This is a genomic window from Virgibacillus proomii, from assembly GCF_900162615.1.
GTDB classification, from domain to species: domain Bacteria; phylum Bacillota; class Bacilli; order Bacillales; family Amphibacillaceae; genus Virgibacillus; species Virgibacillus proomii.
Map to the genome: position 1 here is coordinate 288,358 of NZ_FUFN01000008.1, position 99,222 is coordinate 387,579.

Genomic DNA, 99,222 nt, shown 5'->3' on the forward strand with positions numbered 1-99,222 from the left:
GGTGTTGGAGAACTTAGCAGTGCCCTAACAGAAATTCAAAAAGGGATTGAATCCGGATCAAAAGGCGCAGGTGAAATTCGCAAGAACCTGCAAATGATAAGAGATAATTTAGATGAAACAATTGCTGGAAATAAACAGCTTCTTAAAGGGTATCAAGCAATTGCTGACGGTCTAGAAGGATTCGGCTCTGGAAAAGTCAATACGGAACAATTAAACACCATGATAAATACATTAAAAGATACGAAACAACGCGTATCCACGATGCATCAAATAGCGATTGAAGCAAATCCTGAACTACAAACAAATATGAAATATATGGAAAGCCATCAACGAGCATTAGGACAAATTGACGGAATAATCAATGGCGTTAATGAAATGAAAACAAATCTAAACCAATTATCTCAAGCACAGAATCAACTTGAGCAACAAGTGATTACACCTTTACATCAACTTAACGAAGGATTTCAGCAATCCATTTCCGGTCAAGAGCAATTATCCAAAGGAATTGGAGAACTGTTGAATGGTATTGATCAATTACAAGCAGGATTAAACCAAGCTGCTGACGGGCAAAACCAAGTGAACAATCATATTCCTTCATTACAACAAGGGTTGTCACAGCTTTATGGCGGACAGAAACAGTTAAAAACGGCATTTAGTGATATAGAGGGACAACTTGATAAATTAGCTGGCGGATTAACAGAGGCATCAGATGGGTTACTGGAAATTGATAGTGGCTTATCGGAAGTTAAAAACTATCTCGGAGAAATCAAAACAAATGATAGTAATCCGATCGTCGTTATTCCAGATCAAGCATTAGAAAACGAAGATTTTATGGAAGGAGCTAGTCAATATCTTTCCGAAGATAAATCGATCGTAAAATTTGAAGTACTTATTGAACAAAATCCGTATTCTACAGAAGCCATTCAAATGGTAGATAAAATGAAACAAGTTGCAGATGATGCTACAACTAATACGATCTTTTCCGATAGTGAACCATACATCGGCGGCGTTAGCAGTACGAATAATGACCTGCAGAATATATCGAATGAGGACTATTCGAGAACGGTTGTCATTATGCTGAGTGGACTGTTTATCATGCTGATCTTGTTACTACGTTCCTTTGTTATGCCAATCTACTTGATTGGGTCACTCATCTTAACGTATGTAACATCGATGGGAGTAGCAGAACTTATTTTCACCCAACTATTTGGCTATGACGGATTAACCTGGGCCATTCCTTTCTTTGCTTTTGTTATGTTGATGGCTTTAGGTATCGACTACAGTATCTTTTTAATGGATCGCTTCAATGAGTATAAAGAAGTTCCCGTAAAAGAAGCACTGATTCACTCTATGAAAAACATGGGTACGGTTGTCATATCGGCAGCCATTATACTTGGCGGAACCTTTGGTGCTATGCTTCCATCTGGCGTACTATCGTTATTACAGATTGCAACGGTCGTATTAACAGGGTTATTCCTATATGCTTTTATCGTTTTACCGTTATTTATTCCAGTCATGGTTAGACTATTTGGTAAAAACAACTGGTGGCCATTTAAACATCATGCAAAGTAAAAAAACGAATAACGAATATTATCTCAAAAAGAAAAAAGGAGCGGCTGCCAAAAGACTAGCCGCTCTTCCATTCTTTATTTCTTTTGTGCTTGCTTAATAATGTTAATCACACGTTCCTTTGCACTTTCCGTTTTATACTGTTTCATCATATCAATCATTATTGGGGCATATTCGCGCAAGTGGTCTAACTCCTTCATTAATGACTCTGCAGTTAACGCTTCCTCCTCCAACACTCTAGCATAGCGCTTTTTAGCAAACGATTTAGCATTAAGAATTTGATCTCCTCGACTTGCTTGAAGTGATAACGGAATAAGTAGCATTGGTTTTTGTAAAGCCAAAAATTCAAAAATAGCATTTGCACCCGCTCGTGAAAGAACATAATCGCTAGCTGCAAAAATATGCTTCAATTCTTTATGAATGTATTCAAACTGTACATACCCCTTGTATTTAATTGTAGGATCTACTTTGTCTTTCCCGCAAATATGAATAATTTGAAAGGCAGAAAGTAGCTGGGGCAGGCTTCCCCTTACGGTTTCATTGATCTTCTGTGAGCCTCCACTGCCTCCCATCACTAATAAAACCGGTTTTTCCTTATTTAATCCTGCTATTGCTAGCCCTTCCTCTCTATTTCCTTGAAACAGCTCGTCACGAACTACTGCACCAACATATTCACTTTTTTTCGCTGGAAGATAGTCCATTGTTTCCGGAAATGTGGCTAGCACCTTTTTGGCAAAAGGAGTAGCAATTTTATTCGCAAGTCCCGGGGTATAATCTGATTCATGTATAACCGCTGGTACGCCAGTTAATTTCGATGCTAATAGAACAGGAACCGATACAAACCCGCCCTTAGAAAAAATAACACTTGGTTTCGTATTTCTAATAATACGAGCTGCCTGAAAAGTTCCCTTTAATACTTTAAACGGATCCTTTAAATTCTCAATCGATGCATAACGACGTAATTTTCCTGTTGAAATCGGATGATATGTGACACCGCCCAGTTCCTCAATTAATTTACGCTCAATTCCGTTTTTAGAGCCAATATATTCAATTTGCCATCCGTGCTGTTGATAATAAGGAATTAATGCTAGATTAACAATCACATGTCCCGCTGTGCCGCCGCCTGTAAATAAAATACATTTATGATTCATACGTAAAACGTCCTTTCCTTTCAAACTCCTTTACAAAACGGTATAATATCTTTTATACTCCTCTTCTATCCTATTAAAAAATACAATAAAAAGGAAGAGAATTATTATGTATACAACAACTAGTTTAGGTCAAAAGTTAAAGCTGTTTAGTGTTATTTTAGTCCCCATCCTTGTTACACAAATAAGTATGTATTTAATGAATATTTTCGATACGATGATGTCTGGACAGGCTAGTGCAATAGATCTTGCCGGTGTTGCCATTGGCTCAAGCTTATGGGTTCCCATTTTCACAGGAATTAACGGCATTTTATTAGCGATCACTCCAATTATTGCCCAATTATTAGGTGCAAAGTCCATTGAAAAGATTACTGAAATGGTTCAACAGGCAATCTATCTTTGTTTTTTATTAGCAATCTTTGTTTTTATTATGGGGGTTCTATTGCTTAACCCTGTAATTGAATTGATGCAATTAGAAAACGGTGTAGCTCATACCGCAAAATTTTATTTAATTGCCCTTGGAACTGGAATTATTCCTTTATTTATTTTTAATACATTACGCTGCTTTATTGACGCACTTGGACAAACACGTATATCTATGTTGATTATTTTATTGTCATTGCCATTGAATCTGTTTTTTAATTATGTATTTATTTTTGGAAAATTTGGTGTGCCAGCTTATGGTGGAATTGGTGCAGGAATAGCAACGTCCATCACGTATTGGCTCGTATGCATAATCGCCTGTATTGTCGTTCATAAATTATCTCCATTCCGTCAATTTAATGTTCTTATCCACTGGATTAAACCATCTTTTTCCGTTTGGTGGGAACAATTAAAAATAGGAGTTCCTATTGGCTCTGCCATGTTTTTTGAAACAAGTATTTTTTCTGCTGTAACTTTATTTATGAGTGCTTATAGTACATATACGATTGCAGCACACCAAGCAGCAATGAATTTTGCTTCGCTTTTATACATGATCCCACTTAGTGTAGGAATGGCGTTAACGATTGCAATAGGATTTGAAGTCGGAGCAAAGCGATTTCGTGATGCCAGAGTGTATGGATATATCGGTATAAGCGGTGGGATTTTCATTGCCACATTTGCCGGGTTAGTTATATATTTTTCCAGGGATATAGTTGCTGAATTATATAATTCTAATCAAGAAGTAATAACATTAACGAAGCAATTTCTTATCTATGCCATTTTCTTTCAATTCGCAGATGCTTTCGGTGCGCCTCTTCAAGGAGCATTACGTGGTTATAAAGATGTGCATATTACATTAATTATGGCTTTAGTTTCCTATTGGATCATTGGCCTGCCTGTCGGTTGGGCTCTCGCTAACTTTACATCATTAGAGCCGTTCGGATATTGGATAGGAATCATCACTGGATTATCTTGTGGCGCTATTGCATTGTTAGCTCGTCTCCTTTACTTACAGCACAAGTTCAGCAAAAAAGCTGTATATGTTAAAGGTTAATTCGTCAGGAAAAAAGGAGCCGCTTCTCTCAAAGCTCGAAAAATTATAAACAGATTTTTCGGAGAGAATACGGCACCTTTGCTGGGTATGGAAGAACTTAGCTTATACACTTAAATTTTCCTTAGATAAATTCGCTAATTGTAAGGAAAGTAGTAACTTTTTTATTATAGAAAAATTCCAACAACAGATGCGGATAAAATGGACGCTAATGTTGCCCCAATTAATAGCTTCATCCCAAAGCCAGATACGCTTACTGCTTTTTCCGCATCTATTCCTTTTACGGTACCGGCAATAATACCAATAGATGAGAAGTTAGCAAAACTTGTTAGAAAGACTGTCACAATTCCGATAGTTTTTTCTGACATTTGACCTAACAAAGGTTGAAACTCTAACATGGCAACAAATTCGTTGGTTACAATTTTAGTACCCATAATAGCACCTGCCTTAATAACCTCACCAGGGGAAATTCCCATTAATAATCCAATTGGTGCAAGAACATAACCTAATATTTGTTGCAGCGTAGTACCTGCGAAAATTAATTGGATGAGCCAGTTAACCAATTCTAGTGAAGCAATAAATGCAATCAACATTGCTGCAACAATCAGTGCAATTTTCCCACCTTCTAGTGCACCATTACCCATTGCCTCAAAAATGCTTTTATCATTACTAACATCCTTTATATCTACTACATCTTTTTCCTTCGGTACATTAACCGGTGCTATTACAGAGGCGACCATAAGTGCACTGAACATATTTAGTGGTAATGCAACTAAAACATATTCAGCTGGAAGCATTTGTAAATATGCACCAACAATCGATGCTGATACAGAACCCATTGCGGAAGCACTAACAATATAAAGACGATTGTCATTTAGATAGTGGAATTGTGAGCGAATAGCAATTAACGTTTCCGATTGTCCAAAAAAGATACTGTTAACAGCATTAAACGATTCCACTTTTGGCAGACCTGTTACTTTTGAAATTAAAGCTCCAATATACTTGATAATTGTTGGCAGAATTTTCAAATATGTGAGTACAGATAATAAGGTTGCAAAGAAGACAATTAATAAGAGAACATTAAAAAAGAAGACGCCGCCTTCTTCTAGCTGAAAACCTCCAACAACAAAGTTTATTCCCTTTGAACCAAACTCAATCAATTTATTAAAACCTGCTGAAATACCCGTAATAACTGCTTGTCCAACTTCAGTTTTAAACATAAATAATGTGATCAGAAGCTGAAAGACTAGCATAATACCAATGGCTTTGTAATTAATATTCTTTTTGTCATTTGACATTAAATATGCTATTCCAAGAACAACAGCAATGGCTAATAACCCAAGAAGAATCCCCACGATGTATTTCCTCCCTTAATTAATGTAACTGTTTTCATAGTTCTTTCAATAGTTATTGTAACAAGTTGTCAGACGTCATGCAAGTGATTGTTTTTTCTGTCAATTATTGTCCATATAAGTATATTTCCCTACCACTTTGTGTAATAATCTGGTAATTACTATTGCTTGTTTTTAGAGCATAATCATTTTTTAACAGATAGACATTATCTATACGTGTTTGTGATTATGAAGGGAGGAGTTTTCAGAAAATTATCTCGTGTGAATGTAAATATTTATAATGTTTTTCTTTGTTCTCGAAAAATCGCAATGTTATTCAAGAAGTTTTATTTGTCCTAGAAAACGCAATGCGTCGCTGCCGTAGCTTCTCTGTCCTGTCACCTGCGAACGAATTGGCATTTTGGGTAGCGTTATTTCCCACTTAGAACCTACACCTATATTTCTATCACTTTTGAAGTGAGGTCTTACAGCACTTTAGATGTAGAATAAAGAAAATATGCCTCTAAACATGGGTATGCCGACGCCTGAGCGGCAAGCCCGATTTTAGTCGGCCTTCCTTTAGATTCGAGTCGATGGTGACCTTATCATAGAAAGAAGATCGAAGTTTGCTAGCAGCACAAGCACTTAAGCAGAAATATTAATTCTTTTGTACAAACGTTCGCTTCAGCAAAGAGTTAATAAATATCCACCATCGAGGAGCGGAGATAATCTCGTAAACTAATCTTAGAAAAACTTAGCTTGGCGCCAAGTCTTTAGCGAAAGCTGTAGATTTTCTTATACGATAACCATAAAGTTTTATACTTTCCTATAGTATAAAAAAACCCTTACTCCACAAACAGAGTAAGGGTTAATATCTATAGCTTATTTAACCTTCTAAGAGCAAGTCATATGGGTCTTCAAGCAATTGCTTAACACGAACAAGAAACTGTACTGCTTCTTTTCCATCAACAATACGATGATCATAAGATAATGCCAAATACATCATTGGGCGCACTTCAATACTGTCATCGGGCATAACAACTGCACGTTTTTGGATGTTATGCATACCTAGAATACCGACTTGTGGCGCGTTTAGGATCGGAGTTGATAACATAGAACCAAATGTCCCGCCATTTGTTATCGTAAACGTACCGCCTTGTAAATCACTCATTTCTAATTTCTTGTCACGAGCCTTTAGACTGAGGTCTTTAATTTCTTTTTCTACTCCTGCAAAATCCAGACGATCTGCATCACGTACTACTGGAACTACTAAACCGTCCTCTGTGGAAACAGCAATACCAATGTCATAGAATTTCTTTATTATAAGTTCATTTCCTTGAATTTCTGCATTTAATAATGGGAAATCTTTCAAAGCACCCACTACAGCTTTTGTAAAGAAAGACATAAACCCTAATTTCACACCATGTTTTTCAATGAATTTTTCTTTTCGTTCACTGCGCAACTTCATAACATTTGTTAAATCTACTTCATTAAACGTAGTTAACATTGCTGCTTCATGCTGAACTTCAACAAGGCGCTTAGCGATTGTTTGACGGCGACGTGACATTTTAACTCGTTCTACCGGCTTAGAGAATTCTGTTTTCTCTGCTGATTTTTCCTCTTGTTTTACTAATTGCTTTTGCGGTTTATCAGCATTTTTAGCTGCTTCCTCCACATCTTCTGGGCGAATCCGTCCCAATGGATCACGTGGACTAATCTTGCTTAAATCAATATTCAGTTCACGGGCACGTTTTCTAGCAGCAGGTGAAGCAATCACTCCAGCAACTCCAGTTTCCTTCTGCTCTTTAGTATCTTCTTGCTTAGGCTGTTCCTGCTTTGGAGATTCCGATTGCTGATCTACTTTTTCTTCTTCTTTATCTTCTGTTGGCTTGGATTCTGCTTGTGTAATGCTTCCTGCCTCAGCATTTTCGTCAATTTTTGCAATAACATCGCCAACTTCTACATCTTCGCCTTCAACTTGAATAATTTCTGTAATCACACCAGAATATTCTGAGTTTACTTCCACATTTACTTTATCTGTTTCTAATTCAACAACTGGGTCCCCTTTTTCCACCTTGTCTCCTTCTTTAACCAACCACTCCGCAATAGTTCCTTCTGTAATTGATTCTGCCAGCTCTGGTATTTTTATTTCACTCATCAGAATCTCCTCCTTTTGTTGGGGTTATCGCTTTTTGAACAATTTGTTTTTGCTCTGTCTTATGGACATTTGGAACACCTACTGCTGGTGAAGAACGATCTGGACGACCGATATAACGTAATGTTTGCCCATCTTTTAGCAAGTCTCTCAAGTAATCGTCAACGAAATCCCAGCATCCCATATTTTGTGGTTCTTCTTGCACCCAGACAATTTCTTCTAAGTTCGGCAAAGCGTTTATCTCTTTTTCCAATTGTATTTTAGGGAATGGATATATTTGTTCTAAACGTATTGCTCGTAGCCAATTAAAATTGTCATCCGCCTGTTCAATCGCTTCTTCAATATCTACCATAATTTTACCGCTTCCAATCAGTAAGCGTTTAGCATTCTTCTTACTTACCTTTAAGTTAGGCTGATCGCGGATAGCAAGGAACTTACCTTTGGTAAACTCTTCTGCTTTCGAAGCAATTCGTTGATTTCGAATCAAGCTGCTTTTCGGCGTCATAACGACTAATGGTCTAGCTTCTTCCTTATTACGTAAAGCTGCCTGTCTACGAATTAAATGGAAGAATTGTGCAGACGATGTAACATATGCTACAATCCAGTTATTCTCTGCAGCCATTTGAAGAAAGCGCTCTAGTCTTGCACTGGAATGTTCCGGTCCCTGTCCTTCATAACCATGAGGAAGGAGCATCACCATATTCGATTTATCTCCCCATTTTGCCCGTGCCGAAGAAATAAATTGGTCAAAGATAACTTGCGCTACATTGGCAAAATCGCCAAACTGCGCCTCCCAGATTACTAGAGTATTCGTCGCTTCTACACTATATCCGTATTCAAAACCTAACACACCCGTTTCAGATAAAGGACTGTTGCGGATGTCAAAGGAGGTTTTTGCTTCTTCAAGCATATGCATTGGGCAGAATTTTTCACTTGTCTCAACATCGTGCAACACTAGATGACGATGAGCAAACGTACCTCTTTCGGTATCTTGTCCGGTAAGACGAATTGGAATTCCATCACGTAAAATGGAAGCATAAGCTAATGCTTCTCCAGTACCCCAATCTGCCTTTTCCCCATTCTCTAATGCATTTTCACGTCGCTTCAAAATTCTCTCCAGCTTTTTATTACTGTTAAAACCTTCAGGACGTTCTAATAATCCTTTATTCAACGAACGTAAAGTTTCTAGGTCAACAGCAGTCTCATATTTATCTAACCCATTTTTTAATGCTTCCGGCATAAACATAGACTCTGCTTCACCAGTTTCGTTTTCTTTCATATTATCGTAAATATCTTGCAATTTATCGAGGGCGCGCTGCTTCATCTCTTTAAATTGCTCTTCTCTTATAATCTCTTTTTCTTGTAAATCTTTAGCAAATATATACGCTACAGTAGGATGCTCATCGATCATTTTGTATAGAACCGGCTGTGTCATTCGTGGTTCGTCCATTTCGTTATGACCATAACGACGATAACCAACTAAATCAATGAGAAAGTCCTTGTTAAACTTTTGACGATACTCATAAGCAATTTGAACTGCAGAAATACAAGCAATTGGATCATCTGCATTTACATGAATAATGGGAACTTCAAACCCTTTAGCAAGATCACTTGCATAGCGGGTCGAACGACCATCTTTTTGCTCCGTTGTATAGCCTAATAAGTTGTTTGCAATAATATGCAATGAACCGCCAGTAGAATATCCTGGAAGATTACTTAGGTTAAAGGTTTCAGCGACAATTCCTTCACCGATAAATGCTGCATCACCATGGATAAGAACTGGAATCGCTTTATTCTTATCTTGTTTGGGATACCCTTTTTCATAACGATCATCCTGTGCAGCACGAGCTAATCCTTCGACAACTGGATTAACGAATTCCAAGTGAGAGGGATTGTGCGCTAGACGAATTCGCGTTACACTTTCTTTTCCATCTGGTTCTTTTGTTGCACCGAAATGATATTTTACATCACCCGTCCAACCATAATTAATTCCCATTGAACCTTCAGAAGGAATTAACTCTTTATTCGGAGAGTGGTGAAATTCAGAAAAAATTCTATCATATGGCTTGCCGAGCACATGGGCTAATACCGCAAGTCGACCACGGTGAGCCATACCCATCATAATGTTTTCAACTTTATCAGCACTCGCATTTTTCACAATTTGATCTAACATGGGTACCATAATTTCTAATCCTTCAATAGAAAACCGCTTTTGACCTACAAACGTCTTTTGTAAAAATTCTTCAAATCCTTCGACCTGTATAAGTCTTTCTAATAGCTTCGTTTTCTCATCGTCGGATAAGCTGAGCCTCGCTTTACCTGACTCAATTAAATCTAGCAGCCACTTGCGTTCGTCATCATTATTGACATGATCAAATTCGAATGTAATCGTGCCAGAATAGTACTTTTTCAATTCTTTTACAACATCTAATCCATTTTCTACCTTGCTTGGAGCGTTTTCCCATAACCAAGAAGCTGGAATACTTGCTAAGTCTCCTTCCGTTAACCCGTATGTTACTGGATCAACTAATTCAGACTTGCGCTTTTTCATGCCAACTGGATAGATTTCTGCCTCCAGATGCCCGCAACGCCGAATAGCCTCAACAAGTTTCATTGCTGAGGTAAGTTTCTTTACATCGTCTATGGATGTAGCTTCAGCTGCTGCTCCAGCCGCAACATTTGTTTGGGATAACCATTGAGGGGCTCCATGCTCATCGAACATTTTTTTAATGGATGGATCTACTGCCTCTGGATCCTCTTTGTACAAATCGTATTGCTCTTCTACATACCCCAAGTTTGGACCATGAAATTCGGACCAGAATCTCTCATTGGATTCTTCATTCTGTGCCAACTTTTATACCCCCATTAGAAGTTACGTAATCCGTTCTGAAACGGTATACATTATTCAATCTACATTATAGAACTGACTATAGATTACTTCAACTAATATACCTCATTTTATTTTGGCAGACAATACCATGTTTTAATTATAATTATAAACAGAATTTTCAAATGGCTTAACTTACTATAAAACATGGTATATCCTCTTTGATTTAGCAAAAATCGCGGGCTCCCTTGAAAATCGCCAAATTTCGCTTCCGAAGTTTTTCTTGTCCTAGATCTCCAAAGGATTGGGCAAATGGGTGTGTTATCTCCCACTTAGACAACTTCGTATTCCTTTTAACTTTTGAAGTGAAAATCTTACGGAAACTTAAGTGTAAGAAACTTATATTTATGAAGGATGATTTGTTCCAACTGAGAATATAATCAACACTATGGACGATTGTTTCATTTTTGGGCATGTTTCGTTATAATAGAATTAATCTTATTATGGTCACTATTTAAAGGGAGGATGGAAAGATGAAGTTAGCTTTATTAATGGGGGTTATTGCTGTATTTATGGTGTCTTTTTTTACTTCCGGATACGAATCAAAACCGGGAATGCCAAAAAAACAACAATAAAGGAAACGCAAACGGTAAAGGGTAGAGCTTTCCTACCGTTTGCGTTTTTTCTTAAAGAAAGTAAAATATCAAGTTGAAATGCAAGCTCTCACCTTGAGGATCTTAATGTCTAACCTATAAACACAGCTAGACTACAGCTTCTCTGCTAAAAATTTAGCATTTAATCAATACTTTTACATGTTATGTCAAGTTTGGAAATCCCTGCTGTCTTAATGCTTCGTATACAATAATCGCAGCGGTATTCGATAAATTTAATGATCTAACCTTATCACTCATATGAATACGTAAACACCTGTCTTCTTTTCCCGTTAATAAGTCACGTGGAATCCCATTTGTTTCTCTGCCAAACACAAAAAACAATTCCTCATCCGGATCACTAAAATCAAAATTGGTATAATGCTTTTTACCAAAGTTCTCAATATAATAATAGCTTGCTTTCGGATAGGTTTCATACAAGGACTGGATCGACTTATATTCACGAATATCTACATGATACCAGTAATCAAGTCCTGCTCTTTTCAACATCTTATCATCTGTTGAAAATCCAAGTGGATGAATTAAATGTAACGTTGCATTTGTTGCTAAACATGTTCTGGCTATATTGCCAGTGTTAGCTGGAATTTCTGGTTGATATAATACGACATGTAAACTCACTTTTTCATTCTCCTTACGTCTATCTACGTTACAAGTATAGCACTATTTTCTTTATCCCAAAAGCGCTGTATTATTCCGTATGAATTCGAAAAAATTTATATTGAATCTGTGGTGTCCAAGCAGAGGAATCTTCATAAGACCAATAGCGATTTCGGCTATTATCGGTATGTGCATTAACAAGTGGCATGCCGTATGCGTCTTTTGCTACAACAATTGTATTATGATCCCACCTGCCATCTCCTGAAAAGTCATAGCAAATAACATCACCAGGAATAAGCTCCTCTGGCGATTCTTTCTCTTCTCCACGTAAACCTTGCGTTGAGCCCGATAAATACCATCGCATGGAGTGAGCAACTGCCCAGCTAAAGCTCCAGCTATCCTTTCCGTACCACCAACCGCGCTCTCTAATTGGTGCCCCCCGCATTGGTGCACCACCAGCAAACAAACATTGCGATACATAGTTCGTACAATCGACGTCGAAGGTTCGATAGGCTGGATTATAGCTATTCCACCATCGTTCTGCATATTGAACTGCTCGGTGGCGATCATAAACAGCTCGCTTATATGAAGTTTCAGTATTCATATTCGGTACCACTTTTCCTTTATCATTTTGCATCAAAATCTGCTGCTGTTTATGGTCTGTTATCTCCCCATTAACCATGTTAAATGTATATGGTGAAATTACTTCTTCCATATAAAGCTGTTCTCGCTGTTTTACTAAAAACCGTAAATGTAACAGATAATTGTAGGATTGTTCATCATTGTAGCGTAGTTTTCTGTACAACTGACCATTTCCTTTAATTCGTACTATTTTAGCACTTCTTTCAGTAAATAACTTTCGTTTTCTTGACCACCAATTTTCTTTATTTTGATCTGAAGCAAAAAAATCTAACCAGTAGCTTTTCAGCTTCTCCATAAAAAATCCCCTCCATAGAAAGTATATGGATGGTAGGCTTGTCAAACATCTAGTTTTATATTTTTTTGCATGTAAGATTAATAATTTGTGGTAGCTTGAGTAAAATAAGCAGATTAAAGATCTCGATGAACTCACCTATTATTTTTTAGCATGCTGGTGTTGAAATGCCAATCCTTTTTCCATCTCATATAAGACCTGTTCATCTTCCTCTGTTTCCATTGCTTCTTTAATAGCTTGAAATGCCTCATCCGTTCCAATTTTCCCTAATGACCATGCCGCTGTTCCCCGAATTACCGGACGGGGATCATTACGCATGATATCAATGATTTCAGCAACAGCTGTCGTATCTTTATAATGCCCTAACGCTATCAAAGTATTGCGCTGAATCGGCTTTTTCCCCCGCCATGATCCCGAAATATGCCCAAATTTTTCTTTAAATTCGCGATTAGATATTTTTAACATAGGAATTAATTTTGGTTTAGCTATATCGTGTTCAGGTTCAAACTCAGGATGTATATGAAAATCCAACTTTAAGTTTTTTGGACAGACCATTTGGCATGTATCACAGCCATAAACACGGTTACCAATTTTCGAACGGAATTCATCCGGTAAAAAATCTTTTGTTTGAGTTAAAAACGCGATACAACGTTTTGCATTTAATTGACCAGCCTGAACAATAGCGCCTGTAGGGCAAGCATCGATACATTTGGTACAAGATCCACAACTATCTTCAACGGGCTTATCGGGAGTAAATGGTATATTGGTAATTAGTTCGCCTAAATATACAAAAGACCCAAATTCCGGAGTAATAATAGAAGTATTTTTACCACTAAAGCCAATCCCTGCTCGTTCTGCAACCGCGCGGTCAGATAATTCTCCTGTATCGACCATCACCCTACTTTTACCATCTGGTACTCTCTTCCGGATAAATTCGGCAAGCTTTTCAAGTCTTTCCCGTAAAACAATATGATAATCAATTCCCCAGGAAGCCCTCGCAAATAAACCGCGTCGTTCCTGCTTCGTACTTCTAGGAGCTCCCTTCATGCGGGTGGGATAAGCTAATGCAATAGAAATAATCGATTTGGCTCCAGACAGTAAACGCTCCGGCTCTGTTCGCTCCTCAATCGTTCCTTTTTCAAAACCGGATTGATAATCTAATGCTTGCTGTCTGCGCAGACGTTCTTTTAATTCCGTAAACACATCTGCTGAAGCAAAGCCAATTTTATCAATGCCAATTTTCTTGCTATAATCAATAATTTCCTGCTTCAACTGTTCCGTTTGCATCATTTATTCTCCTTGCCTGTACTTTTTTACAACTGCTGTACGCATTCGATTTAACACTGCCGCAATTTCAAATCGACGAGGTCTAGCTAAATCTCCCGGGTGCTCTTTAGGATGTAATGTAAATGAAGCTAAGCCTTGTTGATCCATTTGCTGCTCAATACGATCCAGTAATTCAGGCAAAGCAACGTTATCCATTTGATTATTTCTATCTAAGTAATGAAGGATTTCTGCAATCATTCTTGTCTGTGATGCATCAACAAGCTGTTCAACCTCTGCAAATGAGATATCCGTTTTTCCCATTTGTATATGAGTTAAACCTTTTGCTTGAACTTTTGCTCTCTTGCCCTTTCTTGTCTGTAATGAGCTTTGTTGAAAGTAACGTCTGGTTAACTTACCAAATCGTTTATTCCCTCCATTGTTTCTGATTAAAGGGTATTTTTCTATAATTGCTTTTGCTTCATTTGTTGCATTATCTGGTAAATAGTTTTCTAATCGAATAACTGTATCCGCTGTAGCAAAATAATCACCTGAGCCGCCCATTACAATAATCGTAGACACAGATAATTCATCACGAAGCTGTGTTATTTTATCAATGAATGGTGTAATCGGTTCTTTATCTGCGTGCACGAGTAATTGCATTCTGTGATCACGAATCATAAAATTAGTAGCACTTGTATCTTCATCAATTAATAATGTGGAAGCCCCTGCTTCTAATGCCTCCATTACATTTGCTGCTTGGGATGTACTGCCACTAGCATTATCGCTTGAAAAAAATGTAGTATCCTGACCATGTGGTAAATTATTGATAAACGGAGAAATATCAACACCTGTAATTTTCCGACCATCTTCAGATCGAATTTTTACTGCGGAAGGATCGGTTAAAACAAACTCCCTTCCATCACCGTTTACATGTGAATATACTCCTCGTTCTATTCCCCTAAGCAATGTACTTTTACCGTGATATCCACCGCCGACAATTAACGTAATTCCTTTTTTAATTGCCATTCCTTTGATTGGCACGTCAGAATGAGGAATCTGTATCTCCACCTCATTTTCAGGTGGACTTTGGAACGGTATCGCCTGCTTTAAAGGTCGATTACTAATTCCGCTTTCTCTAGGTAAAATTGATCCATTTGCTAAAAACGCTACCCAGTTATTTTCTTTCATTACTTGACGAATTGCTTCTTGCTGGTCTGCTAACTTGATCGCCTGTTCAATTGCTTTATTAGTAATTGTAAAAACAGAATGATTAATAATGTCTGGAAGAACACGGAAAAATAATTTATCAGCTTCTCTACTATTTATTTTCCTTCCATTTGCCGGTAGTCCAACTGAAATACAAACCGTTATTTTTTCTGAGGTAATTTGTACAGCACTGCGCTCCAGCTTTTCTTGCCCTGGGCGATCAAAAAAGATGAAGCCGCTCTTACCTGAGCCTTTTACATGAGAAGCTTGCTGAGCTACAACCTTACCTATTATACGAGCAAATGCATCTTCAACAGCAATCTTTCTTGCATATGTTTGAAGCCATTCAGCTTTAATTTGTCGCTTACTTGCAGGAATAATGATTCTAAGTTTAGAAGGAGCAGCAAACGGATCTCCTTGAACATGATCAATCATAAACTCATAATCCGTTCCCTGATAGTTTCCTTGAATACGTTTATATGCTTTATAGCCTTTGTTATCAATTTCCTTTAAAAGCTTCACTAGACTATTCATATAGACACACACCTCTATTGCTTTAAATTCATTAGTCAAAAAAATGAAACAAGCCTCTAATAACAACTATCTTCTTTTTCTGCTTCCGATTTTACATGTTCCCAATAAAGAAGTAAAACAAATCTTCCGGAAAAGCATGAGGTATCTATTTTTTTAAAAAACATAAAGGACAAGCGTTCTCTTAATGACGTACAAACTAGAAATATTCTGACGGGATAAAGTGAAACTTCATTCCATTTTACCTCGGAATGTTAGTTGAACGAATCGGGCATTTAGGGGCCGTTTTTCCCATCATGCTTGCAACATCATTAGCACATTGTTTGAAATGAGAAAAATACGGCACCTTACATGCGGGATAAAGGAAACATGCCTCTAAAACAAGGGTATGCCTATACTTGAGCGGCAAGCCCGCTTTAGTCGGTCTTCCTTTAGATTCGTGCCGAAGTTAACTAATCGCAGGAAGAAGATCGAAGTTTGCTACTGCTTGATCACGGAAGGTAATTTATCAATAAAGTTATCCACCATATAGAAACAGTATCGTTTTCTAGATACCAATTAAAGAAAAATTCACCCTTCATACTAAAATAATAATAACTGGTTCAAACATATAGATCCCAGTTAATACTCTAATTTTCAAAAAACTAAAAACGCAATACTTCGTACCCTTTACATTACGAAATACTGCGTTAAGACATATGTATGGAGCGGATGAAGGGAATCGAACCCTCGTCATCAGCTTGGAAGGCTGAGGTTTTACCATTAAACTACACCCGCATTCATTGAGGTTATGTAACTTTTAAAAAATATACATTTTTTGAATGCAGAAATTATTATAACAGTTATTCAAAGTTAGATCAAGACATTTTTTAATTTTTTTCGACAAAAAATGAATTCTAAACTGTTTTATTTTGTCTGTACACCTTCAATTTGTTCTTTTTACTAATTCAGTCAAGCTTATGAGACATAAATAAAACGAAGCAAGTTACAAGTTCTGGACATCGGATGACTCCCTGCCGTTCATACTTACATTGTAACGCAGTTGAACCACTCTCCTTTGAACAAAAATGAAAAAAATTTGCTTAGAAAGATTTACAATCTAATAAAGAAGTTATAGAATAGTCATAAGTTTTAGGGAGGAGAAAAAGAATGGCTGTATATCCAATTGTAATTGCACAACAGAAGTTTACACATCAAGACAGCCTGCGATATCCGTTTGAAGAACGCGGGCTTCAGTTTGGCGACGGAATTTATGAAGTCATCCGTATATACGAGGGAAAATATTATCTTCTAGCAGAACATCTCGATCGGCTATTTCGTTCCGCAAAAGCAATTAAAATCGATTTGGCTATATCGAAGGAAGAATTAACTCAATTATTATTGAAATTATTAGAAAAAAACAACATGGTAAAAGATGGAAAAGTATATCTACAAGCGACGAGAGGATCTGCTCCACGTGATCATGTATTCCCAAAAGACGTTCCTGCAAATATGTATGCCTATGTTCAAGACTTGCCACGTCAATTAGATAAGCTTAAGCACGGTGTTTCAGCAATTACAACACCAGATGTACGGTGGGAAAACTGTTATATTAAAAGTTTAAACTTATTACCAAATGTACTTGCTAAGCAAGAAGCAAGAGAGCAAGGTTGCTACGAAGCAATTTTGCATCGCGGGGAGCTTGTTACTGAATGTAGTTCATCAAATATTTATCTTGTTAAAGATGGAGAAATCCATACCCATCCTGCTACAAATCGTATTTTGCACGGCTGTGTACGATTACGAGTAGAAGCGTTTGCCAAATCTCTTTCTATTCCATTTTTTGAAGAAGGTTTTCATAAAGAAAATATTTATGATGCAGATGAAGTATTCTTATCTAGTAGTACGTCTGAGGTAATGCCGATTGTAAGTGTGGATGGTAAACAGATAAAAGATGGTATCCCTGGTCCAATTACCCGTAAGTTGCAGCAAGCATACGAAAAAGATGCAGAAATTATTGACAACAAAATTGCTTCTAGCACATAGAAAAACCAAGGCAAGCTAAACGCCACAACATCCCTGAAAAAAACGCGAAGTGTGCTGTTGAAGCTTGCCTTTTCTAAACTCTAAAAGCGGGATTAAAATTTCTATTGTGTCACCTTTGAAATTCGATACGTTATTTCGATTTTTCTTTTTTAGTTAATATTCCCAACATACCTTCATCCTCTTAACATAATACGAAGTCTTTCATCATGATGAGACTTCGTATTTTTTCATCTTATTACTACTTTACATATGCCTTTGGACGGCGAACCATCCTTCTTATCTAAGTTTTATCATGCTTGAACTCCTATGCTAGACGATGCTAATTTCAAATAAATATCCATACTGTAAAAACCAAATATTGTTTCCTAGACAACATTAACTTTTCAAATTGTTAGATTCATTCGTTATTCTGACACGATTCTTAGTTGGTAAAGCTATATTATACTACTCTACCAACACTCCAGTTTTTTCACTAACTAGGCTAGCTCAGGACAGTTACAATTCCATACCTATTTGCTAGAGGCAGTTTATTGTACATATTTTCCGTTTATTTAACAATTAACACTCGACATTCCGCACGTTGAACAATTTGATTACTTACACTTCCAAGAAAAAATCTTCCTACATTTCCTAGCCCGCGACTGCCCAAGATAATTAAATCAATCTTATTTTCATTTGCATATTCGAGAAGTTGGACACTTGGATTACGGAATGAATAATCTACTAATACTTCTGCTATACAGTTGATTCTTTCTTTAACAAAATCCTGTTGAATTCGTTCCATAATAGGGCGTAGGTCTTCAGCCATGTCGCTCATAAAACTTCGTGCAAGTATTGCATTAGTAGTCGGACCAGCATGAGTAACTACCGTCACTGCATGTACATTTGCATTTGAAAATTTTGCTTGTTTTTTTGCTTCTTCCATTGCTTTTTTACTTAATTCTGACCCATCATAGGCTACTAGAATATTTTCACTCATAATAGCTTTCCCCTTATCAGCTTTGTACATCTTAAAACTATCATAGCATATTAATGAAAGCGCTCTATAACATTTGTGAAAACGTCATAGATAATTCTTTTTTAAAAAGATAAGAAAATTTTTCTGTTATTAAAATTGAACATTCATCTACATCAAATTTCAGATGATGACGTCTCATAATAAAATAATTAGAGATACATATGGAGCTCTCAACGAATTTTTACGATTTATGGATAGAACTGTTTTAGATTTTAAATATTTTTTCTTCCTTTTCCCCATTTGAATTCAATTAACTTCATAAAAGAACAAAAGCTAGTAGGAGTTTTCTTCCATCTCCTACTGAATGTTAGTGCCACAAGGGTATGACCTAAAGCCCCTTGAACGAATCGGGCATTTAGGTGCCGTTTTGTCCCACTTAGACCTTTTGTATCAACTCAAGATTTTGAAGTGGGAGTCTTACGGCACCTTACATGCAGGATAAAAAAGTTATTTTTTCCTCTATTCCAATTGATTCGGGTTTCGAATTAGTTTAAACTATCAAAAAGTAAATCTTTTTTAATAAAGAGGAGGAAAATAATGAGAAGTTTCAAACGCGCTCTTACTACTACCGATATTACTAGATTAGAAGTGTTTAGTGATCCGCAGTTCACCCCAGATGGTACAGCATTTACGTTTACATCTACTACAATCAATGAGGAAAAAGAATACGAATCTCACCTTTTTTTCCAAAAGCTAAATGAGAAAGAAGCAAATCCATGGACATTCCATGCCAGCAAAAATAGTCAACTGCGCTTTTCCCCAGATGGTAAAAGAGCTGTGTTTCAATCAACAAGAAGTGGCCTTTCCCAAATTTGGTTAATTCATATGGATGGCGGTGAACCAAAACAATTAACTACTTTTCACCGTGGTGCAACTAACCCCGTTTGGTCCCCAAACGGAAAACATATTTTCTTCTCGGCTTATTTAACGCATGATGACGATATACAACAACAAAAAGAGCCTACAAAAGAAGAAAAAAAAGAGGAACAAGCAGCCGAACAACAAAAACCGATGATTGTTAATCGTTTAGATTATAAGTCTGATGCAAGGGGACTTCATGATCATACAAGAAAGCAAATCATTATGATGAATGTGGATGAAGGAACATTGAAACAATTAACTAACAATGATAAAGACCATGAATTTCAAGATATATCACCGGACGGCAACGCTATATTATTTACTGCTAACTTGAATGATGATACTGACTACGAACTAACCAATGACCTATACTGTCTCCATATTCGAACAGAGCAAAAAAAGAAACTAACAAATGGTGAAGGGACTTATTACAAGGCGTCGTTTTCCCCAGACGGAACGAAGATCGCTTCGTTTGGCCACGAGTTTGCTTATAAAGGGGCTTCTCTTACGGAATTGTATGTATTTGATTATGAAACAGCGAAAAGAAACAGGCTAAGTAAAGATTGGGATATTGAGCTTGGCGATTCCATGATTGGGGACACTCGCCTTGGAGAATCAGAATCAGGCCCTGTGTGGAACGAAGATAGCACATGTATTTTTTTTATTGCAACGAGCGAAGGAGCTACCGAACTTCACCAAGTTTCCTTAGAGGGAGAGCGTCAAGTTCTTTATAAAAATGATAATCACGTCTTTGGTTTTGCATATGATGGTTCAACAAAATCATTTATTCTCGGCATAAGCACCCCAACTGCTCCATGTGATTTTTATTTATTAAAAGAGGATGGAACTCTTATTCTTCTTACTAATAGTAATAAAGCATTACTGGATGAAGTTGCATTGCAAGAACCAGAAGTATTTAATGTAAACACAGAAGACGATTGGACAGTTCAAGGCTGGGTATTACGTCCTTACGGATTTACAGAAGGAAAAAAATATCCGACAATTTTAGAAATTCATGGTGGCCCGCATGCCATGTATGGTCAAACTTTTTTCTTTGAAATGCAGCTGTTAGCAGCAAAAGGGTTTGTCGTGTTATACACAAATCCACGAGGTAGCCACGGATATGGACAAAAGTTTGTTAATGCATGTCGCGAAGATTACGGAGGTGGTGATTATCGGGACTTAATGGCAACTGTAGATTATGCTATTAAAAAGTATAGTTTTATCGATGATCAACGTCTTGGTGTTACTGGTGGCAGTTACGGGGGCTTTATGACAAATTGGATTATTGGTCATACCAATCGTTTCAAAGCAGCTGTTACACAACGTTCTATTTCTAATTGGCTCAGCTTTTATGGAGTAAGTGACATTGGCTACTTTTTTACAGAGTGGGAGCATGGAGTAAATTTATTAGATGATCCTGCTAAGCTTTGGGAATTTTCTCCATTAAAATATGCAGAAAAAGTAGAAACGCCATTACTAATTTTACACGGTGAATTAGATTACCGCTGTCCTATTGAGCAAGGCGAACAACTTTTTGTCACGTTAAAGCATTTAAAGAAAGAAGTAGAATTTATTCGCTTCCCTAAGGCTAATCATGAGCTTAGCCGCAGCGGAAAACCGGATATTCGTATGGAGCGTTTGAATCATATTTGCAGATGGTTTGAAAAACATCTCTAATAAAAAACTATACCAAAATTCTTGTTAAAAATGGATTCTTCCTATTTTACTTAGTATGTATCTAACAGGATAGTATGAACTCAAAAACCATAAACACTATTTTATACATTCAAAAAGCTGATGTTTCTTAGCATCAGCTTTTTGAGTGTTAACCAGATTTAATCATTTTATCCGTGAACTTGTTGGCTTTTCTTTTCGACAAGCGGCATGATAGTCTTGTAATGCGACTACTTTCGTTTTTGGCGATACTTGGTTTCTATTTTGAAGTACGAGCCATTCAAATGTTTCCAAACTTGTAAAACAAGGAATCTGGTGACGAGTAGCCCACTCCCTCAGATAAAAACCAAACTTATTTGGTTCTCTGCCCTGATTAGGAAGATTTAAAATAAGGTCAGGTTTCTTTCCATTTCGTAACTTTTCCAACTCATTCCGTTGTTTTTTTATGACCGTAACAGGTAGCCCATGTTCCTGTAAATAAACTGCAGTCCCTTCTGTAGCCAATAGGGAAGCGCCTGCCTGAATACATGCCTGGATCGTTTTAAGGCTATGTGTTTTCATTCGATCTGCTATAGATACGAAGATAGTTGGTGCTTGTTTATCCAGAAATTGATTAACATAAAGCGGGAACAATTTGCTAAAGGCCTGTTGTTTATTTTTGGATATAGCAATAATTTCTCCTGTAGATTTCATCTCCGGCCCCAATAAATGATCAACTCCCTTTAGCTTGGCCGCTGAAAATACTGGTGATTTTACCGTTATAAAAGGCGGCTCCATACATAAACCTAATTGATCAGCTAGATCTGTTAACCTCTTCCCTAACTGTACCTGTACAGCCCATTCTACCATAGGAGTATCGGTTACTTTACTCAAGATAGGCACGGTTCGAGAAGAACGCGGATTGACCTCTAATACATAAACTTTGCCAGCATGGAGGATGAATTGAATATTCATCATACCGATAATTGGTACCATTTGGGCAATTTTTCGAGTAATAGCAGTAATTTGCTGTTTTTCCGATGGAAGGAGTGACAGTGGTGGAAATACTGCTAAACTGTCACCAGAATGGACTCCTGCTCTTTCTACATGTTCTACGATGCCTGGAATAATAATATCTTTGCCATCACTAATAACATCAACTTCACACTCTTTTCCCGGAAGGTAGGGATCGATTAACAATGGCCAACAGCGGTCATTTGTATCTTCTTTAATTCTATTAATATACTGCTCTAATTCAGCATGATTATAGCAAATAAACATCGACTGTCCGCCAATCACATACGATGGGCGAATTAATACAGGAAATCCGAGTTCTTTTGTTGACTCCGTTAACTGCTGTTCGTTTTGTACGATACTGCCTTTCATATGCAAAATGGACCATTCGTCTAATAGTTGATAAAATTGCTCCCGGTCCTCCATTTGATCAATATGCTTGGGAGCTGTTCCTAATATAGGAACGCCTGCTTCTTCTAATTCGTTTGCTAAATTAATCGCCGTTTGTCCCCCAAACTGAACAAGCACACCGTCTACTTTTTCTTTTTCAATTACGCGCAGGACGTCCTCAAATTCAAGTGGCTCAAAATAGAGTTTATCTGCAACAGAATAATCGGTGCTTACCGTTTCTGGGTTATTATTAATCACAATGGCTTCATAACCGAGTTTTTTCACCGCTAACACAGCATGGACAGAGCAGTAATCAAATTCTACCCCTTGCCCGATTCGAATTGGCCCAGATCCAAGTATTACTATTTTCTTGCAATTATTTCCAACTTTTACTTCATCACGTCCATGCCAAGTAGAATAGTAGTATGGGGTAATCGCGTTGAATTCTCCAGCACATGTATCGACCAGTTTATATGCTGGTTTTATTTGCAAATCGTTCAATCGTTTTCTTACCAATTCAGGCTTTGTGTTCATCAGCTTAGCAAGGTGTCTATCACTTAAATTAAATCGCTTCGCTTGTAACAGTAAAGACTTAGATATACGTAAAATAGAATGTTTTTTTAATTCATTTTCTAAAGCTAAAATTCGCTCTATTTTTGTTAAAAACCAAATATCGATTTGAGTAATGGCATGTAAATCTTTTATACTTTTACCGCGCATCATAGCTTCAGCAATTGCAAACAGCCATAAATCATTCGGCTCTTGTATCAAACATTGTAATTCCGCATCAGATTTTTTCTTTATCCTTGATAAATGTAAACTGTCAACGTCCATTTCCAAGGAGCGAATTGCTTTTTGCAGCGCACCTTCAAATGTGCGATCAATCGCCATTACTTCTCCGGTTGCCTTCATCTGTGTTCCCAATGTACGATCTGCTTCCGTAAATTTATCGAAAGCAAATCGTGGCAGTTTGACAGTGATATAATCAAGCGCCGGCTCAAATGACGCATACGTATTTCCAGTGATCGGATTTGCAATTTCATCTAAGTGATAACCAATAGCGCATTTCGTAGCAATCCGAGCAATGGGATAGCCTGTCGCTTTTGAGGCAAGCGCAGACGAACGGCTGACACGCGGATTAACTTCAATGATATAATAATGATTCGAATTTGGATCCAAAGCAAACTGAATATTACATGCGCCAACAACTTTTAAAGCTCGAATGACCTTTAATGATGCAGAACGAAGCATTTGATATTGTGTATCAGATAAAGTCTGTGAAGGAGCAGTCACCATAGAATCTCCTGTATGAACTCCAACTGGATCCATATTCTCCATATTGCAAATAATGATGCACGTATCATTTTCATCTCGCATCACTTCATATTCTATCTCTTTCCAGCCTTTAATACTTTTTTCCACAAGCACTTGATGGATAGGACTTAACTCTAAAGCCGATGGTAGCTGCTCTAAAAGCTCTGCTGCATTATCAGCAAACCCTCCACCTTCTCCGCCTAATGTATATGCTGGACGTAATATGACAGGAAATCCGATTTGCTTTGCAAATGAGAGTCCTGCATCTATTGTTTTGACAATCTTTGATTGGCAAACAGGCTCGTTTATATCATGCATTAACTGCCGAAATTGCTCTCTATTTTCTCCTTTTTGAATCGAATCTACGGAAGACCCCAACACCTTTACTTGATGTTTTTCAAGTATTCCCCTCTTGTAAAGAGCAATGGTTAAATTTAATCCTGTTTGCCCCCCCAAAGTACCAATTAAACCATCAGGCTGTTCACGAGCTATAATTGCCTCGACGCTTTCTACAGTCAATGGCTCCATATATACTCTATCGGCAATATGCTTATCAGTCATCATCGTTGCCGGGTTGTTGTTAACTAAAATAACTTCAATCCCTTCCTCTTTTAGAGCTAGACAGGCTTGCGTACCAGCATAATCAAATTCCGCTGCTTGGCCAATTACTATTGGTCCCGAGCCAATAACAAGTACTTTATTTAATGCTTTGCGCATAAGTGATTCCTCCCAGATGTCTTACCTGTTCCATAAACTCTGTCATGATATATGCCGTATCACTCGGACCGGGATGAGACTCTGGGTGAAATTGGACTGTGGTAATCGGTAAAAAATGGTGCTTCATTCCTTCAATCGTTCCATCATTAACATGTTGAAAAAGCGGTAGAAATATCGTAGGATCGATACTGTCTTTTCTTACTACATAGCCATGATTCTGCGATGTTATTTTCACCTTTCCCGTTAGTAAATCTTTTACCGGATGATTGGAACCGCGATGTCCAAATGGCAGCTTTTCTGTATCTGCTCCATACGCTAAAGCAATTAGTTGATGGCCCAAACAAATTCCTAGTGTTGGATAGTTTTCCGTTAATTTTTTTACAACTGGAAAGTATAGCTGTAATTCTTTCGGATTGCCAGGACCGTTACTAATAATAATTCCATCTGGATTTAGCGCTTGAATCGATGCAGATTTTTCACTAAAAGGCATAATCGTTACTTTACAATGATGGTTTAATAGTCCCTCTACAATAGATTTTTTATAACCAAAATCTAAGACAACAATATGACAATCTCCCTTTCCGAGTTGAATTGGCTGCTTAACACTTACTTTTTGTACTAGATGTTTCGTATTAGGTATCGAAAATGAATATTTATAATCTGGAAAGGCTTTTTCCAATACAATTCTCCCTTTTACCGTTCGTCGCTTTCTTATCACAGCAACAAGTGCTCGTGTATCTACATTTTTTAAACCTGGAATACGATTCTGCTTCAACTCTTCAGATAACGTTGTTTTTGCTTGAAAATGACTGGGTTTATCACATAGATCATTGATAATAACACCTGCAATTTGCAGACGATCACTTTCTATATTAATGGAATTCATCCCGTAGTTCCCTACAATTGGATATGTCAAAGTAATGATTTGTCCAGCATATGAAGGGTCTGTAAATATTTCTTGGTAACCCGTCATGCTTGTATTAAAAACAACTTCACCAGTTACTTCACTTTCATAACCCAGCCAATCTCCTGTGAATACTTCTCCTGTTTCTAACACCAGTTGCCCCTTAGTCATTCTCCTCCACCTCTTCGATTCGGATTGTAATTATTCATTATTATAGTAATACTTCACAACATATTCAAGTATATTTATAAATTTTAATTAATATTTATACATTTTATAACTGCTTTATGTAATTATTAGTCAAGTGGCTATGATAATTGCTTAACATCTATTTTTTGTTATCATTTGAATTTGAGTAGCTTATTCATTTATCAGCATTTGAAACAATTCATTACCTTCATGCTGTAAAAAAATAATTTTCGCTATATGCATTTTTAAATTAAATTAAGAAAAGGCACATCGCTAAATAGTGATGTACCGTGAACATTATCTATATGCGTCATGAAAGACATATATTAATTTACCTCTTTCCTATCATGACGCAAAGTAAAAACTCGCCTTTAGCCCGTATCTAAGTTAGCCAATTCATCCAGCACAACAGGACAAGGTAAGCTTCTTGAATAAACATCGCACGCAGAAAAGTGCTTTTCTTTTCAAGGACAAGGTAAGCTTCTTGAATAAACATCGCGGTTCAGGACAAGTAAGAATTCTTTTGAATATGTTCATTCTTTATCTTGTCAGAAGTTCTTCAGTTTGTACGTCACAAACCGAAGCAATTGCATATTTTTATCAGTAAGGATGAAATGAATTTTCACTTTATTGTGATATATATTGGTTTAAAAATTGATTTAACCGCTTGATGTACTCGTCTTTATGTGTTACAAAAGCTTCGCCATGACCTGCTCCGTCAAAAGTAACGATTTCTTTCGGACTGTTCGTATGTTCATATAATTCCTTACTCATTCGTGTTGGCACAAATGTATCGGCATTGCCATGAATATACAATATAGGCACCTTTGCTTTTTCCACTTGTTTAACGGCTGATGCTTCCTGCAAACCATACCCTGCACGAATTTTAGAAACAATGCTGGTACTTGGTAAAAGAGGAAACGCAGGCAAGTGAAACATCCGTTCCATTTGATAATCGAACATATCGTATACACTAGTGTAGGGACTATCTGCTACAATCGCTTTTACATTATCAGGAAGCTTCTCACCACTTGTCATTAAAACCGCTGCTGCTCCCATGGAAACACCGTGTAAAACAATTTCAGTATTTTCGCCTTGCTCTTTAATTACTTTATTAATCCAATCGACATAATCCTTACGATCATGCCAGCCAAATCCAATATAATCTCCTTCACTTTCGCCATGTCCTCTTAAATCAGCCGTAAACACATTATAGCCTAAATTTTCATAATAATATTGCCCAAACATGCCCATATCCGTAGCTCTTCCCAAGTATCCATGCGCAAAAATAACCGTTTTGTTAGTTTCCTTTTTTGCCTTTAAATAATAACCTTGTAATTGGAGACCATCAAAAGACATTATTTCCCATCTAGTAAAATTCTGATTTCGCACCCAATCTCTCCAATCCCCTTCAAGCATTTCATCCAATGCTTCGGCAGAAACTTCAAGATCATTATTTCCTTGAAGGAAATCTTTTTCATTACGGGCAATAGCTAAACGATAAAAATAAAAACTAACAATTATATCAATTACTAATAAAATCACAATGAAACCTATTCCTATTCGAATCCACTTTTTCTTCAAACCGACTTCCCACCTTTTTTCACCTTATCTCTTTATTATATAGGTAAAAAGGCTTGTATGAAACTAGCATTCCATTGGTACTTGTTGACAATCCTATACTATTGACATACAGCTTTTAACAACTTTAAATTAGAATATTTAAACCTTTATACTATAAAAAAACTTACCTTTATAGGTTTAGGTCGATTTGTTTCTACCCAACTGTAGATTGTTTTTTTACTTATAGTGATGACATTTTACATATATAACAATGAATAGCTTGATATCCCCTTCCTATATAAAAACCCCTATTTAAACGATAATATAAACCGTTTAAATAGGGGTTTTACAGCGACTAGAACTTGACTAATGAAACAACCCGGATTCTTCCGATTTTTTCTTTAACTTAATTATATGCCTGAAAATGACTGGTTTTAAAAATGCACCAATAACAATCGCGCCTCCACCAAACAGAGAAAGGTAGAAAATATCCTTTAGCGCTCGTTCCCAAACAATTCCACCAATCGATTCCCGCATTAAATCAATGGCATACGTAAACGGAAGAAAAGGATTGATGAATTGGAAAAACTCCGGTAATAATACAACTGGATATGTTCCTCCAGAACCAGCTATTTGCAGCACTAAGAATACAATGACGATTGCCTTACCAACATCACCAAACACAGATACAGTTGTATAGATAATTAACATAAATATGATGCTAATTAATAATCCAAATACGAGGAACCAATATGGATGAGCTGCATTTACCTTCAATATAATAAGATCACCAATTGTCACAATTATAGTCTGCAATATACCAATTGTCATAAATGTATACATTCGGCCAAAATACATTTGTCTTCCGGTATAATCTACTTTATCATGCACATCTGTTGCCAAGAGGGAAATTAGTAGAAGTCCCCCTACCCAAATAGCTAAAACAGTATAGAACGGCGTCATCCCTGTTCCATAGTTTTCAATTGGAAAAATTTTATTTTCGTTCAGTTTAACAGGCTCTTCAAAGAAGCTTCTTTCTGCATTCGGATCATTTTGCAGCAGTTTTATAATCTCATTAATATCTACTTCCCCTTTAATACTGCGAATTCTATCTGCGAGTTCATTTACTTTACTATTAACATAAGGGAATTCACCTAATACATACTTAATAACATCTTTGCCTTTTCCTAAATTCTTTTCTGTATTACCTAAAATACTTTCAATTTCTGGTATCATCCCTTGGATATCAACTAAAATATTCCGTGCTTTAGACAATGTTGCTTGTGCACGATTAATTTCATTCATCACTGTCGGCTCAATTGTTTCTTTATATTCTTTTAAAAATGCATCGATATTCGTCGACGTATTTTCTGATAGTTGTTGTAGGTCACCAATTACTGCTGATACTTCTGTTTCTTTATTATTGATAAACTCAACAACTTCACTATTTTTCTGTTTGATACTTGCTAATTCGTCTTTAATCATGGTTAACCGTTCTAGCGCTTGGTCTATTTTCTGTTGATTTATCTCTTGACTGTTTATGGATTGATTATTGTTTGAATCTTTGTCCTGAGTATTCTCTGTTTGTTTCTTTAATTGTTCTAATGCTTGCTGAACCGTCTCTATTTTGTTGATTCCTTCATTAATACCTTGATTTATTTGATCTGTTAGCTCTTTACTATTACCAAAATCAAGATCCAAGTTTTGAATATCTTTAATAAACGAATTAGTCTTCTTAGCAATTTCCTGCACTCGTTGCAAATCCTGTTCAATCTTTGGAGCCATCTTATCTAAGCGATTCTCTGCCTTATTTAAAAATTCTGTAGTATTATCGATCGTAGTTAACCCGTTATTTGTAACATCTTTTGCATCAGGGATAAGGTCTTGGGCTTTATCGATCATACCCTGTGCACGATCGGCATCGGATAATGATTGATTCAAAAGATCATTAATTTCCGGTAAATTTTTTTCCATTTCAAACACATAGTTTTCAAATCGCTGTATATCAGGTAAATCTTTTTCTAATTCAATACCTAAATCATTAAATATGTCAAAAATAACCCCGTTTACAGTAGAAGTAAAACTACTACTAATTTTTTCAACAATGACGGAGGCGCCTTTTTGCGTAATCTTTGGTGCAATTGCATTTGTTTTTTCATTTACGTAATACTCGACATTCGCTTTTTTGGGGTGATCATCTATCACCGTTCCTAGTCTTTTCGAAAAATTTTCTGGAATGATGATAACAGCGAAGTAATTTCCATACTCTAATTCGTCTAAGGCTGCTTTCCGATCGGTAAACTTCCAATCCATTGACTTATTTTCTTTCAATGTCTTTACTAATTCATCTCCAACATGAATTTCCTCACCACGAACAGTCGCACCTTTATCTTCATTCACTACGCCAATAGGAAGTTGATCGGTTTTACCATACGGATCCCAGGAAGCCTTAATATTAAACCAAGCGTAAAAAGATGGGAGAACAATTAACCCTCCGATGATAATTGCAGCAACCCAGTTTTTACTTAGATTTTTAATATCTGTAGAAAAAATTCGCCATATGTTTTTCATGTGTGTCACTCAACCTTCTGCCATAAATGAATACTCGTTCATTTTTTTGCTTAAAAAAACTAATATAATGGATTATAACAACGTTAAGCAATTAAAGCCAGTCAAGAGCAAAAGTAAGGTAATTTACAATTTTCATACGAATAGTGAATAGCAACAAACAAATGTTATATAGCCAGAAATTATCCTAATTAAACATCAATTGTTTAATAAATATGATTCTAAAAATACAGATATTATTATGTAATTCAGGCGTCCTTTAGTCATTCTCTAAAGTACGGCGAATTTTTGGATGTATCATTCTTACCAAGATTTTCCCCTTTTTATATAGTAAAATATTCATTTCATGAAAGAGAAAACTCTACCAGCTCAAGCCTTTTTTGCTGCACCTTAACATTAGAAAAAATTGGCTTGTCGCCAAGTCTTTAGCGAAAGCTGTAGTTTTTCTTATATTATAAACCTTAAAACTTTATACTTTCCTATAGTATGAAAAAAGCGCTTTAAATAAGCCCTTTTTTCTCCTGTCTCTATCATTTATTCTTTAGACATACTTAAATATGTCGTCTTTCCATTAAGTGTATTCCGACACTAATCATTACAACCCCCATTAATAAATTAAAAGAAATTGTACATAACTTATACTAAATGGAGTGGATTTGCTGGTAAATATAGCCCCTTTTCTTTTATACATAAATAAAAACTTAATCAACTTTTTGAATCGTTATTTTCCAGCTTGTCCCTGTACCAATATGGTAGGCTTTAGCAAATGACCCTTGATTTAATGCAACAGCCAATTTATCCAAAGAGTTTACATACATCAATGGTTCTCCTAAATGAGTTTTGGCGAAAGAACGTGCAAATAGCATTTTATTTTTATACACATCTTTATCATGGTGAGCAATCGTCACTTGTAATGTATCTCCATAGCGGAATCCTGCTTCTTTAAATAAACTGCGATCAATATTCGTCCACAAATTTCCAAATCGTACATCTAATATATCAATACATCCTTCAATTATTCCATGATTATTTCTAGCAGTTTCTTTTGTTAAACAAACGATATGATCCACATTCACTTTCGGCCCTACTTCTTCATAAGAGATCACATCAGATGCAAGTCTTGCAGCGGTATATGCATATACATCACGCCCATGAAACGTATGGGACTCTCCTGAACAAGGCAAACGATTTATTTTTTCATCAATTATCCGCGCTTCTTTTAATCCAATATGTGCTTTCACATGAGTAAGTGTTCCATTATTTGGTGTTACAATATATTGATTTTCATTCGTTTTTACGGCGACACTCCATCTGTCTGTTCCAACACCTGGATCTACAACTGATACGAATACCGTTTTCTCAGGCCAATATGGAACTGTTTGATACAATCGATAGGAGGCTTCCCAAATATTATACGGGGATATATCGTGGGTTAAGTCAAAGATTCGAATGCTTGGATTCACTGAATTGGCAACACCATACATAGCACTAACCGCACCATCACTTAATCCAAAATCTGTTTGCAACACTAAATGTTTCATCATTTCTATCCCTCCAAATTATATTTCTATCAAAATCTTGAATCCTTATAAAGTGAAACTCCATTCAACGGGGCTTATTCCCTCAAAATGGAACAAAGGTGGTGTTTCTTGTCTGCTGCAACACCACTAGTACATACTATGAGTCAAGTTCATACCGAATAGTTTTGAATGGAGCAGCGTATGCAGTTCGGCTTCTCTTTTCATTAGAAATTAGCTTTTAAAGTCAGTATTACCTTTTTATTCAAAACTTGAAACTTTTTTAACTCTAACTAATTTCCAAAGTACAAAATCTAGGTTCGCCTCGGTCAGCCCGACAAGCGCGCTGAAACCCCGATAAGAGGATGCCCACGCCATAGGGAGAAAGGAAGCGACCATGAGGTACTAGGCGCTGGAAATTTTTATACTTTCCTAACAAAAAATCACGTCCTTATCTTAATGATAAGGACGTGATGCAACATACGTGGTACCACCTTATTTTACTGTATATCTCATATACAGCCTCGAAAAGTACTCCCGTTTTTGAATTTGTTACCAAAATTTTAAATAATCATTTCAAAACGTTTTATACTTTGGTACGATAACGGGTACCAATCTCCGTCATAACCTACTAATAGTATGTTCAGCATGAGGCTCTGGAGGCCATTTTTCTGATTGATATTTTTACTTCTTTTCAGCTTCCGAAGCTCTCTGTATAAAATAATCAACCATACTTTTCCTCTGTCATTGCCTTTTTATTGTATTAAAACGTATTATATCTATATATAGCTTATTTTATTTAATAAAGCAACTGTTATGATAAATGTGAATAACTTTCATACAAGCCGACCAGCCTACTTGAAAAAAATGATCTAGGTAAGATTATATATTAATTTTATTGAAATATGAGAATTTTATACCATTTCCTAATTATTTCCACAATGGACAAGCTCTATATAGTATAATAGTAGGGACAGGTTATGCAGGGTGTATAAGGAAGTAGCGATGCTTCTTAGTGCTTGGCGACTGGTAATCCCTAATGAAAGGGGCTGAACACTTTTGATTTCCATTGACAAAACGCTTGAGCTGATGTTTTCGTTTGCGACACTTGTACTGTTGATTGTCAATAGCCGCGAAAGCAAGTAATCACCCTGCCGACTGTGTTGACCATGGATAACGAACTGTAGCTTGTTGTGTCCTGTAGCAAAGTCGCCGCCCCTTTGCGGATAACTGTCTGAGTCGCAAGTTGCCGCTTGCGACTCTTTTACGGTCCCACCTATCCAACATCAAACCTTTAAGCAATGGAAATCTTCTTTATTCATGTGAGCTTTTCATTGGAATGCCTTACCCTTTCGCTAAATCTACCGGAAATTTTCTTTGTTAAAAAGTTAAAAGCAACCAATCTTATCCTATTAATCCAATTGAACAATTATTCGTCCATTTTTGAACAAAAACTAAAATCGCTGCACCCTTGTCAATGTACCGATATTGAAACTTTTCTTGTTCTTAAATCCGAACAAATTGGATATTTAGGAACAACTTCTCTTATAGAGAGATAATTACAGATCCTGCGTAGAAAAACTTTTCACTGCATCAAATGAATATTTCTATGCTTCTCTAAAAATGCTCATTATCTTGCATATTCATTATACCTTATTTTCATTAAAAAAATCGACAAATTATGCAATTTTCATTATCTTTTTACTAAACAATTTCTATTTTTCATCGATATAACGTAAAATAATCCGCCATTCTTCCACTTTTTCATGAAACGTTTTTGTATATCGGCCTGGAATAGGGCTGGTAGAAGGAAGTTTTACTACGTTTACAGGTGATATTTTAGCATTTTTAAAATATTTAACAAACAACTGATACGATTTGCTACCATTACAAGCTATCAATTTTATAGAAGGGTACTTTTTTAATAAACTGGGAATATCATTTGGTACTGCATCACGTATATTCGCATCAAGACTCCCTTGACGATAACAAGTAACAATGGTATCCCATAAAGCGATGCGATGCTTTTTGCAAAACGCAAGCTTATTTTCATAGTTTTCTACTAAAGGCTCATTGAATAACGTAAATAGGATATTCCAAAAGTGGTTTCTTGGATTACCATAATATTGTTGTTTTTCCAACGATTTCACAACTGGCATTGAGCCTAAGATAAGAACAGCTGGCTTTTTTGGCAGGACAGGGGGAAAAGATGTCAACTTCTGCATAATAACTACCTCCTACTTCATCAAATCAAACAAAAAACTGATAAATGGGAAACTCTTCCTATAGCTACCATCTTTCCGTTTAGCAAAGTACTTTTATAGTTAACTAATGCATGACGCTAAACACTTACATTTTTTCTCTATTATAACCATGCATATTCAAAATTGTTTTTACTTCAAATTTAATAAAGTAAGCATTTTTCTTCTCGAAATGGAATCCATGCTAAAATCACAAGCGTCTTAAAAAGAAAATCGCTTTTACTGTATACGATACCTATTTAAGATAGTCTTCTTTGTTCTGTCGACACGAATGAATGGCGATATTTAAAGTGCTGTTATCTTCCATTTAGTACCCTCTATTACGCTTGAAGTGGAGATTATAAAGCAACTTGTGGCATCCACTCCTATCTAATGCATTTATTCTGCCCGCTTCTTGGTTCTATGGCGAACTCTTTTATCAACAAGTTGTATGATTGATTTTATTTTTTTCATCATTGTATTCAATTTACTACTAAGTTTAACCGTAGTATTGCCCTTGATAAACAACCCTAAAGAAACTAGTAAATAGAGATGACTCATAAAAATGAATATTGCTGTTAAACTACCATTCCACATTTGGCTAAAAAGATAAGTCAGCTCATTAACCTCTTCTGGTCTACCAATAGAATATAAAAAACCTATAAGCGGAGTAGCAATGGATAATATAATTGATAAATAAGCAAATGGGATCAAGCGGTCTCGTGCATTACTTACAATTGCTAATAACAATGTCCCCGCTATAAAAACGACATAAATTATCCAAACACTCGTTGGTAAGGATACCAAATGTCTCACCCCTTATATTTCTCTTTTCTTTTTCGATTCCCTCATTGAACCAATGAAAAACAATGTTTAAGTTAAATTACAGTGCTTATTCGTATCATCTTAGATAAAAACTAACGCTTATTATTCATTGTTGACTAGTTTATATTATCAATTTTTATTGTACAAGGTTCTTAAGCCTGTTTACGCTTTACTATTTGTTCTTTTATATCTTGTGGGGTACTATCTTTAACAAAGAAAGCCAAAAAAAGCCCGATAAAAGACAAAACTGTAGCTGCATAAAATGCCATATTCACACCGTGTATCTGTCCAAGGACAGTTTCATTACTACCTGTTGCTAAAGCTGTAGCAGTCATAATTGTTATTAGTAATGCTGTACCAATAGAAGCGGCTACCTGACGCATTGTATTGGTCATAGCAGATCCATGGGGAATAAGCCGATATGACAATTGATTTAATCCGGCTGTTGTTGAAGGCATCATTATCATAGAAATCCCAAACATACGAATAGCAAAAATAACCGTTAAATACGCAAATGACGTATCTTTTGTCAAATTGGTATATAACAATGACGTAATGGTTAGTAAAAATAATCCAATGATGACAAGATACCTAGCACCAAACCTGTCAAAAATTCGTCCATTTATCGGCGACATAATCCCCATTAATAATGCTCCCGGAAGAATCATTAACCCTGATTCAAAAGAAGAAAAACCTGCCATATTTTGCATATAAATCGGTAAAATGGTTTCTGCTGCGATTAAACCAATAAATCCAATCATACCGATAATCATCGTTATCGTGAACATCTTATTCTTAAATACCCGAAACTCTAAAATCGGTTCTTTTAATTTAAATTGCCGAATAATAAATATATATAAGGAGACCATACCAATAATAAGTGAACCGACAACCATTTTATTGGTCCATCCAGTATTTCCAGCACTACTAAATCCATATAAAATTCCGCCAAACCCTATTGTAGAAAATAAAATAGACAACATATCTACTTTTGGAAATGTACGTTTCGTAATATTTTTCATAACAAAATATGCTACAATCACATTAATAGCAGCTAAGGGTAAGACGACATAAAATACAGATCTCCAAGGATAATGCTCTACTAACCAGCCAGAAATTACCGGACCAAGTGCTGGGGCAAATCCAATTACAAGTCCTACTGTCCCCATTGCCGCACCTCTTTTTTCAATCGGAAAAATCAGCAAAAATATCGTCATCATTAATGGCATCATAATCCCTGCACCTGCTGCTTGAATGATCCGTCCAACCATTAATAGAAAAAAGTTTGGCGAAATAGCGCAAATTAGTGTACCGATAGTAAAAATACCCATTGAAGAAATGAACAATTTACGTGTTGTAAAGGTTTCAATTAAAAAAGCTGTAATTGGTATCATAATCCCATTTACTAGCATGAAGATGGTCGTTACCCACTGTGCCGCATTCTCCGTCAAATGTAAGTCAATCATGATTGGAGGAATAGCTGTTGTAAGTAAAGTTTGGTTTAAAATAGCTAAAAACGCTCCGGTTATCAGAACAATGATGATCGGTAATTTATTTATTTGTTCTACATTTTCTAATTCTTGATGCGCCATTTATTCCCCACCTTTTATATATTCGCATGACTTATCTAAAGAAAAAGTACCTTATATTCTACCACATAATTAAAGAAAACTTCATCTTTCTGGAAGTGTTAGTTTATTCTGAGTTCATATAAGTGCGTATTCAAAAAAGGGGAAGACACCTGAGGTTCTTAAGATTATAATGTCCTTGAATTAATCGCAATGTTTTCGAACTTTACTAAGCTAGAGCTGCATGAGTAAGACACAAAAAAGTACTCTGGTTAGCAACGTACAAACTAGAGAACCGCTGACGAGATATAGTGAAACTTCATTTCTTGGAATGTTTTACCCAAGAAATGTTAGTACCGCAAAGATATGACCTAAAGGCCCTTGAACCAATTGAATATTTAGATGCCGTTTCTTACACGTTGACTTCACCGTGTTCCTTATATTCTTGAAGGGGGAGACTTACGGCACCTTACATGTGAGATAAAGAAAACTTGACTGGTTCTACTTCTTTGGCGTAATGTCTAATTGCATTTATACTGTATCTGCACAAATTTCTAGCAATGAATTAACTTCTAAGTAAAATTTTATACGTTCTTAACGTACAAGGAATTTCAATGCATCATTTTTACGGACTTTTCGGAACAGCTTCTATAAATCAAAAAACAGAAGTAAGGAGTTTAGTATGATCCCCTTACTTCTGTTTTTTAATAATCTTTTTTTAGTTGTACGAAGTGATAAAATGAATAATCACTTAACCGAACCGATCAATTATACTTCCTGTTCTTTTAAAACTACAGCACTACTCGATTTTTTATGAGGAAGCATATGGAACAGCATATTTAGAAAGATCGCTGTCACACTACCAGCAACAATTCCATTGCTTGTTAAAATTTGTATACTATTGGGCAGCTTAGCAAATATTTCTGGAACAACTGTAACACCTAAGCCCATGCCTACTGAACAAGCAATAATCATCGCATTTTCTGATGATTCCTTAATGACCGGCCCTAGCATCTTTATCCCTTGTGAAATAACCATTCCGAACATAGCAATCATAGCCCCGCCTAATACAGGTGTTGGAATAATGGTTGTTACAGCAGCAATTTTAGGAATAAAGCCTAAGGTAATGAGCATTGCTCCTGTAATCATAATAATTCGTTTCTTTTTTATACCTGTCATTTGAATTAGTCCAACATTTTGTGAAAATGCAGTATATGGGAAAGCATTAAAAATTCCACCTAATATAATCGCTAAACCCTCTGCGCGATAACCGTTTCCCAAGTCTTCTTTAGTTAATTTCCGCTCGGTAATATCCCCTAATGCAAAATACACGCCTGTTGATTCTACTAAAGAAACAATTGCTACTAAAATCATTGTAACAATAGCAGACCATTCAAATGTTGGTGTACCAAAATAAAACGGATGAGGTAAATGTAAATAGGAAGCATCTGTAACAGCTTGAAATTTAACCATTCCCATAACAGCAGCTACTATTGTCCCTGCAATTAGACCTAGCAAAATAGAAATAGATTTTATAAAGCCTTTTGTAAATCGATACATAAATATAATAAATAAAAGCGTTCCAAATGATAAGGCAATATTAGCTACAGAGCCAAAATCACTTGCTCCCTCTCCACCACCCATATTATTTATAGCTACAGGAATTAAAGTAATACCAATGATGGTAACAACAGATCCAGTAACAACAGGTGGAAAAAAGCGAACTAACTTACCAAAAAAGCGTCCAATAAGAAAAACAAATAATCCAGATACAAGAATTGCACCATATATAGCTGTTATCCCATACTCCGCACCGATTGCAATCATTGGACCAACAGCAGTAAAAGTACAACCGAGAACAACAGGAAGACCGATACCAAAAAAACGGTTTTGCAGTACCTGTAAAATCGTAGCGACTCCGCACATTAAAATATCAATAGCAACAAGGTAGGTTAGCTGTTCAGTGGTTAATCCTAGTGCGTCACCAACAATTAAGGGAACTAAGATCGCTCCTGCATACATAGCTAAAAGATGTTGTAAACCTAGGGCTGCGTTTTTCATGTTAGTTGTCCTCCTCCTTAAAAGCTACGTTTCCTTCTGATAATTCAGCAATCGTTGCCAGGGACTCGACTCGGTATCCTTCCTTGCGAATTGCTTCCCCGCCATTTTGAAATCCTTTTTCAATAACAATTCCAATTCCAGCAATCGTTGCTTTTGCCTGTTCGAGGATATCAATTAAACCGAATACAGCTTGTCCATTTGCTAAAAAATCATCCACAATTAATACGGTATCATCACTTGAAATAAATGATTGGGAAATAGATATTTCATTGGTTTCCTCTTTTGTAAAGGAATAAACGCTCGCTGAATAAAGGTGATCGGTTAAGGTTAAAGACTTTCTTTTTCGTGCAAAAATCACTGGTGTTTGCAACACTAACCCTGTCATCACAGCAGGAGCAATACCAGAGGATTCTAAAGTTAAGATTTTTGTTATTCCATCATCAGCAAACCGCTTTGCAAACTCTTTTCCAATATCCTCCATTAGTTCCGGATCAATTTGGTGATTTAAAAATGCATCCACTTTCAACACAGTGTCCGACAGTACCGTTCCTTCAGCTAAAATCTTTTGTTTTAATCGTTCCATGATGTCGTGCTTCCTTTCTAGCAAATAATAATGAAATTCGAGGCGTCATTTCTACCGCAACCTTTAAAACATCCTCATAAAAAAACAAAAACTCGAAGCCCAGTTTCCGTAAGAGAACTATGAACGGAAAACTGAACTTCGAGCGCAATATGCCCAAGAAGTATTGTAATTGCATACAGTAGTAACATACAATTTTTTACCAGTCATTTTCATAGTCGGTTCATTTACGGTAAACCGGTAGAAACTTGCAGGCCATATTCCTGCTATTATATGAAAAACAGTATTTTTTTGAATGTAACTAGTATAGCATCTTAAGATGAATAAGCAACCCTGTATCTAATAAAACTAACATTCTGATAATTGACATAAAAAATTTCTGCGGGGTCATTCTTCCGTCTAATCAATCCAAACCGTTTCTCCTTCGCTTAAAATACTATTGCTACTCCGTCCATTCCAGAAATTCCAACCGGTTTCCGAACGGATCATGAATATAAAAGCGATTTGCGCCTGGTAGCCGATCATCATCGATAACATCGACTTTTTGATTTATCAGATGCTCTCTTAACTGTTTAAGCTGATTCACAAGAATTGCAGGATGTGCTTTCTTTGCTGGAAAAAAGGGAGCCTCTACGCCAATATGCAATTTTACAGAACCTGCTTGAAACCAGACACCGCCATTCTTTTTCAATGTTATCGGTTTATCAATTTCTTGAAACTTTAATATCCTCTGGTAAAAGTCTCTTGCTGTATGCTCCTCATTTTTTGGTGCAGCAAGCTGTACATGATCAATTTTTTCATAATGAAACGACATATTATCCCCCCCGTCAACTATAGAATAAGATAAAGGCTAAACCTTACTAATATCGTTTTTCAATCCATATGTATTACCATTTTTTATCTGAACAGTAGTAGAATATTATTATTTTAAAATTTTATAAAACCAGAAAACAATAATGCTACAATTTTTCATAGTTTATTATCGTCTCTCCACTAAAGTGCAAGCTTGGATCTCGCAAAACGATAATACATCGAATTTATGATTTTAGCTCCTTCTGAACAAATATATTAGAAAAACTTGGCGTGTCGCCAAGTCTTTAAAAGCTATCGTTTTTCTTATACGATAAAGTGAAACTTCATGCCGTGGAATGCTTTTTACACGGAATGTTAGTACCACAAGGGTATGACCTAAAGGCCCTTGAACCAATCGGGCATTTAGGTGCCGTTTTCTACCACTTTGCCCCTTTGCACGAACTCAGGACTTGAAGTGGGAAACTTACGGCACCTTACATGCGGGATAAAGCCTAAAGTTTTATACTTTCTATAGTAAAATAAAACGACCAAGCCTGAATAAGAAGCTGGTCGGGTTAGATTGCCAAAAAAACAGGCCACAATTGCCGTATTTTGTAATAAAAAGTTTTAAACCACCACTTCACCAAGTGGGTGCTCGCAGAAAGCTGTCCTGTCCTCCGCTCAAGACGGCTCGACATTAAAGCTTCGATATAAAACTCCCTATTTCATCATTAGAGGTTAAAACTTAATAAAATACGTACATTGCAGCTTGTGATCCCATTATAACATTGCCACTAAAATTTTCAATGGTAAAAGGTAATTCTGTATTCTTTTGTAATGACAACGCTTGCAAATTAGTACAACAACTTATTACCATAGTATGTTTATTTCACTTACGTTTAATTGTGGCTTATCCATCCTCTAATACTGTTTGCGGTTGATGTATATGATCATTTTTCAGATCTCTACTACCATCTATTTTTTACGTTTACTTTTTTATATTTACACCTTTAAATTTTTGTGTTTTTCTTTTTCGCTCGTTCTTCCAGCTTAGACTTCGGTCGTTGATCTTTTGTATCTTCTGATAGTCCTTGAGGATTTACACTACGATGAACTTGCTGTTTTCTGTATGAATCCTTTTGATAACTCATGGCGACACCTCCACATATCGTGTGGCACAACTCACCTCAAATATACGTTGCTTAAAATTTAAGGATTTTTATCATAAAGATTCTCATACCGGCTTCTTAATGATCGTTTTACTACTTTTCCACTTTGATTTTTCGGAAGTGTTTCTGTAAAGATAATGTTTTGGCACTTTGAACTTTGATAATCGTTTCTAGCAAAAAGCTTCAACTTGAGATGTTGTTAGGTTAATTTTTTAGGAACAATGATTGCAGTAACTGCTTCAATCCAATAAGGATCAGGAATACTGATTACAACTTCTTCTACTCCATCCAGCTGATAGATTACCTCTTCAATCTCTCTATTAACAATTTTAGTTTGGACATTTAAAGCGGGTTACCAGCTGAACCCAGTTTTCGCAGTTGATCTTGAGCTGTAAAAAAGAATTTCATATTACTTCACATCAACATGGTTAGTACTACGAAGACAGTATGATTCGCTTTTCTTTACCGTACTAACCAAAACACAAAAGACGAAAAGCATATTGTAACAAAGCCACCTGCTCTGTCTTCGCTAACCATGCCTTACTAAAAATCTAGCTTTTAGAACAAACACATTCGTTTACGCTGACGCTTCTGTCTTTTCTTTGGAGCAATATACCCGTGCTGATAAATCTTTCCACTTTGTAAATGACATGCGCTTAGCAACCCCTCCAAAGTACCAGGTTCGCTGACATTCAATGCTTTGATGAAAATCTTGGCAGCCACTCTGGCATCCTCTAAGGCATGGTGGTGAGCAAAGTGGATTCGATGATAGTTTGCCAATGTATTTAATTTATAATTATGTAATTTAGGCCACATTTGTTTAGAAATAGCAACGGTACACAAATAATCCAGTTCCGGATAAGGCAGGTGAAAATAATCCAATGTATGCCTCATTACACTCATATCGAAACTTGCATTGTGGGCAATAACCGTTCCTTTAGATAAATATTGATAAAGCTTTGGCCAAAGTTCCGCAAATGTAGGAGCATTCTCTACCTGCTTAGGTGTAATTCCATGTATATTTATATTCATCGAGCGAAATTCAGCAAGTGGATTTATCAAACTATAATATTCATCAATAATATCCGTTTCGTTAGCTACAACAATACCTACTGCACAGGGACTAGATCGTTTTTCGTTAGCTGTTTCAAAATCAATCGACACAAAATTCATCTTTTATCCGCTTCTTTCGTTAAATCTAGTTTTTAAGATATTTCAAGAATATCCCATGCTGTAATAATTCCAAGTAGTCTTTCTGAAGGATTCCCATGTTTCGTTATCAGTAATGCTTCTAATCGCCTTCCTTTACTTGTGTGCTCTTTAAATAAATCTACAGCTTCATATATTGCTGTATCCTCAGCTATAAAACGGGAATTTTCCTCGTTTTCAAATGGCAGAACATCTTTGATTTGATAGCTGCTTTTGAGCTGTTCTTCGCGTTGCTCCATACTTGCAAGCCAGTTTGTAATACCTTTTTGCGTTAATAATCCTTGATAAGTTTTTCCCTCATAAATTGGAAATTTAGATAGCTTTTTCTCGTGAATTACTTTTAATGGCTTGCTTAATTCATCCGTATTTTGAAAACAGTAGACATACTTTTGAAAGGTAGGGATAACATACTTTGGTGCACTTAGTTCCTTTTCTATCGTTTCGATTTTTTCAACTATTTCATCATGTGGTTCCGCTATTGCATATGTCATATCAATCTTATTATGAACAATTGCATTTCGCAGTTCCGCAAATTCCAACAGATCATCACTGTATTGCTTGATTAATGCATTGGAGTTTTTTAGAATCTTAACTGCTTTAGAAAAGCTTGCATCTTTTTTGTTGATGAGCAAATCTCTCAGCATTTTCTCAATGCGGTTAAACGAAGTTAAAAATCGGTCTGAGTTTTTGTACATATTCCCGTGCTCCCTACCTTACATTTTCTTTTTGTTATAAAGTGAAACGGGGTTTTGTTTCATCCCCCACTCATGGTTAGTACCGCAAGGGTATGACCTAAAGGCCCTTGAACCAATCGGACATTTGACTTTCAGTTATTCCCCACCTAAACTTCTTCGATCCCTCTTACTCCCAGTTAGATGTGGGATAAAACTAAACCATTCTATGTTCCATTTTATACATTTTATGTAAAGATTAAAAGTGTTCGGCATTCATTACTAACCAATCTCAATTCAGAAAATAAAGTCCCCTTTTGCAAGTGTTCGAATCTTATGAATCATCACTTGCTCTTCGCAGTCGATCTTTTCATCTGCAAAATATGCTAATTCTTTATGATTACCAATCATTACCGAGTGAGCCGCATGCTTAAACATGGAGATATCATTTGCGTCATTACCAAATGCAATGTAATTGTTTTTCGCGATTCCTAGCTTTTTTAACGCACTCCATTTATTAATCCCTCTTGGGCTTATATCAATTGTTTGCTCATTATGATGCTTATGAATCGTTACATCCAGCACTTCTAATTCCTTTAATAGAACTGTGTAATCATTCATTGTAACAATCAATATTTTCACTACTTGCGTTAATTGATTGACTGTCAAATTTTTTGCCAAGTTCCCACGATCTATATTTTTAACGATTGGATGATCATCGGGGCCAGTATAAGCATAATCCCAATCACTATCGATAAGAAATGTTGCTTGATGTTTGTGAATCAATTTTAAAATAATACCCAGCTGCTCATTTGTAAACGTATGTGCATGGACTAATTTCCTATTTTTATAAATGAGCGAACCATTTCCTCCAATTAACGTATACGTATGGAACCGTTTATGTAAAACAGGAAGCATATCTCTTATTGGTCTAGCAGATGCAAAAATCACATCCTGCTCTAAAGCATGTAGGCAATTAAGAATGTTGCTGGACACTGGATTGCCTTGAAAGCAAATAGTTCCATCAAGGTCAAAGACAAAGTTCATGTTTTTCATCCCTTTGATAATTTATTCGTATCATAATTTTAAATGTTTATGATTAAGATTAATGCGAAAATATAGCTATTTACTTTCAACTTAACTTGTTAAAACAGGCGCTTTTCACCAACATTTTTCTTAATTGTACAAAGACCTTGTGTACAAGAAGTCTCTAAATATAGCCTTTCATTCGATTAACGTTTAAACTATTGTATAGCGAAACGCCAGGTAGAGCAAACCTTCCCCAGGGTAGCATCGTGTACAGAAACGTGTTTTTCACTTATGAGGACAGAATATGCTACGACAGCGACACATCGAGGTTTTTCAAGGATAAAAAAACATAAAAGTGTAGATGTTGACTTATTCTAAGAAGATCGAAGTTAGCTTGGAGACTTCGCTTAGGATTAGAAAGCTATCGTTTTTCTTATACGATAAAGTGAAACTTCATTCCGTGGAATGCTTTTTACACGGAATGTTAGTTGAACCAATCGGACATTTAGGTGCCGTTTTTTCCACTTTGACCCCTTGCACGAACTCAGGTCTTGAAGTGGGAAACTTACGGCACCTTACATGCGGGATAAAGTGAAACTTCATTCCGTGGAATGCTTTTTACACGGAATGTTAGTACCACAAGGTTATGACCTAAAGGCCCTTGAACCAATCGGGCATTTAGGTGCCGTTTTTCTTTTATGTTCACAATGCATAATAGATTTTAGAATTGAGGAAAGTACGGCACCTTACATGCGGGATAAATCCTAAAGTTTTACACTTTCCTATAGTATAAAAAAGCTACTTCCTAAAAGAATCAAACTATAAAATAGAATTACTTCAAAATTGAAATCAAAGTACAAATGTCTTGTCAGCCTCGACAAGCACTAAAACTCAACAAAAACGCTTAATTCTGCCAATCATCCTTAAAATATTGTACTAGCTTCCTAAATCATAAAAAATGTTTACATCGTAAAAAATCACAAAATTTATTGACAATATTTAAAGTTCTGCTATGCTGTAAACTATTATTCAGAAAAAAATACACGATGAAACGAAAAGGAAGAAAGGAGAACCTTAAACCGATGTTACCTGATCAACATATACTTAGAATTCCAGGTCCAACACCAATCCCTCCTAGCGTCACACATGCAATGGCGCAACCGATGATTGGTCATCGCGGGCAAGAAATGAAAGAATTATTACAAACGGTTAAAGAAAAACTAAAACCAATCTTTGGTACGAAGGAAGATATTTTAATTTATACAGCTAGTGGAACTGCAGCGCTTGAGACAGCCGTAGTAAATGCTGTCCAACCTGGTGAAGAAGTGGTAATTATTGTAACTGGCGCCTTTGGAGACCGGTTTACAAAAATTTGTGATGAATATCACATTAAAGTTCATAAATACGACGTAACATGGGGTGAAGCTGCTGATCAAGATCGTTTAGCTGAACTATTAAAAGCACATCCAAATGTAAAGGCTGTATTTGCGACTTTTTGTGAAACTTCTACTGCTGTCTTAAATCCTGTAAAGGAACTAGCAGAGATTGTTCACCGCGAGTCCAATGCATTATTCATTGTTGATGGTGTTTCATGTGTCGGAGGAACGGAAACAAAAATGGATGAGTGGGGACTAGATATTGTTGTTACTGGATCACAAAAAGCAATGATGCTGCCAGCGGGACTTGCATTTATTGCTGCAAGTGAACGTGCATGGAAAGTGATAGAACAAAATCCACATTCAAGATTCTATTTAGACATGCGAAAATATCGTGCCAAACTTAGAGAGGATTCTACGCCTTTCACCCCAGCTGTTTCTTTACTGCAAGGTTTGAAACAAGCTTTAGCATTAATGGAAGAAGAAGGATTAGCAGCCATTTATAAGCGTCATAACACAATGGCAGCTATGACAAGAGCAGCATTTCATGCATTAAATATTCCTTTACTGACAAAGGATGCCGATGCTTCCCCTACTGTAACAGCAGTAAAACCGAATGATTTCTCTTCAGAAGATTTGCGCAAAGTGCTTCGAACTAACTTTGGCTTAACTATTGCAGGGGGACAGCAACATTTAAAAGGGGCTATTTTCCGCATTGGGCATATGGGTTATTGTTCACCAGCAGATGTTTTGCAAACAATCAGTTTAATTGAATTGGGCTTACAACAAATCGGCAAAACAATTGAGCTCGGTACGGGTGTTAAAGCAGCTCAAGCTAATTATCTGGCTGAGTTAAGCTTGGTTTGACTTTTTTAAAATCACCATTAATTTCCTTCCTGTTCTGTCATACAAATTAAAAAATAGGAAGGAAACGAGTCAGCAGTATGGCTTTTTAGAAGCTCTAATAGTTAAACCTTTTTTGAAATTATTCATTCCTACTGACATAGGTTAATAGGTAACGAAAGCTTCCATATCACACTATTTTTTCCATCTAAGACATCGTTTAAGCTTTTGTTTTTATAAAGTGAAAACTCATTCAAAGAATGCGTACAGTTATCGCTATCGTAGTTTTTTGTTCTGTTGTCCCAACCAATTAGGCATTTAGATACGGTTCCCCACTTCGTATAAACTATAACTCTTAAAGTGGGGCTTACGGGCATTTTAGATGCAAATTAAAAAACTGAAACGCAAGCGCTCGATAGCGACGTACAACTTAAGATCTCCTGACGAGATACAGTGAAACTTCATTCCGTGGAATGTTTTTTTACACGGAATGTTAGATGAACCAATCGGGCATTTAGGTGCCGTTTTTCTCATTATATTTGCATAATCATAGATATAAGAAAAATACAAATTCTTACATTTAAGATAAAAGAAAAAGGGCCCTGCAACTGGGGTATGCCGATGCCTGAGCGGCAAACCTACTTTTAGTCGACCTTCCGCCGATGCTGACTTTTGTAGGAAGAAGTTCGAAGTTTGCTAGTTGTTACTGAACGCTTAAACTAGACAAAGATACTTTTCAAAATAATTATCCACATGTAGGAACAAATATAGTTTCCTAAACGATAAAAAATAATCGAGGAGGAACGATAATGACATTTAAAGTATTAATCGCAGATCCTTTAAGTGATGATGGAATTGCTCCGTTAAAACAAGCAGATAAAATAACAGTTGATATTGGAACAGACTGGTCCAAAGAAGAACTCGATAAGCGTATTTCAGAGTATGATGCGCTATTAGTTCGTAGTCAAACTCAAGTGACACGTAATTTTATTACGAAAGCCAAAAACTTAAAAATCATTGGGCGTGCCGGTGTTGGTGTAGATAATATTGATTTAGAAGCTGCAACAGAACACGGTATTATTGTTGTAAACGCTCCAAATGGAAATACAAATTCAGCAGCAGAGCACACGGTAGCCATGATGATGGCTCTGTCTCGAAAAATACCCCAAGCTTATTTGTCACTAAAAAATAAACTATGGGATAGAAAAAAATATATTGGAACCGAGTTAAAAAATAAAACGTTAGGAATTATCGGACTCGGAAGAATTGGTTCGGAAGTAGCGTATAGAGCCAGAGGACAACGTATGAACATTGTTGCATACGATCCATTTCTTACTGAAGACCAAGCTAAGAAATTTGGGATTGAAATAGGCAGCTTGGAAGAAGTATTGAAAAAAGCCGATTTCATCACCATTCATACTCCATTGCTGAAAGAAACAAGACATCTGTTAAATAAAGAAGCGTTTGCCTTAATGAAAACCGGAGTCTATATCATTAACTGTGCACGTGGTGGAATCATTGATGAAGAAGCACTGTATGATGCTATTGAGGAAAAGAAAGTAGCTGGAGCCGCACTTGACGTCTTTGAAGAAGAACCATTTTTCGAAAATAAATTATTGAATTTACCAGAAGTCATCGCTACACCACATTTAGGTGCAAGTACCGTAGAAGCTCAAGAAATTGTCGCTATTGACGTAAGTGAGGATGTCATTCGCTTTAAGAATGGGGATGCAGTGCGTAATCCTGTTAATTTACCATCTGTAACTAAAGAAGTATTAAGTGAAATTGAACCATACTTCCATTTGGCAGAAAAACTCGGTCAGTTTCTTATCCATTTGGCTAAGGAACCCATTGAAGGAATCAATCTCTATTATTCTGGCGATGTCGCCAAGACTAAAATTGAACCAATTACTCGCAATGCAGTGAAAGGACTATTAACCCGTCATCTCGGCGACCATGTTAATGATGTCAATGCGCTTTATTTAGCAGAAAAAAGAGGAATAACAATTCATGAAAATAAAACTTCTACCACTCAAGGGTTTACCAACTTAATTCGCGTCGAAGTAAGTACCAAATCAGACAAGCGAAGTGTTGCTGGCACATTACTTAACGGTTTAGGTCCACGGATTGTAAAAGTAGATGACTATAGTGTCGACGTTACACCAAAAGGTCATCTATTAGTTATTCACCATATCGACCAGCCCGGGGTCATCGGTAAAATGGGTAGTTTGCTTGCTACAATGCATATCAATATTGCAACAATGCAGGTGGATCGTGCAAAGGTTGGCGGTAATGCAATTATGGTTATGACTGTAGATCGCCACATTGAAAAGAAGGCGCTGGAAGCATTAGAAAAACTCGAAGAAATCCATGCTGCTATTGCCATCGATCTTTGATTACGGAATAAAGAGGCTGGGACATAAGCAAATACGAAACAGCAAAAACCGAACAATTCATTTATAATTGTTCGGTTTGTTTGTGTTTAGAAAGCCATAGTTTTTCTTATACGATAAAGTGAAACTTCATTCAGTAGGAGTTTTCTTCCATCTCCTACTGAACGTTAGTACCTCAGGGGGTATGACCTAAAGGCCCTTAAACGAATCGGGCATTTAGGTGCCGTTTTCTCCCACTTAGACCTTTTGTATCAACTCAAGATTTTGAAGTGGGAGTCTTACGGCACCTTACATGCGGGATAAAGCCTAAAATTTTATACTTTACTATAGTACAAGGACGATTTATGGTTCGTTTTTTAATCAGCTGTTTTCGTTTTGTCCCAGTCTCCTTATTTTTCCATTCCTTCTAACGAATAGTTTATCTAATTCTCCCATCCCCGTATCCCTCTTCTGTCACTCCAACTCAAGTCAATCTGTAATTCTTCTAACCTTTTTCTTTAACACAATAACAAGATGATCCCCTATCTCTTTTAAACGTTAGATTTTGTAATTCTCTTCCCCCTCTAGCCAACTATAATATATTGACAATTTTATCATTTCTAATTAAAATTAATTTTATTATTTTGTTGAAAATTACAATTACGGAAGGAGCTGCTTTTTTAAATGCACACGAATATTCCCCAAAAAGACATATACTTTTGGTGGGCAATTTTTCCACTTATCATCATGATTATGTCCATGCTGTTAACCATTGTTGTTTTTAAAGGTGAACCACATATACCATTGATTATAGGTACTGGAGCTGCTGCTTTGATTGCTTGGAAACACAACTATAAATGGAAGGAAATTGAAGAAATGATGTTTCAAGGAATAAGACTAGCACTTCCAGCTGTAATTATTATTATGTTAGTTGGACTAACGATTGGTGCATGGATTGGTGGCGGCATTGTAGCAACAATGATCTATTACGGTCTAAAAATTATTTCTCCCTCCATTTTTTTGGTAACGATTACAATCATCTGCAGTATCGTTGCTTTGACTGTCGGGAGCTCTTGGGCTACGATGGGAACGATTGGTGTTGCAGGGATGGGAATTGGTATCAGCATGGGGATTCCAGCACCTATCGTCGCTGGTGCTGTTATTTCCGGGTCCTATTTTGGCGATAAAATGTCACCACTATCTGATACGACAAATTTAGCAGCAGGTTTGACAAATACAGATTTGTTCATTCATATTAAACATATGCTGTTTACGACGATCCCGGGTTTAATTATTGCACTTATTGTTTTTGCTTACATAGGTAAAGATGTCGGAAAAGCTTCCATTGAAAATGCAAGTATTGCCCAAACAATAGCCGATTTGGAGGCGAATTTTACTATATCACCTTACCTTTTGCTTATCCCATTGCTAGTCATTATCCTTGTCATCTTTAAAGTGCCGGCTATTCCAGCAATAGCTGTTGGAATTGTGATGGGATTTTTAGCACAAATTTTTATTCAAGGCGATTCTATTGCCTCTGGTTTACATGTATTACAAAAGGGTTACTCCATCGAGACATCCAATGAAATGATTGCTGAACTATTTAACCGTGGCGGTTTAATGTCAATGATGTATACGGTGTCTATGACAATTGTTGCTATGACCTTTGGCGGTATTATGGAATACTCAGGAATGCTAAAAGCAATAATGGACCAATTATTAAAAATAGTTAAAACGACCGGATCACTCATTACCTCAACAATCAGTGCTGCTTTTTTAACAAATGCTACCTGCTCAGAACAATACATTTCAATTGTTGTACCTTCACGTATGTTTATGAATGTATATAAAGAAAAGGGGTTACACTCTAAAAACCTCTCCCGTTCTTTGGAAGATGGGGGGACGTTAACCTCCGTATTTATTCCTTGGAATACATGTGGTGTATTTATCTATGCTACCTTAGATGTTCATGCCTTTAGTTATGCTCCATACGCCATTTTAAATTATACTGTACCAATGATTGCAATCCTCTATGCATTCAGTGGATTTACAATTGCCAAAACAGCTAAAGCAAAGCAAAACGATTATATCAGTGAAGCACAATAGGATTTAAAAAAATGTGGTGGTATGACGGAGGGGAAAATAACGCTCACCAAACAAGAGAACTTCCTGATGAGATGGAGGTAACTTATTCATAGAGTACTTTTTTAATTCAAACAGTGGGAAGAGCAGATGGTTCCCTATCGTAGAAAGAAGCTCGAAGATTGCTAGACGCGTATGCTATACGAAACTACTTTCAAATATCCATCATATAATATGATTAATTAATCTGTTATTTAATCTACAATATGAACGCTATCATGAACGGTATACGAATGAATTCAGTACTGGGATGATAGATTCAAGCAAATAAACACGTTATTATGCAAAGAGGGGATTAAATGAATAGACAAATTATAGACCGTGGGAGACTTCGTTCTGGACAATCTTTTTACCTAAAAAAGTTAACTGTAAACTATCTTCACGATATTTTAAAATTGCAACAAATAGTCGAACAAACAGTAGAGGGCGCTTCTTTTTTACAACCTCTTACCACCGAAGAATACAACTATATTTTATCTGGAAAAGGATCAATGATCGGTATATTTATTCATGATCAGTTAGTCGCTTTTCGTGCCATGCTCATCCCAAATTCAAAAGATCCTGAGCATTTAGGAAGAGACCTTGGACTTTTAGAAACAGAATGGTCGAAAATAATCTATTCCGAAATTTCAATCGTCCATCCAACATATCGAGGAAATCGCCTACAAAATTATATGGGAAAACAATTATTTAAACAAGTAGATAAACGTATATTTCATTATATAGCAGCTACAGTTGCACCATTTAATATTCCAAGTATTAAAGATAAACTTGCTTTGGGCATGAAAATATCTGCGTTAAAAGCGAAATATAATGGAAAATTAAGATATATTTTAATTCGTGACTTGCATATACCTCCAGATTACAATAACTATACAACAACGAAAATCGTAAACATGCAGGATATTAACCTGCAAAAAAACTTGCTTGAAGCAGGCTATTGTGGAATCGCAATACAAAAAAGGAACGGCAATTATGATGTAACCTACGTAAAATAGGGGATGCCGGCCTGAGCGGTAAGCCTCTTTTAGTCGGCCTTCCTTTAGATTCAAGCCAATGTTATTTATGATAGAAAGAGATCAAAGTAAGCTACAGCTTGAGTGGTTAAGCTAGACCATAATACTTTCCCAAAAAGATATCCACAATGTAAAAAGAAATATAGTTTCTCATGCATAAAAACTAGGCAATGCCATGTTTCTACGAACGGGCACTTGCCTAGATGTACTTTCTATTTTATACATGTTGGTTAATAAGTGAGAGAAGTTCAGTTAAACTCTCAACCTCAAACGTAGGCAACCCATTTGTTTGAAGATCCTGTCTATTAATCCATACCGAATCTATTCCGCTTCGTGAAGCACCTAATATGTCCGTATGCAAATTATCCCCTACCATAATCGCTTCTTCTTCTTTTACGTCCAATTTTTCCAATGTGTATTGAAATATAGCAGGATCAGGCTTCCCGCTGCCAAAGTCGCCTGACACAACAATCTCTTCAAAATAATCTTTTAGTTTTGGAGTCATTTCCAGTTTCGTGTGTTGTAAATCCGGTGAACCGTTCGTTAGTAAAGCCAGCTTAAAATCATTTGCTAAAGCATCTAAGACATCAAACGTATCTTCAAAAACAAATGGTTTCTTCTTTCTTACCTTGGGAAATGTTTCCGCTAATTCAATTGCTAATTGTCGGTCTTCAACACCTACTCCTTCTAACCCCTTTTCCCAAGCTTCCTTTCGATAAATAGGCGCGATTTCTTTTAACTGTTGAAACGCCTTTCCTTCATCATCAAACTCTCCCCAAAGTCCTTCGAAAGGGTTAATACCAATCATTTGTGTAAATGGGTAAGTAGAATAGGATGCGTATAACGACCGAGCTTTCTCTCGCACACTTTCTTCTAAATCGATTGGGTCTATCTTAGGATTGATTTTATTTGCCTTGTTACAGGCTTCTTTGAACGATTCTGCTACACTCTTCTTATCCCAAAGTAGTGTATCATCTAAATCAAAAATAATTGCTTTACGCATCCATACAACTCCTTTTTCTGTTGCATATCTTACTAAAAGTATACAACATTTTACGAAAAACAAAAAAACTAATTAATTTAGGGTTGATTTTATTGAAAATATAGACTAATATAGTTATTAAAATTTTTACAGCTAAGGGGATATTAGCAATGGAAGAATGGACAGTTAAGGTTAATCGTTGTACAGTGAAGAAAGAAAAACCCAATACCGATCAATTGGAATTTGGCAGCGTGTTTACGGATCATATGTTTATTATGGATTATTCTGAGCCTTTGGGTTGGCATGATCCGCGTATCATTCCATACCAACCGCTATCTATTGATCCATCCGCGATGATATTTCATTATGGACAATCCGTTTTTGAAGGATTAAAAGCATATCAAACACCGGAAGGAGATATTCAACTATTTCGACCGAAAAAAAATCTTCAACGTTTGAACAAGTCAAATGACCGCCTATGTATTCCGGCGATTGATGAAGCGTTTATTCTGGAAGCCATGAAGCAGCTTGTATATTTAGATAAAGAATGGATTCCAACTGCAGAAGGAACTTCGCTTTATATTCGTCCATTCATTATTTCAACAGAGCCCTATATCGGAGTAGCACCATCACATCAATACAAATTTGTAATTATTCTGTCACCAGTTGGAGCTTATTACAAAGAAGGGATTAACCCAGTAAAAATCGCGGTTGAAAATCAATATGTTCGGGCGGTAAAAGGCGGAACTGGAGAGGCAAAAACCGGAGGAAACTATGCAGCCAGTTTAAAAGCCCAAGAGCTTTGTGCTAAAGAAGGGTTTACACAAGTATTGTGGCTGGATGGATTAGAGAAAAAGTATATTGAAGAAGTAGGAAGCATGAACGTATTTTTTAAAATTAATGGAAAAGTATATACTCCTGCTTTAAACGGGAGTATTCTAGAAGGTGTAACCCGGAACTCTGTTATTCAATTACTTAACCATTGGAATATTCCGGTTATTGAAGACAGAATCTCCATGGAGGATTTGTATCAAGCCTATATGGATGGTAAGTTAGAAGAAGCGTTCGGTACGGGTACAGCAGCAGTCATTTCACCAATCGGTCAACTACGCTGGGAAGGTAAAGACTTATTAATTAATGACGGCAAGACTGGTGAACTATCAAAATCATTATATACGACTTTAACTAACATTCAATATGGAAAAGAAACAGATCCATTTGATTGGATTGAGAAAGTTAGTGAGTCGCACACTGTTAAACACTGATTGCACTTATTTCATTTAAACATTGAATTAACAGAGTACTATTATTTAGTGCTCTGTTTTTATTTAGCGGAATATTTCATAATCTTCCACGAAATCTTATAATAGGTGATTTACAACTACTACTTCGCAAATTAAAATAATATTTTCTACACAGCAAAAAATAGACGCTTTTCTTCTTCCTTGCTAGCCAAAAGCATAAGCTCAAGTTGAAGAAAGCGTCTATTTTCTAACTAGATCCTTAGCTCTAGAAATACTACATAATCAGGTGTTTTCACTATGAAATCATTACTTTACAAATATCATTGGTAAATTCAACTGGATCATTAACAGGTAAGCCTTCGATAAGCAGTGCCTGATTATACAATAAGTTTGTGTATAAGTTGAGTTTGTTCTTATCGTTGAGAAAGGCATCTTTTAATGCCTGGAACACTTCATGATTTACGTTTATTTCCAATACTTTATCTGCTTTTATTTGCTGGTTATTTGGCATCGTATTAAGTACTTTTTCCATTTCCAATGATATTTCACCATCCGCAGTCAGACATACCGGATGTGACTTTAAACGTTTGGAAGAACGAACATCCGTTACCTTTCCAGCTAATTGATCTTTCATATATTTAAACAGTTCTTTGTTTTCCTCTTTTTCTTTCTCATCTGTTGAATCAGTTGTCTCTTCTTCCAAACCGAGATCGCCGCTTGAAACAGACTTAAACTCTTTATCTTTATACTTCAATAACATCTTTATCGCAAATTCATCGACTTCTTCCGTAAAGTACAAAATTTCATATCCTTTATCAGCTACTAATTCTGTTTGTGGTAACTTCTTAATTCGATCTATCGATTCACCTGCAGCATAGTAGATATACTTCTGATCTTCCGGCATCCGGTTTACATATTCTTCTAATGTCACTAATTTTTCTTCAGTGGAAGAATAGAACATTAATAAATCTTGCAACGTTTCTTTGTTTGCACCAAAGTCATTGTAGACGCCAAATTTCAACTGTCTACCAAAAGCCTCATAAAACTTCACATAATTTTCACGGTCATCGCGTTGCAATTGCAGTAATTGTGTTTTTATTTTTTTCGTGATATTTTTAGCAATGACCTTTAATTGCCGGTTATGTTGCAACATTTCACGAGAGATATTTAACGATAAATCCTCTGAATCTACCAATCCTTTAACAAAGCTAAAATAATCAGGAAGTAAATCAGCACATTTATCCATAATCAAAACACCGTTTGAGTAAAGCTCAAGTCCTTTTTCGAATTCCTTTGAATAATAGTCAAACGGAGCATTTTCCGGTATGAATAAAATTGCGTTATAACGGATGGTTCCATCTACTTTGACATGCATCGATTTCAATGGTTTATCAAATCCATATCGTTTCTCTTGATAAAAGTTAATATAGTCCTCTTCCGTTAACTCACTTTTATTCTTTTTCCAGATCGGAATCATACTGTTAATCGTTTCTTCTTCTACATAGTCGACATATTCATCGCTATCTTCATCTTTCGGCTTTTTCTTGGTTATATCCATTTTAATTGGATAACGGATGAAATCAGAATATTTCTTAATAATTTCTTGTAAACGATGTTCCTCAAGAAATTGATCAAACGAATCATCTTCGGTATTTTCCTTTATTTTTAAGATAATTTCTGTTCCTACTTGTTGTTTTTCACTAGGGGTAATCGTAAATCCATCTGTACCAGAAGATTCCCATTGATAGGCTTGTTCACTATCAATCGATTTACTGATAACAGTTACCTTATCAGCTACCATAAACGCAGCATAAAAACCAACACCAAATTGACCGATAATATCAAAACCATCTTTTATTTCTGTATCATTTTTAAAAGCAAACGATCCGCTTTTAGCAATGGTTCCTAGATTCGTTTCCAGTTCTTCCTTGGTCATACCAATTCCTGTATCGATAATCTTCAATGTGCGTTCTTCTTTATTCGGGATGATTTTAATATAATAATCTTCCTTATTAAAGGTTAGGCTTTCATCTGTTAAACTGCGATAATACATTTTATCCATCGCATCACTTGCGTTGGAAATTAGTTCACGCAAAAATACCTCACGTTGTGAATAAATGGAGTTAATCATTAGTTCGAGCAATCGTTTTGATTCTGCTTTAAACTCTTGCTTAGCCATACAACCCTCTCCTTCCAATGAACTCATATGTTTTAATATCATAAACTCTACTTCCTGTCAATATACGAGACTTGCCCGTCTAATTACTATTTTTATGCTGTCGGGCTAATTCTGTAATATAATCAAAAAATAAATCTCGATCTACTTCATAGACAAGATTCACTGGTCTCCCCGTATCGTAAAGTTCTGTTCTCCCCTGGCTTTTTCCATCAGGATGGACGATACAACGTACCTGTTTCTTTTTTACGACATCACTATTTCCTATTGTTGCAGTCGTTAGTACATCCCATAAAAAGTATGTTGAATTGGTTTGAAAATGAACAAGCGGAGGTACCATTGCATAACATTGTCCTAAGAAATCGATACCTATATCTGCTCTTTCTCTTGCCCATCTATTTCTGACATCAACAGTTAAAGGAACCATATTCGTACTCTCTAAGGCTACTAAATCTATCTCGATATTGCTCTCCCATACTTTATGTACAGCTTCTGGATCCCAAAAAGCATTCCATTCCGCTGTCCCGTCATGCTCAGGTTCTTCCACATTTCCTGTTTCTAGGAAGGTTCCACCCATCCAAGCTAATTTGTCTATTTTTCTTTCAATATCCGGCGCTTCCTCCAGTGCTCTTGCCAAATCTGTTAATGGTCCAATAAATACGAGTGTAACAGGCTCATCACTCTTACGTAGTATTTCCACCAGATGCTTATGACTTGGCAATGTAATTGTCTCGGTTTGAATTGGTAAATGCTCATTTAAAATCGGCAATGCATCTACATAAAAGGCATGCATACGCCATTCTTTTGGAAAAGGATTTTTTCCGCGTGATGTAGATGCCGCTACTTCTATACACTTCCCTTTGCCAAACCGATCAATGATTTTACGGCTCGCATAAACGGCAGGCTCAAGATAACAATCTGCGGGTATGACTCCCACACCAACTAAGTCAATGTCTTCCATTTGTAACAATAAAAATAAAGAAATTAAATCGTCTACACCACCATCATGATTTAAATAGACTTTCTTCTTCATGCTTGTCCAAAAGCCCCCTCACCATATATTTCTATCGCATTGATAAGTAATATTGTCTCAGGTTTTACCTGCCATTACAAATGATATGAGAAGATGATGACACGTTAAGTGCATGTTCAAAAAGAGAAATAAATAGACCGAGATGAGGTCGGTTGAGATCGCAATATATCGCGATTGACGTTTTCATGTTCTTAAAGCTTTCTTTGTTCTTTAGAAAAACTTGGCTTGTCGCCAAGTCTTTATAGCGAATACTATCGTTTTTCTCATACTATAAACCGTAAAATTTTATACTTTCCTATAGTGTGAAAAAGAAAATTTTTTCCTTGTTCGGCTGTACTGCTATCGAAGTCTTTTTTTCTGTCCTTGAAAAACCGCGACGTATCGCTGTCGATGTTTTTCTTGTCCCGCTCCCAACGCGATACTCATAGATCCTGTCGAGTTGAAGTTCGAGAGAGCATCGTGTATACAGTTTGATAAACACCCTTAACCAAAGAGGAGTTTTTAATTCGTCTATGGACATCCTTTTAAAATTGGTTGCTATTGTAGAAACAGAAAAAGAGTATGAAAAAAGTCCCTACAACTTGATTAAAATTTGCTGGTACATGACTTGCCAATCTATGCTACACGTACAAAAAAAATCCCAAAGCATAGATATGATGATATCTTTTAACATAGAAAAAAGGGCTCTAACAGACTGAGCCCTTAATGATTGTTCTGTCTATATTCTTCAATTTCTTGTCTTGCATTATGAAGCTTTTCAAATGTTTGCTGAAATTGTGGATTTTCTAATACCTGTTCACCTGCATGATACTGTGTAGCTTTTAATAAGCTATCTACTTGTAACAATTGCTGTTGCGCTTGCAGGAGCTGTTCTTCATCTCCATTCGTCTTAGCTTCTTGCAGTAGCTGATATGCTTCCGAGAATTGTTCTGTCGCTAATTCGATTTGCTGGTGGGGATGCTGACTTTCCATTAAACAACCTCCAATAAGTTTATTTATTCACTTTTATAGGTTGTCTTTTTATACCAATTTTATGTATATAGGACTTGGGTTAATATGAACAACCTTTCGTTACTTCTTGAGCATAATCATTCGTTAAGAAAGCTTTTAACGTAAATAAAATTCAGCTAGCAACAAGCCTCGAAAAAGTAATAACGAAACCCAAAATTTTTATAGTTTTTATACCAAAGAACACCCGTATTGCTAAAAAGCTACGGGTAATTCTTTCGGAACGCCTTATTTGAAAAATTCTCTTTTCTTAAAACCAATACCCTTAGAGGATTTTTCCCGGGTTTAAAATATGTTCAGGATCCAATGCTGTTTTTAGCTTACGCATCACTTCAAGTGCTTCCCCATGCTCTTTTTTCTGATATTTAGTTTTACCAATACCAACACCATGCTCACCAGTACATGTTCCACCGCAAGCTAATGCAAACGAAACAATTTCTTCATTTACCTTATTCGCTTTAGCCAGATCATGGGGATTATTAACATCGATCATCATTAAAATATGATAATTTCCATCACCAACATGACCGACAATTCCTCCTGGAAGTCCGGAAGCATCGACAGCTTTCCTGCCATGTTTGATTGCATCCGCTAATTTAGAAATGGGTACACAAACATCTGTTACCATTTGTTTTTTTCCAGGATAATGGTGCAAATATGCATAAGCTGTATTGTGTCTTGCTTCCCATAACTGATTTCTCAAAGCGGTATCTGATTCAAATGCTAAATCCTGACATTCATGGTCTTGTAATATTTCCTTTGCAAAAGCAATATCCTGCTTTAGACCAGCTTCATTACCGTGAAATTCTAAAAAAATAGTTGGAGCTTCAAAATAAGTGGTATCATTAAATTGATTAATCTGCTTCATGGATTGTTCATCCACTAATTCAACCCTTGCTACAGGGATTCCCGCTTGCAACATATGAATAACAGCTCCAACAGCATCATCCAATGTTGAAAAGGTCGCTCGTCCTGCCATCATTTCCTCTGGGATACCATGGATTTTTAACGTAAGCTCTGTAAAACAACCTAATACTCCTTCTGAGCCAACAAATAAACCATTTAAATGTATTCCAGAAGATGATTTTGCTCCCATGCTCCCTGTATGAATAATTGTACCATCTGCCAATACTACTTCTAAATCACGAACCTGATCCCGCATAACGCCATATTTTACAGATGTAGTTCCACTTGCGTTTGTTGCCGCCATCCCCCCTAATGTTGCATCTGCTCCAGGATCAACGGGAAAAAATAATCCATATTTTTTCAGTTCTTTTTCCAGCTGTTTCCTTGTCACTCCAGGTTGTACCTTCACTAGAAAATCATCAGGAAGCACTTCTAAAATTTGATTCATCCATGAAAAATCAATCGTAATTCCTTTTTGATATGGAATGACACTACCTTCTAAACTAGAACCTAATCCGAAAGGGACGATCGGTATCTGATTTATAGCCGCCACCTTTATCACTTCACTGACTTCCTTCGCTGATTTTGGATAAACAACAACATCCGGGAATTCCGGTGTATGGTACGATTCATCTGAGCTATGCTGTTTTAGGATTGTCTCGTTCGTACTTATTTGTTCAGACGGTAAGACTTGCGCTAATGCCTCTAATATGGACAATGCTATCTCTCCCTTTGTGCTTAAGAATGTATAGCTATTTAATTTTCAAACAATGGGAATAGTATAAAAATTTAATTCGCAACGATAGATTTTTTTATTATTACAAAATGTTGTACCCTTAGTAAACAAATAATTTTCGTTATAAAATTTTATTCCCATTTATCGTAAAGAATTACATGTAATTAAAACCTGCTTCTTTTGAACCTTGATTGCAATGACAATTAAGATACTGGTGTACCATTTTTCACTTTTTGATCTGGTGCTAATAATACAACATCACCTGCTTTTGGTATGCCGCCTAGAACAAGTACTTCCGATTTAAACCCAGCAATTCGCAGAGATGGAAAATTAACCACTGCTGTCACCTGTCGACCGACTAAATCTGTGGGTTGATAACGTTTGGTAATTTGAGCAGATGATTGTTTTATCCCTAAATCACCAAAATCAATATACAGCTTAATTGCCGGTTTCTTTGCTTCGGTAAAAGGCTCTGCCTTCGTTACCGTCCCAATTCGTATGTCTAATTTTTGAAAATCCTCTATACTTGCCATAAATAAACATCCTTTCAATTTGATGCGTTTTATAAAGTGAAACTTCATTTCTGTGGAATGCCTTTTCCCAAGAAATGTTAGCTGAACAAATCGGGCATTTAGGTGCCGTTTTCCCCCACTTAGCCCCTTTTGTATGAACTCAGGGATCTTGAAGTGGGAAACTTACGGCACCTTACATGCGGGATAAAGTGAAACTTTATTCCGTGGAATGCTTTTTACACGGAATGTTAGTTGAACCAATCGGGCATTTAGGTGCCGTTTTCTCCCACTTTGACCCTTTGCACGAACTCAGGACTTGAAGTGGGAAACTTACGGCACCTTACATGCGGGATAAAATGAAACTTCATTTCTTGGAATGCCTTTCCTAAGAAATGTTAGCTGAACAAATCGGGCATTTAGGTTGCCGTTTCTTCCCACTTTGACCCTTTGCACGAACTCAGGTCTTGAAGTAGGAAACTTACGGCACCTTACATGCGGGATAAAATCATCAAAAAATTCTTGTAGGTTTAAACTCAATACTATACTTCCAATGTGAAAATTTTAAGATGCATCTTTTATATTGACTAGAAAACGTTATCCATTTCTACATGGTGGATATCGTTTTTAAACGTAGCTTCTAGCTTCTCTAACTTCATGCTCGTGTCCCTAGCAAACTCCGATCTTCTTATGTTGGTCAATATCAGCTCAAATCATAAAAGATCGACTAAAAGCGGGCTTCTTGCTCAGGTGTCGGTATACCCCTGTTGCAGGAGCATGTTTTTCTCATCTCGAACGTCAGGAGCCGCACCTCTCATTTTTGAAAAAAATTGCTTATTATTTAGAGAAACGACTCCTAAATTCCTCCATTTGCTTGGATTGACAGGACAAGGAAAGCTTCTTGAATAATGTTTTCAAGAACTGAGTTGCTGCGGCAGGTTTTTCAAGGGCAAAAAGGATTAAGACAGCGATACATCACGTTTTTTTAAAAAAGAAAAATTTTGACAGTACACATTATTGTTTTCCGAGAACTCCTGCGACCTTAGCCTTTGATCTATTGTTTCAAAGAGCAATGCATTCCTTGAATGAAGTCTAACCTTATCTCGTCAGAAGTTCTCCAGTTTGTACATTGTTAATCCAAACATGTGCTCATTTGTCTGTTTATGCACTTATAGGATCTGCCTTTGTATTATTCCCGTATTTGTCCTTCTCCATATATATAGAATTTAGTAGATGTAAGTGCAGGCAACCCCATTGGCCCTCTTGCATGTAGTTTTTGTGTACTAATACCAATTTCTGCACCATAACCAAATTCAAATCCATCTGTAAACCGAGTTGAGGCATTATGATAAACTGCTGCTGCATCAACATGTTGCTGGAAGAACTCCGCATTTGCTCTATCACTTGTAATAATTGCTTCTGAATGCTTTGTACCATACGTATTGATATGGTCAACTGCCTCTTTACAAGAATCAACCACTTTTACACTAATTGCTAAATCAAGGTATTCCGTTTGCCAATCTTCTTCCATTGCCCTGCTTGCTTTTGGGAAAGCTTGAACAACTGTTTCATCTCCATAAATAACCACTTGATTCTGCTGTAATTGATCTAACAAATGATCCCCATGTTCATGGAACCATTCATTATGAATTAATAAAGATTCAATCGCGTTACAAACGGATGGTCGTTGTAATTTAGCATTTAGTACAATTTTTTCCGCTAAATTTTCATCAGCAGATGCATCAATAAAGATATGACAATTTCCTGCGCCAGTTTCAATAACTGGAACCGTAGAAGAACGAATCACTGTCTCTATTAAATTTTTACCTCCTCGAGGAATCAATACATCTAAATACTCATTTAATGTAAACAGTTCTTTTGCCGAATCTCTGCTCGTATCTTCGATTAACTGCACTGCATCCAAAGGCAATTTACTCTTGGACAAAGCCTGATGAATAGAAGCTACTAATGCACGGTTTGAATATTTAGCTGAAGAGCTTCCCCTTAGTATAACAGCATTCCCTGTTTTTAAAGAGAGTGTTGCAGCATCAATCGTTACATTTGGTCTTGCTTCATAAATCATGCCGATAACTCCGATTGGAACGCGTTTTCTTTCAACCCGTAAGCCATTATCCTTTGTAATCGTCTCAAGTACTTCACCAATAGGATCTTGTAAATCGATTAATTGATATATCGCATCATGCATTCCCTTAACTCGATCCGCATTTAACATAATCCTATCTAAGACCGATTCAGATAAACCTTTCTGTTTACCATCCTCTAAATCCTTTTGATTTTCTTGCAAAATGTTCTCCTCATCCTGTAAAAGTTGATCAGCAATTAATCGAAGGGCTTCATTTTTCTCCTCCGTAGTTACCCCATTTAATTGATAACTAGAAGCCTTCGCAAGTTTTCCTTTTTTTTGTATTTCTGACATGATACTCCTCCTCCTATTTATAAATAGCTAGTAATGACACTAGTTGCTATCCTTTACAATCATCCTTTATGTTAGCCTTACCCAACGGTCACGATGAATCACCCTTGAAGATAGACCAGGCGTGTTGCTATTCCTTAATGCTATTTCTTTCATGACAACATCTCTTGAACAACTGACTTCGCCTTTTCCGATTAGTCCTTTGCCTCCATAAACTTCTACGACATCTCCTTCTTTAAAAGCACCGGTTACTTTACGAACCCCGGCAGCAAGAAGGCTTGCACCTTGATGTAAGAGGGCTTCCTCTGCCCCATCATCAATATAGATTTGCCCAGTTGGCTCTGAATGCAGCGCAATCCATTGTTTATTTGTGGTAATCGATCCTTTTGCAGGATTAGAGATATACGTACCGTCTCCGTTTCCTTCGATTATGTTTAACAGCTTAGCGCTACCTTGTCCTGTACCAATAAACACACTAACACCTAATGAAAGTGCCATTTTAGCAGCTTCCAGCTTTGATTTCATTCCTCCTGTTCCGACAGCGGAGCCATCAACATCTGCTTGAGCAATCATCTCCTCTGTAACATTATCCAAATAATCATATTTTACTGCATTTGGATTGTGACGAGGATTTCCATTATATAAACCATTTATATCGGTTAACATAATTAATTGATCGGCGTGCACGATCCCACTTACTAAAGCAGAAAGCATATCATTATCACCAAAAGTAAGCTCCTTAATCGATACCGTATCATTTTCATTAATAATCGGAATGACACGACGCTCTAAAAGCTCCATTAGCGTATTAAACGCATTTTTATACCTTTCTCGATCTTTAAAATCATCTCGTGTTAATAATAACTGTGCGGCTCTTAAATCGAACTCCGAGAATTTTTCCATATATGTCTGAATCAATAATCCTTGACCGGCTGCTGCAGCCGCTTGTTTTCCTTTTAAAGTGACCGGTCTGGACGCATAACCAATTTGTGGAAAACCTGCAGCAACTGCTCCCGATGAAACTAAGATAACATCATGCTTGTGTTCGCGAAGCTTGGCAATAGCTTGAACATGCTCTGTCAGTTTTTCTTCGTCCATCTCTCCATGTACATTTGTTAAAGAGCTACTTCCAATTTTGACAACAATTCTCTGTTTCACTTTACATACTCCTATTCCCAATATCTTTTCAAATTTTATAGTGATTTATTTATCCCGCATGTAAGGTGCCGTAAGACTCCCACTTCAAGATCCCTGAGTTCATACAAAAGGGGCTAAGTGGGGGAAAACGGCACCTAAATGCCCGATTCGTTCAACTAACATTCAGTAGGAGATGGGAGAAAACGCCTACTGAATGAAGTTTCACTTTATTGTAAAAAAAGCCCAATCATCCTTAGAAATAAGGACGAAAGAGCTTCTTCCGCGGTACCACCTATTTTGAATGTGTCCAAACACATCCCGCTTTCATTCAATAACGCCGAAATAAGCGCCCACTTTTGTGAGACTCGAAAGGCAGGTTCTGTGGCTTCAAGTGTAGGAAGCTTCCAGCTGTTAACTTCCTCTCTCTGGCACCGAACAAACCACATACTATTCCTTTCTTACCGTTCAACTATGTTTTATAGATATTATGGATAGAAAAACGAGGAATGTCAACTGTTTTTACAAGTTTTTCTTTAAACAACCTTTTAACCAATTAGCATTTTATTGCCTTTGTTTATCTGCCAATTTGTACATTTTTCGATCCTGATCGTTTTATAAAAAACGATAAAACTAGTGCAATAATCGCAAATAAACCAGCGACAATAAAAGAAATATTTACCCCGTGGATCAAGCCTTCTACTCCTTTATCAGGAAGTGCTGTACTGGTCATAACAGTTACTAATAAGGCTGTCCCAACTGCACCAGCTACTTGTCTCATTGTATTATTCATTGCCGTTCCATGAGGAATCAAATGAAAAGGTAACTGATTTAAACCAGCTGTTGTTACAGGCATCATAACCATAGCTATCCCCAACATACGTATTGCGTTTACGGTAGCTAAATACGTAAATGTTGTTGTTATAGATAGATTCGTAAACATAAACGTTGTTATTGTTACAATGGTTAACCCGATAATGGAAAGCCAGCGTGCACCAAATTGATCAAATAATCTGCCGGTAATTGGATTCATAATTCCCATTACAACTGCTCCTGGTAAAAGCATTAAGCCCGATTCCAAAGCAGAAAAACCAAGCATATTTTGTGCAAGTAACGGGAGAATAACTGCAGCTCCGATCATAGCCATGAAGGTAACCATACCTAGCGCAGTCGTAAGCGAAAATATCGAATAACGAAACACGCGGAACTCAAGAATTGGTTGTTCTAGCTTCAACTGTCTAAGAATAAATAATGTCAACGTAATAGCTCCAATAATTAACGAAAGGATCACTTGTATGCTTCCCCAACCACTATTACCAGCAACACTAAACCCATATAATAGTCCACCAAAGCCTAGTGTTGAAAGAATAATAGATAGAACATCCACCTTTGGATAGGTTTGTTTGGTAATGTTTTTCAAAATAAAATAAGCCACAATGATATCAAGGATTACTATTGGTAATATGACATAAAACACACTTCTCCATGGAAAGTGTTCAACTAGCCATCCAGATAAAGTCGGGCCAATGGCTGGGGCAAAGGCAATAACTAAGCCAAACATTCCCATCGCTGTTCCACGTTTTTCCACTGGAAAGATAAGAAATAAAATGGTTTGCATTAGTGGCATCATTATTCCCGCAGCAGCAGCCTGAGCCACGCGTCCAACCAATAGTGTAGAGAAATTAGGAGCTACCGCACATATAAGTGTCCCAATAGCAAACATACTTAGTGCAGTTAAAAACAATCCCCTTGTCGTAAAACGTTCAATTAAAAATGCAGTAATAGGTATCATTATCCCGTTAACCAACATAAAAATGGATTGCAACCATTGAACGGTATTAGCATCCAACTGTAAATCGGCCATAATTTTAGGCAATGCTGTAGCTAATAACGTCTGGTTTAAAATAGCGACGAAAGCTCCCGAAATAAGTACGATGATTAATGGTAGTTTATTTATCTGTGTTGGATCATTTGCTTGTGTATTTGTAGTATTCATCTTTTCTCTCCTCTCTGGTTATTTTATAGCTGTATCGTTGATTGAGCAAACTAAATCATTTTTTATGTCCGAACATATCCTCTTTACAAAGTGAGATAACTAACATAATATCATATAGAAATTATTGAACAAACTATTTCGCTTTGATATAATTATTAAGTTATTTCTCCGGAAAAGTTGTAACTGAAATACCTTGGAAAGAGATCCATAAAGTTTAACAGAAGACACAAACTCGAAGCGGAATAGCCTAAACTTAGAATGGAGCCCCACAAAATCGGAACAAATTATTGTAAGGTTGAAATAAAGTGTCACGAAACAGAACGTCATGAAAATCTGTTCTGTGTTGATTGGACTTCTCTGCTAATTGTTCAGCTTTATTTTTTGCGAGAGAAAACGTTGTAGCGCCAAGATACTTAAACAATAGCATTTAACTAGTGGCATTTAGCCTCTCTGTATTAAAGTAAAAAAATCCACCATTAGAGCCTGAAAGTGGATGATGGTGGATAATTAGCTTATAAACCGTTTATTCAAATTTATAATGAAAAATACTATAAAATTTACCATTATTAAATGGATAAAGGTTTAATTTTTTTGCCTCTGTAGCATGATTCACAATAATTTCCTCTAATATTTCATTAGCGTTTTTATTTATAATAAGTATCCCTAATTTTTCTGCAGTATGATACAATTTAGCTTCATGCACAGCTTCAATTAATTGTTTAATACTCTTTCCCTGTCGTTTTATTCCCAGTTGCTCTGCTTCTTTTTCCACTTCCATGGTAATCAGTTCATCTTCCAATGTAACTATAGATTTTCCACTTATATTTAGTCCTAATTGCTCTGCTTTTTGCTTAATATTTTTTTCGTGAACCTCTTTTGCCAATTCATTTGGCTTTTTATTCTCTGTCTCAATACCTAATTGGATAGCTTTTTCAACGATAATGGCGTCATGTACTTCTTTTTTTAATTCATCTATTTTTTTCCCTTTTGTCTTTAGATTAAACCTTTTCGCTGCTTGCATTAAAAACTCTTGCTCAACTTGACGCTTTAACTCACTTGCTGATCTTCCTTCAACATCTATTCCCAACTCCCTCGCTTTATACATAATAATTACCTTCTGATAACGTTGATACTCTTTGTCCTCTTGTTGTTTACTTTCCAATAAATACAAATCAACAAACTCCGCTGACACTGTATTTCTTAACAGACCAAACAGGGAACTAATCATAACAGCTACAAGAAATAGTGTTCTTTTTATAAAACCACCCCTTTCTGCAACTGCTCTTTAGGCAAGTAGTTTTCCCTTATTCTGTTAGATAATTAGTACCAATTACTTGAAACTTTATACAGGACTATATCGTATGGTATAGAAAGCTTCATTATGATAAATAAAAAAGTTGTTAGCATTAAGGAACAAGAGAGACTATTGCAGAACTCTGTAACACACTATAAGCCATATTGTAGCGAATTATTACACATTTATAGATAAAACCATACAAAGGATAGAAAAAGAAACGGTGTTCGTATTATGCCATACATGTAAATTTCATTTGGCGAAAGGATTGATTTTATCGATGAAAAAGAGCATGGCTGCTTTACTTATGACTATTCTTCTGTTGCTAAGCGGTTGTTCTCTGTTAGAAGAAGCAACGGATTCATTCGATTATGCCACGGAAGCAACCGAATATATCAATAACTTAAGTGAGTTTGCTGAAGAAGCATCATCGTTAGAAGCAGATCAATTGGTTGCACGTTTAGAAGACTTAACAGGTACAATAGAAAATTTTACTAAGATTGAACCGCCAACTATCGCAGAGAATATACATCAGGAGCTGGCCTATAAAAGTGAAGCATTGTTGGAAATAATTAATAATATTATCAATCAAGGTGAGATTACCGTTGAACAACTACAAGAAACAGAGATTTACCAAACAATAGAAAATATCATATCTCTTAAAGTACAAATTGAACAGCTTGAATTATAGTATACAGGGGTACTACATGCCTTAAGAGTTCATGTCGAACGAATTTTGGCATGTTGTTATCTCCTACCTATACTTCCTATTCAAAAAACTTCATATGTTTCTTTTCTTCTCTATAATAGGCTAATCGATCAGCTAAGAATCCCGTATGGAATTCAAATTTATGTCCATCTGGATCTGTAAAATAAATGGATTGCTTATCCCGATTATCTCTTTTTCTCCCCTCTAAAATATTTACACGTAACGCTTTTAGTTTGTCATACATCGCTTGAAAATCATCTTCATCAATTGTAAATGCAATATGTGTATAAGACTGGTGAAATTCCTGACGTGGAATGTCTTTCTCCTCGTTTAAAGCAAGCCAAAGTCCGTTAAAATCAAAATAGGCTGTTCGCCTTCCCTGAACTAGTAGCGTAGCATCAAAGACTTGTTGATAAAATTTAATGGATCTTTTTAAATCAGAAACGGAAAATAATAAATGATTAATCCCCTGAATATTCATTTTTCCTCCCTCTGTAAATACGTATATGAAAAAGCTTATGATAAAAAACATAACAAAATAAACAAACTATGTATAAGCATCGTCGGTGCCAATTACGTTCATCAAGTTGATTGTTTCTCATAAGTATTAGTCCATTTTGATGTGAAATAATGAATTTCTCCTTACGTACATTTTTTACTATCAATAAGTTGATATTTAACAAATACAGTTTTCGGTAATCTTTATACATCCCATTTGTATTTTGTAAAATTAGCCTGTTACAGTACTGTTTTTTTCAAAAATCAGGCAAATAAAACATAAAAAATTGTAAATCAAAGGTTCCATTCTATACGGGACTGCTTCACTATTCATCATAAGGTCTCCTATTTATAAGAGAGTTGACTTATTCTTTATCATAACTATTTTTCGCTTTTCGCTTATTCAAATAGTTTTTGATAACAGGATAAATAATTGGTCCATATTTAATAAGTTTCCGAATTAACTTTTTCATAAATACGCCTCCTTGTACAAGTCTACTTCTATCATACCTTATTATGATATCAGTCAAACCATTTCCTTATATTCGTTTATCCCTTATTATGCCCTACCGGTTATTCTTTAATTGCATGATCCACAATATTATGTTTAAGCCCAATTATTCTGCTCATACTAAGGCTATATCGAATAGTTAGAAAAGGAATGATTAATATGGAATCGTCAAAAATCTCTTCAAAAGAAGCATTACTCGAATATAAACAAGGTATTGGAACATTTTCTGAAAAAATGCCTGCATTTACTCAAAAATACAATGATTTTACCGAAGCTTGCTTTGCAGAAGGGAGGATTTCAGCAAAAGTTAAACAATTAATCGCTCTCGGGATCAGCATCCATGCCCAAGATGAATATTGTATTATCTACCATACCAAAGGTTGTCTTGATCAAGGTTGTACTGAACAGGAAATACTGGAAACAATTGCAGTTACATCTGCCTTCGGTGGTGGAGCTTCTATGAGTCAAGGAGTAACACTGGTTCAAACATGTATAAGAGACTTCCAAGCCTAGACGATACTGGTAAAATGAATTAGTATAGCCTGCTGAATAGATTTCAACAGGCTTCCATACGTATATATTATAAAATGCTAAATTTTAAATTAGTACTAAACAGACGAAACTTCACAAGTGCAAAAGCTAGAGACGCTCAGATTAGCAGTGTAGTACAAACTGGACATTTTCTAAAAGATACAGGGAAACTTCATTCAAAGAGTACTTTTCTTCCTAAAACAATAGATCAAAGGCTAAGTTCGCAGGCGTCCTTGAAAAACCGTGATGTGTCGCGCTGGTGTAGCTTTTTTTCCTTAAAAAACTGCGATATGTCGTTGACGTAGCTTTCCTTGTTCTTGAAAAATCGCCGTGTATTGCTGTCGCAGCAACTCTGTCCTTAAAAACCGCGATGATTATTCAAGAAGCTTTCCTTGTCCTGTCAATCCAAGCAAATGGAGGAATTTAGGAGTCGTTTCTCTAAAAAATAAGCAGATTTTTGCAAAAATATTCGAGATAAGAAAAACATGTTCCTGCAACAGGGGTATACAGACACCTGAGCAAGAAGCCCGCTTTTAGTCGATCTTCCTCTTCATCTATATTTTGCTGCAAGTCTTACAAAAAGCCCTTTATTATTAGCTGTTTTAAAACATTAAAGACTCGTAAAGATTTTAAGTTTTAGTATTAAAATTAAGTTAAAGCAACAAGGTGATCGTTTAAAGGACTTCTTAACCCCTTAAAGATACAGCGTCATCCGGATCGTATTTAACTTATGTCCGGCAAAATCCTCTGTAAATTCCTCCACTATTTTAAAGCCTTTTCGCTCATAAAACCGCTTACCAATTTCATTATCCTGTTCTACATTTAAATACATTATATTAACTTCTTTTAGGTATTCTAATCCAGCTTTTAACAGGGCTGTTCCTATACCCATCGCTTGATAGTCCGGTAGTAAGTAGATTGCATTTAACTCAGAAACTCCTTGTTCTGTCATTGGGGAATAATTTGCAAAGCCAACAACTTTCCCATCAAGTTCGGCAACAAACAGATGCGAAAACATTAACCTTTTCGCTAACATTTCCTTACGATATGCACGAGCCAAAAATTCTTCTTGAATTGACATAGGTATAATCCCTTGATACGTAGTATGCCAGCTTTTTCTTGCTACTTGTTGTACGGCCTCTATATCCTTCTCGGTCATCTGGCGGATTACATAATTCATTACTATTTCCCTTTCTGCACGAATTATAAGAGGATGTTAAAATTTCATAAAAATGATGTAGCGAATTTGATCGTACATTGTGTGTTTAGAATATTACCATTTTAGCGCTAAAGTTTAGACTACACAGCGAAATTTTAGCGATTATCTGCGCTCTAGGGTTGGCGTTTGCCAAGTTTTCTTATTATCTGGGAAACAATATCTGTTTCTACATGGCGGTGGATATCTTTTTTACAAGTAGCTTCGGCCAGCTTATGCGTTCGTCCCTCAAGATCGTTTTATTTCTCCTTCGTACGGACCAAAATTTAAGCTTGTCAGGGCTTGCCATAGCACTAGCTTTTTTTCTTAGCTAGCAAGTATTTCACTGCATACACTCTACTAGAAAACTAGTCACTCTCGAACTAATCTGGTTTATTTATCTTCTCTATTAAATACGTATGAATAGCTTAATTTTGAATTTTATTCCGTTGTAAGGATGGAGGACAAAGATAATTGTATTCTTTAATTTTTTTGTTGATACGTTTCACTTTTTTCTTTCTCTCTTTACTTTCTGATTTAGACAAACCCTTCTTCAATGCATCAATTTCATTTGCCAGTTCAATCCATTTTGGAAGAATATAATTATCTTTCATCGTTTTATAAAGCTGCTTATCTTCTGGATTCATATAATCATTTCTTAGTTTCAATGGTTTTCCTTTTCCAGGTAAGTGATCGAAATGTCCCTCTTTTTCTGCTCTTTTTACTATCTCACTAATTGGATCCACATATTGAAGGCGTTCATCAAGCTCATATTCATTTTTTGCATCCTTTTTATCCAACCTTTCGCCTCCTCATATATTTTTGTTCTTCATTTACCATTCGACAAATAGTTTTCTTTACCTTCCTATTTCACCAAATAGTTTTAAAATCGTACCTATCATCATCTGAAACTCAGTAACTGTATACCAACTCAACTGCTGCTTCTATTTCAATTTGTCCTGGCTGAATAGGGGGTGCAAAGCCTTCTGTAGTTGCGGCGGCTGTTTTATAGATAGCTGGTGGATTAATGGTTCGTTCAACAATACGAATTGGCATTGGGAATATGGGAAGCTTTAATGTGTTAGCAATGATATATGATTTACGCTTAGCATCTTGTAAAGCGGACTGAAGCGCATTTTCATACAATATATCTGTTTGATCTGTTGTAAAACGAATATCGGTTATACGATTTACTCCTTGGTTGACAACAGTATCAATAACAATACCGACCTGATCGATGTGTGTTAACCTAACTTGCAACATATGCATAACTTGATACCTTTGATTAAACTGCTTACCATTTTGATAATCATACTTTGGATTAATTATAAAGGCTGAGGTTTGAATATTTTTATTAGGGATACCTAAATTAACTAAAGTTTGAAGCACCTTATTCATTTTTTCTGTATTTTCCTGTTGAGCTTTGTGAAGGGATTTATTTTCTGTTACCACTCCTAATTGGACAATGGCAACATTAGGCTTTACAGCTACCTTTCCATTTCCATACACTTTCATCGTTCTAGCATCCGGCAAACTAACGGAAGCAGGCGGTTGATTATCAGATTGCATATATGACATAGGTACATCACTCCTCTTTAGAGTATATGCATGACGGCACATAATGATATAATAACTTTCCTAGCGGTACCCTTCCAGAATTACAGCCTAAGCTATTTTAACTTTAGCAAAAATTTATCTTACTAATAATTTCAATTCCTTTATTTTAATTACTAAAAACAATTATGCTCACTTTCTTATCAAGTTTAGCCTTGGAAAAACTTCTGCTTTTTTCGAACTTTTTTACAATGAATTTGGTCATGTACTCATAAATATAAGCTTTCACCTATAACCAGTAATCGGGGTCCGACATTCTTATTTCTTCCACGACATCATCTAAATCAGAGGGTGTAATGATATAAATATCGTTTTCATTCATCATTTGCTTGGCAGCTTCATAAAAAAAATGCGTACTACCGGGGTATTCTTGATCCATTAATATTAAACACGCATCACTTTTATCAGTTAACCACATATTTTTTGTTTTAAATTGATAGGCTCCTCTATATTCACCTTGATAGATTGGTTTATAGAAATCTGCGGTAGCTATAATTGCTTGATATTTCTCCTGAAGTTGCTCCGGCCAGCGACTATCCTGATTCTCAAACGGTGGAAAAACCCCTAATTTAACTTCATATGTCTCTTGTAATTCTAATACTGCTTCCGCAGCCCACAACTCAACACCCATCTGTCCAGAAATCAGCACCCATTCTACTCCTGCTTCAATTAATGGAATAAGTCTTTTTTCAAGAGCAGCTTTAATATATGTAATCCGTTCATCCTCTTCATTGAAAATATTGATCTCCATCGGTTTATAGCCTGTTACAGTTAATATTTTCATATTGGTTCTCCCTTTCTAAACCTTCATTTTCTATTATAGAATACAATCGTTTCCTTAAACATTAAAGTAACAAAACAGTTTCCTTCATGATAAATAAAAAGCTGACATATCATATGCCAGCTTCTATCTTAAGTTTATCGCCATTTATGTGGATGTTTGCAATGTTTTGGCTTGTGACAGTCGTATCCCATTCCTGGTGCCATTGCTCCCGCTACCTGTCCTGGTCCGTATCCTGGCGCCATTGCTCCTGCTACTTGACCTGCACCATAACCCGGTGCCATTGCTCCTCCTACTTGTGGAGGAACATTGTAAGAACCTCCATACACGTCTACACAGCTATTCGTATTTTGCACTGAGGTCGAATGTGGAAATACATGCTTATTTATCGTAGTATGGTGATTGTGAACAGTTGTGTGAGATGGATGAATATGCTCTACTACATCTTCGCTACATTGTTTAACACAATTATATTTTGTAGGATGAACAACTTTCGGTGGATAACCACAATATCCGTGATGATGTCTCATAAAAATTCCCCTTTCCTATGATTGGTACACTAATAACCTATGGCAAGTAACTAATTTTTGTATATGGCAATCACCTATGAAGCGGGATAATTCTTTTTTTCTGTCTCTTTCTACTTCATTATAAGAAACAAGTGCATTATCATCTTGAAAAGTTGTACCACAGTTTTTTTAGACGATAAAACACTGCGATTAGAAGCTCCTATGCATATACTTCTATTACATTCATAAATGTTTTCAACGGTAACAACTTCTATCCAAAATTTTATAAACTTTCTAATCACCAAAGCAAGCACGAAAATTGTTCACTTGCTTTAGCCAATGATTCCTGTCTTTTTTCCATAAAGAAGCAACTGCTCAAATGGATCTCCTTCTAAACCTAATAGCTTACAAAAACAAGCCTCTGTGTTCATTCCTTCCTGCTTTAAGCGGATAACTTCTTTCTTTAATGCCGGGTTTTGTTTTATTAAATGGTCTTCAATTACCATATGGAGATAAGCATTCTGTTGATCAACGGCCTGCTTTTGTCCAAACAGTTCAAATATAAATGTATGAAACTGAAAATTTGCCTTTATTACTTCTTGATCTCTGATTCTCTTTCTTTTTATGATGAAATCTGGAAAACCACTGTAAAAACGTCTTATATCTGATTCTAACTTATCTAAATGAAACGCTTGTAAAATAATATCTAAGTCGGAATCCTCTATATAAAGTGAAACTTCATTCAGTAGGGATTTTCCTTCTTCCCCTACTGAATGTTAGTTGAACGAATCGGGAATTTAGGTGCCGTTATCTCCCACTTGGACTTCTTCGTATTTTCCACAATTCTTGAAGTGGGGTCTTACGGCACCTTACATTCGGGATAGATAGCTAGTGGATAAGTACCACATAAAACGGGATGATAATGTTGTAAATCGTTTAAAATATGTAACTGAAGAATTGTTTTATATGCTTCTTGCTGTCTAATGTCTCCTGTTCGCAAACGCTCAATAGAATGAATCATTTTCTATCACCTTCTTGATAAAACCTGTACATCTATGTACCACGTTGAAATGCTGAGCGAATCATTTCTTCATTCTTTCCAGTGTAATGCGCCCATGCCTGAACAGGCTGAAGTTCTGGCAGTTTACTTGTTAAATTCATAACTTCTTGACTACCTTCAAGAAAAACGTGTAAATAAGAAAGAAAAGGGGTAAAACCATTTCTTCTATACCAATTTAATACCCAAGGATCATCTCTGGTCCATGCTTCTAAATAAGCTAAACCTTTTTCCAAAGCAATTGTCTCTACTTTTTTTAATAATCGCCAAGCAATTCCTTTCGTTGATAATCGGGATGGACAGCAAGATACCAAATCATTCCGCCACACTTATTATTATTTCCAGTACAGACCGAATTTGGCTCTGATTCATACTCAACATCAATTAAACCAAATACTCTATTATCTTTTATAGCCACCAACTCAATAGCAAGACTATCATACTGCTCTTTTTTTTGAAAAACATTGTCATAGTAAGCAGTGTCTAAATATGCTAAAACTCGGCACTCCAGCCAACTTTTTTCATAAGCAGATGTGTACGCTTTTATTTTCATACGTTTCCCCTTTGTCATTCGTTCTTAATTTGCTTGATTCTGCTCTTTTAGCAAATCTCTAATTTCTCTGAGCAATTCCTCTTGTGGATTGACCTCTGGCTCTTGTTCTACAGTTCCCTCCTTTTTCTCCCGTTTAAACTTCATTACTAAACGAATAAATAAGAAAATAGACCCGGAAATAATAAAGAAATCAATAATCGACTGAATAAACAGTCCATAATTTATCTCGGCTTCCCCAACGTTATGAGACAAATGACTAAAATCAATCCCATTCATTAAAATTCCGATGAGTGGTGTAATTATATTTTCAACTAGCGATGTAACAATTGCACTAAAAGCTGTACCAATTACAACTGCAACAGCTAAGTCAACTACATTTCCTTTAAACGCAAATTCTTTAAAGTCTTTCCACATACAAAGCAACCCCTTATAAAATGGTATATATTAAATAATAACAAAATTACATTAACATGTGTGTGCAAAAAGAAGATACATAAAATTCATTTTAGGAGTGGTTTTCTCCTTGATCGGTAGTAAAAACAATCATTTAGAAAGCCGTTTTTCTCTTAAGATCGTCGTCAGTAAAAAATGGTTGAATTAGAGAAATAGGGGGAAATTTTTACAGAAACATCTTCTATACTAAGTTGTCTATTCTATGATGAAATTCCCTGTGTCATTTTACCCAACTTTTTGAACATCCTCTAATACATTTAAAAACAATTTACATATCTGGTTTATAAAAAAATTGCTTGCATTAACAAAGATATACCTCTAAAAGCAAATTCTCCCACATCCATACGGTACGGGAGAATTTATGAAGACTTGTTCCACTACAATTTTCATTATTTGCCTTTTGTCTAAAGCCCATGATGTGGATTATGCTTTTGTCCAGCATGATTGGCTGTTTTTACTTTTTTAGAACCACTTAACGGTTCACCATATGGTTGGTTAGGGCTTTCCGGCAAGTTCGGATGCTCCTGCTGCTTAAGTCCTTTCGGTTTACCCAAAAAAATCCCTCCTATCATGCATTTGTATCAGTTTTTGTAATTATTATCCCATTTATTCGTTCTATAGCGAGGTTGTAAAATTGACTCAACATAGCTTTAATCAGGAGCATTCTTTCTAGAAGGAAATTAATTTAGCAAGTAAACAAGTGACACACTCTTTTTGTATGAAAAAATCCAGATAAAGGCTCTACCCTTATCTGGATTTTTCTTATTTTTCATAAGCAACGGTTAATGCAGTGACGATTTGCTTTTTTCGTGAAACAACGCCCTTTAGTAATGCGCGACTACGCTCGTCAAGGTTTATCCCAAAGGCATTCTCCACCTTTGATTTACCATTTCCTAAAGCAAGTACCTCAGAATCATTATTTAAAATATCTGTCACAACAAACAAGAATAAGTCGAGATCCTTTTTCTGAATATGATTAGTAATTTCCTTTTCAATCTCAGCTTGTTGTTGATAAATTTTTTCTGTATCAACAGCATTTACTTGCGCAATTTCTACTTTTGCATTTCCCATGGAAAATTCTTTCGCATCCATTGTGATTAATTCTGATACAGGCTTATCACTTAAATCCGCCCCAGCCTTTAGCATTTCAAGACCATATTTCTCCACATCAATTCCAGCAATTTTCCCTAATTCATGAGCTGCATCAATATCTTCATTTGTACAAGTTGGCGATTTGAATAATAGAGAATCGGAAATAATTGCAGATACTAATAATCCTGCAATTTTTTTCGGAACTTCTATGCTGTTTTCTCTATAGATTTTATTTATAATCGTTGCGGTACATCCTACAGGTTCTGCGCGAAAGTATAGCGGATCACTTGTTTCAAAATTAGAAATTCTGTGGTGATCGACAACTTCCTTAATGTGAACATCTTTAATATTTGCTACACTTTGCTGGAACTCATTATGATCCACAAGAATAACCTCTGTACCTTCCTCTACCTTCTCCATATATGGTGGCGCCTCTACTTCAAAATAGTCAAGCGCATACTGTGTTTCTTTGTTAACGTTGCCTAATCTAACCGCTTCAGCATCCACACCTAATTTTTGCTTTAAATCTGCATAGGCTATTGCTGAACAGATTGCATCCGTATCTGGATTTTTATGTCCAAAAATCACTGTTTTTGCCATGATCATTTCTCCTTTTATTAGCTTTTATAACTATTAGCTTATCAAAATTCATGCCAATTGAGTAGCATTTTAATGAATTTAACATCATGTTAATTGGTAAATCATTTACTTTTTTTTAGATTATTTTTATCATGGTATTAGTGTCTCGATTGGAGGAAAAGGATCAATGATTTTAAAAAAATGCACCATGACATCCATGAATTTACGGGTAGTGAATGGAAGATGAAAAAAAAGATAATTATCATTGGAAGTGGAATCGCAGGAGCTTCAACTGCTTATTTTCTCGCTAAAAATAAACAGGATGTTACCATTATCGATCGTGATGACCCTGGACAAGCTACAAATGCTGCAGCAGGCATTGTTTGTCCTTGGCTCTCTCAGCGAAGAAATAAAGACTGGTACCAGCTTGTGAAGGCTGGCGCGCGCATGTATCCTAAGTTAGTAAAATCACTTGCCCGAGACGGGTTGACAGACATCGGTTATCATCAGGTCGGCGCACTGCATCTGCATCAAGATCAGGAAAAATTACAAGCAATGAAGGTACGAGCTGAAAAACGAAGATTAGATGCTCCTGAAATAGGTGATATTGGCATACTGACTCCACAGGAGACAAAGAATAAATTCCCAATTTTAGAGGATAAATACAGTTCTATTTATGTAAGCGGAGCAGCTAGAGTAAATGGTCGGAAACTTCGCGATGCATTAATTAAAGGTGCACAAAATCATCATGCACAACGAATGAAGGGAGCAGCAACATTAAAGGTATCCGGTAAAACAATCACTGGTGTGGTCGTTGATAATAGGCAAGAAATAACAGCAGATACTGTCATTGCCACAACCGGTGCTTGGATGAGAGAGCTATTAACACCATTGGGGATTACCTTTCGAATAGAACCTCAGCGCGCACAAATTTTACATGTACAACTTCCAGATAATATAGGAGATACGTCATTATGGCCTGTCGTAAAGCCCCCAAATAACCAATACATGCTTACCTTTCCTGACAAGCGTGTTGTACTTGGAGCTACTTACGAAAACAATATAAATCTTGATTATCGAATTACCGTTGGTGGTATGCATGAAATTATGACAAAAGCAATGGAAATCGCTCCGGCTTTGCAAGAAGCTGCAATTATTGAAGCTAGAATGGGATTTCGTCCAGTTACACCTGGGTATCTTCCTGTCATTGGCCGTCTACCGGGTTTTCATGGTCTGCTTTTAACAAACGGTCTTGGTTCAACCGGTTTAACGATGGGACCATTTATCGGCTTGCAGTTAGCTAAACTGGCAATGAATCAGCAGACAGATATCGATCTGCAAGCTTATGATGTGCAAAAAGCGATGGATTAGGCGTAGAAAAATCATAAGGATCTATTACAAGAGAAAGCTGTATAAAAATGAAGCCATAGCCAGCGTCACAGAGCGCTGGCTATGGCATTTCATCAGACTTTTTGAACTTCTTCTAAAAAGATATACTTAGGAAAAAACAGTGCTAAGCATAATTAACTATCTTCGAACCCCATTAATTTATCCCTTATCCAAGGGCATAAGACTCTCGCTTTAAGAGTTAAGCAAACACGATCTTAGTGAGATAAAGGTACCTATTGCTCATTGTCGAGTCTACGGTTACAGGATGGAAAGGCTTTTGTAGTTATGCACGTGCTTTATTCTCGTTATATCCAGCTTCTAATTCCATAACTTTAACACGAAGTCTTCCATAGGTAAATTGGAAGATGGGACTTTGAATAAATGTAAAAACAAACGTAAATAAAAAAACAGGTCCGCCTAATATTAAACCAAGCAGTAACACAAAGGTCTCTGTAATGATCCGCACTTTACCGACGGACGCCGATAATTTATCTGAAATAGACAGCATAAAACCATCTCTCGGTCCAGAACCAACATTGGCGGCATTATAAACTCCCCCGCCTACTCCCATAATCATAATACCGATAATCATCCACACATAATCCATCCATGTATGGGAAGCGGTTGGTAAAAAATCAAGGAACAAATAAATATCGACAAAAATACCAACTAAAATCGCATTGAAAAAAGTGCCTAGCTTAATATACCTTTTATCAAGTATCCAGGACACACCAATTAATAAAATAGAAATAATAATTGCCCATGACCCGATGGATAATCCCAGCTTTTCATACAATGCAACATTGAGTACGTCCCAAGGATGGATACCGAGATGTTGCATGTTGATAGACATACTTACGCCAAGACTAAATGCCATAATTCCAAATAAAAATATTAGCCAGCGCATTACCAACATCACAGCTATTCCTTCTTTCTAAATATGATAAAAACAAACTATCTATTCCTTGTCGGTAGGGGATTACGCCTTAATACAAAGAAAATTAGAATTATTACACTAAGAGAATAACTTTTCTGACAAATATAAACCTTTAAATATGAAACATATTCTGCTTCTCACTGCTTTTTCATTGAGGTAAATGGCATAACTTCGAGACTTAGACAGCTTAGACATCTGCTTGTAAATTGTACCACTTTAATGCTTGCTGCTCCACTTCCTTAACAAAATTGTTTTTCCCTTGAATATATGCTGCTATATCATTTGGATATTGAGCTGCTAGCTTGAGCTTTAATTTGCCATATTTTTCAGCTGTTTCGGGATGAGTGATTAAATAATCTCTAAATGCAAGATGCCGCTTAACCTCATCACTGTCTTTTTGAAATATATGAACATGATGCGTATGTTCATCTTCACCTTTATAAAAGTATCTTCTACCTTTAAGCCCATACTCTCCTAAAAAAATGTATCCCAGAGTTTCCATATCTTTTATAAAGAGATCAACTTGCCAAATTGAGATTACGACTGGCATCATATCTATCGTCGGTTTAGCAGCTAATCCTGGAACTGCTGTACTACCAATATGGTGGATTGTAATCAATTCCTCCTTAAAAACTTCTTGTACCCGTTCCGCTTCTTGCAAAAATGTTTTCTTCCACTCTGTTTGAAAGGGAGTAACGATTACCTTCCGCATGTTTTCTGTCTCCTCTCTCTAACTGGTTTGCCAGAAAATGAAACTTCATGAAGTAGTGCTTTTCCTTCTTCCCCTACTGCTAGAAATAGAACAAAAGCTAACATCTTGGGCGTCCTTGAAAAATCGCGATGTGTCGCTGTCGTAGCTTTTCTTACCCTTGAAAAATCCGATGTATAGCTGTCGAAGCTTTCCTTGTCTTTGAAAAAGAAAAGCACTTTTTCTTCCGTCGGGCGCCTATCAAGCAGTCTCCTCGATTCTATCATCTTGAACAATCGGAATTTAGGTGACGTTATCTCCATTTAAACTTCTTTATATTCTTTAAAACTCTTGAAGTTATGGCACGTTCAGGGTAAAAGATAAAGAGACTCCTATTTATCCAGAGTCTCACCTAAAACTATTACTGCTTTTTTTCCTGTTTAAATGTTTCAAAATAAGCATCCAAAATACCTTGCCCGATGGTAAAGTTAATTGGGTGTTTTCCAGTAGCAATCCCTGTATGAGGTACAATAATTGCAAACGCCATTTCTGGATCATCATAAGGAGCATACCCAACTAATGATAAATTCTCTGTATTAGCTTTCATTTCCCCATCTACATAATAGGCATTTTCAGCCGTCCCCGTTTTCCCTGCGGCTTTATATTTGCGATACTTCGCTGTCCCAAAATAGTTCACTGCGGTACCCCGAGGCTCGTTATAAACTTGTCTGAATCCTTCCTGTACCCGCTTTATATGGGATAAATCCATATCTACTCGGTTCAACACTTCTGTCCCTTGGCTGCGATAAACAGATCCCAATCTGTCATCTGTCATGGATGGATTTCGTATCTCTTTCACCAACTGCGGTCGAACCCGATAGCCATCATTAGCAATCGTCGAAACATATTGAACTAATTGCAATGTCGTGTAATTATCAAACTGACCAATCGCATAGTCCATTAACAGACCGGGGTTAAATGGTTTTTTACCAATAACTCCAATGGATTCATATGGATAATCAATTCTTGTCTTTGCTCCAAGACCAAATTGTTGAAAATAACTACGCATTTTATCCCAAGCAGCCAAATCAAATCGAGCACCACTTCCATTAGGGAAAGGGTATCTATTTTCTCCTCCCATTTTGAGCGCAATGTAAAACATGTAGACGTTGGAAGACCGTCTTAATGCCAGATAATCATTGACAGGTCCTAGATTACTATAGGAACCTTTTGGTGGACTTCCCTTAATAGTAATGGTTTGGTCATTAAAAACTTGTCCTGGTACAATCACTCCCGATTCATACCCGGCTAGTACAGTCGCTCCTTTAATAGCTGACCCCGGCAAATGAGCATCGTGAAATGCTTTATACCCTGTATCGATAAATTTATTTTTTTTCCTGTCATAGGTTTGCCCGCTTACTGCTAATAGTTCGCCTGTCTTTGGATTCATGACCACTGCAATCGCATCTGTCAAATAGCGATGTTGATAAGGATGTTTTTGAATCATTTTCTTTAATTCATTTCTTAAAACGTTATCGACCTTTTTTTGAAATTCCATATTAATTGTTAAAATAAGGTCTTTTCCTGCCTCTCCTTCAACAGCTATTTCAGAGCCCACTGTTGTGCCGTCTTTTGTTGTTGTATATTGAATTACTTCTTTTCTTCCGCGTAGTACATCTTCATAGTATTCCTCTAATCCACTAATACCAACACGATCATTACGGCTATAGCCTCTGGTCATAAAGTGTTCCTGTTTATCTTTCGGTATACCTTGTTTTTCTGAAGTTATAGTACCGACTAAATTTTGAAATGTTTGTTTAAATGGATATTCACGGTCCCAATCGGCTATCGCATTAATACCAGGTAAATCATTTAAGTTTTCTGAAACTGTTGCATATTCTTCTGGAGATACATCTTCATTTTTAATAATATGGGGTGTTAGCGCATAAGCCTTATCCAGTTCTTTTTTAATGGCAATGATCTTTTTTTCCTGATCTGAAAAATTGCTGATTTCTTTATCTGTAATCCTTTCTAAGGCAAGGTTGTATTCTTCGGTATCATCCAGTTTTTCTTTTTCCTTTTTAGATAGTCTTTCTACTACTTTCTTCTTGTTTTTCAAGTAAAAATACTCTTTCTTATCCCGTTCAGAAATCTTATTCGTTTTCATCGAAATAAAAGGTGCTAATTTTTTAGCAACTTTTAATCGATCTTCAGCTTGTATCCCTTTTGCAGGAGTATATGTAATTGCATATAAAGGAGTATTACCAACTACAAGCTTATGATCACGATCATAAATTTTACCTCGAGGAACTGGGACTTTCGTTGTTTCTCTTATCGTTCGATCAATTTCTTTTTGAAAAGCTTCCCCTTTAAGAATTTGAACAACCCCTAATTGAAGTACTAAAAGAGAGAACATGATAAACATGATAAAAAACAACAGATTTAAACGAAATGGCAGCTTCTCCCTGTTTTCTTTTTTTGATTTTTTGATCACTGAACCCCCCTTATAAAAATAAAGTGAAACTTCATTCAGTAGGAATTTTATTCCATCTCCTACTGAATGTTAGTACCACAAGGGTATGACCTAAAGGCCCTTAAACGAATCGGGCATTTAGGTGCCGTTTTCTCCCACTTAAACCTTTTGTATCAACTCAAGATTTTGAAGTGGGAGTCTTACGGCACCTTACATGCGGGATGAATGTATTCAGGGTGTTAGACAAGCAAACTACTGAATACATTTCATTTATCTCTACTTGTTTCATTTAAAAAAGAAACTTTATTTGCGAAGATGTTTTCCTGAACACCCCTACACTTAAAAAATAGGATTTTCACGACATCAAATCAACCCTTGTGGGAAAATTTTATACTTTCTTAACATACGAAAAAGAGCACGGTGAATTTCAGTAAAAATGAAGCAGGACTTTATAGCTAGAAATAATTACCACGTGCACTACACATTAAATAGATAATACCATTTTTTAGCTATAAGCGGCAACCAAATATTTCCTATACTTCACAACTCATAAATTAGAAAAACCAATGATGGAATTATAGTAATATACTTCATCTTTTAAAAAATGCGTTTTTATTGGATTTTGCAACGTCTTTTTACCAATTCCTATCCAATTATACTGACTATTACTACTGTTATTTATTCTATGTTTTTAGATAAAATGATTATAAATATTATAAAACTTATCACAAAAACGAAAATCTTAAAGTTTAACTCCGCCTCTCGAACTTCAACGCATTGTATTTGCCAGTGTTAGCATTGAAAAAAGATGCCTGGATCTTAGCCCTTTTTATCCCCCTTTTGCACCCGTTCCATAAAGTACTTTTGTTCACCTATATAAGCAGCTAGGTTTATCTTGGATTTTAAGTCTTTAAATATCTTATTTATAAATTGTTTACACAATGATAGTTTGTGAATTATATCACTAAAAATTTTAATAATATTTTAATTTATATATATGACTTTTCATTTGCTTTGACTTACTAAAACGATCATTTAAAAACCAAGGTAGTTCTTCCCTGCATACGTCCTGTACAAAAAATATCCTACAAACATCCTATACAAAAAACAACAGAATCACCCATATCTTAACATGATTCATTATATTTATTAACACAATTGTCAAAAGAAAGTTACAAAACCTTCATGATTTAGTACGTCCAAACCATGATTTTAATTGTATATTAATAGAAGGAGGGTGTTTAAAAAAGATAAAAGGGGGTTTGTTAAATCTTCTGGGCTTATTCACTTACATGATAACTTTCCAAAAATTTTTTCACTCTCTTTAGCACTTTAGTACTATCTTAATAAGTAATGATAAAAGCTTACCGATTTTCATGATAAAGCTTTTAATGGAAAGCAGGGAAGAAAATTTTTGAGAATTTAACTTGCTCGAAAATGAACAATTCAATATTCTATTCCCATAATTTATCAAGTGAAGTTGAAAACAAAGCCTTTCTACCATCTATCTATATATTTGAACGAACTCATTATTTATCATATGTAGATGACATTTACCAAAAAATACTGAAACCAAAAACACAAAATGGGAGGAAAAGAAGCATATGGACGTTGTAATATTATCGCGGCTTCAATTCGCATCTACAACTATTTTTCACTTTATTTTTGTTCCTTTATCTATTGGTTTAGCTTTTATCATTGCGATTATGGAGACTTTATATGTAGTAAAAGGGAAAGAACAATACAGAAAAATGGCGAAGTTCTGGGGACATTTTTTCTTAATTAACTTTGCCGTTGGTGTTGTAACCGGGATATTGCAAGAATTCCAATTTGGTATGAACTGGTCAAATTATTCCAGATTTGTTGGTGACGTATTTGGAGCACCACTTGCAGTAGAAGCTTTACTAGCCTTTTTTATGGAATCAACCTTTATTGGGCTTTGGATTTTTGGCTGGAATCGCTTATCTAAAAAAGTTCATCTTTTATGTATATGGCTTGTTTCGATCGGAACGATTATTTCCGCATTTTGGATATTAGTAGCAAACTCATTTATGCAATATCCGGTCGGCTTTGAAATAAATGGCGGCCGTGCTGAAATGAATGATTTTTTTGAGTTGATAACAAGCGGTCAAGTTTGGGTAGAATTTCCACATACTGTTTTCGGTTCATTTGCAACTGGAGCATTTTTAATTACTGGAATTAGTGCATGGAAACTTTTGAAAAAACAGGATACTGCATTTTTTAAAAAGTCGTTTCATATTGCTTTAGTCATTGCCATTATTTCCGGACTTGGTGTTGCCTTTACCGGACATGCGCAATCACAGTTTCTTGTTAAAACACAGCCAATGAAAATGGCTGCTGCTGAAGGTCTTTGGGAAGACAGCGGGGATCCGGCAGCATGGACGTTATTCGCTAATATTGATACGGATAATAAGGAAAATTCATTTGAAGTTAATATTCCATATATCCTAAGTTATCTATCCTATAGCGAATTTAGCGGAAGTGTGGAAGGAATGAAATCCATTCAAGCTAAATACGAAGAATTATATGGAGAAGGTAATTATATTCCTCCTGTAAAAACAACATTTTGGAGCTTCCGAATTATGGTATTTACCGGCGGTATTATGATCTTATTAGGTCTATACGGTGCCATCCTTGCTAAACGGAAAAAGTTAGAACAAAGCAGCAAGTATTTAAAAGTTATGATGGCAGCCATTTCCCTACCTTTTATTGGTAGCACCGCCGGCTGGATAATGACAGAAATTGGACGTCAGCCTTGGGTTGTATTTGGATTTATGCAAACACAAGATGCTGTTTCACCGAATGTCACTGCAGGACAAGTACTATTTTCCTTAATAGCCTTTAGTACGATCTATTTAATCCTCGCGATTGTGATGGCTTACTTATTTATTAGGGTAGCTAAGAAAGGACCTGTTGAAAAACAAAAAGATGTTAAATTAACCACAGATCCTTTTGGAGAGAAAGGGTATGGTTCATATGTTAAATGAGGTATGGTTTATCTTAATTGCAGTATTATTTGTCGGATTTTTATTCCTAGAAGGATTTGATTTTGGTGTTGGTATGGCAATGCGATTTGTCGCTAAAACTCCTGGTGAACGACGAGTATTAATTAACACCATTGGACCGGTCTGGGACGGTAATGAGGTCTGGTTAATCACTGCAGGCGGAGCGATGTTTGCTGCCTTTCCAAATTGGTATGCAACACTATTTAGCGGCTTATACTTACCCTTAGTAATCATGCTATTACTATTGATAGGGCGTGGTGTCGCCTTTGAATTCAGAAGTAAGCTGAAAAACCAGAAATGGAGAAACACATGGGATTGGACAATCTTTATAAGCAGTTTATTAAACCCGTTTTTATGGGGAGTTGTTTTTGCAGCATTTCTCATGGGATTGCCAATTGATAGTGAAATGAATATTTATGCTTCTATTTCTCATTATATTACGCCTTATACATTAATAGGCGGAGTTGCTATTACCCTACTTTGTTTTTTACATGGATTATATTTTATCACGCTTAAAACTACTGGTGATTTACAATCAAGAGCTCGCGAACTGGCAAAGAAAATTGTTGTTGCTGTTGGTATCAGCTTAATTGTTTTTGTAATAGCTTCTTATTTTCATACAGATATCTTTACCGTTAGAGGAACTATTTTAGTACCTATTTATGCACTTGTCGTTGTTGCCGTTGTGTTAGCTGGCATGTTTACAAGAAAACAGCGTGACGGCTGGGCCTTTACAATGACTGGAATTACAATTGCCTTAACCGTTATATCCGTATTTGTCGGTCTATTTCCAAGAGTTATGGTAAGTAGCATCGATTCTGCGTTCAACCTTACTATTTATAATGCTGCCTCTGGACCATATTCGTTAAAAGTAATGACAATTGTTGCAGTTACCTTAATACCTTTTGTACTAGGCTATCAAATTTGGAGTTACTATGTATTCCGTAAACGCATTAGTGAAGAGGAGCATTTAGAGTATTAATGAATAAAATGATGAGAAATAATTTGTTAGCATATAAAGGGATTAAGCTGACATTGGGAATTGTCATTATACTCACCCTGCTGGAGGCAACAGCTATTATCTTTCAAGCAAAATGGTTAGGAGAATGGCTGTACCGATTATTTAATGGTCAATTAGTTTCTCAAACATGGGAGATCGGTATTCTATTTCTTGTTGCTTTTCTTACTAGATATTTAGTGGTAATGATCAAGGAAAAAGTCACCTATCAATTTGCAGAAAAAACACGTGTAGCCAAAAGAAAGCAATTAATGGCCAAGCTATTTGAGCTTGGCCCAAGCTACACCAATAAAGAAGGTACTGCGAAATTAGTTAACTTGGCAATGGAAGGTGGAACCCAATTACGCACTTATTTAGAATTAATCATCCCTAAAATGGTAGCTGCTTGTCTTATTCCGCCAATGATACTTATTTTCGTTTTTTTTCAAGATAAAATATCAAGCGTTATTTTATTTTTAACAGTACCTATCACCATCGCTTTTATGATTTTATTAGGATTAGCTGCAAATAAGAAAATGGAAAGACAATGGCAATCCTATCATCTGCTATCGAATCATTTTGTTGATTCCCTGCGCGGCTTGGAAACATTAAAATACCTTGGTAGAAGTAAAGAGCACGGTTATACCATTGATAAGGTAAGTAATGAATACCGAAAAACAACACTTGGAACATTACGGATTGCGTTTTTATCTTCATTCGCTCTTGATTTTTTCACTATGCTCTCCGTAGCATCCGTTGCCGTTGGCTTAGGTTTACGGTTAATTGATGGAAATATTTTACTAGATGTCGCTTTAATCGTATTAATTCTAGCACCAGAGTTCTTTCTGCCAATTAAAGAAGTCGGAGCTGACTATCATGCTACATTAAATGGGCAAGAAGCCGCTAAGGCAATGGAAGCCATTTTAGCTGAACCGTCTCCTGTAAAGATTCCAGTAGCGAAAGGCTCCATCACATGGTCATCTGATAGTACATTAAAACTATCGTCGGTTAATTATTGTCATGATAAGGACTCTTTTAATGCCTTGACAAATGTTTCTTTTCAGGTTAAAGGGTTTGAAAAAATCGGTATTGTTGGTGCCAGTGGGGCAGGAAAATCTACACTCATTGATATTTTAGGAGGATTTTTAACTCCAGATCAAGGAACGTTTCGAATTCATAATCAAATTCTAAATTCATTAAACGTCGATGCTTGGCAAAATCAAATTACGTATATTCCTCAGCGCCCATATATTTTTAATCGTTCAATTGCAGATAATATCCGCTTTTATCAGCCAGAGGCTTCAGATGAAGAGGTAAAAACTGCAGCAAAGGCTGCTGGTTTAGAAGAATTATTACATTTATTTCCACTTGGACTTAACCAGGAAATAGGTAATGGGGGCCGTTCTATAAGTGGCGGACAAGAGCAAAGAGTGGCATTAGCCCGAGCCTTTTTAGGAAACCGTCCTATTCTTTTGCTTGATGAACCTACAGCACACTTAGATATTGAAACCGAGTATGAATTAAAAAAGACGATGTCGAAATTATTTACCGGTAAATTGGTCTTTTTTGCAACGCATCGTTTACATTGGATGGAGCAGATGGATCAGATCATCGTTTTAAAAGATGGTGTCATTGTGGAAGCCGGTACACCACAGCAACTGATGGTGCATAAAGGCGAATACTATGCACTCGTTCGGTCACAATTGGAGGGAGTACAATGAAGACGTGGTTGATCCCTTATGTCAAATTACATTACAAAGGATTATTAATCAGTATATTATTAGGACTATTAGCTCTAGCCTCGGGAGCAGCCTTGATGTTTACATCTGGGTATCTTATTTCAAAGTCTGCTTTAAGACCGGAAAATATTCTTATGGTTTATATTCCAGTTGTGGCAGTCCGAACATTTGGTATCGCTCGAGCCGTATTACACTATCTTTCCCGGCTAACGAGTCACGATACGATTCTTCGTGTATTATCCAGTATGCGAAGTCGTCTCTATCGATTACTTGAGCCACAAGCTGCGTTTATTCAATCTCGATTTCAAACAGGAAAAATACTTGGTGTGTTGTCTGACGATATCGATCATTTACAAGATGTATTTTTAAGAACCATCCTGCCAAGTGTTACAGCTTTAGGAATGTATGGCGTTGCTATTCTTTGTTTAGGTTGGTTTGACTGGGTATTTGCGGCCATGATGGCAGTATATCTCTTTTTTATCGTCATTTTCATTCCAATTATATCCCTGTGGTTTAGCCGAAAGAAGACGAAAAAAATAAAAAATGGTCGGCATGCTCAATATCAAATGCTAACAGACGGCTTACTAGGTATTAAAGATTGGATGATTGCCGGCAAACCAACAGATTTTATGAAGGATGATAATAATAAAGACCAAATGGTAGCGAATATGGAACAATCAATCAGAAATCAACGTAGCTACCGAGATTTTATTAACCAACTGATCATTGGAGCAATGGTTATTTCCATGGTTTCCTGGTCTAGTTCCATGGTACATGAAGGAGGAATGCATGTTACGCTAATCGCTGCTTTTGTACTTGTTACGTTATCTGTTTCCGAAGCTTTTTTGCCAGTAGCAGGTGCCGTGGAACAAATACCAGAATACCATGAATCCATTGCCAGATTAGATAGTATTAATGAAGATGAGAAAACGGACAAAGAAGGTTTGAATCATCTATTTATTCCATCAACCGCAGAGATTAAACTAAGCAATGTTTTCTTTAAATATCCAGGCGTTGATGACTGGGTTTTAGAACAAATCTCCATGGATATACCACAAGGAAGAAGAATAGCCTTGTTAGGAAAGAGCGGCGCTGGTAAATCGAGCATAGCTCAATTAATTTGTGGTTCTTATTCCCCAACGAAAGGAACGGTTACGATTAATGGAAGTGACGCCACTCTATTTGGAGATTCCTTATTTGAATTTGTTTCGATTTTAAATCAACGTCCTCATCTATTTAACACAACGATTGCCAATAATCTTCGTTTAGGGAATCAACAAGCAACCGATCAGGAAATTATTGAAGTTGCAAAAAAAGTCCAGTTACATGACTATATTATGAGTTTACCTAACGGCTACAATACACAAATGGAGGAATCGGGACAAATTTTCAGCGGTGGACAACAACAACGAATTGCTTTAGCAAGAATTTTGTTAAAAGGTTCCCCAGTAATTATTCTGGACGAACCGACTGTAGGTTTAGATCCTAAAACAGAATCGGATCTATTAAAAACAATTTTCTCCACACTTGAAGACAAAACATTAATCTGGATCACACATCATCTAGCAGGAATAAAGCATATGGATGAAGTGATCTTTTTAGAAAATGGAAAAATTGAGCTACAAGGTTCGCATCAAGAGTTATTAAACACGTCACAACGATATCGGGATTTATATTATTTAGATGTGCCGCCATCGATACGGAAAATGGTGCATATGTAGTAAAAACCTTCAGTCAAGTGAAGTGACTGAGGGTTTTTATTTGCACTATAAGAAAGTATAAAACTTTAGGCTTTATCCCGCATGTAAGGTCCCGTAAGTTTCCTACTTCAAGTCCTGAGTTCGTACAAAGGGTCTAAGGAGAAAACGGACCTAAATGCCCGATTGGTTCAAGGGCCTTTAGGTCATACCCTTGTGGTACTAACATTCCGTGTAAAAAGCATTCTACGGAATGAAGTTTCACTTTATCGTATAAGAAAAACGATTGCTTTCGCCATAAAGACTTGGCGACAAGCCAAGTTTTTCTAATGATGAACAGCAAGCCGCGTTAAATCTAAGTCTCATATCAGAAAAGTAATCCAAAAATTAGACAGTTTGTTATTCCATAACAAACTTTTTAATTCTTTACCTTTCTGGATTAGAAATCTTAATATAACTAATTTGACTTTGATTCATAAATCGTATTGGAGCAACACTTGTACCAAGACCGCTATCTATATAAAGATATTGACTATTATCAATTTTGTAAGTTCCTTTTTCAAATTTAGGAAAAAAGCCTTGATCCGGAGCTACTAATGCGCCAATAAACGGGAGTCTAACTTGGCCGCCATGTGTATGACCACTTAAAATCAAGTCTGCCGAAACCTCGCTATCATTTTCTATTATGTCGGGTGTATGGGAAAGCAGTACCGTATATCGCTTATCATTTATCCCATTAAATGCTTCATTCACATTTTCATGATTTGTTGAAGCATCATCAATTCCAACAAGATTAAGTGTAACCCCATCCACTGTCAGTTGGCTGTTCTTGTTATTTAAAACCGTTACCTTTCGTTCTTTAAGACCTGCTAAAAGTTCTTCCCTCTTTGGGTTATCCCATTCATGGTTACCTGTGACAAAAAAGACATGCTTATGCATCGAGGTAATTTTATCGATAAGAGAAAACATATGCTTCAAATTATCTGTACTTCTATCTACCAAGTCACCTGTAATTACGATGATGTCCGCATTTAATTTTTCAATCGTTTTCATTAGCTTTTCATTGTTATCCCCAAATACTTTATTATGTACATCACTGATCTGTAAAATGCTGATTGCCGAACCCTCCGGTATCTTTCCGCTATGAAACTGGACTTTATTTACTTTAAACATATTTGTATCCATAAATGTTTTAATACATAGAGAAAGGATGAATAGGATAGCAAAAGTAATCATCAACTTTTTCTTTGTTATATAGCGTCTATTAGATAGTTGGTTTTCTTTCATTTGTTGTAGATTTGACAAGAATGTTTCACCCTCCTTTCCGAGCTACGCTTGTCACTATCTTGAGCTATTCGCCTGCTGTTTCGTTCTATTAAAACAGAAAGGAATTTATTTCATTCAATCATGTTCTTTAACTTCTAAAAACGTGTTAAAATCACAGCTTCTACCATCCACCCTATGCTGGAATTAACTATCTGTTACTTTTATTTCGTGCTTCCATAATACAGAGATATACCATTTTTCCCTTTCCAATCAAGCAACTGTGAAACGGTGATAAATTGATAACCTGCTTGTTTTAATGTTTTTAACAGTTTTGGTAATGCATCTGCTGTTGTGGAGTGGATATCATGCAAAAGTACAATTGCTCCAGGAGTTATTTCATTTTGTACAATTTTTTGGATAGCCGATCCATTCCTATTCTTCCAATCTAGTGAATCAACAGACCAAAGTATAATAGATTGATTGTTTTCTTTTGCATACTTTATCACATTATCATTATAAATTCCATAAGGTGGGCGGATAAGACTCGGGCTAACACCAGTCACCTCTTTTATCTTTTCATTCGTATAATCCAGCTCCTTTTTTATGTTAACATCGCTCATTTTGGATAAATTAGGATGACTTTTAGTATGATTTCCAATTTCATGTCCTTCTTCTACCACCTTTCTTGCAAGGTCAGGGTAATAATCTACTTGATTTCCTAACATGAAAAAGGTTGCCTTTGCATCGTATTCTTTCAAAGTTTTCAAGATTTTTGGAGTTCCTTGTGGACTTGGCCCATCATCAAATGTCAATGCAACATATTTTCCATTCGTAAGCAATTTTCTATGCTCTTTTTGAATGATTTTTTTCTTTTCTACTTGTTGCTCTTTCGACATTCGTAAATAAGAATCCATATGATCCTGCAAAAAAACATATAATTTTTTAATTGGAATGTTGACTTCAACCGTTTCAGCAAATCCTTCTGTTATTGCATACTTATCCCAGTATAATGTTAAACCCTTTCGATCAATAGACCATTGCCAATCATCCGGTTCTTGCAGCGTTTCATATGTTTGCTTTTTATTCAGATATGGCTGCAATTCTTTATTCTCCTGCAATTCTTCCCAGATAATTTCTTTTATTTTGTCAAGATTTTTCTTATCAAGATGCAATACGTCATTAATGGTTAGAAATTGTTCTTTTTTTACATCAAAATTAAAAACTTTTACCATTTCCTGTTCATTTTTATCTCCATGAATAGCATATGTTCGAAAAACTAAACTATAAAAGTCATTCGTAATACGATTGGTTTCTAATTGAATGTTTAAATGAGCCACTCCTTGTGTTTTTTCATTTATGTTAATGGTTTTTAAAAATAATTCTTTTTGTCTTTTTATCCATTTATTAATAGAAGCGTTAATTTGTTTACTTTTTGTCTCTGGATTGCTAATTGAATAAGTATATGTATCTGTTTCTTTTGAAAAAGTTTTTAGCTGAATATCTGGGTATTTACTATTGCTTTCGTTCTCTTCAACTTTCTCAGCTTGTATATTATCTTTCTTATTTACTAGTTTATTAGGAGATGTTATTAATTTATTAATTCCTGAACTAAGTAGAAGAATTAATAAAACTAACAGAATCCATCCTGGTAGCTTAATACGTTTAATCACTTCAATTCTTCCTTCCCATAGTATTAGAAAAACTGTCGCCAAGTCTTTAGCAAAAGCTGTAGTTTTTCCTATACTATAAACCATAAAATTTTATACTTTCCTATATAATAAAAAAGTAGCGAACACTTTTTTATTATATACAAATACCCCTTATATTACAAATCCATTACAAATACATTGCATTTATTTCATCAATGTTTCAAAAAATGATTAATAGAACTAGCTTTCCACTTTGCATAAATGGTCGTCTTTAAATTTTTTCTCTCGTATATTATCAGTAATGAAGGAAGCAACGCTTTTAAAAAAACTGGGAACCTTATTATTACAGAAAGGGCAATCACTGTAATAACAAGGTTCCCAACCAACTTTTAATTCTTACTTTCTATTCTCGTAGAACATTTTCAAGTTCTAAGTATACGTGCAACGAGGAAATTGTACGCTAGCCTCGTTTTCTTTATTAGCTTGTTTATCCGTTCCTTGGAAAAAAACAATTTTCCCGCGGGAATATGGATCTCAAGGAAGCCGTGCTCATGTATTTACACTCATACACTCTAGCTACTCGAATTTTTGCCGCATCGAACTTCGATGCATAGGCTGTGTTAGTTCGGCGCCTGCAACCAAGGATGTTGCGAAATTAGCTGACCGCGATCCTTTTCCCCCTTTTGGAGCACATACTACTAGTTTTCGACCTCATAACTTTTTTAAAGCCTCTTCAATCGGTGTTGTACCTGATACGATTTGAAATTCTTTACCAATTGTCGAACTATCCTCTAAACAGCCAAAAATGACTCTAGCGACATCCTCTCGTGGAATCTCTCCTCGTTCGACTTCAGATGCAGCTTCTATACGTCCTGTTCCCGCTTCGTTCGTTAATACTCCGGGATGAACAATTGTATAGTTTAAATTTGTTCGTCTCAACCACTCATCAGCATAGTGCTTTGCTACCACATACGGGGCAAATGAGGAAGATGCTGCCTGTATTGCTTCACGTCTTGTATCAAATGAACTAACCATTACAAAACGGTCTACACCAGCCATTTTAGCTGCTTCAATTGTTTTAACAGCACCATCTAAATCAACCATAAGCGTCTTATCTTTTCCCGTATGTGAACCAGACCCTGCAGTAAATACAATGGCGTCAACTCCTTCTGCTGCTTTGGCAATATCCGCAATTTCTCCTTCTAAATCGACCACTGCATTCTCTGCACCTAACTTTTTAAAATAAGCTGCTTGCTCTGGTTTACGAATCATCGCTCTTGCCATATGGTTACCACTATCTTGAATCAGCTGAACGAGATGTTTTCCAATTTGTCCATTTGCTCCCACAACAAGAATTTTCAATATTTCCACCCTTTCACTTTTTTAATTTCTTAGTTACTTCCATCGTAAATAGATTGTATGCATATGTCTACTAATCTGACTACTTCAGGTTATTCAAATCAGAAGAAATTTTTCTAGCAAAATTAAAAATAGTTTGGTGAAAAAAGATGATTATTGTGGTTTCCTAGTTCAATTATTTATGGTGTATTTTTTAACAAGTTATGTATATTTTCTAATACAAGGTCGATTAGTTGTTAAATGAAACATTCCATTTTCTTAAATTGTTTTGGGAATTAAAATGGACATGCTTGATATCTTGATTGCATTTATGCCGTTATCTTGCATAATTGTATGATCTTTGCATATATTAGCAGCTATTAATATTCTCTAATCATTTATGTTAAATAAATGATCCTCCCATACTCTGTCTAATAACTAAAGCTCTTTTAATCATGTAAAAAAGCTACTACATTATCTTTCGCCCATTTTCAAGTTAATTGTCATTCTAATTATTCCTCTTCATCATCAGCTTTTTGAAATAAAACTTCTGGGATTAATTCAAAACCTTCAATGATTGTACTTTCTTCTACTTCAATCATAAGACTCAGTTTCCCATCAAATTGAACCTGCCGAACAAATCTTAGATCCTGTGGACTGATGGAAATATCCGCTACCTTTGTCTTTATTTTAATTGACTTGGAAGTAGGTTTTGGAACAATATTACTCGCTTTCAACTCATATTTTTCATCATCAATCACCGTCTTAAACGCATTTTCTACCTTTTCCGTATCGACATCTTTTACTCCACTGCTTTTTAATACCTTTTCTACATCTTTGTAGTCTAATTTTGGTACTTCTTCTTCATCTTCATTTTCTTCGATAACTTGATAGATTTCATCATACACATTTGAAAGTGTCGATGTATTGATACGTTCGCCGGCTACATTTTTTACGATTTCCTCAAAAACAATTTTATCCTCTTGCGCAGTCATTATTTCTTCCGCATTCAATACTTCTTCAATAAAATGATAATTTAACTCATTTGCTTTACCTGCTGAATAAAGAACGTGATTGACATCCGCAGCATTATCTGTGAAACAAGGGAAGAGAAATCCTGATATGGGAGCTTTCAGGTTGATAATTGGATCTACAACAATATTATATTTAAACTCCTTTTCTACATAATCAAACAACAGTTCTTTTTTTGGATCTTGCGTTTTATTCATACTACATAAAATAAAAGAATGAGAATAAACCGTATCTCGCTCACTTTCTTCCGTTTCTTCATTGCGGCGTTTCATTGGTTTCATATATTCTCCTCGAATAAAAGTTACAACAATATCCATTTCGTATTGCTTATCTTTCAGCATTTTTTCTACAAGCCGAAGCATATAGCTGTTCCATTCTTCCGTATCGTTACTTAATAGACCCTGATGTAAAATGAGCTGGCTATTATCTTCTACATCCCGCCTGAATTTTAATTCAAATAATTTCTCATCCAATTGCCCAGACAGTACCTTTTTAAAGTTAGCCATAAATAGTTCTTTCTGTTCATCTTCCAGCAATTCAAATGGTGTACTTTGATAGTGATATATATCACTCGATTCTTTCATGATATACACATTAGAAATTTCGTTTATTTTTAATAAGTCATTATTTAATTTTAATTGTTTACGAATATTTGCAATGTCTTTCTTATTCAAACTCGTTTCACTCCTATGCTAATTGTCATTGATTGCTATGAAATATGCATCTTCCATCTTATCATAAATGCTATTTGTTATTCCTGCATATGCTATTCATTTTATCCATCACTTAACATTTCCCTTGTAACTAAAAAATCTTACAAACATTAGTTTAACAACATTTGTAAGAAATTTAGATTTAATTATTAGTGACAACGATTGCCACTTTCATATGTATATTTTTGCTGCTTTTATTCTCTTTTTCCTGTTTTATCTTTCACAGCATTTTTTATACTTTTTCCCATTTCCACATGGACACAGCTGATTTCTTCCTATCTTCTCAACTTTTTTCTATCAGGATGATTGGATTTAGGTATTGGTAAGGTTGTAATTGTTTTTTCTCCTGTTCCATTAACTCCATGGATGTATGTCCTTTAAGAAACCATCCCCTCGTGTTATTGGATCAGATAAACCAACTTGTCCATTAATTTTTCAACTATTTTCATACTATTAAGTTCTAAATATATTGATAAGTACCATATAATATCATTTGGACCTTCACCAATTTTGGTTGCATAGACCCACTCCTTCTACGATACTATCAACTCCCTTCTTATTTATTGCATAATTTTGGGTAAGAAAATTGACTAATTGCTGATAACTATTGTTTTGTCAACAAACCCTGATTCACCAGCTATAAGTAATTGCTTTTTCAGTAAAAGGGTAAAATGCTATATTTTCTCTCATTTGATGTTCCCGTTTCACTCTTTTGGGATCGAATACTCGTATATTGGAAAAACCATCCTCATCTATATCGATCTCCTGAGGAAAATAATTAGAATCTATAATAACTTCTACGTACTATTGGTTACTAATTTGAAACGTTCTGTGTCCTATAAAAAACATATTCGCGGCCAGGTACTCAGGTATCTGTTGTTCTAATGCAATCAGCTCAGCTTTTTTTAGAAGTAAGTCAATCCAATATGCAAGCTCTTTTTTGTTATTAATGAATACTAATTTCTCCTTATAAATAGCTATTTTATTAATAGCCTTTGACAAATTTTTCTTTTTATAATTATAATTCCACTTTACAATCTCGTAAGGCTCTTTAGATCTTCACCTTTACCTGGTACCATGTTAAGCTTCCTCTTAATAAATCTATTTATGATCCTCAATTCCCTTAATACTACGTTAGTATTTAAAATTATTATTAAATCCGCCTTCTTAAAGCTATCATCTAACCAAGAATAATAAACACCTTCAATTATCCACTCATCTTCAGAAATAATATTTAACAATTCCATATCTCTCAACTCTTTATCTTTCTTTTTATGATAGCCATTATCCCAAAATATATTGTCTAAATCATATGTTGGGATTTTTAGTTTAGTGGATAAAATATTTGCCAAATAAGTTTTCCCACTACCTGAACCGACTATGATATGTATTTTGCTAATATTACATTTCAAGTTATCTCCTAATTTCTTATACTAATTTTTTCATCCTCGTAAGCATTAACAACATTATTAAAAATCTCAGTAACTAATATCTCTATATCAGTAAACCATAGAGTTCAAAACATTTACTGGAATGTCAACACTAAAGTGGACAAAAATTATAAGGTCAGCTTCTTGAATTCTACAGGCGTTAAATAGCCCAATGTTCCATGAATTCGAATACTGTTGAACCAATGAACATAATCATCAAGTTCGAGAGCGAGCTGTTTAGGGGAAGAGAATGAGCTCCATTAGCGAATTCTGTTTTATATACCTTAAACATCGCTTTAGCCACGGCATTGTCATAAGGGTACCCTTTCATGCTCAACGATCTCTGAATCCCATCAGTATGCACGGGACTGAATCTCGCACGTTCTACCTGAAATACAACACAAAAAACGACGTCCTAACGAATAATTTCCGCCAGAACGCCGTCATATCAACGTTTAATATACCGGTGGTCGGGGTCGAACCGACACTCCCGTGAAGGAACGGGATTTTGAGTCCCGCGCGTCTGCCAATTCCGCCACACCGGCAAATCGGATTGGAGGCGGTAACCGGATTTGAACCGGTGATAAAGGTTTTGCAGACCTCTGCCTTACCACTTGGCTATACCGCCCTATAATTGGAATTGGAGCGGAAGACGGGATTCGAACCCGCGACCCCCACCTTGGCAAGGTGGTGTTCTACCACTGAACTACTTCCGCAAAATGGCTGGGCCACTAGGATTCGAACCTAGGATACACGGGATCAAAACCCGATGCCTTACCGCTTGGCTATGGCCCAATCTATACCCTAAGGGCGACCGGTGGGGATCGAACCCACGGATGCCGGAGCCACAATCCGGTGCGTTAACCACTTCGCCACGGCCGCCATATATATGGCAGGGGTAGTAGGAATCGAACCCACATCAAAGGTTTTGGAGACCTTCGTTTTACCATTAAACTATACCCCTACATATTAAAATCAAAATGGTGGAGGGGGAGAGATTCGAACTCCCGAACCCTGAGGGAGCGGATTTACAGTCCGCCGCGTTTAGCCACTTCGCTACCCCTCCGTAAATAATAAAATACAAATGGTGGCTCGAGACGGAATCGAACCGCCGACACAGGGATTTTCAGTCCCTTGCTCTACCGACTGAGCTATCGAGCCATTAACTTTTATGTATGAAAACCAATTCATCTTTATAGTGGCGGTCCGGACGGGACTCGAACCCGCGACCTCCTGCGTGACAGGCAGGCATTCTAACCAACTGAACTACCGGACCAATTAAATATAGTGGTAATAATTTTATATTAATTTATTTGGTTGCGGGGACAGGATTTGAACCTGCGACCTTTGGGTTATGAGCCCAACGAGCTACCAGACTGCTCCACCCCGCGATATGAAATAGCTTTGCTATGTTATAAAAGAGATATTTATTAAGTCTCTATCTACCAGTCTACATAAAAATGAGTTATCATTCAAGTTATATAAGTGACCGTTACTGGTGGAGGATGCAGGGCTCGAACCTGCGACCCCTTGCTTGTAAGGCAAGTGCTCTCCCAACTGAGCTAATCCTCCTTATTTGGTGACCCGTACGGGATTCGAACCCGTGTTACCGCCGTGAAAGGGCGGTGTCTTAACCGCTTGACCAACGGGCCAGAGAAAATATTTTTCAAGTGGCGGAGAGCGAGGGATTCGAACCCTCGAGGCCGCATTAACGGCCTACACGATTTCCAATCGTGCTCCTTCGGCCAACTCGGACAGCTCTCCATTGGCTCCACAGGTAGGATTCGAACCTACGACCGATCGGTTAACAGCCGATTGCTCTACCACTGAGCTACTGTGGAATATTCCAATATGAATCACAATGCCTGGCAACGTCTTACTCTTGCAGGGGCAAAGCCCCAACTACCATCAGCGCTGGAGAGCTTAACTTCTGTGTTCGGTATGGAAACAGGTGTGACCTCTCCGCTATTGCTACC

Annotated in this window: 70 protein-coding genes, 15 tRNA genes, 1 rRNA gene, 2 pseudogenes, 1 riboswitch and 1 other annotated feature (1 of these 90 only partly in view); of the genes and pseudogenes, 16 read left to right on the forward strand and 72 right to left on the reverse strand. The window is 36.2% G+C overall.

Features of this window, described 5'->3' with window-relative positions:
• A protein-coding gene (locus BN1066_RS02275; protein ID WP_077317904.1) for an MMPL/RND family transporter crosses the window boundary here: on the forward strand, nucleotides 1-1,572 show its 3' portion. Its footprint begins 1,584 nt before the window's first position; only the last 1,572 of its 3,156 coding nucleotides appear in the window; the start codon falls outside the window, past its left edge; the stop codon is at nucleotides 1,570-1,572.
• A gap of 74 nt (nucleotides 1,573-1,646) precedes the next feature.
• On the opposite strand, the gene BN1066_RS02280 is transcribed toward BN1066_RS02275, so the two are convergent.
• Nucleotides 1,647-2,720: an undecaprenyldiphospho-muramoylpentapeptide beta-N-acetylglucosaminyltransferase gene (locus BN1066_RS02280; protein WP_077317975.1), complete on the reverse strand. Its 1,074-nt coding sequence runs from the start codon at nucleotides 2,718-2,720 to the stop codon at nucleotides 1,647-1,649.
• A 106-nt stretch (nucleotides 2,721-2,826) separates the two neighbouring features.
• On the opposite strand from BN1066_RS02280, the gene BN1066_RS02285 reads away from it, so the two are divergent.
• Nucleotides 2,827-4,194, forward strand: coding sequence for an MATE family efflux transporter (locus BN1066_RS02285; protein WP_077317905.1), 1,368 nt, complete (start codon nucleotides 2,827-2,829; stop codon nucleotides 4,192-4,194).
• A 164-nt stretch (nucleotides 4,195-4,358) separates the two neighbouring features.
• On the opposite strand, the gene BN1066_RS02290 is transcribed toward BN1066_RS02285, so the two are convergent.
• From BN1066_RS02290 to BN1066_RS02325, 8 genes are all read right to left on the reverse strand, one after another.
• A complete protein-coding gene (locus tag BN1066_RS02290) occupies nucleotides 4,359-5,546 on the reverse strand; it encodes a NupC/NupG family nucleoside CNT transporter (RefSeq protein WP_077317906.1) in 1,188 nt (395 codons plus the stop codon).
• 862 nt (nucleotides 5,547-6,408) lie between these two features.
• A complete protein-coding gene (gene odhB / locus BN1066_RS02295; protein ID WP_077317907.1) occupies nucleotides 6,409-7,680 on the reverse strand; it encodes a 2-oxoglutarate dehydrogenase complex dihydrolipoyllysine-residue succinyltransferase in 1,272 nt (423 codons plus the stop codon).
• Complete coding sequence (locus BN1066_RS02300; RefSeq protein WP_077317908.1) at nucleotides 7,673-10,528, reverse strand: 2-oxoglutarate dehydrogenase E1 component; 2,856 nt, start codon at nucleotides 10,526-10,528, stop codon at nucleotides 7,673-7,675. Before BN1066_RS02300 ends, odhB begins: the two co-directional genes overlap by 8 nt.
• Nucleotides 10,529-11,319: 791 nt before the next feature.
• Nucleotides 11,320-11,793, reverse strand: coding sequence for a tRNA (uridine(34)/cytosine(34)/5-carboxymethylaminomethyluridine(34)-2'-O)-methyltransferase TrmL (gene trmL, locus BN1066_RS02305; protein ID WP_077317909.1), 474 nt, complete (start codon nucleotides 11,791-11,793; stop codon nucleotides 11,320-11,322).
• A gap of 70 nt (nucleotides 11,794-11,863) precedes the next feature.
• Nucleotides 11,864-12,709, reverse strand: a complete 846-nt coding sequence (locus BN1066_RS02310) for an amidase domain-containing protein (RefSeq protein ID WP_077317910.1) — start codon at nucleotides 12,707-12,709, stop codon at nucleotides 11,864-11,866.
• 138 nt (nucleotides 12,710-12,847) lie between these two features.
• Nucleotides 12,848-13,993 carry a tRNA epoxyqueuosine(34) reductase QueG gene (gene queG, locus BN1066_RS02315; protein ID WP_077317976.1) on the reverse strand — a complete coding sequence of 382 codons (1,146 nt, stop codon included), beginning with the start codon at nucleotides 13,991-13,993 and terminating at the stop codon, nucleotides 12,848-12,850.
• 3 nt (nucleotides 13,994-13,996) lie between these two features.
• Nucleotides 13,997-15,712: an ABC-ATPase domain-containing protein gene (locus BN1066_RS02320; RefSeq protein WP_077317911.1), complete on the reverse strand. Its 1,716-nt coding sequence runs from the start codon at nucleotides 15,710-15,712 to the stop codon at nucleotides 13,997-13,999.
• A 700-nt stretch (nucleotides 15,713-16,412) separates the two neighbouring features.
• Nucleotides 16,413-16,486, reverse strand: a tRNA-Gly gene (locus BN1066_RS02325).
• A 372-nt stretch (nucleotides 16,487-16,858) separates the two neighbouring features.
• Here BN1066_RS02325 and dat point away from each other — a divergent pair.
• Entirely contained in the window at nucleotides 16,859-17,734 is an 876-nt protein-coding gene (dat, locus tag BN1066_RS02330) for a D-amino-acid transaminase (protein ID WP_077317912.1), read from the forward strand.
• 547 nt (nucleotides 17,735-18,281) lie between these two features.
• Here the strand turns inward: dat and BN1066_RS02335 are convergent.
• On the reverse strand, nucleotides 18,282-18,713 hold the full coding sequence (locus BN1066_RS02335) for a universal stress protein (RefSeq protein ID WP_179104266.1): 432 nt from the start codon (nucleotides 18,711-18,713) through the stop codon (nucleotides 18,282-18,284).
• Nucleotides 18,714-19,289: 576 nt separating this feature from the next.
• On the opposite strand from BN1066_RS02335, the gene BN1066_RS02340 reads away from it, so the two are divergent.
• Entirely contained in the window at nucleotides 19,290-21,293 is a 2,004-nt protein-coding gene (locus tag BN1066_RS02340; protein WP_077317914.1) for a S9 family peptidase, read from the forward strand.
• Nucleotides 21,294-21,455: 162 nt separating this feature from the next.
• Here BN1066_RS02340 and BN1066_RS02345 read toward each other — a convergent pair whose 3' ends face one another.
• From BN1066_RS02345 to BN1066_RS02420, 15 genes are all read right to left on the reverse strand, one after another.
• On the reverse strand, nucleotides 21,456-24,704 hold the full coding sequence (locus BN1066_RS02345) for a carbamoyl-phosphate synthase (glutamine-hydrolyzing) large subunit (RefSeq protein ID WP_077317915.1): 3,249 nt from the start codon (nucleotides 24,702-24,704) through the stop codon (nucleotides 21,456-21,458).
• A complete protein-coding gene (locus BN1066_RS02350; RefSeq protein ID WP_077317916.1) occupies nucleotides 24,685-25,779 on the reverse strand; it encodes a carbamoyl phosphate synthase small subunit in 1,095 nt (364 codons plus the stop codon). Before BN1066_RS02350 ends, BN1066_RS02345 begins: the two co-directional genes overlap by 20 nt.
• A gap of 645 nt (nucleotides 25,780-26,424) precedes the next feature.
• Entirely contained in the window at nucleotides 26,425-27,381 is a 957-nt protein-coding gene (locus BN1066_RS02355) for an alpha/beta hydrolase (protein ID WP_077317917.1), read from the reverse strand.
• A gap of 345 nt (nucleotides 27,382-27,726) precedes the next feature.
• Nucleotides 27,727-29,931 (reverse strand): YhgE/Pip domain-containing protein, encoded by a 2,205-nt coding sequence (locus BN1066_RS02360; RefSeq protein WP_179104267.1) that lies wholly within the window; start codon nucleotides 29,929-29,931, stop codon nucleotides 27,727-27,729.
• Nucleotides 29,932-30,629: 698 nt separating this feature from the next.
• Entirely contained in the window at nucleotides 30,630-31,472 is an 843-nt protein-coding gene (locus BN1066_RS02365) for an SAM hydrolase/SAM-dependent halogenase family protein (RefSeq protein WP_077317918.1), read from the reverse strand.
• Between the two features lie 434 nt (nucleotides 31,473-31,906).
• Nucleotides 31,907-32,202, reverse strand: a binding site (T-box leader).
• A gap of 958 nt (nucleotides 32,203-33,160) precedes the next feature.
• The gene (locus BN1066_RS02370) at nucleotides 33,161-33,670 is read right to left on the reverse strand and encodes a DNA-deoxyinosine glycosylase (RefSeq protein WP_077317919.1); all 510 of its coding nucleotides are present in this window, start codon (nucleotides 33,668-33,670) and stop codon (nucleotides 33,161-33,163) included.
• A gap of 414 nt (nucleotides 33,671-34,084) precedes the next feature.
• On the reverse strand, nucleotides 34,085-34,492 hold the full coding sequence (locus BN1066_RS02375; RefSeq protein WP_077317920.1) for a hypothetical protein: 408 nt from the start codon (nucleotides 34,490-34,492) through the stop codon (nucleotides 34,085-34,087).
• A gap of 170 nt (nucleotides 34,493-34,662) precedes the next feature.
• A complete protein-coding gene (locus tag BN1066_RS02380) occupies nucleotides 34,663-36,102 on the reverse strand; it encodes a DHA2 family efflux MFS transporter permease subunit (protein ID WP_077317921.1) in 1,440 nt (479 codons plus the stop codon).
• A gap of 744 nt (nucleotides 36,103-36,846) precedes the next feature.
• Nucleotides 36,847-38,139: a nucleobase:cation symporter-2 family protein gene (locus BN1066_RS02385; protein WP_077317922.1), complete on the reverse strand. Its 1,293-nt coding sequence runs from the start codon at nucleotides 38,137-38,139 to the stop codon at nucleotides 36,847-36,849.
• Nucleotide 38,140: 1 nt separating this feature from the next.
• A complete protein-coding gene (locus tag BN1066_RS02390; RefSeq protein WP_077317923.1) occupies nucleotides 38,141-38,722 on the reverse strand; it encodes a xanthine phosphoribosyltransferase in 582 nt (193 codons plus the stop codon).
• A gap of 192 nt (nucleotides 38,723-38,914) precedes the next feature.
• Nucleotides 38,915-39,016: riboswitch (purine riboswitch) on the reverse strand.
• Between the two features lie 145 nt (nucleotides 39,017-39,161).
• Nucleotides 39,162-39,533, reverse strand: coding sequence for a VOC family protein (locus BN1066_RS02395; protein ID WP_077317924.1), 372 nt, complete (start codon nucleotides 39,531-39,533; stop codon nucleotides 39,162-39,164).
• A 988-nt stretch (nucleotides 39,534-40,521) separates the two neighbouring features.
• Nucleotides 40,522-40,662, reverse strand: a complete 141-nt coding sequence (sspL, locus tag BN1066_RS02405; RefSeq protein WP_077317925.1) for a small, acid-soluble spore protein L — start codon at nucleotides 40,660-40,662, stop codon at nucleotides 40,522-40,524.
• 576 nt (nucleotides 40,663-41,238) lie between these two features.
• A complete protein-coding gene (locus tag BN1066_RS02410) occupies nucleotides 41,239-41,853 on the reverse strand; it encodes a 3'-5' exonuclease (protein ID WP_077317926.1) in 615 nt (204 codons plus the stop codon).
• Nucleotides 41,854-41,885: 32 nt separating this feature from the next.
• Complete coding sequence (locus BN1066_RS02415; protein ID WP_077317927.1) at nucleotides 41,886-42,584, reverse strand: CBS domain-containing protein; 699 nt, start codon at nucleotides 42,582-42,584, stop codon at nucleotides 41,886-41,888.
• 273 nt (nucleotides 42,585-42,857) lie between these two features.
• A complete protein-coding gene (locus tag BN1066_RS02420) occupies nucleotides 42,858-43,607 on the reverse strand; it encodes an HAD-IIB family hydrolase (protein WP_077317928.1) in 750 nt (249 codons plus the stop codon).
• 1,064 nt (nucleotides 43,608-44,671) lie between these two features.
• Here BN1066_RS02420 and BN1066_RS02425 point away from each other — a divergent pair.
• From BN1066_RS02425 to BN1066_RS02440, 4 genes are all read left to right on the forward strand, one after another.
• Nucleotides 44,672-45,832 (forward strand): pyridoxal-phosphate-dependent aminotransferase family protein, encoded by a 1,161-nt coding sequence (locus tag BN1066_RS02425; protein WP_077317929.1) that lies wholly within the window; start codon nucleotides 44,672-44,674, stop codon nucleotides 45,830-45,832.
• Nucleotides 45,833-46,617: 785 nt separating this feature from the next.
• A complete protein-coding gene (gene serA / locus BN1066_RS02430; RefSeq protein WP_077317930.1) occupies nucleotides 46,618-48,204 on the forward strand; it encodes a phosphoglycerate dehydrogenase in 1,587 nt (528 codons plus the stop codon).
• Between the two features lie 660 nt (nucleotides 48,205-48,864).
• Nucleotides 48,865-50,286 carry a Na+/H+ antiporter NhaC gene (gene nhaC, locus BN1066_RS02435; RefSeq protein WP_077317931.1) on the forward strand — a complete coding sequence of 474 codons (1,422 nt, stop codon included), beginning with the start codon at nucleotides 48,865-48,867 and terminating at the stop codon, nucleotides 50,284-50,286.
• A gap of 335 nt (nucleotides 50,287-50,621) precedes the next feature.
• Nucleotides 50,622-51,320: a hypothetical protein gene (locus BN1066_RS02440; protein ID WP_077317932.1), complete on the forward strand. Its 699-nt coding sequence runs from the start codon at nucleotides 50,622-50,624 to the stop codon at nucleotides 51,318-51,320.
• 235 nt (nucleotides 51,321-51,555) lie between these two features.
• On the opposite strand, the gene BN1066_RS02445 is transcribed toward BN1066_RS02440, so the two are convergent.
• Nucleotides 51,556-52,341, reverse strand: coding sequence for an HAD family hydrolase (locus BN1066_RS02445; RefSeq protein WP_077317933.1), 786 nt, complete (start codon nucleotides 52,339-52,341; stop codon nucleotides 51,556-51,558).
• A 149-nt stretch (nucleotides 52,342-52,490) separates the two neighbouring features.
• Between BN1066_RS02445 and BN1066_RS02450 the strand changes: the two genes are divergently transcribed.
• The gene (locus tag BN1066_RS02450) at nucleotides 52,491-53,585 is read left to right on the forward strand and encodes a branched-chain amino acid aminotransferase (protein WP_077317934.1); all 1,095 of its coding nucleotides are present in this window, start codon (nucleotides 52,491-52,493) and stop codon (nucleotides 53,583-53,585) included.
• Nucleotides 53,586-53,859: 274 nt separating this feature from the next.
• On the opposite strand, the gene htpG is transcribed toward BN1066_RS02450, so the two are convergent.
• The 9 genes from htpG to BN1066_RS02505 form a co-directional block, all read right to left on the reverse strand.
• A complete protein-coding gene (htpG, locus tag BN1066_RS02455) occupies nucleotides 53,860-55,743 on the reverse strand; it encodes a molecular chaperone HtpG (RefSeq protein ID WP_077317978.1) in 1,884 nt (627 codons plus the stop codon).
• A gap of 79 nt (nucleotides 55,744-55,822) precedes the next feature.
• Entirely contained in the window at nucleotides 55,823-56,773 is a 951-nt protein-coding gene (locus BN1066_RS02460) for a nucleoside hydrolase (protein WP_077317935.1), read from the reverse strand.
• A gap of 702 nt (nucleotides 56,774-57,475) precedes the next feature.
• Complete coding sequence (locus BN1066_RS02470) at nucleotides 57,476-57,745, reverse strand: hypothetical protein (protein ID WP_077317937.1); 270 nt, start codon at nucleotides 57,743-57,745, stop codon at nucleotides 57,476-57,478.
• A gap of 301 nt (nucleotides 57,746-58,046) precedes the next feature.
• Nucleotides 58,047-59,405, reverse strand: a complete 1,359-nt coding sequence (locus BN1066_RS02475; RefSeq protein WP_077317938.1) for an FAD-binding oxidoreductase — start codon at nucleotides 59,403-59,405, stop codon at nucleotides 58,047-58,049.
• 221 nt (nucleotides 59,406-59,626) lie between these two features.
• Nucleotides 59,627-59,956, reverse strand: a complete 330-nt coding sequence (csaA, locus tag BN1066_RS02480; RefSeq protein WP_077317939.1) for a chaperone CsaA — start codon at nucleotides 59,954-59,956, stop codon at nucleotides 59,627-59,629.
• Nucleotides 59,957-61,121: 1,165 nt separating this feature from the next.
• Nucleotides 61,122-62,369: a glutamate-5-semialdehyde dehydrogenase gene (locus tag BN1066_RS02485; RefSeq protein ID WP_143695717.1), complete on the reverse strand. Its 1,248-nt coding sequence runs from the start codon at nucleotides 62,367-62,369 to the stop codon at nucleotides 61,122-61,124.
• Nucleotides 62,370-62,435: 66 nt separating this feature from the next.
• Complete coding sequence (gene proB, locus BN1066_RS02490) at nucleotides 62,436-63,464, reverse strand: glutamate 5-kinase (RefSeq protein ID WP_245799677.1); 1,029 nt, start codon at nucleotides 63,462-63,464, stop codon at nucleotides 62,436-62,438.
• A 613-nt stretch (nucleotides 63,465-64,077) separates the two neighbouring features.
• Complete coding sequence (locus BN1066_RS02500) at nucleotides 64,078-65,496, reverse strand: DHA2 family efflux MFS transporter permease subunit (protein ID WP_077317943.1); 1,419 nt, start codon at nucleotides 65,494-65,496, stop codon at nucleotides 64,078-64,080.
• 523 nt (nucleotides 65,497-66,019) lie between these two features.
• Nucleotides 66,020-66,667 (reverse strand): hypothetical protein, encoded by a 648-nt coding sequence (locus tag BN1066_RS02505; RefSeq protein WP_143695718.1) that lies wholly within the window; start codon nucleotides 66,665-66,667, stop codon nucleotides 66,020-66,022.
• Between the two features lie 403 nt (nucleotides 66,668-67,070).
• Here BN1066_RS02505 and BN1066_RS02510 point away from each other — a divergent pair, with 403 nt between their 5' ends.
• Nucleotides 67,071-67,481 carry a DUF6376 family protein gene (locus tag BN1066_RS02510; RefSeq protein WP_077317945.1) on the forward strand — a complete coding sequence of 137 codons (411 nt, stop codon included), beginning with the start codon at nucleotides 67,071-67,073 and terminating at the stop codon, nucleotides 67,479-67,481.
• A gap of 76 nt (nucleotides 67,482-67,557) precedes the next feature.
• Here the strand turns inward: BN1066_RS02510 and fosB are convergent, their stop codons facing one another.
• Nucleotides 67,558-67,980 (reverse strand): metallothiol transferase FosB, encoded by a 423-nt coding sequence (gene fosB / locus BN1066_RS02515; RefSeq protein ID WP_077317946.1) that lies wholly within the window; start codon nucleotides 67,978-67,980, stop codon nucleotides 67,558-67,560.
• A gap of 687 nt (nucleotides 67,981-68,667) precedes the next feature.
• Here fosB and BN1066_RS02520 point away from each other — a divergent pair.
• On the forward strand, nucleotides 68,668-69,021 hold the full coding sequence (locus BN1066_RS02520; RefSeq protein ID WP_077317947.1) for a carboxymuconolactone decarboxylase family protein: 354 nt from the start codon (nucleotides 68,668-68,670) through the stop codon (nucleotides 69,019-69,021).
• A 712-nt stretch (nucleotides 69,022-69,733) separates the two neighbouring features.
• On the opposite strand, the gene BN1066_RS02525 is transcribed toward BN1066_RS02520, so the two are convergent.
• The 11 genes and pseudogenes from BN1066_RS02525 to BN1066_RS02570 form a co-directional block, all read right to left on the reverse strand.
• Nucleotides 69,734-70,219 carry a GNAT family N-acetyltransferase gene (locus BN1066_RS02525; protein WP_077317948.1) on the reverse strand — a complete coding sequence of 162 codons (486 nt, stop codon included), beginning with the start codon at nucleotides 70,217-70,219 and terminating at the stop codon, nucleotides 69,734-69,736.
• A gap of 443 nt (nucleotides 70,220-70,662) precedes the next feature.
• Nucleotides 70,663-71,034 carry a DnaJ family domain-containing protein gene (locus tag BN1066_RS02530; protein ID WP_077317949.1) on the reverse strand — a complete coding sequence of 124 codons (372 nt, stop codon included), beginning with the start codon at nucleotides 71,032-71,034 and terminating at the stop codon, nucleotides 70,663-70,665.
• Nucleotides 71,035-71,146: 112 nt separating this feature from the next.
• Nucleotides 71,147-71,812 (reverse strand): SIMPL domain-containing protein, encoded by a 666-nt coding sequence (locus BN1066_RS02535; protein WP_179104268.1) that lies wholly within the window; start codon nucleotides 71,810-71,812, stop codon nucleotides 71,147-71,149.
• 265 nt (nucleotides 71,813-72,077) lie between these two features.
• Complete coding sequence (locus BN1066_RS02540) at nucleotides 72,078-72,632, reverse strand: SLOG family protein (protein ID WP_077317951.1); 555 nt, start codon at nucleotides 72,630-72,632, stop codon at nucleotides 72,078-72,080.
• Between the two features lie 134 nt (nucleotides 72,633-72,766).
• On the reverse strand, nucleotides 72,767-73,159 hold the full coding sequence (locus BN1066_RS02545) for a CotD family spore coat protein (RefSeq protein WP_077317952.1): 393 nt from the start codon (nucleotides 73,157-73,159) through the stop codon (nucleotides 72,767-72,769).
• 311 nt (nucleotides 73,160-73,470) lie between these two features.
• Nucleotides 73,471-73,884 carry a DUF4269 domain-containing protein gene (locus tag BN1066_RS02550; RefSeq protein WP_077317953.1) on the reverse strand — a complete coding sequence of 138 codons (414 nt, stop codon included), beginning with the start codon at nucleotides 73,882-73,884 and terminating at the stop codon, nucleotides 73,471-73,473.
• Between the two features lie 113 nt (nucleotides 73,885-73,997).
• Nucleotides 73,998-74,159 carry a hypothetical protein gene (locus BN1066_RS20075; RefSeq protein WP_179104269.1) on the reverse strand — a complete coding sequence of 54 codons (162 nt, stop codon included), beginning with the start codon at nucleotides 74,157-74,159 and terminating at the stop codon, nucleotides 73,998-74,000.
• A pseudogene (locus BN1066_RS02555) lies at nucleotides 74,143-74,748 on the reverse strand (GNAT family N-acetyltransferase). The gene BN1066_RS20075 and the pseudogene BN1066_RS02555 overlap by 17 nt, the downstream one beginning before the upstream one ends.
• Before the next feature lie 24 nt (nucleotides 74,749-74,772).
• Nucleotides 74,773-75,162 carry a large conductance mechanosensitive channel protein MscL gene (gene mscL / locus BN1066_RS02560; protein WP_077317954.1) on the reverse strand — a complete coding sequence of 130 codons (390 nt, stop codon included), beginning with the start codon at nucleotides 75,160-75,162 and terminating at the stop codon, nucleotides 74,773-74,775.
• Between the two features lie 443 nt (nucleotides 75,163-75,605).
• Complete coding sequence (locus BN1066_RS02565) at nucleotides 75,606-75,755, reverse strand: small acid-soluble spore protein P (protein WP_077317955.1); 150 nt, start codon at nucleotides 75,753-75,755, stop codon at nucleotides 75,606-75,608.
• A 208-nt stretch (nucleotides 75,756-75,963) separates the two neighbouring features.
• Complete coding sequence (locus BN1066_RS02570; RefSeq protein ID WP_077317956.1) at nucleotides 75,964-76,893, reverse strand: manganese-dependent inorganic pyrophosphatase; 930 nt, start codon at nucleotides 76,891-76,893, stop codon at nucleotides 75,964-75,966.
• Nucleotides 76,894-77,115: 222 nt separating this feature from the next.
• Between BN1066_RS02570 and BN1066_RS02575 the strand changes: the two genes are divergently transcribed.
• Entirely contained in the window at nucleotides 77,116-78,243 is a 1,128-nt protein-coding gene (locus tag BN1066_RS02575; RefSeq protein ID WP_077317979.1) for an NAD(P)/FAD-dependent oxidoreductase, read from the forward strand.
• Nucleotides 78,244-78,544: 301 nt separating this feature from the next.
• Here BN1066_RS02575 and BN1066_RS02580 read toward each other — a convergent pair whose 3' ends face one another.
• The 3 genes from BN1066_RS02580 to BN1066_RS02595 all read right to left on the reverse strand — a co-directional run bounded on the left by BN1066_RS02580 (nucleotide 78,545) and on the right by BN1066_RS02595 (nucleotide 82,380).
• Entirely contained in the window at nucleotides 78,545-79,177 is a 633-nt protein-coding gene (locus BN1066_RS02580) for a YczE/YyaS/YitT family protein (protein WP_342745587.1), read from the reverse strand.
• A 208-nt stretch (nucleotides 79,178-79,385) separates the two neighbouring features.
• Complete coding sequence (locus tag BN1066_RS02585) at nucleotides 79,386-79,910, reverse strand: GrpB family protein (RefSeq protein WP_077317958.1); 525 nt, start codon at nucleotides 79,908-79,910, stop codon at nucleotides 79,386-79,388.
• A 397-nt stretch (nucleotides 79,911-80,307) separates the two neighbouring features.
• Entirely contained in the window at nucleotides 80,308-82,380 is a 2,073-nt protein-coding gene (locus BN1066_RS02595) for a peptidoglycan D,D-transpeptidase FtsI family protein (RefSeq protein ID WP_342745586.1), read from the reverse strand.
• Between the two features lie 1,583 nt (nucleotides 82,381-83,963).
• Between BN1066_RS02595 and BN1066_RS02600 the strand changes: the two genes are divergently transcribed.
• Genes BN1066_RS02600 through cydC form a run of 4 tightly spaced genes read left to right on the forward strand, consistent with a single transcriptional unit; the run spans nucleotide 83,964 to nucleotide 89,842 of the window.
• Nucleotides 83,964-85,367 carry a cytochrome ubiquinol oxidase subunit I gene (locus BN1066_RS02600; RefSeq protein WP_077317960.1) on the forward strand — a complete coding sequence of 468 codons (1,404 nt, stop codon included), beginning with the start codon at nucleotides 83,964-83,966 and terminating at the stop codon, nucleotides 85,365-85,367.
• The gene (cydB, locus tag BN1066_RS02605; protein ID WP_143695719.1) at nucleotides 85,348-86,367 is read left to right on the forward strand and encodes a cytochrome d ubiquinol oxidase subunit II; all 1,020 of its coding nucleotides are present in this window, start codon (nucleotides 85,348-85,350) and stop codon (nucleotides 86,365-86,367) included. Before BN1066_RS02600 ends, cydB begins: the two co-directional genes overlap by 20 nt.
• Before the next feature lie 11 nt (nucleotides 86,368-86,378).
• Complete coding sequence (cydD, locus tag BN1066_RS02610) at nucleotides 86,379-88,103, forward strand: thiol reductant ABC exporter subunit CydD (RefSeq protein ID WP_077317982.1); 1,725 nt, start codon at nucleotides 86,379-86,381, stop codon at nucleotides 88,101-88,103.
• Entirely contained in the window at nucleotides 88,100-89,842 is a 1,743-nt protein-coding gene (gene cydC, locus BN1066_RS02615) for a thiol reductant ABC exporter subunit CydC (protein WP_077317961.1), read from the forward strand. The genes cydD and cydC overlap by 4 nt, the downstream gene beginning before the upstream one ends.
• Before the next feature lie 402 nt (nucleotides 89,843-90,244).
• Here the strand turns inward: cydC and BN1066_RS02620 are convergent, their stop codons facing one another.
• The 22 genes and pseudogenes from BN1066_RS02620 to rrf form a co-directional block, all read right to left on the reverse strand.
• The gene (locus BN1066_RS02620) at nucleotides 90,245-91,123 is read right to left on the reverse strand and encodes a metallophosphoesterase (protein ID WP_245799670.1); all 879 of its coding nucleotides are present in this window, start codon (nucleotides 91,121-91,123) and stop codon (nucleotides 90,245-90,247) included.
• Nucleotides 91,124-91,305: 182 nt separating this feature from the next.
• Complete coding sequence (locus BN1066_RS02625; protein WP_179104270.1) at nucleotides 91,306-92,754, reverse strand: polysaccharide deacetylase family protein; 1,449 nt, start codon at nucleotides 92,752-92,754, stop codon at nucleotides 91,306-91,308.
• A gap of 690 nt (nucleotides 92,755-93,444) precedes the next feature.
• A complete protein-coding gene (locus tag BN1066_RS02630; protein ID WP_077317963.1) occupies nucleotides 93,445-94,095 on the reverse strand; it encodes an SDR family oxidoreductase in 651 nt (216 codons plus the stop codon).
• Between the two features lie 488 nt (nucleotides 94,096-94,583).
• Nucleotides 94,584-95,777 carry a DUF4317 domain-containing protein gene (locus tag BN1066_RS02635; protein ID WP_077317964.1) on the reverse strand — a complete coding sequence of 398 codons (1,194 nt, stop codon included), beginning with the start codon at nucleotides 95,775-95,777 and terminating at the stop codon, nucleotides 94,584-94,586.
• A gap of 252 nt (nucleotides 95,778-96,029) precedes the next feature.
• Nucleotides 96,030-96,095 carry an SEC-C metal-binding domain-containing protein gene (locus tag BN1066_RS21150; RefSeq protein WP_077317984.1) on the reverse strand — a complete coding sequence of 22 codons (66 nt, stop codon included), beginning with the start codon at nucleotides 96,093-96,095 and terminating at the stop codon, nucleotides 96,030-96,032.
• A 752-nt stretch (nucleotides 96,096-96,847) separates the two neighbouring features.
• Nucleotides 96,848-97,228, reverse strand: a complete 381-nt coding sequence (locus tag BN1066_RS02645; protein WP_218668060.1) for a P-loop NTPase family protein — start codon at nucleotides 97,226-97,228, stop codon at nucleotides 96,848-96,850.
• 146 nt (nucleotides 97,229-97,374) lie between these two features.
• Nucleotides 97,375-97,595, reverse strand: a pseudogene (locus BN1066_RS20530) (IS3 family transposase); the annotation flags it as partial.
• A 112-nt stretch (nucleotides 97,596-97,707) separates the two neighbouring features.
• Nucleotides 97,708-97,791 (reverse strand) — tRNA-Leu (locus BN1066_RS02655).
• A 9-nt stretch (nucleotides 97,792-97,800) separates the two neighbouring features.
• Nucleotides 97,801-97,874: transfer RNA gene (locus tag BN1066_RS02660), tRNA-Cys, on the reverse strand.
• Between the two features lie 13 nt (nucleotides 97,875-97,887).
• Nucleotides 97,888-97,962, reverse strand: a tRNA-Gly gene (locus BN1066_RS02665).
• Between the two features lie 4 nt (nucleotides 97,963-97,966).
• Nucleotides 97,967-98,041: transfer RNA gene (locus tag BN1066_RS02670), tRNA-Gln, on the reverse strand.
• A 14-nt stretch (nucleotides 98,042-98,055) separates the two neighbouring features.
• Nucleotides 98,056-98,128, reverse strand: a tRNA-His gene (locus tag BN1066_RS02675).
• A gap of 8 nt (nucleotides 98,129-98,136) precedes the next feature.
• Nucleotides 98,137-98,210, reverse strand: a tRNA-Trp gene (locus BN1066_RS02680).
• 17 nt (nucleotides 98,211-98,227) lie between these two features.
• A tRNA-Tyr gene (locus BN1066_RS02685) sits at nucleotides 98,228-98,312 on the reverse strand.
• A gap of 19 nt (nucleotides 98,313-98,331) precedes the next feature.
• Nucleotides 98,332-98,407, reverse strand: a tRNA-Phe gene (locus BN1066_RS02690).
• Between the two features lie 38 nt (nucleotides 98,408-98,445).
• Nucleotides 98,446-98,522 (reverse strand) — tRNA-Asp (locus BN1066_RS02695).
• 38 nt (nucleotides 98,523-98,560) lie between these two features.
• Nucleotides 98,561-98,637 (reverse strand) — tRNA-Met (locus BN1066_RS02700).
• 105 nt (nucleotides 98,638-98,742) lie between these two features.
• Nucleotides 98,743-98,818 (reverse strand) — tRNA-Val (locus BN1066_RS02705).
• A gap of 5 nt (nucleotides 98,819-98,823) precedes the next feature.
• A tRNA-Glu gene (locus BN1066_RS02710) sits at nucleotides 98,824-98,898 on the reverse strand.
• 19 nt (nucleotides 98,899-98,917) lie between these two features.
• Nucleotides 98,918-99,010: transfer RNA gene (locus tag BN1066_RS02715), tRNA-Ser, on the reverse strand.
• Between the two features lie 2 nt (nucleotides 99,011-99,012).
• Nucleotides 99,013-99,087 (reverse strand) — tRNA-Asn (locus BN1066_RS02720).
• A gap of 22 nt (nucleotides 99,088-99,109) precedes the next feature.
• Nucleotides 99,110-99,222, reverse strand: a 5S ribosomal RNA gene (gene rrf / locus BN1066_RS02725); the annotation flags it as partial.

Excerpts from the sequence above, each read along its gene's own strand:
- BN1066_RS02310 (WP_077317910.1), bottom strand. The coding sequence starts at position 12,709 with ATGGAGAAGCTGAAAAGCTACTGGTTAGATTTTTTTGCTTCAGATCAA.
- BN1066_RS02545 (WP_077317952.1), bottom strand. The coding sequence starts at position 73,159 with ATGAGACATCATCACGGATATTGTGGTTATCCACCGAAAGTTGTTCAT.
- sspL (WP_077317925.1), bottom strand. The coding sequence starts at position 40,662 with ATGAGTTATCAAAAGGATTCATACAGAAAACAGCAAGTTCATCGTAGT.
- BN1066_RS02285 (WP_077317905.1), top strand. The coding sequence starts at position 2,827 with ATGTATACAACAACTAGTTTAGGTCAAAAGTTAAAGCTGTTTAGTGTT.
- BN1066_RS02585 (WP_077317958.1), bottom strand. The coding sequence starts at position 79,910 with ATGCGGAAGGTAATCGTTACTCCCTTTCAAACAGAGTGGAAGAAAACA.
- BN1066_RS02385 (WP_077317922.1), bottom strand. The coding sequence starts at position 38,139 with ATGAAAAACGCAGCCCTAGGTTTACAACATCTTTTAGCTATGTATGCA.
- BN1066_RS02420 (WP_077317928.1), bottom strand. The coding sequence starts at position 43,607 with ATGAACTTTGTCTTTGACCTTGATGGAACTATTTGCTTTCAAGGCAAT.
- BN1066_RS02340 (WP_077317914.1), top strand. The coding sequence starts at position 19,290 with ATGAGAAGTTTCAAACGCGCTCTTACTACTACCGATATTACTAGATTA.
- BN1066_RS20075 (WP_179104269.1), bottom strand. The coding sequence starts at position 74,159 with ATGATTCATTCTATTGAGCGTTTGCGAACAGGAGACATTAGACAGCAA.
- BN1066_RS02360 (WP_179104267.1), bottom strand. The coding sequence starts at position 29,931 with ATGAAAAACATATGGCGAATTTTTTCTACAGATATTAAAAATCTAAGT.
- cydD (WP_077317982.1), top strand. The coding sequence starts at position 86,379 with ATGAGAAATAATTTGTTAGCATATAAAGGGATTAAGCTGACATTGGGA.
- BN1066_RS02600 (WP_077317960.1), top strand. The coding sequence starts at position 83,964 with ATGGACGTTGTAATATTATCGCGGCTTCAATTCGCATCTACAACTATT.
- BN1066_RS02525 (WP_077317948.1), bottom strand. The coding sequence starts at position 70,219 with ATGAATTATGTAATCCGCCAGATGACCGAGAAGGATATAGAGGCCGTA.
- BN1066_RS02460 (WP_077317935.1), bottom strand. The coding sequence starts at position 56,773 with ATGAAGAAGAAAGTCTATTTAAATCATGATGGTGGTGTAGACGATTTA.
- BN1066_RS02450 (WP_077317934.1), top strand. The coding sequence starts at position 52,491 with ATGGAAGAATGGACAGTTAAGGTTAATCGTTGTACAGTGAAGAAAGAA.
- BN1066_RS02540 (WP_077317951.1), bottom strand. The coding sequence starts at position 72,632 with ATGAAAATATTAACTGTAACAGGCTATAAACCGATGGAGATCAATATT.
- BN1066_RS02520 (WP_077317947.1), top strand. The coding sequence starts at position 68,668 with ATGGAATCGTCAAAAATCTCTTCAAAAGAAGCATTACTCGAATATAAA.
- cydC (WP_077317961.1), top strand. The coding sequence starts at position 88,100 with ATGAAGACGTGGTTGATCCCTTATGTCAAATTACATTACAAAGGATTA.
- BN1066_RS02335 (WP_179104266.1), bottom strand. The coding sequence starts at position 18,713 with ATGAGTGAAAATATTCTAGTAGCCTATGATGGGTCAGAATTAAGTAAA.
- queG (WP_077317976.1), bottom strand. The coding sequence starts at position 13,993 with ATGCAAACGGAACAGTTGAAGCAGGAAATTATTGATTATAGCAAGAAA.
- BN1066_RS02390 (WP_077317923.1), bottom strand. The coding sequence starts at position 38,722 with ATGGAACGATTAAAACAAAAGATTTTAGCTGAAGGAACGGTACTGTCG.
- mscL (WP_077317954.1), bottom strand. The coding sequence starts at position 75,162 with ATGTGGAAAGACTTTAAAGAATTTGCGTTTAAAGGAAATGTAGTTGAC.
- BN1066_RS02580 (WP_342745587.1), bottom strand. The coding sequence starts at position 79,177 with ATGTTGGTAATGCGCTGGCTAATATTTTTATTTGGAATTATGGCATTT.
- BN1066_RS02395 (WP_077317924.1), bottom strand. The coding sequence starts at position 39,533 with ATGTCGTTTCATTATGAAAAAATTGATCATGTACAGCTTGCTGCACCA.
- BN1066_RS02345 (WP_077317915.1), bottom strand. The coding sequence starts at position 24,704 with ATGCGCAAAGCATTAAATAAAGTACTTGTTATTGGCTCGGGACCAATA.
- BN1066_RS02570 (WP_077317956.1), bottom strand. The coding sequence starts at position 76,893 with ATGGCAAAAACAGTGATTTTTGGACATAAAAATCCAGATACGGATGCA.
- BN1066_RS02425 (WP_077317929.1), top strand. The coding sequence starts at position 44,672 with ATGTTACCTGATCAACATATACTTAGAATTCCAGGTCCAACACCAATC.
- csaA (WP_077317939.1), bottom strand. The coding sequence starts at position 59,956 with ATGGCAAGTATAGAGGATTTTCAAAAATTAGACATACGAATTGGGACG.
- BN1066_RS02280 (WP_077317975.1), bottom strand. The coding sequence starts at position 2,720 with ATGAATCATAAATGTATTTTATTTACAGGCGGCGGCACAGCGGGACAT.
- htpG (WP_077317978.1), bottom strand. The coding sequence starts at position 55,743 with ATGGCTAAGCAAGAGTTTAAAGCAGAATCAAAACGATTGCTCGAACTA.
- BN1066_RS02470 (WP_077317937.1), bottom strand. The coding sequence starts at position 57,745 with ATGGAAAGTCAGCATCCCCACCAGCAAATCGAATTAGCGACAGAACAA.
- BN1066_RS02500 (WP_077317943.1), bottom strand. The coding sequence starts at position 65,496 with ATGAATACTACAAATACACAAGCAAATGATCCAACACAGATAAATAAA.
- fosB (WP_077317946.1), bottom strand. The coding sequence starts at position 67,980 with ATGAATATTCAGGGGATTAATCATTTATTATTTTCCGTTTCTGATTTA.
- BN1066_RS02535 (WP_179104268.1), bottom strand. The coding sequence starts at position 71,812 with ATGTCATATATGCAATCTGATAATCAACCGCCTGCTTCCGTTAGTTTG.
- BN1066_RS02575 (WP_077317979.1), top strand. The coding sequence starts at position 77,116 with ATGAAAAAAAAGATAATTATCATTGGAAGTGGAATCGCAGGAGCTTCA.
- proB (WP_245799677.1), bottom strand. The coding sequence starts at position 63,464 with ATGGACGAAGAAAAACTGACAGAGCATGTTCAAGCTATTGCCAAGCTT.
- BN1066_RS02320 (WP_077317911.1), bottom strand. The coding sequence starts at position 15,712 with ATGAATAGTCTAGTGAAGCTTTTAAAGGAAATTGATAACAAAGGCTAT.
- BN1066_RS02370 (WP_077317919.1), bottom strand. The coding sequence starts at position 33,670 with ATGCAGAAGTTGACATCTTTTCCCCCTGTCCTGCCAAAAAAGCCAGCT.
- BN1066_RS02510 (WP_077317945.1), top strand. The coding sequence starts at position 67,071 with ATGAAAAAGAGCATGGCTGCTTTACTTATGACTATTCTTCTGTTGCTA.
- dat (WP_077317912.1), top strand. The coding sequence starts at position 16,859 with ATGGCTGTATATCCAATTGTAATTGCACAACAGAAGTTTACACATCAA.
- BN1066_RS02415 (WP_077317927.1), bottom strand. The coding sequence starts at position 42,584 with ATGTACAAAAACTCAGACCGATTTTTAACTTCGTTTAACCGCATTGAG.
- BN1066_RS02440 (WP_077317932.1), top strand. The coding sequence starts at position 50,622 with ATGAATAGACAAATTATAGACCGTGGGAGACTTCGTTCTGGACAATCT.
- nhaC (WP_077317931.1), top strand. The coding sequence starts at position 48,865 with ATGCACACGAATATTCCCCAAAAAGACATATACTTTTGGTGGGCAATT.
- cydB (WP_143695719.1), top strand. The coding sequence starts at position 85,348 with ATGGTTCATATGTTAAATGAGGTATGGTTTATCTTAATTGCAGTATTA.
- BN1066_RS02485 (WP_143695717.1), bottom strand. The coding sequence starts at position 62,369 with ATGTCAGAAATACAAAAAAAAGGAAAACTTGCGAAGGCTTCTAGTTAT.
- serA (WP_077317930.1), top strand. The coding sequence starts at position 46,618 with ATGACATTTAAAGTATTAATCGCAGATCCTTTAAGTGATGATGGAATT.
- BN1066_RS02380 (WP_077317921.1), bottom strand. The coding sequence starts at position 36,102 with ATGGCGCATCAAGAATTAGAAAATGTAGAACAAATAAATAAATTACCG.
- odhB (WP_077317907.1), bottom strand. The coding sequence starts at position 7,680 with ATGAGTGAAATAAAAATACCAGAGCTGGCAGAATCAATTACAGAAGGA.
- BN1066_RS02410 (WP_077317926.1), bottom strand. The coding sequence starts at position 41,853 with ATGAATTTTGTGTCGATTGATTTTGAAACAGCTAACGAAAAACGATCT.
- BN1066_RS02445 (WP_077317933.1), bottom strand. The coding sequence starts at position 52,341 with ATGCGTAAAGCAATTATTTTTGATTTAGATGATACACTACTTTGGGAT.
- BN1066_RS02365 (WP_077317918.1), bottom strand. The coding sequence starts at position 31,472 with ATGATGAAACATTTAGTGTTGCAAACAGATTTTGGATTAAGTGATGGT.
- BN1066_RS02350 (WP_077317916.1), bottom strand. The coding sequence starts at position 25,779 with ATGACTAAGGGGCAACTGGTGTTAGAAACAGGAGAAGTATTCACAGGA.